General features: G+C 63.5%; 109 protein-coding genes, 2 pseudogenes and 1 riboswitch (2 of these 112 cut by a window edge). Of the genes and pseudogenes, 50 read left to right on the plus strand and 61 right to left on the minus strand.

Features of this window, described 5'->3' with window-relative positions:
- Positions 1-775, plus strand: partial view of an IclR family transcriptional regulator gene (locus BLV45_RS28325; protein ID WP_322788613.1) — the 3' portion only. It extends 77 nt beyond the left edge of the window; only the last 775 of its 852 coding nucleotides appear in the window; its start codon lies off the left edge, out of view; it ends in the stop codon at positions 773-775.
- A 21-nt stretch (positions 776-796) separates the two neighbouring features.
- The gene (locus BLV45_RS28330; RefSeq protein WP_090534000.1) at positions 797-1,642 is read left to right on the plus strand and encodes an IclR family transcriptional regulator; all 846 of its coding nucleotides are present in this window, start codon (positions 797-799) and stop codon (positions 1,640-1,642) included.
- Here the strand turns inward: BLV45_RS28330 and BLV45_RS14120 are convergent.
- Complete coding sequence (locus BLV45_RS14120) at positions 1,639-1,866, minus strand: DUF2783 domain-containing protein (protein WP_090534002.1); 228 nt, start codon at positions 1,864-1,866, stop codon at positions 1,639-1,641. The two genes, BLV45_RS28330 and BLV45_RS14120, sit on opposite strands and share 4 nt — an antisense overlap.
- A gap of 12 nt (positions 1,867-1,878) precedes the next feature.
- The gene (locus BLV45_RS14125) at positions 1,879-3,570 is read right to left on the minus strand and encodes an FAD-dependent oxidoreductase (RefSeq protein WP_090534004.1); all 1,692 of its coding nucleotides are present in this window, start codon (positions 3,568-3,570) and stop codon (positions 1,879-1,881) included.
- Positions 3,571-3,867: 297 nt separating this feature from the next.
- Here BLV45_RS14125 and BLV45_RS27890 point away from each other — a divergent pair.
- Positions 3,868-3,999, plus strand: a pseudogene (locus BLV45_RS27890) (transporter substrate-binding domain-containing protein); the annotation flags it as partial.
- Positions 4,000-4,576: 577 nt separating this feature from the next.
- Here the strand turns inward: BLV45_RS27890 and BLV45_RS14135 are convergent.
- Positions 4,577-5,704, minus strand: coding sequence for an aminotransferase class V-fold PLP-dependent enzyme (locus tag BLV45_RS14135; RefSeq protein ID WP_090534008.1), 1,128 nt, complete (start codon positions 5,702-5,704; stop codon positions 4,577-4,579).
- Between the two features lie 375 nt (positions 5,705-6,079).
- Between BLV45_RS14135 and BLV45_RS14140 the strand changes: the two genes are divergently transcribed.
- The 3 genes from BLV45_RS14140 (at position 6,080) to BLV45_RS27070 (ending at position 8,401) form a co-directional block, all read left to right on the plus strand.
- The gene (locus tag BLV45_RS14140) at positions 6,080-6,496 is read left to right on the plus strand and encodes a succinylglutamate desuccinylase/aspartoacylase family protein (RefSeq protein WP_176954164.1); all 417 of its coding nucleotides are present in this window, start codon (positions 6,080-6,082) and stop codon (positions 6,494-6,496) included.
- 511 nt (positions 6,497-7,007) lie between these two features.
- A complete protein-coding gene (locus BLV45_RS14145; RefSeq protein WP_090534010.1) occupies positions 7,008-8,180 on the plus strand; it encodes a DUF4382 domain-containing protein in 1,173 nt (390 codons plus the stop codon).
- 53 nt (positions 8,181-8,233) lie between these two features.
- Positions 8,234-8,401 (plus strand): YajG family lipoprotein, encoded by a 168-nt coding sequence (locus tag BLV45_RS27070; protein ID WP_143130426.1) that lies wholly within the window; start codon positions 8,234-8,236, stop codon positions 8,399-8,401.
- A 40-nt stretch (positions 8,402-8,441) separates the two neighbouring features.
- Here BLV45_RS27070 and BLV45_RS27895 read toward each other — a convergent pair whose 3' ends face one another.
- The 5 genes from BLV45_RS27895 to nthA form a co-directional block, all read right to left on the minus strand.
- Complete coding sequence (locus BLV45_RS27895) at positions 8,442-8,843, minus strand: hypothetical protein (RefSeq protein ID WP_090534663.1); 402 nt, start codon at positions 8,841-8,843, stop codon at positions 8,442-8,444.
- Positions 8,844-9,118: 275 nt separating this feature from the next.
- Positions 9,119-9,901 carry an inositol monophosphatase family protein gene (locus BLV45_RS14155; RefSeq protein ID WP_090534012.1) on the minus strand — a complete coding sequence of 261 codons (783 nt, stop codon included), beginning with the start codon at positions 9,899-9,901 and terminating at the stop codon, positions 9,119-9,121.
- 66 nt (positions 9,902-9,967) lie between these two features.
- Positions 9,968-10,336 carry a nitrile hydratase accessory protein gene (locus tag BLV45_RS14160; protein WP_090534013.1) on the minus strand — a complete coding sequence of 123 codons (369 nt, stop codon included), beginning with the start codon at positions 10,334-10,336 and terminating at the stop codon, positions 9,968-9,970.
- Position 10,337: 1 nt separating this feature from the next.
- Positions 10,338-11,018 (minus strand): nitrile hydratase subunit beta, encoded by a 681-nt coding sequence (gene nthB / locus BLV45_RS14165; RefSeq protein WP_090534016.1) that lies wholly within the window; start codon positions 11,016-11,018, stop codon positions 10,338-10,340.
- Positions 11,015-11,710 carry a nitrile hydratase subunit alpha gene (gene nthA / locus BLV45_RS14170; RefSeq protein ID WP_090534018.1) on the minus strand — a complete coding sequence of 232 codons (696 nt, stop codon included), beginning with the start codon at positions 11,708-11,710 and terminating at the stop codon, positions 11,015-11,017. The genes nthB and nthA overlap by 4 nt, the downstream gene beginning before the upstream one ends.
- Before the next feature lie 216 nt (positions 11,711-11,926).
- Between nthA and BLV45_RS27900 the strand changes: the two genes are divergently transcribed.
- From BLV45_RS27900 to BLV45_RS14185, 3 genes are all read left to right on the plus strand, one after another.
- A complete protein-coding gene (locus BLV45_RS27900; RefSeq protein ID WP_090534020.1) occupies positions 11,927-12,127 on the plus strand; it encodes a hypothetical protein in 201 nt (66 codons plus the stop codon).
- Positions 12,124-12,873 carry a HisA/HisF-related TIM barrel protein gene (locus tag BLV45_RS14180; RefSeq protein WP_090534022.1) on the plus strand — a complete coding sequence of 250 codons (750 nt, stop codon included), beginning with the start codon at positions 12,124-12,126 and terminating at the stop codon, positions 12,871-12,873. The genes BLV45_RS27900 and BLV45_RS14180 overlap by 4 nt, the downstream gene beginning before the upstream one ends.
- 158 nt (positions 12,874-13,031) lie before the next feature.
- The gene (locus BLV45_RS14185; protein WP_090534024.1) at positions 13,032-13,385 is read left to right on the plus strand and encodes a thioredoxin family protein; all 354 of its coding nucleotides are present in this window, start codon (positions 13,032-13,034) and stop codon (positions 13,383-13,385) included.
- A gap of 167 nt (positions 13,386-13,552) precedes the next feature.
- Here the strand turns inward: BLV45_RS14185 and BLV45_RS27545 are convergent, their stop codons facing one another.
- The 6 genes from BLV45_RS27545 to BLV45_RS14205 form a co-directional block, all read right to left on the minus strand.
- Positions 13,553-13,690: a hypothetical protein gene (locus tag BLV45_RS27545; protein WP_176954165.1), complete on the minus strand. Its 138-nt coding sequence runs from the start codon at positions 13,688-13,690 to the stop codon at positions 13,553-13,555.
- Between the two features lie 129 nt (positions 13,691-13,819).
- Positions 13,820-15,070 carry an MFS transporter gene (locus BLV45_RS14190; RefSeq protein ID WP_090534026.1) on the minus strand — a complete coding sequence of 417 codons (1,251 nt, stop codon included), beginning with the start codon at positions 15,068-15,070 and terminating at the stop codon, positions 13,820-13,822.
- A gap of 186 nt (positions 15,071-15,256) precedes the next feature.
- Positions 15,257-16,078 carry a MipA/OmpV family protein gene (locus BLV45_RS14195; RefSeq protein WP_245753305.1) on the minus strand — a complete coding sequence of 274 codons (822 nt, stop codon included), beginning with the start codon at positions 16,076-16,078 and terminating at the stop codon, positions 15,257-15,259.
- A gap of 443 nt (positions 16,079-16,521) precedes the next feature.
- A complete protein-coding gene (locus BLV45_RS28085) occupies positions 16,522-16,647 on the minus strand; it encodes a hypothetical protein (protein ID WP_281246313.1) in 126 nt (41 codons plus the stop codon).
- A 495-nt stretch (positions 16,648-17,142) separates the two neighbouring features.
- A complete protein-coding gene (locus BLV45_RS14200; RefSeq protein WP_090534029.1) occupies positions 17,143-18,138 on the minus strand; it encodes a YncE family protein in 996 nt (331 codons plus the stop codon).
- 115 nt (positions 18,139-18,253) lie between these two features.
- A complete protein-coding gene (locus tag BLV45_RS14205; RefSeq protein WP_090534031.1) occupies positions 18,254-19,399 on the minus strand; it encodes a porin in 1,146 nt (381 codons plus the stop codon).
- A gap of 654 nt (positions 19,400-20,053) precedes the next feature.
- Between BLV45_RS14205 and BLV45_RS27085 the strand changes: the two are divergent.
- From BLV45_RS27085 to BLV45_RS14220, 4 genes and pseudogenes are all read left to right on the plus strand, one after another.
- Positions 20,054-20,158 (plus strand): annotated as a pseudogene (locus BLV45_RS27085) (IS110 family transposase); the annotation flags it as partial.
- A 26-nt stretch (positions 20,159-20,184) separates the two neighbouring features.
- Complete coding sequence (locus BLV45_RS27090) at positions 20,185-20,412, plus strand: hypothetical protein (protein WP_143130428.1); 228 nt, start codon at positions 20,185-20,187, stop codon at positions 20,410-20,412.
- 246 nt (positions 20,413-20,658) lie between these two features.
- Positions 20,659-20,955, plus strand: a complete 297-nt coding sequence (locus BLV45_RS14215) for a hypothetical protein (protein ID WP_090534035.1) — start codon at positions 20,659-20,661, stop codon at positions 20,953-20,955.
- Positions 20,956-21,523: 568 nt separating this feature from the next.
- On the plus strand, positions 21,524-21,874 hold the full coding sequence (locus BLV45_RS14220) for a hypothetical protein (protein WP_090534037.1): 351 nt from the start codon (positions 21,524-21,526) through the stop codon (positions 21,872-21,874).
- A gap of 121 nt (positions 21,875-21,995) precedes the next feature.
- On the opposite strand, the gene BLV45_RS14225 is transcribed toward BLV45_RS14220, so the two are convergent.
- The 5 genes from BLV45_RS14225 to BLV45_RS14245 form a co-directional block, all read right to left on the minus strand.
- Positions 21,996-23,558 (minus strand): DHA2 family efflux MFS transporter permease subunit, encoded by a 1,563-nt coding sequence (locus tag BLV45_RS14225; RefSeq protein WP_090534039.1) that lies wholly within the window; start codon positions 23,556-23,558, stop codon positions 21,996-21,998.
- Positions 23,559-23,647: 89 nt separating this feature from the next.
- Positions 23,648-24,895, minus strand: a complete 1,248-nt coding sequence (locus tag BLV45_RS14230) for an HlyD family secretion protein (RefSeq protein ID WP_090534041.1) — start codon at positions 24,893-24,895, stop codon at positions 23,648-23,650.
- Between the two features lie 45 nt (positions 24,896-24,940).
- Positions 24,941-26,470 (minus strand): efflux transporter outer membrane subunit, encoded by a 1,530-nt coding sequence (locus tag BLV45_RS14235; RefSeq protein WP_090534043.1) that lies wholly within the window; start codon positions 26,468-26,470, stop codon positions 24,941-24,943.
- A gap of 39 nt (positions 26,471-26,509) precedes the next feature.
- On the minus strand, positions 26,510-26,947 hold the full coding sequence (locus BLV45_RS14240; protein ID WP_090534045.1) for a MarR family winged helix-turn-helix transcriptional regulator: 438 nt from the start codon (positions 26,945-26,947) through the stop codon (positions 26,510-26,512).
- Between the two features lie 99 nt (positions 26,948-27,046).
- The gene (locus BLV45_RS14245) at positions 27,047-28,102 is read right to left on the minus strand and encodes an NAD(P)/FAD-dependent oxidoreductase (protein ID WP_090534047.1); all 1,056 of its coding nucleotides are present in this window, start codon (positions 28,100-28,102) and stop codon (positions 27,047-27,049) included.
- A gap of 258 nt (positions 28,103-28,360) precedes the next feature.
- Here BLV45_RS14245 and BLV45_RS28090 point away from each other — a divergent pair, with 258 nt between their 5' ends.
- Positions 28,361-28,486 (plus strand): hypothetical protein, encoded by a 126-nt coding sequence (locus BLV45_RS28090; RefSeq protein WP_281246314.1) that lies wholly within the window; start codon positions 28,361-28,363, stop codon positions 28,484-28,486.
- Positions 28,487-28,499: 13 nt separating this feature from the next.
- A complete protein-coding gene (locus BLV45_RS14250) occupies positions 28,500-28,910 on the plus strand; it encodes a rubredoxin (RefSeq protein WP_090534049.1) in 411 nt (136 codons plus the stop codon).
- A gap of 78 nt (positions 28,911-28,988) precedes the next feature.
- Here BLV45_RS14250 and BLV45_RS14255 read toward each other — a convergent pair whose 3' ends face one another.
- On the minus strand, positions 28,989-29,984 hold the full coding sequence (locus tag BLV45_RS14255) for an aldo/keto reductase (RefSeq protein WP_090534051.1): 996 nt from the start codon (positions 29,982-29,984) through the stop codon (positions 28,989-28,991).
- Positions 29,985-30,232: 248 nt separating this feature from the next.
- Here BLV45_RS14255 and BLV45_RS14260 point away from each other — a divergent pair, with 248 nt between their 5' ends.
- From BLV45_RS14260 to BLV45_RS14270, 3 genes are all read left to right on the plus strand, one after another.
- Complete coding sequence (locus BLV45_RS14260; RefSeq protein WP_245753267.1) at positions 30,233-30,748, plus strand: YbhB/YbcL family Raf kinase inhibitor-like protein; 516 nt, start codon at positions 30,233-30,235, stop codon at positions 30,746-30,748.
- Positions 30,749-31,023: 275 nt separating this feature from the next.
- Positions 31,024-31,230 (plus strand): hypothetical protein, encoded by a 207-nt coding sequence (locus tag BLV45_RS14265; protein ID WP_090534055.1) that lies wholly within the window; start codon positions 31,024-31,026, stop codon positions 31,228-31,230.
- A 249-nt stretch (positions 31,231-31,479) separates the two neighbouring features.
- Positions 31,480-34,311 carry a bifunctional diguanylate cyclase/phosphodiesterase gene (locus BLV45_RS14270; protein WP_245753269.1) on the plus strand — a complete coding sequence of 944 codons (2,832 nt, stop codon included), beginning with the start codon at positions 31,480-31,482 and terminating at the stop codon, positions 34,309-34,311.
- Between the two features lie 22 nt (positions 34,312-34,333).
- Here the strand turns inward: BLV45_RS14270 and BLV45_RS14275 are convergent, their stop codons facing one another.
- Positions 34,334-34,810: a VOC family protein gene (locus tag BLV45_RS14275; protein ID WP_090534057.1), complete on the minus strand. Its 477-nt coding sequence runs from the start codon at positions 34,808-34,810 to the stop codon at positions 34,334-34,336.
- Positions 34,811-35,099: 289 nt separating this feature from the next.
- Here BLV45_RS14275 and BLV45_RS14280 point away from each other — a divergent pair, with 289 nt between their 5' ends.
- Complete coding sequence (locus BLV45_RS14280) at positions 35,100-36,752, plus strand: methyl-accepting chemotaxis protein (protein WP_090534059.1); 1,653 nt, start codon at positions 35,100-35,102, stop codon at positions 36,750-36,752.
- 99 nt (positions 36,753-36,851) lie between these two features.
- Here the strand turns inward: BLV45_RS14280 and BLV45_RS14285 are convergent, their stop codons facing one another.
- From BLV45_RS14285 to BLV45_RS14300, 4 genes are all read right to left on the minus strand, one after another.
- A complete protein-coding gene (locus BLV45_RS14285; protein WP_090534061.1) occupies positions 36,852-38,207 on the minus strand; it encodes an MFS transporter in 1,356 nt (451 codons plus the stop codon).
- A 69-nt stretch (positions 38,208-38,276) separates the two neighbouring features.
- Complete coding sequence (locus tag BLV45_RS14290) at positions 38,277-39,230, minus strand: hydroxymethylglutaryl-CoA lyase (protein WP_090534063.1); 954 nt, start codon at positions 39,228-39,230, stop codon at positions 38,277-38,279.
- Entirely contained in the window at positions 39,227-40,420 is a 1,194-nt protein-coding gene (locus BLV45_RS14295) for a CaiB/BaiF CoA transferase family protein (protein WP_090534064.1), read from the minus strand. Before BLV45_RS14295 ends, BLV45_RS14290 begins: the two co-directional genes overlap by 4 nt.
- Before the next feature lie 120 nt (positions 40,421-40,540).
- Entirely contained in the window at positions 40,541-41,476 is a 936-nt protein-coding gene (locus tag BLV45_RS14300; protein WP_090534067.1) for a LysR family transcriptional regulator, read from the minus strand.
- Positions 41,477-41,718: 242 nt separating this feature from the next.
- On the opposite strand from BLV45_RS14300, the gene BLV45_RS14305 reads away from it, so the two are divergent.
- The 4 genes from BLV45_RS14305 (at position 41,719) to BLV45_RS27550 (ending at position 44,682) form a co-directional block, all read left to right on the plus strand.
- Positions 41,719-42,060, plus strand: coding sequence for an NIPSNAP family protein (locus BLV45_RS14305; protein WP_090534069.1), 342 nt, complete (start codon positions 41,719-41,721; stop codon positions 42,058-42,060).
- Positions 42,061-42,217: 157 nt separating this feature from the next.
- Positions 42,218-43,027 carry a class I SAM-dependent methyltransferase gene (locus tag BLV45_RS14310; protein ID WP_090534071.1) on the plus strand — a complete coding sequence of 270 codons (810 nt, stop codon included), beginning with the start codon at positions 42,218-42,220 and terminating at the stop codon, positions 43,025-43,027.
- Between the two features lie 126 nt (positions 43,028-43,153).
- Complete coding sequence (locus BLV45_RS14315) at positions 43,154-44,515, plus strand: LLM class flavin-dependent oxidoreductase (RefSeq protein WP_090534073.1); 1,362 nt, start codon at positions 43,154-43,156, stop codon at positions 44,513-44,515.
- Positions 44,512-44,682 carry a hypothetical protein gene (locus BLV45_RS27550; protein WP_176954166.1) on the plus strand — a complete coding sequence of 57 codons (171 nt, stop codon included), beginning with the start codon at positions 44,512-44,514 and terminating at the stop codon, positions 44,680-44,682. The genes BLV45_RS14315 and BLV45_RS27550 overlap by 4 nt, the downstream gene beginning before the upstream one ends.
- An 18-nt stretch (positions 44,683-44,700) precedes the next feature.
- On the opposite strand, the gene BLV45_RS14320 is transcribed toward BLV45_RS27550, so the two are convergent.
- Together BLV45_RS14320 and BLV45_RS14325 are read right to left on the minus strand one after the other, a co-directional pair.
- Positions 44,701-45,084 (minus strand): cupin domain-containing protein, encoded by a 384-nt coding sequence (locus BLV45_RS14320; RefSeq protein WP_407671015.1) that lies wholly within the window; start codon positions 45,082-45,084, stop codon positions 44,701-44,703.
- Between the two features lie 78 nt (positions 45,085-45,162).
- A complete protein-coding gene (locus tag BLV45_RS14325) occupies positions 45,163-45,948 on the minus strand; it encodes a Fic family protein (RefSeq protein WP_090534077.1) in 786 nt (261 codons plus the stop codon).
- Between the two features lie 157 nt (positions 45,949-46,105).
- Between BLV45_RS14325 and BLV45_RS14330 the strand changes: the two genes are divergently transcribed.
- Both BLV45_RS14330 and BLV45_RS14335 read left to right on the plus strand, forming a co-directional pair.
- Positions 46,106-46,306, plus strand: a complete 201-nt coding sequence (locus BLV45_RS14330; protein ID WP_090534079.1) for a hypothetical protein — start codon at positions 46,106-46,108, stop codon at positions 46,304-46,306.
- Between the two features lie 141 nt (positions 46,307-46,447).
- The gene (locus BLV45_RS14335; RefSeq protein WP_090534081.1) at positions 46,448-48,904 is read left to right on the plus strand and encodes a mechanosensitive ion channel family protein; all 2,457 of its coding nucleotides are present in this window, start codon (positions 46,448-46,450) and stop codon (positions 48,902-48,904) included.
- 95 nt (positions 48,905-48,999) lie between these two features.
- Here BLV45_RS14335 and BLV45_RS14340 read toward each other — a convergent pair whose 3' ends face one another.
- From BLV45_RS14340 to BLV45_RS14365, 6 genes are all read right to left on the minus strand, one after another.
- The gene (locus BLV45_RS14340; protein WP_090534083.1) at positions 49,000-49,812 is read right to left on the minus strand and encodes a c-type cytochrome; all 813 of its coding nucleotides are present in this window, start codon (positions 49,810-49,812) and stop codon (positions 49,000-49,002) included.
- Entirely contained in the window at positions 49,809-51,434 is a 1,626-nt protein-coding gene (locus BLV45_RS14345) for a b(o/a)3-type cytochrome-c oxidase subunit 1 (RefSeq protein WP_090534085.1), read from the minus strand. Before BLV45_RS14345 ends, BLV45_RS14340 begins: the two co-directional genes overlap by 4 nt.
- Positions 51,424-51,993, minus strand: a complete 570-nt coding sequence (locus tag BLV45_RS14350) for a cupredoxin domain-containing protein (protein WP_090534087.1) — start codon at positions 51,991-51,993, stop codon at positions 51,424-51,426. Before BLV45_RS14350 ends, BLV45_RS14345 begins: the two co-directional genes overlap by 11 nt.
- A 10-nt stretch (positions 51,994-52,003) precedes the next feature.
- The gene (locus BLV45_RS27555; protein WP_090534668.1) at positions 52,004-52,180 is read right to left on the minus strand and encodes a hypothetical protein; all 177 of its coding nucleotides are present in this window, start codon (positions 52,178-52,180) and stop codon (positions 52,004-52,006) included.
- 38 nt (positions 52,181-52,218) lie between these two features.
- Positions 52,219-53,433: a c-type cytochrome gene (locus BLV45_RS14360; RefSeq protein WP_245753306.1), complete on the minus strand. Its 1,215-nt coding sequence runs from the start codon at positions 53,431-53,433 to the stop codon at positions 52,219-52,221.
- Positions 53,434-53,521: 88 nt separating this feature from the next.
- A complete protein-coding gene (locus BLV45_RS14365) occupies positions 53,522-54,133 on the minus strand; it encodes a c-type cytochrome (protein ID WP_245753307.1) in 612 nt (203 codons plus the stop codon).
- A 624-nt stretch (positions 54,134-54,757) separates the two neighbouring features.
- Here BLV45_RS14365 and BLV45_RS14370 point away from each other — a divergent pair.
- Positions 54,758-55,195, plus strand: coding sequence for a carboxymuconolactone decarboxylase family protein (locus tag BLV45_RS14370; protein WP_090534094.1), 438 nt, complete (start codon positions 54,758-54,760; stop codon positions 55,193-55,195).
- A 51-nt stretch (positions 55,196-55,246) separates the two neighbouring features.
- Here the strand turns inward: BLV45_RS14370 and norR are convergent, their stop codons facing one another.
- Complete coding sequence (gene norR, locus BLV45_RS14375; RefSeq protein WP_090534096.1) at positions 55,247-56,836, minus strand: nitric oxide reductase transcriptional regulator NorR; 1,590 nt, start codon at positions 56,834-56,836, stop codon at positions 55,247-55,249.
- Positions 56,837-56,976: 140 nt separating this feature from the next.
- Here norR and hmpA point away from each other — a divergent pair, with 140 nt between their 5' ends.
- The 4 genes from hmpA to BLV45_RS14395 all read left to right on the plus strand — a co-directional run bounded on the left by hmpA (position 56,977) and on the right by BLV45_RS14395 (position 60,058).
- Complete coding sequence (gene hmpA, locus BLV45_RS14380; RefSeq protein ID WP_090534098.1) at positions 56,977-58,158, plus strand: NO-inducible flavohemoprotein; 1,182 nt, start codon at positions 56,977-56,979, stop codon at positions 58,156-58,158.
- 29 nt (positions 58,159-58,187) lie between these two features.
- Complete coding sequence (locus BLV45_RS14385; RefSeq protein WP_090534100.1) at positions 58,188-58,577, plus strand: hemerythrin domain-containing protein; 390 nt, start codon at positions 58,188-58,190, stop codon at positions 58,575-58,577.
- Between the two features lie 58 nt (positions 58,578-58,635).
- On the plus strand, positions 58,636-59,598 hold the full coding sequence (locus BLV45_RS14390) for a LysR family transcriptional regulator (protein ID WP_090534102.1): 963 nt from the start codon (positions 58,636-58,638) through the stop codon (positions 59,596-59,598).
- Positions 59,599-59,668: 70 nt separating this feature from the next.
- The gene (locus BLV45_RS14395) at positions 59,669-60,058 is read left to right on the plus strand and encodes a hypothetical protein (protein ID WP_090534104.1); all 390 of its coding nucleotides are present in this window, start codon (positions 59,669-59,671) and stop codon (positions 60,056-60,058) included.
- A gap of 318 nt (positions 60,059-60,376) precedes the next feature.
- Here BLV45_RS14395 and BLV45_RS14400 read toward each other — a convergent pair whose 3' ends face one another.
- Both BLV45_RS14400 and BLV45_RS14405 read right to left on the minus strand, forming a co-directional pair.
- Positions 60,377-60,832 (minus strand): response regulator, encoded by a 456-nt coding sequence (locus BLV45_RS14400; RefSeq protein ID WP_090534106.1) that lies wholly within the window; start codon positions 60,830-60,832, stop codon positions 60,377-60,379.
- Positions 60,833-61,307: 475 nt separating this feature from the next.
- Positions 61,308-61,619 (minus strand): hypothetical protein, encoded by a 312-nt coding sequence (locus tag BLV45_RS14405; protein ID WP_090534108.1) that lies wholly within the window; start codon positions 61,617-61,619, stop codon positions 61,308-61,310.
- A gap of 171 nt (positions 61,620-61,790) precedes the next feature.
- Here BLV45_RS14405 and BLV45_RS14410 point away from each other — a divergent pair, with 171 nt between their 5' ends.
- From BLV45_RS14410 to BLV45_RS14420, 3 genes are all read left to right on the plus strand, one after another.
- Positions 61,791-61,976 carry a hypothetical protein gene (locus BLV45_RS14410; RefSeq protein WP_143130429.1) on the plus strand — a complete coding sequence of 62 codons (186 nt, stop codon included), beginning with the start codon at positions 61,791-61,793 and terminating at the stop codon, positions 61,974-61,976.
- A gap of 44 nt (positions 61,977-62,020) precedes the next feature.
- Entirely contained in the window at positions 62,021-62,812 is a 792-nt protein-coding gene (locus BLV45_RS14415) for an SDR family NAD(P)-dependent oxidoreductase (protein ID WP_090534113.1), read from the plus strand.
- A 74-nt stretch (positions 62,813-62,886) separates the two neighbouring features.
- The gene (locus BLV45_RS14420) at positions 62,887-63,186 is read left to right on the plus strand and encodes a hypothetical protein (RefSeq protein WP_090534115.1); all 300 of its coding nucleotides are present in this window, start codon (positions 62,887-62,889) and stop codon (positions 63,184-63,186) included.
- A gap of 30 nt (positions 63,187-63,216) precedes the next feature.
- Here the strand turns inward: BLV45_RS14420 and BLV45_RS14425 are convergent, their stop codons facing one another.
- Positions 63,217-65,124 (minus strand): ATP-binding response regulator, encoded by a 1,908-nt coding sequence (locus BLV45_RS14425; protein ID WP_090534118.1) that lies wholly within the window; start codon positions 65,122-65,124, stop codon positions 63,217-63,219.
- On the opposite strand from BLV45_RS14425, the gene BLV45_RS27095 reads away from it, so the two are divergent.
- The 3 genes from BLV45_RS27095 to BLV45_RS14435 all read left to right on the plus strand — a co-directional run bounded on the left by BLV45_RS27095 (position 65,112) and on the right by BLV45_RS14435 (position 66,870).
- Positions 65,112-65,321, plus strand: coding sequence for a hypothetical protein (locus BLV45_RS27095; RefSeq protein WP_143130430.1), 210 nt, complete (start codon positions 65,112-65,114; stop codon positions 65,319-65,321). The two genes, BLV45_RS14425 and BLV45_RS27095, sit on opposite strands and share 13 nt — an antisense overlap.
- A 232-nt stretch (positions 65,322-65,553) precedes the next feature.
- A complete protein-coding gene (locus tag BLV45_RS14430; RefSeq protein WP_090534120.1) occupies positions 65,554-66,228 on the plus strand; it encodes an HAD family hydrolase in 675 nt (224 codons plus the stop codon).
- A 264-nt stretch (positions 66,229-66,492) separates the two neighbouring features.
- Positions 66,493-66,870 carry a DUF2917 domain-containing protein gene (locus BLV45_RS14435; RefSeq protein ID WP_090534122.1) on the plus strand — a complete coding sequence of 126 codons (378 nt, stop codon included), beginning with the start codon at positions 66,493-66,495 and terminating at the stop codon, positions 66,868-66,870.
- Between the two features lie 56 nt (positions 66,871-66,926).
- Here the strand turns inward: BLV45_RS14435 and cuyB are convergent, their stop codons facing one another.
- On the minus strand, positions 66,927-67,649 hold the full coding sequence (cuyB, locus tag BLV45_RS14440) for a cysteate racemase (protein ID WP_090534124.1): 723 nt from the start codon (positions 67,647-67,649) through the stop codon (positions 66,927-66,929).
- A gap of 254 nt (positions 67,650-67,903) precedes the next feature.
- Positions 67,904-69,370: an RNA polymerase factor sigma-54 gene (locus tag BLV45_RS14445; RefSeq protein ID WP_090534126.1), complete on the minus strand. Its 1,467-nt coding sequence runs from the start codon at positions 69,368-69,370 to the stop codon at positions 67,904-67,906.
- 508 nt (positions 69,371-69,878) lie between these two features.
- Between BLV45_RS14445 and BLV45_RS14450 the strand changes: the two genes are divergently transcribed.
- Complete coding sequence (locus tag BLV45_RS14450) at positions 69,879-70,217, plus strand: BON domain-containing protein (protein ID WP_090534128.1); 339 nt, start codon at positions 69,879-69,881, stop codon at positions 70,215-70,217.
- A 282-nt stretch (positions 70,218-70,499) separates the two neighbouring features.
- Here the strand turns inward: BLV45_RS14450 and BLV45_RS14455 are convergent, their stop codons facing one another.
- From BLV45_RS14455 to BLV45_RS14465, 3 genes are all read right to left on the minus strand, one after another.
- Positions 70,500-71,075, minus strand: a complete 576-nt coding sequence (locus tag BLV45_RS14455) for a hypothetical protein (protein WP_090534130.1) — start codon at positions 71,073-71,075, stop codon at positions 70,500-70,502.
- Between the two features lie 61 nt (positions 71,076-71,136).
- Positions 71,137-71,481 carry a DUF1488 family protein gene (locus BLV45_RS14460; protein ID WP_090534132.1) on the minus strand — a complete coding sequence of 115 codons (345 nt, stop codon included), beginning with the start codon at positions 71,479-71,481 and terminating at the stop codon, positions 71,137-71,139.
- Positions 71,478-72,026, minus strand: coding sequence for a DUF4142 domain-containing protein (locus tag BLV45_RS14465; RefSeq protein ID WP_090534134.1), 549 nt, complete (start codon positions 72,024-72,026; stop codon positions 71,478-71,480). The genes BLV45_RS14460 and BLV45_RS14465 overlap by 4 nt, the downstream gene beginning before the upstream one ends.
- Positions 72,027-72,417: 391 nt before the next feature.
- On the opposite strand from BLV45_RS14465, the gene BLV45_RS14470 reads away from it, so the two are divergent.
- Complete coding sequence (locus BLV45_RS14470; RefSeq protein ID WP_090534137.1) at positions 72,418-73,737, plus strand: cation:proton antiporter; 1,320 nt, start codon at positions 72,418-72,420, stop codon at positions 73,735-73,737.
- Between the two features lie 28 nt (positions 73,738-73,765).
- Here the strand turns inward: BLV45_RS14470 and BLV45_RS14475 are convergent, their stop codons facing one another.
- Positions 73,766-74,824, minus strand: coding sequence for an aldo/keto reductase (locus tag BLV45_RS14475; protein ID WP_090534139.1), 1,059 nt, complete (start codon positions 74,822-74,824; stop codon positions 73,766-73,768).
- Positions 74,825-74,855: 31 nt separating this feature from the next.
- Here BLV45_RS14475 and BLV45_RS27560 point away from each other — a divergent pair, with 31 nt between their 5' ends.
- The 4 genes from BLV45_RS27560 to pdeR all read left to right on the plus strand — a co-directional run bounded on the left by BLV45_RS27560 (position 74,856) and on the right by pdeR (position 85,271).
- Positions 74,856-74,993, plus strand: a complete 138-nt coding sequence (locus BLV45_RS27560; protein WP_176954167.1) for a hypothetical protein — start codon at positions 74,856-74,858, stop codon at positions 74,991-74,993.
- Between the two features lie 121 nt (positions 74,994-75,114).
- Positions 75,115-78,393: an autotransporter outer membrane beta-barrel domain-containing protein gene (locus BLV45_RS14480; protein ID WP_090534141.1), complete on the plus strand. Its 3,279-nt coding sequence runs from the start codon at positions 75,115-75,117 to the stop codon at positions 78,391-78,393.
- 190 nt (positions 78,394-78,583) lie between these two features.
- Positions 78,584-83,038, plus strand: a complete 4,455-nt coding sequence (locus BLV45_RS14485) for a DEAD/DEAH box helicase (RefSeq protein ID WP_245753272.1) — start codon at positions 78,584-78,586, stop codon at positions 83,036-83,038.
- A 229-nt stretch (positions 83,039-83,267) separates the two neighbouring features.
- Entirely contained in the window at positions 83,268-85,271 is a 2,004-nt protein-coding gene (pdeR, locus tag BLV45_RS14490) for a cyclic di-GMP phosphodiesterase (protein WP_090534145.1), read from the plus strand.
- Between the two features lie 120 nt (positions 85,272-85,391).
- Here pdeR and BLV45_RS14495 read toward each other — a convergent pair whose 3' ends face one another.
- From BLV45_RS14495 to BLV45_RS14505, 3 genes are all read right to left on the minus strand, one after another.
- Positions 85,392-86,279: a crotonase/enoyl-CoA hydratase family protein gene (locus BLV45_RS14495; protein WP_090534147.1), complete on the minus strand. Its 888-nt coding sequence runs from the start codon at positions 86,277-86,279 to the stop codon at positions 85,392-85,394.
- A gap of 497 nt (positions 86,280-86,776) precedes the next feature.
- Positions 86,777-87,883, minus strand: coding sequence for a malate/lactate/ureidoglycolate dehydrogenase (locus tag BLV45_RS14500; protein WP_090534149.1), 1,107 nt, complete (start codon positions 87,881-87,883; stop codon positions 86,777-86,779).
- 43 nt (positions 87,884-87,926) lie between these two features.
- The gene (locus BLV45_RS14505) at positions 87,927-89,390 is read right to left on the minus strand and encodes a M20 family metallopeptidase (RefSeq protein ID WP_090534671.1); all 1,464 of its coding nucleotides are present in this window, start codon (positions 89,388-89,390) and stop codon (positions 87,927-87,929) included.
- A gap of 155 nt (positions 89,391-89,545) precedes the next feature.
- On the opposite strand from BLV45_RS14505, the gene BLV45_RS14510 reads away from it, so the two are divergent.
- From BLV45_RS14510 to BLV45_RS14520, 3 genes are all read left to right on the plus strand, one after another.
- A complete protein-coding gene (locus tag BLV45_RS14510; protein WP_090534151.1) occupies positions 89,546-89,854 on the plus strand; it encodes a superinfection immunity protein in 309 nt (102 codons plus the stop codon).
- 63 nt (positions 89,855-89,917) lie between these two features.
- Entirely contained in the window at positions 89,918-91,072 is a 1,155-nt protein-coding gene (locus tag BLV45_RS14515) for an epoxide hydrolase family protein (RefSeq protein WP_090534153.1), read from the plus strand.
- 66 nt (positions 91,073-91,138) lie between these two features.
- Positions 91,139-91,245: riboswitch (ZMP/ZTP riboswitch) on the plus strand.
- Between the two features lie 50 nt (positions 91,246-91,295).
- The gene (locus tag BLV45_RS14520) at positions 91,296-91,928 is read left to right on the plus strand and encodes a LysE family translocator (RefSeq protein ID WP_090534156.1); all 633 of its coding nucleotides are present in this window, start codon (positions 91,296-91,298) and stop codon (positions 91,926-91,928) included.
- A gap of 141 nt (positions 91,929-92,069) precedes the next feature.
- Here the strand turns inward: BLV45_RS14520 and BLV45_RS14525 are convergent, their stop codons facing one another.
- The 8 genes from BLV45_RS14525 to BLV45_RS14560 form a co-directional block, all read right to left on the minus strand.
- The gene (locus BLV45_RS14525) at positions 92,070-92,354 is read right to left on the minus strand and encodes a YodC family protein (RefSeq protein WP_090534159.1); all 285 of its coding nucleotides are present in this window, start codon (positions 92,352-92,354) and stop codon (positions 92,070-92,072) included.
- Between the two features lie 879 nt (positions 92,355-93,233).
- Positions 93,234-94,733 (minus strand): MFS transporter, encoded by a 1,500-nt coding sequence (locus BLV45_RS14530; RefSeq protein ID WP_090534161.1) that lies wholly within the window; start codon positions 94,731-94,733, stop codon positions 93,234-93,236.
- 31 nt (positions 94,734-94,764) lie between these two features.
- Positions 94,765-95,391: a TetR/AcrR family transcriptional regulator gene (locus tag BLV45_RS14535; RefSeq protein WP_090534164.1), complete on the minus strand. Its 627-nt coding sequence runs from the start codon at positions 95,389-95,391 to the stop codon at positions 94,765-94,767.
- 10 nt (positions 95,392-95,401) lie between these two features.
- Positions 95,402-95,716: a VENN motif pre-toxin domain-containing protein gene (locus BLV45_RS14540; RefSeq protein WP_407671016.1), complete on the minus strand. Its 315-nt coding sequence runs from the start codon at positions 95,714-95,716 to the stop codon at positions 95,402-95,404.
- A 292-nt stretch (positions 95,717-96,008) separates the two neighbouring features.
- Positions 96,009-96,278 (minus strand): type II toxin-antitoxin system RelE family toxin, encoded by a 270-nt coding sequence (locus BLV45_RS14545; RefSeq protein WP_090534168.1) that lies wholly within the window; start codon positions 96,276-96,278, stop codon positions 96,009-96,011.
- Positions 96,262-96,486 carry a type II toxin-antitoxin system RelB family antitoxin gene (gene relB, locus BLV45_RS14550; RefSeq protein WP_090534171.1) on the minus strand — a complete coding sequence of 75 codons (225 nt, stop codon included), beginning with the start codon at positions 96,484-96,486 and terminating at the stop codon, positions 96,262-96,264. Before relB ends, BLV45_RS14545 begins: the two co-directional genes overlap by 17 nt.
- A gap of 308 nt (positions 96,487-96,794) precedes the next feature.
- Positions 96,795-97,640 carry an isocitrate lyase/PEP mutase family protein gene (locus BLV45_RS14555; protein ID WP_090534173.1) on the minus strand — a complete coding sequence of 282 codons (846 nt, stop codon included), beginning with the start codon at positions 97,638-97,640 and terminating at the stop codon, positions 96,795-96,797.
- A gap of 194 nt (positions 97,641-97,834) precedes the next feature.
- Positions 97,835-98,260 (minus strand): OsmC family protein, encoded by a 426-nt coding sequence (locus BLV45_RS14560; protein WP_090534175.1) that lies wholly within the window; start codon positions 98,258-98,260, stop codon positions 97,835-97,837.
- Positions 98,261-98,599: 339 nt separating this feature from the next.
- Between BLV45_RS14560 and BLV45_RS14565 the strand changes: the two genes are divergently transcribed.
- Positions 98,600-98,911, plus strand: coding sequence for a DUF4148 domain-containing protein (locus BLV45_RS14565; RefSeq protein WP_090534177.1), 312 nt, complete (start codon positions 98,600-98,602; stop codon positions 98,909-98,911).
- A gap of 125 nt (positions 98,912-99,036) precedes the next feature.
- Here the strand turns inward: BLV45_RS14565 and BLV45_RS14570 are convergent, their stop codons facing one another.
- The 6 genes from BLV45_RS14570 to mreB form a co-directional block, all read right to left on the minus strand.
- Positions 99,037-99,591 carry a carboxymuconolactone decarboxylase family protein gene (locus tag BLV45_RS14570; RefSeq protein ID WP_090534179.1) on the minus strand — a complete coding sequence of 185 codons (555 nt, stop codon included), beginning with the start codon at positions 99,589-99,591 and terminating at the stop codon, positions 99,037-99,039.
- A 39-nt stretch (positions 99,592-99,630) separates the two neighbouring features.
- On the minus strand, positions 99,631-100,956 hold the full coding sequence (locus BLV45_RS14575) for an aspartate aminotransferase family protein (RefSeq protein WP_090534182.1): 1,326 nt from the start codon (positions 100,954-100,956) through the stop codon (positions 99,631-99,633).
- Positions 100,957-101,081: 125 nt separating this feature from the next.
- Positions 101,082-101,942 carry a MurR/RpiR family transcriptional regulator gene (locus tag BLV45_RS14580; RefSeq protein ID WP_090534184.1) on the minus strand — a complete coding sequence of 287 codons (861 nt, stop codon included), beginning with the start codon at positions 101,940-101,942 and terminating at the stop codon, positions 101,082-101,084.
- Between the two features lie 67 nt (positions 101,943-102,009).
- Positions 102,010-104,292: an amylo-alpha-1,6-glucosidase gene (locus tag BLV45_RS14585; RefSeq protein WP_090534186.1), complete on the minus strand. Its 2,283-nt coding sequence runs from the start codon at positions 104,290-104,292 to the stop codon at positions 102,010-102,012.
- Positions 104,293-104,530: 238 nt separating this feature from the next.
- Complete coding sequence (locus BLV45_RS14590; protein WP_090534673.1) at positions 104,531-105,322, minus strand: alpha/beta fold hydrolase; 792 nt, start codon at positions 105,320-105,322, stop codon at positions 104,531-104,533.
- Between the two features lie 121 nt (positions 105,323-105,443).
- The gene (mreB, locus tag BLV45_RS14595; RefSeq protein ID WP_090534188.1) at positions 105,444-106,490 is read right to left on the minus strand and encodes a rod shape-determining protein; all 1,047 of its coding nucleotides are present in this window, start codon (positions 106,488-106,490) and stop codon (positions 105,444-105,446) included.
- A gap of 470 nt (positions 106,491-106,960) precedes the next feature.
- Between mreB and BLV45_RS14600 the strand changes: the two genes are divergently transcribed.
- Positions 106,961-108,553, plus strand: coding sequence for a DHA2 family efflux MFS transporter permease subunit (locus BLV45_RS14600; protein ID WP_090534190.1), 1,593 nt, complete (start codon positions 106,961-106,963; stop codon positions 108,551-108,553).
- A gap of 42 nt (positions 108,554-108,595) precedes the next feature.
- Here BLV45_RS14600 and BLV45_RS14605 read toward each other — a convergent pair whose 3' ends face one another.
- Complete coding sequence (locus BLV45_RS14605) at positions 108,596-109,348, minus strand: AraC family transcriptional regulator (protein ID WP_090534192.1); 753 nt, start codon at positions 109,346-109,348, stop codon at positions 108,596-108,598.
- A gap of 138 nt (positions 109,349-109,486) precedes the next feature.
- Here BLV45_RS14605 and BLV45_RS14610 point away from each other — a divergent pair, with 138 nt between their 5' ends.
- The 3 genes from BLV45_RS14610 to BLV45_RS14620 form a co-directional block, all read left to right on the plus strand.
- Positions 109,487-110,401, plus strand: a complete 915-nt coding sequence (locus tag BLV45_RS14610) for a glutaminase (RefSeq protein ID WP_090534194.1) — start codon at positions 109,487-109,489, stop codon at positions 110,399-110,401.
- A gap of 165 nt (positions 110,402-110,566) precedes the next feature.
- Positions 110,567-111,277, plus strand: a complete 711-nt coding sequence (locus BLV45_RS14615) for a PadR family transcriptional regulator (protein ID WP_090534196.1) — start codon at positions 110,567-110,569, stop codon at positions 111,275-111,277.
- Between the two features lie 38 nt (positions 111,278-111,315).
- Positions 111,316-111,749: the 5' portion of a siderophore-interacting protein gene (locus BLV45_RS14620; protein WP_090534198.1), read on the plus strand. Its footprint extends 376 nt past the window's final position; the window shows 434 of its 810 coding nt (coding positions 1-434); its start codon is at positions 111,316-111,318; the stop codon falls past the right edge of the window.

Here is a 111,749-nt window from a genome sequence, read left to right on the forward strand (position 1 = left end):
CCAGAGCGTCGAAGTGGGCGGCCGTCTGCTCGATGCGCTGGCGCGTCATCGCGCGCCGCTTGGTCTGAGTGAGCTTGCGGGCGCGGCACAGCTTTCGGCGGCGCAGGCGTACACGTATCTCGTGAGCCTGACGCGGCTCGGTCTCGTCAAGCGCGACCCGCTGACCGGCAGTTACGAACCAGGCCCGCTTGCGTTGCGACTTGGGCTTCTGCATATCGAGCAGCAGCCTGCCTATCACGTGGCCGTGCCGCAGGCGGCGGCGCTCGCCGAGGCCTTCGGCTATAGCGTCGCTGTTTGCGTCGCGGGCACGCAGGGGCCGACCATCGTGCGATATGAACGTGGTGGATCTCCGCTACACGTCAATCTTCACATCGGCACCGTGATGTCACTCGAAGCGACGTCGACGGGGCGCGTGTTCTGCGCGTTTTTCTCGCCCTCGCAGGTCGCGGCCATGTGGCGGAGCCAGACACGTCCCCCTGATCGCACGAAGGACGCGCGCAATGCGAAGACGGGCCTCGCGCCCGCATTCAACGCACCTTTACGCGCGCGCCTCGACGACATCCGCGCGCGCGGAATGGAGCGCGGCATCGATGCGCCAAGCCCAGGCATCAGTAGCCTGAGCGTGCCGGTGTTCGATGCGGAGCGCCGCATGCAGCTCGCGCTAACGGTGATCGGCCCATCGGGCTCGATCGATGTCGACTGGGACGGCCCCGTGGCGCGCGCGTTGCGCGATGCGTCGCAACGCGTCACGGATGCGCTCGCGAACCGTGCCTGAATCCATTCCAGCAAGCGCCTCATGACCCCAGACGAGTCCCTCTCCCTTCCGATCTCCGGCGATACCCGGGCACAGCGCGGGATCAGCGCGCTCGACAACACCGGCGAACTGCTGCTCGCGCTCGTCGCGGCAGGCCGGCCGCTGTCGTTGCGCGACCTCGCCGCCGACGCCGGCATGCCCGCCGCCAAAGCGTTTCCTCACCTCGTCAGCCTGCTCAAGATCGGCTTGCTAAGCCGCGACGATGCGGGGTTTTTCAGCCCGGGGCCGCTTGGCCTCGAACTGGGGCTGATCGCGTTGCAACGTCTTTCGCCGATGCGCGAAGCCGAAACAGAAATCGCAACGCTCGCCGCCGGCTCGGGGATGAGCGTCGCGGCGGCCACGCTGGGGCCGCTCGGTCCCACCGTGATTCGTCTGGAAGAATCGTCGCAGCCGCAGCACGTGAGCCTGCGCGTCGGCACGGTGATGTCGCTCGTCAACACGGCAATCGGGCGCGTCTTTGCCGCGCATGTTTCGGAAGACGTGCTCGTCGGCCTGCTCGCGCAGGAATCCATTCGCCTCGCCGGCGCCGATCCGGCCGAGGCGCTTGCGCCGTCGAAAAAAGGCAGCGCGACGTTGCGGCCGGCCTACCGTTCGCGTCTCGCGCAAATACGCGAAGCCGGCATCGACGACGCGTTCGATGCACCCGTGCCCGGCATCGGGACGCTCGCCGCTCCGGTGTTCGATCACACGGGAAGCATCCGTCTGGTGATCGCGCTGATCGGTTCGTCGGGCGATTTCGGGCGCGGCCTTCACGGCGAAACCGCGAGGCAACTGCTCGCGGCAACGCAACGCCTGTCGTGGCGGTTCGGGTGGGTGAGCGAACGCTAAACCGCGGCCGTTGCAGCGGTATCGCCGCCGCCAACACCAGCACGCGCCATCGCGAGCGCTTCGCCCAGCACGTCCGCATCGCCGATATGATTCGCGAGCAGCAGCACGAGCTTCGCGTTTAGCATGTGGCTTTCTTCTTCGGTGAGCCCGTTGTGCGTTTCGATGAGTTTTTCGTAGAACGCATCCGGGTCTGCGAGATTCAGTTCAGTGTTCAACCGGTTCATGGTCGTGATCCTTCAGGCGTTGCACGTCGCGCGATCGAGCGCGGCCTTCACCAACGCCGGATCGAGCGCGCGCCAGCGCGCGCACACGTGCTGGTCGGGACGCAGCAGATAGAACGTAGCCGCGCGGGCATCGAAGCGCGCGTTGACGATACCTTCGACGTCTTCAACGACGATGATGCCCGACGGCATCGCAGCACCTTTCAACGGCGTTCCGCGCGAAACCACGATCAGCACGCGCACGGGTAAAGACAGCGTCGTCAACGCCGCGAGTCGCGCGGCGCATGCGGCGACGTCTTCGGCAGGATCGTGGAAATAGATGCCTGTGAACACCGCCCCGCCCGTCTGCTGCAAAAACCACGCGTCGCGGCCCGCCACCTTCACGGGGGCATCCGTGCATGCCGCGCCCGGCACCATCGCGCAGGAAAACGCGTCAGCGGTTTCGTCGGGTGTGTTCAGCGGCGAAGCACGCAGCACCGTGGGCACCGACAGTCTTCCGCTATTCACGACACGCCGCGCGAACGGACAGTCTTTCGCGAGCTTTAACGTCGCGTCGCGGAACGTGCGCGATATCGCGCTCTTCGGCGTGATGAAATCGGTGGCGCGTGTCGAGTGGAGGATGTTCTCGTCGGCGGCGTATTCGCGTTCGGACGCATACGTGTCGAGCAGCGCGGGCGGCGCGTCGCCATTCACGACGAGCCGCAGTTTCCACGCGAGGTTGTCGGCATCCTGCACGCCGCTATTCGCGCCGCGCGCGCCGAACGGCGAGACGCCATGCGCGGAATCGCCCGCGAACAGCACGCGGCCGTGCCGGAAGCTGTCCATGCGCTGACACGAAAACGTATAGACACTGACCCATTCCAGTTCGAATTCGGCATCGTCGCCCAGCAGGGCCTTCACGCGCGGAATCACGCGCTCGGGCTGTTTTTCCGCGACCGGATCGGCGTCCCATCCAAGCTGGAAATCGATGCGCCAGACGTTGTCCGGCTGGCGATGCAGCAGCACCGACTGGTTACGATGGAACGGCGGGTCGAACCAGAACCAGCGCTCGCTTGGGAACGACGCCTTCATTTTCACGTCGGCGATCAGAAAGCGGTCCTTGAACGTCCGGCCGTGGCTGTCGAGTCCCATGCAGCGACGCACCGTGCTACGCGAACCATCGGCCGCGATGACGTACCGCGCACGCAACGGGTAGACGCCGTCCGGCGTTTCGACCTGCAGTTCGACATAACCGTCGTGCTGGGTCAATCCTGTGACCGTGCTTTTCCAGCGCATCTGCAGATTGTCCATCTGCATCGCGCGTTCAGCCAGATAGCTTTCGACGTAGTACTGCTGGAGGTTGATGAACGCGGGGCGCGCATGGCCGGTTTCCGGCAGCAGGTCGAACGTGTAGACGAGCTCGTCCTGAAGGAACACCTTGCCGACATTCCATCTGACGCCCTTCTCGATCATGCTCTCGCTGCAACCGAGACGATCGAACACTTCGAGCGTGCGCTTCGCGAAACAGATCGCGCGTGAACCGCTGGACAGCGTGTCGTCGCTGTCGACGAGCACCGTGCGCACACCCTGCTGGGCAAGATCGATGGCGACGGTGAGACCCACCGGACCCGCGCCGACGACGACCACAGGATAGAGCGCCGGCGTGGCCGCATCGTGATCCGCGGCGCGCGCATAGGCGAAGCGCTGGGGCTGATCGTTCGTCGGCATGGCGTCTCCGGTTGCGGTCATGCTGATTAGTCCATGGCAAACGGCGTTGCCTTTCGCTAATTTTTAGTCATTGTATAAATGTTTTGTTATACGTGAATCTGTGTTTACCCCGAGGGAAAAACGGGCGCGAGACGTTGGCCGTTAGCGCGCGTTGGCTGGACTGTCTGCGGGTCACCACGGTTTCTGCTTGTGCGATGACAGTCACCGCGTGGCATGATTGTTGACCCGAGGCACTGAACGGCCAGTGTCGATCAGTCGTTGACAACGCAGGCTGGAGCATTCTGCGAGGAACTGGTGATGATGCTAACGATTGCATACATTGAAGAGCCGCCATTCGGCTGGACAGATGCGAACCAGTCGGCGACCGGCGCAGACATCGAATTGGCTGAAACGATTCTTCGGGCGATTGGCGTTACGAAGATCAATTACCAAGGTAGCCACGCGTTGCTTGATGCGTTCAACCAGCAACTGCGTACGTACCTCGGTTCAGATGATCACCGGCGTCGCACGTTACGATTTGGCTTGACCCGAAATGAGATTGATCCGGTCGTTCCTGGCTGAGAGGGGCTATCTTCGAGCGTGCGGGGGTAAGGTAGCGAAGAGAAAGCTGAAACGGATCATTTTTCTTCCCGGTTTATCAATGCAACACGCCTGGACTTTAGCCTCGATCCTACATGAGTGATTGCGGACTCAAGCTTGATCCTCTCGAACCGAGCACGCCAGGCGGGGGAAACTATCGCTTACGGCTAATCTCCAATGTCTCCTTCCGACAGCATCGAAGGGCTGTTGCGGGTCGGAAGTGTGAGTCCGCAAATTCAGGAAGCCGCCGTCCAGCTGCTCATTGCCGCCACTGTCGACAATCCGCCAGATTGCCAACGTAGAACCCGGACCGGTCGAATGTCGGCAAAGGCCGAAGCGTGCGCATCGCTATTCCGGCAGGTTCCAGGGCCCTCCTGTCGACGCGGTTGCGAGGGCGAGCCACGCGCACATGCACCGGAAAAGCGCTCTAAAGAATACTGTCCAACGCCTTGGAGAGTCTGGCGACCGCGCCTTCGACGTCATGTAGTTTGTCGAGGCCAAATAATCCGACGCGGAAGGTCTTGAAGTCTTCAGGCTCGTCGCATTGAAGGGGAACGCCGGCTGCGATCTGCAAGCCGGCATCGGCGAATTTCTTGCCGGATCGTATGCCGTCATCGTCCGTGTAGCTGACCACGACACCCGGAGCCTCAAAACCTTCGGCCGCCACGCTTTTGAAACCTTTGTCACTCAGGAGTGAGCGAACGCGCTTGCCGAGTTCAACCTGCTCCGCTCTCACTTTGTCGAAGCCATATGCCCCGGTTTCCTTCATGACGTCGCGCAGCGTCGCGAGACTGTCCGTGGGCATCGTGGCGTGGTACGCGAACCCGCCGGTCTCGTAGGCTTCCATGACCTGCAGCCATTTGCGAAGATCGCAAGCGAAACTGGTGCTGGTTGTTACGTCGATTCTTTCGCGGGCGAGAGGGCTGAGCATGACCAGTGCGCAGCAGGGTGACGCGCTCCATCCCTTTTGCGGCGCGCTGATCAGGACATCGACGCCACTGGCCTGCATGTCCACCCAGATCGTACCCGAGGCGATGCAATCCAGTACGAACATGCCGCCGACGGCGTGAACAGCGTCGGACACGGCACGCAACCAAGCATCAGGCAGCATTATCCCGGATGCAGTTTCGACATGCGGTGCAAAGACCAGATCCGGCTTGTTCTCCCTGATCGCGGCGACCACTTCTTCGATCGGAGCAGGGGCATAGGCGGCCTGCCTTCCTGGTTCGACCGGACGCGCCTTCAACACCATCGATTCAGACGGAATGCCGCCCATGTCGAAAATCTGCGACCAGCGGAAACTGAACCAGCCATTACGGATGACCAGACACTTCCTGCCTGTCGCGAACTGCCGGGCGACGGCTTCCATGCCGAAAGTCCCGCTGCCCGGAACGATAACCGCCGACTTCGCGTTGTAGACCTTTTTCAGCGCACCGGAAATATCGCGTACGACGCCTTGAAAGAGCTGCGACATATGATTGATTGATCGGTCGGTGTAAACGACTGAATATTCGAGGAGTCCCTCGCGGTCGACATGAGGAAGTAAGCCTGGCACGTTCGCCTCCGGTAATAGACGAATAAAGGAATCGAAAACAGATTCTAACGAAAGCCACCTGCAACGGCATCGGCCGGAAGGCCCCGTTACCAATCCAGCAAGTTTCGGTATGGACCCGACGTCGAGCCACGCCGGCTGGGAATGCTCCAGTGGCAACAATCGGCACGATTGTGAACCTTCGCTGGAGCGTGGTCAAAAAATGAAACTCCCATCTTTCTTGTGGGAGTGTGCCATGAAGACCGAACAGTAGCTGCAATAAAACGACGCAGAAACGTCCCTGGTTCGTAAGCGTCGACCGATCTGTTTACGGGAACGTGGGAACTCGTTCGAAAAGAACTGGGCCATCTGTTTCCAATCCCGATCGGCTGCCACTCCGTGACGCTGGAATTGCGCGGACAAGGTGACGTCGCCGAGGAGTTCGCGTCTGGTGACGCAGATGCACTGCTCAAATTCCTGAGGCGTAGAGGCGCAGTCGCCGGCGATCCCGGGGCACTTCCAGAGTCATTATGCGAGGCCACAAGCCTCGCCGCGACAGACCTCCTCACCGCACCGCGAGGCGGAATCGTCAACTACAAGGTGCCCCTCGGCGAACATGTCTCACGTGGCACAGTCATCGCAGAAATCGTCGATCCGGGCGCGGACGACCCGCTCGGATCGGCAATTGCAATTCGCACTAAAACCGATGGGATCGTCGCTTCCCGGACGCTGATTCGCTTTGTGCCACGCGGGGAAATTATCGCCAGGATCGTGGGAACGGTATCGCTTCGATCCGGAGCGTTGCTTGAGCCTTAGTCTCGATTGAGGTCAGCGGCTACGTGGCTGATCTGCTTGAACGGCCGCTTTGGTGCGAGCTCACCGGACGTCAGATAGTCGCCGCCGACGCCGACCCAGGAATAGCCGCACGAAGTCGGAGCAAGCCACCAGGCGCCCGGCAGAATCGGTCCCGCGAGGCCCCGATCATTGACGCGCCCATCCCCCTCGCAAGACGTGCGATTTCGAGGTCGAATAACGTGCCCATGGCTTCCCTCGCAACGTCCGTTCTTGTTATGTAACGAAGCGCTACTACAACCCGGGTACCAATGCCGCGGATTTACAACTGGGCCGGTTATCAATCGCCTCACTAAAGCTGCGCGCCCTTTATCCCAGAGATATACATCGCATCGCATGCAAACTGGCGGCCAGAGTTTCTCGTGGCATGACAGAAGATATTAAGCATTCAGGTTACGGATCGTTGCAATTTGCTCGATCTGCTTACAGGGCGTTTCCGTATTCTTCAGCACACAACAATGAAGGAGGATTCGCCATGAAAACGATGCTCAAAACGCTGGCGTGCGTGCTGGTGTTTCCACTCGCACTTGCCGCATGTGGAGGCGGCGGTGGCGATGGCGGCAGCACCTCCACGGGCACGGGCACGCTCCGTGTCCAGATGACGGACTCCCCGTCATGCGGTTTCGACCATGTCTATGTGACGGTCAGCAAGGTTCGCGTCAACACGAACGCGCAGGCCGGCGACACTGACGGTGGCTGGACTGACGTGGCATTGTCGAGCCCGCAGAAGATCGATCTGCTGTCGCTGACCAACGGCGTGCTGGCCGACCTCGGACAAACCGCTTTGCCCGCCGGCCAATACCAGCAGGTTCGTCTGGTGCTCGCGCAGAATCAGGGCAACACGCTGGCCAATTCGATTGTTCCGACCGGCGGCAGCGAGCAGGCGCTCGACACGCCAAGTGCCACGCAAAGCGGCTACAAGATCATCCGGCCGTTCACGGTGCAACCGAATACGCTGGTCGATCTCGTACTCGACTTCAACGCGTGCAAATCGATCGTCCAGAAAGGTAACGGCTCGTACAGTCTGAAGCCGGTCGTGACCGCGACGCCGACAGTCGTGAGCGGCACGATCTCCGGCTACGTTGCGCCTGCCGAAGCGGGGGCCGCTGTCTATGCGGAGCAGAACGGCCACATCATCAAGGGCACCGTTGCCGACAGCAACGGACAGTTCGTGCTGACGCCGCTCGAGCAGAGTTCAACCAGCGGCAACTATGATGTCGTCATCGTGCAGAATAACGTTGCAACGGGTATCGTGCGCTCCGTGCCGGTCGTTGTGAATACATCGACGGTCGTGGCCACGTCGTCGGCACCGATCGTGCTGCCGGCATCCGTCATGCAGGTCGCAAGCGGGACAGTGCTGCCGGTCAGCGCGCAGGCCATCGTACGGGCGCTGCAATCGATCAGCGGCCTCAACTACGAAATCACCAGCGCGAATGCGAATCTGGATACCGGAGCCTACGCGCTGAACCTGCCAGCCGCCGCACCACTGGTCGGCACTTATTCGGGGAGCTTGCCGGTCGCGCTGTCCCCGGTCGCAAGCGCGGCCGGACAGTACACCGCAGAAGCCGATAGCATGAGCGGTGCGACCCAGTCGTCCGCAGTCAATGTATCGACAACCAGTCAGGCCAACGTCAACTTCAGTTTCTAACAATCACTACGCGATGAAGGATGAAGGGCGCAAGCCCTTCCCCGGAGAACCTCATGAAAAAAATCTTCTGTCTCCTGACGGCAGGTGCCGCCCTGTTGAGTGGCTGTGCGCTGTATGTGCCTGATTCGCCGGGCGTCGTTGTCGTGCCGCAAGGCAAGCCCCAGGGTGGTCCGGGCAACGGTTTCTGTCCGCCGGGACAGGCGAAAAAGGGGAATTGCTAAGAAGACACAGAGGGCGCCCGCAGGCGCCCTCTGTGTTCCATCAAGTCGAATGGCTGATTGCGGTGTGCTGGCTGTGGTGAAGCCTGGTGTTCACCTGCGCATGCGAGTGTGAACGCGCGTGATCTGTGTGAGCCGCATGAAGACTCTTGCTCGTTTGCGCGTCGGCACGGTCCGCCTGCGTGTCCGATCGATCCGCCGCGCGGGCAAGACCAGCATCACGGTCGGCTGAATTGAAGCCGTTGGTGTTGCTGGCGCCCTTGCTGCTCATATGCCCGGCCGACATGCCGCCCGCGTTGCCGCCCAGACCACCGTGTCCGGCGCCCCCGTTGCCTCCCGCTCCGCCGCCTCCACCGCTTCCGCCTCCATTGCCACCCGCTGCCGCAAAGGCTGACACGGAAGCAAGTGCCACGACGCTCGCGGCAATCCATTGCACTGTTTTCATTTTCACCTTCCCAAAGTCCACCTGAATGCCTGGATTGTACGAACGGCGCGGGCTGGCAACCCCGAACACTTGTAATCAACTGTAAGTGGCGTGGTCTCGCCGCCACGGATCAGGCATCGTGTCCCAGGCCGATTGCGGTCATCGTCAACAGGTAAACTCACCCGACAGATGGGGTTGTCGCCAGAAAGAAAACGGGCGCGAGACGTTGGCCATCTGCGCCCGTTTTCTGGATTGATTGTTTGAGGATTGCGACCAGAAAGCCGGTCCCCGCTTTATCAAACCCGCATCGCTTCCTCCAGCACCTCACGCAGCTTCGGCGTACAGCCGATCACGCGATTGCCGTGCTGCAGGCACGCCTGCGTGAGGAAATCGTTGGTCCAGCCGCCGGCCTCCTCGATCAGCAGGACGGCTGCGGCCGCATCCCACGCGTTGATGTGCAGTTCGCAATACGCGTCCTGACGCCCCGCCGCCACATACGCGAGGCCCAGCGCGCCCGAGCCGCATCGCTTCACGCCGGCGCCGAGATCGTTCAGGCGCGTCGCGACCTTGAGATAGTTTTCAAACGACGCCCGCGGCGACCAGCCCAGTTCGACGACAGACTGGCGCGGATCGTCGATTGTGCTCACCTTGATCGGGCGACCATTCAACGTCGCGCCGCAACCACGGCGCGCGGCGAACAGTTCGTCGGCCATCGGGTCATAAAGCACGCCGATCTGTGTGCGCCCCTGATGCACGAACGCGATCGACACGCAAAAGTACGCAATGCCACGCGCGAAATCAGCGGTGCCGTCGATCGGATCGACGATCCACACGCTTTCGCTGAAGGCACCGCCGCCCTCCTCGCCAAAGAATCCATCGTCGGGAAATGCCTGCGAAAGCCGCAGCGCGATCAGCTTTTCGACCTCGGCATCGGTTTCAGTCAGATAGTCCTGCGGACCCTTGAATTTGAGGTTCAGTACGTCATCCCGCTCAAGGAATCTTCTTCGCACGAGATAGCCGGCTTCCTGCGCAATCGCGCAAGCCGCCAGCAAACGAAGATGCATTTCAACCTCGGTCATTCTTCATTCTCCAATGTGTTGTCAACGCACGGTCAGGGGAGCCGTCGCGCTTCGCATGCGCATGCATCATCCGAGTTCGATCGGCCGGCCATGCGGTGTACGGCGTGCCGCCGCGTCCCATTCATCGCGGCGCTGTATGAGGCCGCCTTTCGACACAAGACCTTTGGCGGTGGCGATGCGTTCGAGCGCGGTCAGCCAGTGCGCGTAATACGTGTCGCCATGATCCGGGTCGCCGGCAGACTGTGCGTCGCGGATCGCTTCATGCAGCATGTGCGCCCATTCCTTCCACGTGAACGCGCCGCCTGCATGCAAGGCCAGCGTCATGGCAAATGCCTGTGCTTCCCAAGGTGCGTTGAATACGGGGCCTTCTTCACCGCAAGGCAATCCGGGCAGCGCCGTGCGCAATTCGTGCAGATCCGTTTCAGTGGTTTTCATGTCAGGTTGCCCGTGTGGTGTCGACGTCGGCGTCGAGATAAGGCTCCCAGCAGTCGACGCATACGGACGAAGCCGTCGTATCCGCTCCCCACAGTTCAGCGGCGTCAAAGCGCACGGTATAGAGCCATTCGGGATTTTCACCCTGGCCGCGCGCGTTCGTATCGGGAAACACGTGCATGCCGCGCAGCGCAACGATCGTGCCGCGTTTGTCGCGGCAATAGCGCGGCAGCCGCGTATGTGTCGACGGATTCAGCTGACGGGTACGCACTGTATCGCCGGCCTGAAAGCGCGCGTCGCGCGTTACCGGCCTGTTGACCGGACTGCCACGCAGCAGCGCCGCCTTGACCTGGTCCGCCATCAACACGCGCGGAACCGGTGCCGCGGGGACCTGAAGTTGACCTGATTCGAGTTCTGCCATGCTCGCAAGACCGCTACTGTGCAGCAGCTTTTTGAGCCCTTCGAACCAGATCTCGTAGTAGCTGCTCGCGAGGTATTGCGCGGGCGGCAGGCTTTCGCGCGCGGCACGCGAGGTGTCGATGTTCCACTTGCCGGTCGCGCCCATCGCGAGCGTGATTGCGAGCACCCGGCGTTCCCACCCGGCGTGAAAAAGCGGTTCGCCTTCGGCTTCAGGTTGCACCGGGCCAAACGCCTGCATGCCGCCAAGATCCTGTGCGCCGTTCATGTCGCCCCCGGTTGTGATGTGTATGCAAGCGGCAATCCGGTGCCGATCATCGAATCGCGCGTGACGAGTCCAGCGAGTTCGTCCTCGCTCAAAGCGTCTGTTCCAGCGGGGCGCACGGGCAACACCAGATAGCGGACCTCGGCGGTCGAATCCCAGACGCGAAATTCGACTTCGGCTGGCAGCTCGAAGCCGAACTCCTTGAGAACGCCGCGCGGGTCGATCACCGCGCGCGACCGGTACGGCGCCGACTTGTACCAGACGGGCGGCAAACCGAGTACCGTCCACGGGTAACACGAGCACAACGTGCAGACCACCATGTTGTGAACGGTCGGCGTATTTTCCAGCGCGACCATGTGCTCACCCTGCCGGCCGGTGTAGCCCAGCGATGCAATCGCGGCCGTGGCATCCGCGAGCAGCCATTGACGGTATGACGGATCAGACCACGCCTTCGCGACCACGCGCGCGCCGTTGCGCGGCCCGACGGCGTGTTCGTACGTTTCGATGAAGACATCGAGCGCTGCCGGATCGATATAGCCTTTTTCGACCAGCAGCGATTCCAGCGCCCGCACGCGCAGGTCCATTTCGGGCAACGCGCTGCCTTCATGGTCGTGCGGATGGTCGTGATCGCCGGCATCGGCATGGGAATGCCCGTGGCGATCCGCTTCGCCTGCGTGGTTTTCATCCTGATTCATCGAACGTCGCCCGAAAGATCGTTGGAGAAAACCAGTATGGTAGGCCCACGACGCAAATGCAAACCGTCAGCGAGGAACAATCCAGTCAGGTCATTGCACACGATGATTACGTCGCGACCCGCCACTGCTTTTTTCAACGGTGGTTGCGCGGTGAGCCGCTGGACGCGTATAAATCCATACGATGACTTTCATACCCACAATCAACCTGGTGCATGAATGCAGCCACCCGACCTGAGCTTTCTTTGTACCCAGCAGGCGCGCGACGCCAGGCGGAGCGTCGATGAATTCCCGCTGCCGGACCTCGCGGTGCGGCAGTTCTGGCACGCGCGCCATCACAACGATGCGGGGCATCGATGGTTCAGCGGTCTGGTCGAAAAAACGTTGCGGCAGGACCGCGACCGGCCGCGTACACGATGAAGATCATTCCTGTACTCGATCTGCTCGACGGTGCGGCCGTGCATGCGGTGCGCGGCGAACGCAGCCGTTATCGTCCGGTCAGCTCACAGCTTTGCGAAGGCAGCGATCCGGTCGACGTCGCACGCGCCGTGCTCGACCATGCGCATTCATCGGTGATTTACGTGGCGGATCTCGACGGCATCATGCACGGCGCGCCGCAACAGCATGCGTTGATGCGACTCATGCGCGCGATGCCACGCATCGAACTGTGGCTCGACGCGGGTTTTACGGATCGCGACGCCGCGAACGCGTTGATCGCACCGCTTCGAGCGACAGGAGCGAACGTAACGCCGGTTTTCGGCAGTGAATCGCTGCGCGGCCCAAAAGATGGATCATCGATGCAGACGGCCCTTGTCGCGGACGTTAATGCGCCTGCAAGCGCCGCGGGGAACGCGATCCCGCACGACGCGATTCTCTCGCTGGATCGTCGGCATGACACGCCGCTGGGCGACCCGGCGCATTGGCACGACGCATCGGGGTGGCCGTCGCGCGTGATCGTGATGTCGCTGGAGCGCGTGGGTTCGTTCGAGGGCCCCGACCTCGCTGCGATCGCCGATGTGCGGCGTCGTGCGGGCGAGCGGCAGATTATCGGCGCGGGCGGCATTCGCAACGCCGACGATCTGCGCGCCGCCGAAGCCGCGGGCGCGCATGCATGGTTGATCGCGTCCGCGCTTCACGATCGCAGGATTCCCGCTGCCCGACGCTAAACCACGTTGATGGATGAAGATATGCCCGCGCGCCGTGCATGACTCGAAGTCGCCACGTAATGAGCCTCGCCATGCAACCGGTTTTCTCGCCGCCTGAAGCGCGCGCAGATTTGCGTTAGATTGAACCTGACGCGAAACCCAATCATCCCGGAGCAACAATGGCAAAACCCACCGCTTACTCATCGAACGCCCCCACCCGCGCTGAAGTCGACGCATTGAGCGGCGCAGCCGTCCTTGAGTTCGGAACCGACTGGTGCGGCTACTGCCTGGGCGCGCAGTCGTCGATCGGGCAGGCGCTGGAACAGCACGTTGGTGTGCACCATCTGAAGATCGAGGACGGACCCGGGCGAGCACTCGGCCGCTCATTCAGGGTCAAGCTCTGGCCGACGCTGGTTTTTCTGCGTGATGGCGTCGAAGTGGCGCGTGTCGTGCGGCCGCAAAACGTCGCCGCGGTCAGCGAAGGTTTATCGACACTGTTCGATGAAACGGGAAAAAACGAAAGAACGGCCTGATCGACGATAAGCAACCGTCGTCACGGCTTGAACAGAAGTGACCGGATCACGCTGCGAAACGTAGCGCGATGGCAAGGCGGGAAATGCAGTTGAACAGCTGAAAAACAGATCGAAAGAAGACCAGACAGAAAGCGCGGAACACACACCGCGCTTCTGCCAGCCCGCTCTCACAGAGGACGGCGATGCGATTCAGCGATGATCGCGCACGTTTGCAGGTGCAGGTTCAGCGCTTCGACGGCCAGCGCGCGCAGGCGTGCAAACCAGCTGGTATTGGCGGTGGTGGCGGCGATAGTAGCGTTGCTCATGGCGGGCTCCGATAATTAAAGTGTAAATACCTAGGTAATAACCCTTATTATAACCCTCTGATGTCGCAGCGCAACAAAACAATAAGAATCAGTCACCTGATGTGGCCCGGTTCTGCGAATCGAGCCCGCTCACGCGGTGCGCACGCCCTTCGGCTCCTCCAGCGTTTCCGTCTGCGCCAGCGCCGGGAACAGCCGTATCCAGAGCAGCGCGACGGCAATCGTCGCCACCCCGCCCACCAGAACGGCCGGCACCGCGCCCCACCAGCCCGCCGTCACGCCGGATTCAAACTCGCCAAGCTGGTTCGACGTGCCGATAAAGAGCGCGTTGACCGCACTGACGCGACCCAGCATCTCATCGGGCGTGCGCAGCTGCACGAGCGAGAGCCGCACCACCACGCTGATCACATCCGATGCTCCCAGCACCGCCAGCGACACTAGCGAAAGCACGAACGAGTGCGACAGCCCGAAGACGATCGTCGCCACGCCGAACGCGATCACGCCGCCGAACATCGCGACACCCGGACGGTTGCGCAGCGGAAAATGCGCGAGCCAGATCGTGCCGGCGAGCGCGCCCACTGCCGGCGCCGAGCGCAGCAGGCCCAAGCCTAGCGGGCCGGTCTGCAGGACGTCGCGCGCGAAGATCGGCAGGAGTGCCGTCGCGCCGCCGAACAGCACCGCGAACAGGTCCAGTGACAGCGCGCCGAGAATCACCGGCTGACGCCGGATGAACGCGATACCCGAGAACACCGATTCGAGCGTGACCGGCGCGCGGGCGGCCGGCTTCGTCCGCAGCGGGATCGACCAGACGAGCGTCGCGGCGGCGATGAACGCGACGGCGCTGGCCAGATACACCGCACTCGGGCCGAGGCCGTACAGCAGGCCGCCGGCCGCGGGCCCGAGAATCTGGGCAGCCTGCCCCGCCGAGGTGGACCACGCCGTCGCGCGCGGCAACTCGGAGCGCGGCACGACGGAAGGCAGCAGCGAGGAAATCGAAGGCGACTCGAACGCCCGCATCGCGCCGACGAGCGCCGCCAGCACGTAGATCACCGGCGCCGACAGCCAGCCGCCGAGCGTGCCGGCCAGGAACACGGCTGCAGCGAGCGCTTCGAGCGCCTGGCAGACGGCCGCGATGCGTCGCCGGTCGTAGCGGTCGGCAACGTGGCCGACCACGAGCGTGAGCGCGAACATCGGCAGAAACTGCGCGAGCCCGACGAGCCCGAGCGCAAACGCGCTGTGTGTGATCGCGTAGATGTGCCAGCCGATCGCGACTGCAAGCATCTGGAACGAGATCGACGACAGGACCCGCGCCCCCCAGAACCGCTGAAAACTGGCATGACGTGCCAGACTGATTTGTGTTTCGACGGGGGGCTCGGGTGTCATGAGGCGGTCGGCTCGAAGATCGTGGTCGACACGGGAAATCAGGACGAAAACCCGTGCGGGCGCGCGTCAGCTCGCCCGTCAAAAGTCGGAGAGTGTAGTGCAAATCGGCGAATCGCGAGGACGCCTGGCAAAGCCGGGCAACGTGGCAGCGTGATCGCGGAATGCAGCGATCACGCGCGGCGGCACTCAAAACTGGTAGTTGAACGAGAAATCGAACACGGCGTTGGTGGCCTTGCGCGTTATCGGGCTGTGTGCCGCGTCGCCGACCAGTTGCTGCAGGCCGGCGTCGCCCGTTACGAACCAGTGCTTCTGGAAAAACCAGATCGCGCTCACACCAAAGCCCACCGATTTGAGCCCCGCGCTCACATCGTATTGCGGATAGCCGGAACGCGCCGACTGCAGGCTGCTGACGCCATACCACGTCTGCATATAGCGCGAATCGGCGAAGACCAGGTTCGGCCCCGCGAACCAGAAAAATTTCTCCGAACTGCCGGGCAACGGCATATAGGCGCCGAGGTCGCCGATCCAGCCGTCTGAACCGCCGAGACTGCGCCGGATATCCGCGCGAATCACCAGCGGAAAATCTTTCGACACGGCGTATTCCGCGAAGAGCTTGGCCTCGGGCGCGGGATTGATGTTGCCCATGCCGTCGAGATGACCTGAGTTGTCTTCCGCGCGGCGGCCCAGGTCGTAGGTCAACGCGAGACCCGCTCGCCAGTGCGTGGTGCGCACGAGGTTCACGCCGAGTCCTTCGCCGGTGGAGAGGAAGAACAGGTCACGGTAGCGCAGGTCGATAATCGGTCCGACTATCGCGTGATAATTCGCGGCGCCGTCGTAGCGCGGGCGCACCGTCACGCCGAGGCCGAGGCGCGCCTGCCAGTCGGGAATCGGTGCGTTATAGAGTTTCTCCAGAGGGAGCCCCACCGAGTATTGCCATTCGGCAAGCGGCGATGGTGTCTGTGCCCGCGCGGCGATGGGCATCATGGTCGAGATCACCGTCGACAGCATCGCTGCCAGTTTCAGTGAGTGGCACATCCGGTCATCACGTAACGCGCTGCCGTTCAACATGAAGCCTCCGGTCCCCGTTCCCGGGGGAAATCTGCGTTGTTCTTTCCGGATCGGTGCGAGAGCAACTGTTTTCAAGCTGCTGCTGCATCACCCGCTGCTATCTTTTCCATTTTTCCCGTTACCGTGACTTTCTCGCCACCCGCGAGCGCGTTCTTCAAGCCGTCGACAGGCCGAAGCGGTGATTCGCGCGGCCCCATCCTGCCCGGTTGCAGCGATCAGTCCGGGGCTTCGTTCCAGATCGCGCATGCATCGTGGTACTCGCCACGATGCAAATCCCGTTCCCGCCCATCGCAGAGCACATTCCGGTGCCATGCGGTCGACGCGCGCGGCACACCGCACACGCGCGCACGATTCGTGACTGCTGGCGGCGCTGCCGCTACCGTTCAGGCAGATGTACCCGAAGCCGGGCAGCGCCGATACGGCTTGAGCTTGAGCTTGAGCTTGAGCTTGAGCTTGAGCTTGAGCTTGAGCCAGCAATAATAGCCGGCAAGGGAAACCGAAGATGGCAAAGAGAACGAAACGGATGCACTCAGCGGCGTTCAAGCGCAAGCGGAAGTGGCACTCGCGGAGTGAAGAGCGAACAGACGCTGGCCGGATTGGCGTGGCACTTCGATGTCTACCCGAACCAGATCACAGAATGAAATCGGCAATTGCAGGAGCGCTCGGCTGACGTGTCCAGCTCAGCGGCGGGGGCAGTCGCCAAGCGAGCTGCCGGTTGACCTCAAGGCATTGCACGCGACAATCGCGCAGTTGACACAGCGGAATGATTTTTTAGAAGGTGCGTTCGCCAGGGCGGGATTGCCGGGCGCGAAGCGATGATCTCAAGAGACCGCTGAACAATCGGGGGCGCATTTCCACGCGCACTGCGCGCCAGCACGCGGCTCCGGCACCCAGCCGCGCTACCACGGATCGAAGTCCGCCAGCGTGTGAAGCGGGGAACAGTACCTGTTCCCCTTTCAGGCGGATGTTGCCGGCGATGTCCTCCTTACGCCGGGCCTGCCAGTTTAGGACCGGCGCTCGAACACGCCTACCTTGTTGCTTGCGTTCAGATAGACAAAGATCCGGTGGGTCTTCGTGTCGACGGCAAGCGTATGCACGTTCTTCTCGGTGGCGATGTGATCGACCACCTGATTGGTATCGAGATCGATGACCTCGATGTTGCCCGTCTTGTCTCCGATGAAAGCCCGACGTCTTTCCGTATCGATCGCCGTCTGGTCGACGGAACCGGCAACCGGAATGGTGGCGACCAGTTTGCCGCTGGCCGGATCCACAACCAGCATTTTCTTGTCGTTCGTGCCGAAAATCACATGATGAGTCTTGCTGTCGTATACGCCTCCCTTGGCTTCGCCCTTGACGCCGAAGTCCCAGACAGCAACGATTTTGTTCGTGTTCGGATCGATGACGTCGATGTTCCCTCCGACCGGCTGGTACAGGCGATCCTCGGAACGAACATACAGTGCGACATCGGGACCGGCTTTCGAGTCTTCAGGCTTGAGCTTGAATACGTTCAGCATCTTGAACGGCGACTTGTTCTCGAAGACCGCTTCGTTATTGCTGTCGTCGTTTGCAACAAAAATCCTGCCGGTGCGTTCATCGACGTTGACGCCGTCCGGCGTTTTGCCGCCACTGTCGACACTGGCCACTTTCTTGCGCGTTCGCTTGTCCACGACCATCAGTTTGCCGGACGTTGCGTCGGTGATGAAAGCAAAGCGTCCGTCGAGCGCGATGCCATTGCCGGAATCCACACCGGTTATGGTGTCCTTGACGGCAAGTGCCTTCGCGTCGATGACCACGACATTGTGATCGGGAGACTGCGAAAGCCAGACCGTTTCGGTCTCCGGATCATAGGTGACCCAATCGCCATGACCACCGGTTGCACCCGGCAAGTCGATCGTTTTGACCAGCTGGTATTGAGAAGTCTGTGCGCTGGCCGTCACGGAAAAGAGAGCGGCTGCGGCAACGCCGACGGCGAGAGCCTGAAATTTAAAGAACGACGACATGATGTCTCCAGTCAATTAATATAATTTTCACGGACTACCTTGATATGGCGAATCGCGACCTTCCGGCAGCGATCCGGTACGGCTGGACACTACAAAGAGAACGTCGACGTGAACGTCAGAACTTGTGAACCAGGCCGATCATGACCGCGACCTGACTCGGCGTGCGTGACGACGAGGTGAGATCGCCCACCGCGCCCCCAGCGGGTACGATTTGCGTGCCGTCGCTGCTAAAGGTCGTACCGCTGGCGTGCGTATAGCCCGCAGTGGCATACAGGGTGGTGCGTTTGGAAAGACTGTATTGAGAGCTGGCCGCGACGGAATGGTATGTGGCGGATGACGCGCCACTCGACTTCGTGTAGGTATAACCAATCGCCAGCAGTTCAGCGGGTGTGGCCTGATAGCCTAGCGATGCTGCGCCGATGTTGAAGTGCTCCGTGCGGTCAAATGCGCCAAAGCTGATGTACGGCTTGTATTGGGCATTGCTATAGCGCGCGTTGACAGTAAACGCAGCGATTACGTACTGCGCCGCCACCTGGGCTATCTGCCGTGAACCGACGAGCGCTACCGCGTCGTCAAGCGGAGTCACCGAATTGTTCTGAATCTGATCAGCCGTGCCGCTCCCGCCGGCCCCGTCGTTTTTGGCAAACAGGTAACCCGCGGCGAGGCTTAGCCCCCCGTTCGTATACAGGGCGGCCGCCGAGTAGGTCTGGCCGGAACTCGTGTTACCCGCGACACCGCCGAGTGCATAGAGCAACTCATATTGAAAGCCAGCATAGGTCGGGCTTGTGTACTTGATCGCGTTGCTTACGCGAATGGAGTTGTCGTTGTTGTCGGCATCGCCGGGCGTCGTAAACGCAGGGCCATACCCGTCTGCCGTGATTCCCTGAACCAGATCGACCGTTGGATCATATTGCCGGCCGAACGTCAGGGTGCCCAGCTTGTCGCTCGACAAACCGACATAGGCCTGTTTGCCGAACTCCCGGCCGCCCTGACTCATGGCCCCTGTGTTGATGTCGAAACCGTTTTCGAGGTCGAAAACCGTTTTAAGGCCTCCGCCCAGATCCTCTTCGCCCTTCAGCCCCCATTTGTTGGAAGCCAGATCCGCTCCTTGCAGTTCAAACACAGAACCTTGACCGGTATTGTTGAAATACGCCACAGCCTCATCGATCGTTCCATACAGCGTGACGCTGCTCTGCGCCATGGCATTCGAAGATGCTGCAATAACGGTAATGGCAAGCATGCCGTAATTACTGCTTTTCATGTCTCTTCCTGTCATATTTAGAATAATGGCTGTCTGTTTTCTGCTTTATGGATACGCAGGTTTTTCTCGTGAGGCAGCCATGAACTGGAATATAAATTCTGAATAAATTACCCGTTACCCGTCCTTTTACGAGCAACATTATTTAAAACATGTATATATTTTCCACTCCATAAATGTCGGGACGAGACCTTGCACGCCGGTCTCCGACGGCCCTTCTCCTGAATGGATTACCTGTTTTTCAGCTCTTTCGATTTCTCTTGCCGCGACAGCAGAGTCGATCAAATTTTTTGATATGGATAGTTAAACAAATTTATGGTAACCAAAGAATATTTGTATGGTGGAAGGCAGATCGAAAGAAAGAAAAAGGTCGGACAAATGCGAAATGTAATGTTGCGTGGAGACGTGAATTTGCAATGGCCTGGTCGACGATGCCCGGGTCCTTGCCAGATTCATGTCCGGACGAAAAGACCCTGATGCCACTCATTTCCTTATTTCATGAATGCGATGCGGAAAGGAAAATTTTATATTTGATTTGTAATAAAAAATAATGCGTTAGTAATTGCTGCAGGTGCGTGTAGTTTTGTGGATTATTGTCAACTGTTGTGGATTTCAGACTGAACACCATGAACCGCCCGGATGCGGATGGCGCCGTTCTTCACCGGCCTGCCGTCCTGTCTGGTCGGCATGGAGGCCTGTGGCAGCGCACATTGCTGTGTACGCAGGCTGGCTGCGATGGGACTTACGGTGAAGCTGATGTCAGGGAGATCGACCGCAAGACCGATGTGATGGAAGCGCAGATCCGCCCATGGCACCCGCACAGCGAGGCCAGCCAGCGCCTTGCCACCGATCCCTGGGAGCATCTGCCGGTCCGCAAGCATCGAGACCAGGCGGCCATGGCGCAAGTCAACCGGAATGTACGCATCGCATGGGCGTTGCTCGCAGGTAACCGCGCGTATCGCTCGCCGGTTGCCGCAACGGGGATGAGCGTATCGAATTGTTCGCGGCGCTCCTGATAGTCCGGCCGGGCATTCAAGCCCGATATTCAGATGAGGACCCTATCCGCGCATTCCATCAACGCCAGGGGCATGCCCCCTGAACGGGCCGGATATAAGGATGCAATCGATCTGACCGTCAGAACGCAAACGCCCCTTTGCAAATCAGTGATGCGCAAAATAGACTGACTAATAAGCGGCGCTTAAGCTTGATTGGAGAAGAATGGACGTACTGCGATTTCATCGCTGACTTCAGGAGTGTTCATCATGCAACAGGTTCAACGAAAACTGGCGTCCCTTATTCTTCTCACCGTTTGCTCGGTCTCCACCGCTTTCGCAACGTCACGCACCAGTTACACCACGGAGGTCCAGCTGCACGACGGCAAGCATGTCGTGTGCGCGGTCAACCAGCCGTTGCCCACCGGCCTTTCCCGCAACGCGGGGCTTACCATTCACGAGCGAAACGAAGCGGAAATCGGCGCGACGGCCAGGTTGCGCCAGGTGTTCCGTAGCCAGGCCCATTATCCGGATCCGGGCACGGCTCCCCACGTACTGTGCTCGTAGATGACGCCCACCAGGGGGCGCAGAGAATGACATGCCCGTTGACTCTGCGCCCGGATCTGCCCTTTGCGCCGGACATCAACCGCGAGGGCGAGCCGGGGAATCCTCCGCCGAGGTGACATCTTTAATTCACGAGCGGCGGTCTCTTGCCTGACAAGGCTTTGGGCGATCCGCACGGCCGGAGATCGCGCATTGACATTTTGATGTCGTGACGTTGACGCCATTGTTTGCGGCCTGTGCGCGCCTTCCCCAGAAATCCACGTGCAAGATGCGTAACACAACGTAAAACCTGCTCTCGCATCGAGAAATATTTGCACGATCCGCGCGTCCCGCCCTGCCTGCTCGAAGCAGATCAATCCCTTTAAAACAAGGCCAGTCAAGGCACAGGGGCGCCCTTCGCGTGTGTGACTTCAAGGTGGCGCGAATCCTGCTTGATCTAACGGACCGAAGCAATAAGGTCTGACTTGACGCCCGATGCGCGGGAAGCCTCGTTCACGCATCCGGCGCCAGGTTTTCGCGACTGATTCGGCGATTTTCTCGAACCCGTCTACCGGACTAAAGGATCATATAAATGGATGACTTCGCCACTCGCATGTGCGGCCTCCTCTCGACGCTCGTTCCCCAAAGCTCCATCACGCGCCTCGCGGAACGCGAATTCTGTATCCGTCACGCCCGTCCGGCGAACCGGACTCGTCCTGTCGGTTATCCACGCGACCTCGTGGTCATCGTCGATGAAGAACTGGTTGTCCGCATCAAGCGCGCGCGGCAGGAAGAATTCGACCGGGACGTCGCGCCCGAACTGCTGCAAACGTTGACGCAGGACCTGGCCGGCTACAACCCGTGGTCGCATAACTTCAGCACGTTCCTCCTCGCGCTGAACAACCCGCCTTCGCGGGTCGGCCAGCCTGCGGCGCTTCACTGAACTGAACTGAACTGAACGCGTGATGTAAAAAGGGCTTCATGCGCGGGCCCGGAAGAACAGAAATCCACCGGCCTCGCGTAGAGGCCGGTGGCTTTTCAGCATCCGGTGACGCCGCATTGCTTCAATGGCCGCCCGCTCCCGCCGCTGCCGCACCGCCGGCCTTGCCGGGCTTCGTCACCCAGATGAGCGGCACGATGACGATAAAGATCACCGCGGAAAGCCAGAAGATATCGTTCAGCCCCAGCATCGCGGCCTGCGCGTTCAGCGAGCGCTCGAAGAACGCCATCGCCTGCGCGCTGCTGCCGCCCAGCACGCCTTGCAGCGAATCGATCGAGCCCGTGAAGTTCGGGTTGTTCACGCTGGTCTGTTCAACCAGTTGGGCGTGATGCAGGATCGTGCGGTTGTTCCAGCCCGTCGTCACCAGCGAAGTGCCCACGGCACCCGCGAACACGCGGACGAAGTTCGACAGGCCCGCAGCGGCCGGAATCCTGTCCGGCGGCAGACCGGACAGGATGATCGCGGTGAGCGGCACGAAGAAGAGCGCCGTCGGAATGCCCTGCAACAACGTCGGCAGCACGAGCGTGAACGTATCGACGCCGGTCGTGTAATGCGAGCGCATGAAGAACACCACGGCGAAGCCGAGAAACGCTAGCGTGGCCAGTACCCGCGCATCGGATTTCGGCATGATCTTCGCCATCACCGGCGCGAGGATCACCGCGAAGATGCCAAGCGGTGCCGTCACGAGACCTGCGTCGACCGAGCGATAGTTCAGATAACCCTGCATCCATTGCGGCAGGATCACGAGGTTCGAGAAAAACACCGCATACGCCACCGAAATCGCCACCGTGCCGCCGAGGAAGTTGCGCCCCTTGAAGAGCTTGATATCGACGATCGGATTCTTCTCCGTCAGCTCCCAGATCACGAAGAACGCGAAGCTGATGACGGCAAACACCGTCAGCGCGACGATCACCGGCGAATGGAACCAGTCGAGATCCTTGCCCTTGTCGAGCATGATCTGCAGCGAGCCGACCCATGCGATCAGCGACAGCAGTCCGACCTTGTCGATGGGCAGCTTGCGCGTCGGCGTTTCGCGGGTGCGGTAGATGAACCACGTCACGCCGGCCGCGAAAATGCCCACCGGAATGTTGATGTAGAAAATCCATGACCACGAGTAGCTGTCCGTGATCCAGCCGCCGAGCGCGGGGCCTGCGATCGGGCCGACGGTTGCCGTCATCGCCCACAGCGCGAGCGCGTGCGAGCTCTTTTCCTTCGGATACGAGCCGAGCAGGATCGCCTGCGACAGCGGAATCAGCGGACCCGCCACGGCGCCCTGCAGGATCCGCGCGCCGAGCAGGACCGGCAGCGTCGGCGCGATGCCGCACAGCCACGACGACATCACGAAAAGCAGGATCGCCCACACGAACAGCCTGATCTGCCCGACGCGCTGCGTGAGCCACCCGGTCAGCGGAATCGCAATCGCGTTCGCGGCGGCGAAGAGCGTGATGACCCACGTGCCTTCATCGACGGAAACGCCGAGGTTGCCGGAGATCGTCGGAATCGCCACGTTCGCGATCGATGAATCCAGCACGTTCATGAAAGTGGCCAGCGCCACGGCAAGTGTCGCAAGCACGAGCTTGCCACCGGTCAGCGGTGGAAGTGCCGCGGAATTCGTCGAGGGATTCATGTCGTCACCAGTCTGGGAGCCTGCCGGTCAGAAGATCGCACTTTCTTCTGACTTGTCAGATATTTGGATAAAAAAATCGGACACTGCGGTTAACCGGCCTTGCGCTTCGACGCAGACAAGGGGACAGTTGCGGCCGCAACCGCACGACCTGCCGGCATGTTCCGCGCGATGATCCTCGCGATTTCCGCGTCGGCCTGTGCACCGTATCCGGCGAACACGTCCGTGCGATACGACGTGTTCAGCGCCGCGCCGAGCTGCGTGCCGGTTTCGTCGTGGGTATCGACGTCGACGTCCATCGAGAGGCCGATACGAAGCGGATGCGCGGTCAGTTCGGCCTGATCGAGCTGGATCCGCGCCGGCAGACGCTGCACGACCTTGATCCAGTTGCCGGTTGCGTTCTGCGCGGGCAATACGGCGAACGCGGCGCCCGTGCCGGCGGAGAAGCCCACCACGCGGCCGTGATACTTCACCTTCGAACCGTAGGCGTCGGCGGTCAGCGTCACCGGCTGGCCGATGCGCATGTGCTTCAGTTGCACTTCCTTGAAGTTCGCGTCGACCCACACGCCGTTCAGCGGCACGATCGCCATCAGCGGCGTGCCAGGCGCCACGCGCTGGCCGACCTGCACCGAGCGGCGCGCGACGTAACCCGTGACCGGCGCCGGCAGCGTGTTGCGTGCGTAGTTGAGGTACGCGTCGCGCACCTTCGAGGCGGCGGCCTGCACGTTCGGATGCTGTTCGATCGACGTGCGGTCGGTCAGCGCGTGGTTTGCTTCAGCCTGCTGGCGGGCGGCGTCGAGCGCGGCCTGCGCCGAGTTCACGGCGTCGCGCGCATGGGCAATGTCTTCGCCGGATACCGCGCCGGTGCCGGCCACCGCCTGGCGACGCTTGAGGTCGTCGATGGCGCGGGCGAGATCGGCGGCGCGCTGCGCGACCGTCGCGGCGTAGAAGTCGTTGTTGACGTAAAGGCCGCTCACCTGACGCACGGTCTGGCCGAGCACGGCCTCCGCGTTGCCCAGCGCGACTTTCGCGTCGGCGTTGTCGAGCGTGACGACCGGGTCGCCCTGCTTCACGATCTGCGTGTCGTCGGCGTTGACCGCGACGACCGTGCCGCCAACCTGCGGCGTGAGCTGCACGAGGTTGCCGCTCACGTAGGCGTCGTCCGTCGATTCATGAAAGCGTCCCACCGTGTAGTAGTACACGCCCCACCCCGCGCCCGATATCGCGATCGTGGCGGCGAGCAGCGAGAGCATCAGCTTGCGCTTGCCCGGGTTTTCCACGTCGGCCTGTTTCGGCTGGTCTTCCTCCCTCGTCCGGCCGGTTGTGATCGTGTCGCTCATGGTGATTCTCCTGACTGGTTTCGTGAACGTGTCGCGCGGCTGCGGTTATTGCGCGGCGACGACGGGGTTGCTGGCCTGGACTGCATGTGTGCTGCCGGCGTTACTTCCAGCGTTGGTGGCCGCATCGGACGACGTGTCGGTGTAGCCGCCGCCCAGCGCGACGGCGAGTGCGATCTGCTGGTCGCGGCGATTCATCTTCAGATTCGCGACGGCCTGACCGGCCGCGAGCGCGTTCATGTCGGCGTTGAGCACCGTCAGCTGGTTCGTGAGACCGGCCTGGTACTGCGTGAGCGCGAGCTGGTCGGCGCGGCGCGCGTTGTCCTCGGCGATCTGCGCGTCGACGAGCTGCGCATCGGTCGAGCGGACTTCGGCGAGTTGCGTCGCAACCTCCGACAGCGCGGTGACGAGCGTCTGGTTATAGGTGGCGACTGCGTAGTCGAAGTCAGCGTAGCGGCCCTTCAACTGCGCGCGCAACTGGCCGCCGTCGAAGACCGGCAGATGGATCGCCGGGCCCGCCGACGCGGTGCGGCTTGCCGCCGTCAGGAAGCGGCCGAAGCCGAATGCATCGAGGCCAATTGCGGCGGAAAGATTGATGTCCGGATAGAACTCCGCCTTCGCGGACTTCACTTCGTGCGTGATTGCATCGACGCGCCAGCGGGCGGCGGTCAGGTCCGGACGACGGCTCACGAGATCGGCGGGCAGGTTGTCCGGCAGCTTCACGTCATCGCCGGTGCCGGGCGTCGGACGGGCAATCGCGAGGCCACGGTCCGGACCGGCGCCGAGCAGCGCGGCGATCTGATAGCGCGTCGTGACGATGTTGCCGTCGATCGCGGTCAGTGCCGCGCGGCTCGTCGCGAGGTTCGCCTGCGCCGTCTTGCGTTCGACTTCCGTGTCGAGGCCCGTCGCGATCCGGCCCGCGGTGATGCGGTCGATCTGCGTGCGTTGATCGATCTCCTGCTGGGCGATGTCGCGCAGCACATAAAGGCGCGCGAGCTGGTTGTACGAACGCGCGATCGATGCGCTCAACGTGAGGCACACGACTTCGGCATCGGCAACGCTTGCCTGCACTTCGGAGGTCGACGCTTTCAGCGCTTCACGGTTCTTGCCCCACAGGTCGAGATCGTACGAAGCGCTCAGCAAACCCTTGTTCTCCGATTGCCACGAACCGGCCACCGGCGGCGGCACGAGCGCCGTGCCCGAAAACTGCTGACGCGTGTACGAATACGTCGCGCCCACCTGCGGCAGCGTGTTCGCCTTCGCGGTTTCGCTGTAAGCCGAAGCCGCCGCTACGCGGGCACGCGCCTGTTCGAGCGTCGGGCTGCCCTTCATCGCCTCGACAATCAGCGCCTTTAGCTGCGCGTCGCCGAACTGGTCGGCCCAACCGGCTGACGGCCAGTGTCCCGCTTCAGCCGGCAGGCTGTGCCCTGTCGCGAAGGTTTGCGGCTGCGCCATTTCCTTGTCACTGTGAATGCCCGCGTAGTTCGCGCACGCCGACAGCACCGCGGCGAAGATCATGCTCACGCCGGCCTTCGCGACGCGCGTCATGGCTGCGTTGCGATTTAACTGTGGTTTCATTTTCTGACCCGTCAGATATATGGACGAAAAAAATGCCGCTCAGTCGGCGACGAATTTCAGCAGCAGACGCTGCATTTCCTTGAACTCGGCCTTCGTGAAGTCTTTCAGGCGGTTGTTCAGCACGGCGGGCGCGATGTCGGGAATCCGCGCAGCCGTGCTCTCGCCTTTTTTCGTGAGCGTCAGATTGACGACACGGCGGTCTTCGAGACTACGCGAGCGTTCCAGAAACTCCTTTACTTCCAGCTTGTCCAGCATGCGCGTCATCAGGCCGGTGTCGATGCCGAGCAGCTTCGACAATTCGAACGGCGTGGTGGCAACGCCCCGCCTCATCGCCAGCAGAATGCCCATTTGCTGGCTCGTGATGTCGAGTTCCTTCAACGCGGCGTCCATCTCGCTCACCAGCACGTTACGCGCCTTGTTGATCGCGAAGCCGATGCTCTGCGTCAGCGTAAAGCCCTCTTTGGTGTAGTGATCCATCGTCGTGACCTCCGTTACTGGAAATAACAGTATCTGCAAAATCAGATACTGTCAAAGTAAAATTGTAACAACGGAGGCGGACGGTGCCGCGTTTCTCTCCTACGTGGCGGTCGCGGCGACCTTTTCGGCGAGTTTCGTGTCGTAGCTCGAGTGGACGTGGACGCGCTTTTTGTCCGGATACGCGTACGTGTAGGCCTTGCGAAGCGCGAGCGACGCCTCGTGAAAACCCGACAGAATGAGCTTCTGCTTGTTCGGGTAGTTCGCCACGTCGCCGACGGCGAAGATGCCGGGGCGCGACGTTTCGTAATTCGACGTGTCGACGGTCAGCTTTCCCGCCACGCCTTCGATGCCCCAGTTCGCGATCGGCCCGAGATCGGCGACGAGCCCGTACAGCGCGATGACGTGTTCGGCCTCGAGTTGCGCCGTGCCGCCGATCTGCTTCACCTCGACCGATTCGAGCGTGCCGCCCGGCGCGTTCAGCGCACCGATCGCGCCGACCATGAAGTCCATCTCGCCTGCCTCGACGGCCCGCTTCATCTGCTCGACGCTCGCTACGGCAGCGCTGAAGCCGTTGCGCCGGTGAACCAGCGTGACGCGCCGCGCGACGCCGCGCAGCGCCAGCGCCCAGTCGAGCGCCGAATCGCCGCCGCCGGCGACGATCACGCTGCGGCCGGCAAACTTCGCGATATCCGGCACGCTGTAATGCACGTGGCGTCCTTCGAGCGGCGCGACTTCATCGAGCGCGAGGCGCTGCGGCACGAACGCGCCGTTGCCGGCGGCGAGCAGGATCGCGGCAACATCGAAGACACGTCCACGATGCGTCGTGACGGTCCAGCGCCGGTCCTCGCGCTGCTCGATGGTTTCGACGCGCTCGTCGAGATGAACCGGCACGTCGAACGGGCGGATCTGCTCCATCAGACGCTCGACCAGCTCGCGCGCGGTACACGAAGGAATCGCCGGGATGTCGTAGATCGGCTTGTCGGGATACAGCTCGATGCACTGGCCGCCGACGCGCGGCAGCCCATCGACGATATGGCACGACAGGCCGACGACACCCGCTTCGAACGCTGCAAAGAGGCCCACCGGCCCCGCTCCGACGATCAGCACGTCGGTACGCAGCGGGCCGCTCGCCACGCCGTTCACTTCGACACTCATTCTGGACTCCCGTAGCCGGGCGCATGGATCGCGCACCCATGGGCCCAACATACAGAAGCGACCTGCCGCGGGCAACCAAGACACCACGCCCGGTAAGGCCGTGCGGCAGCCGGTTTGACCTTGTCGCGCGCAGGGTTGTCGGCGCGTCGCATGCGCTCGCAACAACGCTCGGGAATTGCACCATCTACAGCCAGTTGGGAATCGGGCGGCCAGAATCGTCGATAATGTCGGGCTTTCGTCCTTCAAAAGAACCTGCACGTGACTTCGTCTTCTTCCCCGAACGCTTCAGCTTCCCGCAAATCCCTCACGCTCATGCAGATTCTCGGCATCGTGGCGGCCATTGGCATCGTCGGCTCCCTGCTGGCGAATGCGCTGATCCAGTAAGCGCACAGCGACCATGTACAAAAAAGGGGTAGCGGTCGAAATCCAGTTTTCGCCCGGCCGGCTCAACGACGGCGCGGGCGACCCGTACTGGATCGACCTGACGGCACAGGAAGCGCAGCAGTTGCTGCACGCGCTTCAGACGCGGCTCGCGGCGAGCGAAGCGGGAACGGCCGCGCCGCTCGTCGTGAGTCTCGATGAAGCGCCTGCAATTCAGGGCGAAGCGATGCGGGCGCAGCCCGATGCTTCACCGGCCGATGAATTCAAACAATGGGTGTGCGTGATCTGCGGCTGGGTCTACGACGAAGCCACAGGCGCGCCCGACGACGGCATCGCGCCTGGCACGCGCTGGGCCGATATCCCCGACGACTGGCGCTGCCCGCTCTGCGACGTGGGCAAGGAAGATTTCGCGCTGGTGGAGTTCTGACGCACGTGACGCACGCCTGTGCTCGTGTACATCGCGCACATACACAGGCGGCAGATCACGAGAGAAACCGCTTCCCGCTCACCGCGCGGCATCCCCCCACCGATATTCAACCGTCTCCTCGTCGAGCTTCGCCTTGAGCGCTGCATCGAGCGTGAGATCGGCGGCGGCGAGCGTATCGGTCAGTTGATCGGGCCGGCTCGCGCCGATGATCGCCGACGTGATACGCGGATTCGCGAGCACCCAGGCCACCGATGTCTTCGTCAGCGATTCGCCGGTTTGCGCGACGATGTCGCGCAGCGTGTCGATGGTTTCGAATTCGCGCTTGTGCCAGTAACGCTCCTGATACATCGCGCCCGCCTTGCCCACCGTGTTCGTGAAGCGCCCTGCCGCCGGCGGCGCATCGTGCCGGTGCTTGCCCGTCAGCAGACCGCCCGCGAGCGGGTTGTATGGAATCACCGCGAGGTTTTCCTCGCCGGCAAGCGGTAGCAGCTCACGCTCGATCTGCCGGAACAGCAGGTTGTAGCGCGGCTGAACCGACACGAAGCGCGCGACGCGCAGCACGTCGGCACGGCCCAGCGCCCGCGCAAGCCGGTACGCGAGAAAATTCGACACGCCCACATAACGCGCCCTGCCCGAACGCACGATGATGTCGAGCGCTTCGAGCGTTTCGTCGAGCGGCGTTTCGGCGTCGTCGGAATGCAACTGGTACAGGTCGACGTAATCCGTGCCGAGGCGACGCAACGAAGCATCGATCGCATCGAGCAGATGCTTGCGCGAGGCGCCCTGGTCCCACGACGACGGACCGACCTTGCCCACCGCCTTGGTCGCGAGAATGTAGCGATCGCGCCGGCCCTTGAGCCACTGGCCGATGATTTCCTCCGTGCGGCCGGCCAGTTGCTCGCCGCCACCCAGCGGATAGACGTCGGCGGTATCGATGAAATTGACGCCCGCTTCGCTCGCCGTATCGAGAATGCTGCGCGCGACATCTTCTTCGGTCTGCAAGCCGAACGTCATCGTGCCAAGACACAGACGCGAAACAGTCAGACCCGTGCGGCCGAATTTGGAATATTGCATGACACTGCTCTCCCTATGCGAAGGTTGCGGGGCGCCAGACGCGCAAAGGGAAAAGAATAACCGCTAAGCCGCGGGCGCGTCGCCGCGCCCTGCGCTGCGTTACGAAATCCTTGCGACGGGGAATAAAGCGTGCTCCATTAGCGTTCGCATCACGTGCAACGTGACACGCCTTTCATCTCTCATTCAGGACAGCCGCCATGACGCGAAGCGAGCCCTCAAGCAGTCTCCGACGCGTGCTGCGTACATGCATGCTCTGCACGACACTCGTACTCCCTGCAACGGGTGCATGGGCGAATGCGTTCGAACTGTCGTCGCCCGGAATGAAGGACGGCGCGACACTCGATTCAAGCCACGCCGCCGACGCGATGAACTGCGGCGGCAGGAACGTCTCGCCGGCACTGCAATGGCGCAACGCGCCCACGGGCACGAAGAGCTTTGCGGTCGGAATATTCGATCCCGACGGCGCGAAAGGTCTGGGTGTGGTGCACTGGCTGATGTATGGCATGCCGGCATCGACGACGTCGCTCAGCGCGGGCACGCCGCCCGCGGTCAGCGTCGGCGGCACGAACCGTACGGGACACGCCGGCTACTTCGGTCCATGTCCGCCAGTGGGCGAGATCGCGCATCACTACGTCGCCCAGGTCTGGGCGCTCGACCTGCCGCCCGACGCACTGCCGGCCGGCCTCACGCGCGATGCGCTCCTCGCCGCGATGAAGGAGCACGTGCTGGCCGCCACGAGCATCGTGCTGCGCTACGGGCGCTAGCGGCGCCTTCAACGGTGACGCGACGCTAAAAGGCGTCCGTCACGCCTTCGCGCCGATCCTGACGGCGTGCTTTCCGGCTGCCCTCACATTTCTTCCGCGCATCTTTACGCGTTTTAACGCCACCCGGCGCAGAAGACGCTTCCCATAAAAGGCCCAGAGCGTACAATTTATCGATGACCAACCGGAATTGACGTGCCATGAGTGTTCCAGAAAAACAGAATCCGCCGGATGCAGGGCAGACACAGCGAACACGCGCGCATGACATGGAGCGAGCCATGAAAACCGATTCGACCAGCGAACGGCCACGCAGAAAGCAGCCTTCCAAGGCGATGCTCAATTTCCTCACCGTACTGGTCGGGCTCGCGGTGCTGGCCGTGGGGCTCGCCTATCTGATCCTCAACGAAGTGCCCGTTTTTGCCATCCCGCTCGTGGTGACGATGCCGATAATCGCCGCCGTCGCGTTCCGGAACATCTGGGACTGAGCGCGGCAGGAAGCAACATTGTGCCGCCAGCCGCACGCGCGGCTGTGCTTACGGTTGTGCCCGCAACGGCCATCCTCACCTCGTCGAGCTGGGCTCAACTGCCCGCCAGAACCACCACCCACCTCGCGTCAGACCGCGCGCCCCCGCGCTTGCCTTCGTCTCGCCGACATATTTCCCTCAAGTTCCCTTCATTGCGGTCGATATAGCAGGATAACGGGGAAAACATTCAGGAAGACGAGGGGCTGAGTCATGGGGAACATGTCACCGTCATCCAGCCAGCGACAGCCGTCTGGGGAAAGTTTGCTTCGCGTGGCGCGGGAAAACGGCATTACCCGCTCGTGGGCCTGGTACCGCGCGGGCGAACAGTTGCACCTTGCCTGCGCGGGCGGCGCGCGGCGGGACTGGCCGCGCTTTATCGGCGAGGACGACCTGCCGCGCGTCTGCGCGACGCTGCGCTGGCACGCGCGGCCGACCGGCCGGGGCGAAAGCGTGCTCGGCTGGCTGCTGACCGGCGCCGAACACGCCGACGACCCCGCGTTCGCGGAATTCGCCCGCCATATCGGCGAAGAGGCGCAGGCCGAAGCGCTCGCGCGCGCGCAGAACGTGCAGCGCGTGCTGTACGACATCGCCTATCTCTCCAGTTCGATCAGCGACCGCACGGCGTTCCTGCACGCCGTTCACGCGCGCCTCGGCACGCTGATCGACGCCGAGAACTTCTACCTCGCGCTGTACGACCCGGCAACGAGCATGGTGACGTATCCGTACTACGTCGACGTGATCGACACGGAAGCCGTCGATCCCGGCCACATGGACCGTGTCGATCCCGACCAGCTTTCGTTGACCGGTCGCGTGATCACCACCGGCCAGCCGCTTCTGATCGGCGCCGCCGGCATCGCCGCGGCCGAGGCCGCCGGCCACTTCCGTTGCGTCGGGCAGCGCCCCGAATTCTGGATGGGCGCGCCGCTCAAGAACGCGTCGGACCAGGTAATCGGCATGGTGGCGATGCAGGTCTACGACGAGTCGCGCATCTATACCGCCGAAGACCGCGCGCTGTTTCTGGTCGTCGCGCGCCACGTGGCGATGGCGCTCGACCGTATCCTGCATCGCGTCGATCTCGAACAGCAGGTCGCCGTGCGCACCGCCGAACTCTCGAAGCTGAACGACACGCTGCGCCTCGAAATCGCCGAGCGCAAGCGCGCGGAACATCTGCAGGCGGCGCTCTTCGAGATCGCCGGGCTGTCGAGCCAGTCCGTCGAAATCAGCGATTTTTTTCGAAGCCTGCACAAGATCGTCGGTGGCCTGCTGTATGCGCGCAACTTCTATATCGCGCTCTACGATTCGTTTACCGACGAAGTCTCCTTTCCGTATTTCGTCGACGAAAAGGTGCGCGAGCGGCCCCCGCCGCGCAGCGGCAAGCGCGGTTTCACCGAATATCTGATCCGTCAGGCCGTGCCGTGCCTGATCCACCGGGACGAATCCATCCGGCTCGTCGAGCTGGGTGAAATCGAGTACGACAACGTCCTGTCGCAATCCTGGCTCGGCATTCCGCTCTTCGATCGCGACACGGTGTGCGGCGTGCTCGTCGTGCAAAGCTATACGCCGCGCGTGCGTTACGACGCGCACGATCAGGAAGTGCTGACATTCGTGTCGCGTCACATCGATACGGCGCTCGCGCGCCGCCGTGCCGCCGCCGCGCTGCAGGCCGCGAATCTCGAACTCGAGGCGCGCGTGCATGAGCGCACGCGCGAACTCGACGACGCCAACGCGCGGCTGCTGCACGAAAACTTTCACGACGCGCTGACCGGCCTGCCGAATCGCGCGCATCTGCGTCAACGGCTCGAAAGCGCGTGGCACGCGCACTGCACGGAAGGCACGACGCTGTCGGTGCTGTTTATCGACCTCGACCGATTCAAGGTCGTCAACGACAGCCTCGGCCACCATTTCGGCGACGCGATGCTGGTTCAGGTGGCCGGGCGCCTGCGCGACTGCATGCGCCGCGACGACCTGCTCGCGCGCCTCGGCGGCGACGAATTCGCCGTCATGGTGCCGGGCGCGCCGTTGCCGGTGGTGCTCGCGATGGCGGAACGGATCCTCGCCGCGTTCGACCAGCCGTTCAACATCGGCGAACACGTGGTGTTTTCGACGTGTAGCGTCGGTATCGTGGATGCGGACAGCAAGTTCCATTCGGCGCCGGCCGATCTGCTGCGCGACGCCGACACCGCGATGTATCGCGTGAAGAATCGCGGCCGCGACAGCTTCGCGGTGTTCAACCAGGCGTTGCGCCGCGAGCTGTCGGACCAGATCGAAACAGAAGGCGCGCTGCGCCAGGCGCTCAACCGCGACGACGAGCTGCTGCCGTATTTCCAGCCGATCGTCGACGTGAAGACGGGCCAGCTCGTCGCGCTCGAAGCGCTGGTGCGCTGGCGCCAGCCGAACGGCGATGTCTGGGTGCCAGGACGTTTCCTGCCGGCCGTCGAAGGGCTGAAGCTGCTCGGACGGCTCGACATGTACATGCTCACGCGCGTCGCGCTGATCCTCGCCCGGGCCGACCACGCGGACTGGCCGCCCGTACACGTGAACCTGTCGAGCTACAGCATCACGCGCCCCGAATTCGCCGACGAGGTGCTCGAACTGTTGAGCCGTCACCGCGTGCATCCGTCGCGCATCTCGCTGGAACTGACCGAGGGCGCGCTGATCGCCGAGCCGGACCTCGCGCGCACGACGATGCAAAAGCTCGCGAAAAACGGCATGTCCGTGGTGCTGGACGATTTCGGCACCGGCTTCTCGTCGCTGAGCTACGTGCATCAATACCACTTCAGCGGCCTGAAAATCGACAAATCGTTCGTGCTCGAACTGACGTCGAGCGCGCGCAGCCGCGCGATCGTGCGCGCCATCGTGCGGATGGCCGAGTCGCTGGAACTGGACGTCGTCGCCGAAGGTGTCGAGGACGAAGCGACGCTCGCGATGCTGCGCGGCATCGGCGCATCGCAGGTGCAGGGCTATTACATCGCGCGGCCGATGTCGCTGGACAACCTGATGTGCTCTTCGCTGGCGCCGGGAAAGCGCACCGTGGAGCAATAGCGACCCGGCGCACGATGCGCGCTCAGCAGCCCTGACCGCTCGCCATCCTGCTCATCGCATCTTTCATTTCTTCAGGTGTGACGTCGCGCTTGTGCGTCGCAACAGACCAGCGGTGCCCGAACGGATCTTCCAGCTGTCCATAGCGGTCACCCCAGAACATGTCGGCCGCGGGCATCGTAATCGTCGCGCCGGCTGCCGCGGCCTGCTGCATCACGGCATCCGCGTCCTCCACGTACAGGTGGATCGTCACCGGCGTGCCTTTCAGCGTTTTCGGCCCGACCATGTGGTAGTCCGGTGCTTCATCGACGAGCATGATCGCGGCGTCGCCGATTCGCAGGCTCGCGTGCATCAGCTTGCCGTCCGGTCCCGCCATCCGGACCAGCTCGACGGCATTGAACGCTTTCTTGTAGAACTCGATCGCGTCGGCCGCGCCTGCGCAAATCAGATGCGGCGTGATCGAATGCATGCCCTCAGGAACGGGTTTGACAGAGGTACTCATGGTGGCGGCTCCTTCATTGGGTTGGGGTAAGGAGGGCCGTGACAAACTCCGCGCCTCCTTCTTCACGACGGGCGGCCACGCTGCAAATCGACACCGCCCGGGAATTTTTTTGACTGCCCGCCGGCCCGATCCGTTCGACTGCGACCGGCTGCCCGGACACACAGCACAGGACGACATGATCTGCCCCCAGGGTTTCCATCCACAACATATCGGGCGCCCTTCTGCCGATAACACAGGGAGGCAGGGTTGTTTCATTCATCGTTCGGTACGGGCACACGAGGTTGCCGTAATGCAAACACTTAGCTTCCGAAAGAAACTCTGGTTGCCGCTGGTCGTCAGCCTGCTCGCGCTGCTTCTCGTTTCGGTGGCCGCCGCGTGGCAGTCGCGGCAGACGCGTATCGAGGAACGCAAGAACGATCTCGTCAACGTCGCGCATGTTGGTCTGAGCATTGTCACCGAATACGCGGCGCTAGCGAAAAGCGGCGCGCTCACCGAAGCAGAAGCGCGCAAACAGGCGCTCGACCGCCTGCGTGACGTGCGTTACGGCGAGGACGGTTACTTCCTCGTCCTCGATTCGACGCCGCGGATGGTGATGCATCCGATCAAGCCGGCCACGAACGGCAAGGACCTGCGCAGCAGCGCGGACGCCGACGGCCGCCACCACTACGTGACGTTCGCGACGGTCGCGCAGCAGCCCGAAGGCGGCTTCGTCGACTATGTGTTCACGCGTCCCAATGCGAAAGACGGCGCGGCGGTCGACAAGATCGGTTACGTGGTGCGCTACGCGCCGTGGGACTGGATCATCGCCACCGGCGCCTACGTCGACGATATCAACGCTGCGCTCGTGCGCTCGCTGTGGTTCGCGGCCGGCGTGTTCGTCCTGCTGGCGACGCTCCTCGCGACCCTCGTCGCGTTCACGAACCGCAGCATCCAGCGCACGATCGGTGGCGATCCAGCGAGCGCCGCGCGGGTCGCCGATTCGATCGCGGCAGGCGATCTCACGGTTGCGATCGAAACCCGCACCGACGACACAACGAGCCTCATGCTGGCGATGCGCGGCATGCGCGACGCGCTGGGCCGCACGATCGGCCAGATACGCGATTCCGCCGACCAGGTCGCCACCGCATCGCGCGAAATCGCCACCGGCAACGCCGACCTTTCCGCGCGCACCGAAAGCCAGGCGGCATCGCTCGAGGAAGCAGCATCGAGCATGGAGGAAATCACCTCGATGCTGCGCCAGACCGCCGATCACGCGGGTACCGCCAGCCAGCTCGCGAGCGGCGCCGTGCAGATCGCCGGTCGCGGCGAGACGATGGTGATGGAGGTCGTCACCGCGATGCGCGGTATCTCCGACGAATCGCGCAAGATGGAGGACATCGTCGGCGTCATCGAAGGCATCGCGTTCCAGACCAACATCCTCGCGCTCAATGCCGCTGTCGAAGCGGCACGCGCGGGCGAAGAGGGACGCGGCTTCGCGGTGGTCGCGGGCGAGGTGCGCACGCTTGCGCAGCGCAGCGCGACGGCCGCGAAGGAAATCCGCGCGCTGATCCAGAGCGCGGTCGGCAAGGTGGGCACGGGCGCGGCGCTCGTCGAACGCACAGGTGAGACGATCCAGGAGACGCGCACGGCGATTGCGCGCGTGACGGACGTCGTGCAGGAAATCGCGGCGGCCGCGGCGCAGCAGAGCACGGGCGTCGAGCAGGTCAACTCCGCGGTCGCGCAGATGGATACGATGACGCAGCAAAACGCCGCGCTCGTCGAAGAGGCTGCTGCGGCGGCGGAATCGCTCGAGGAACAGGCGCGGCAGTTGCAGGCCGTGATCGTGAGTTTTCGCACCGGCCATTCCGATGCGAATGATGAATGGCACGGCATGGCTGCGGCGGGCGCGGCGTCGAAGCCGGCGCCTCGCGCGAATCAGGCGCGCCGGCAAGTGCCTGCGTAGATTGCGGGTATTGCCCTCATGCGCCGCTGGGCGCGGCTCACCGGTACAGGCAAACCGGTCTGCCGCGAACAGCGAACGATGCAGACGACACGCGCGGACCTACCGTGAAGCCGGATGGTCCTTGCTGCGCAGCGTGGCGGGCACGCCATAGAGCAGGATCAACGCACACGCGAGGCTCGTTGCACCGATCACGTAGAGCGCTGGCGTCGTGCTGCCGGTCAGGTCCCTGATGCGACCCACCATCACCGGGCTCACGATGCCGCCGAGCTGCCCGAGCGTATTGATGAGCGCGATGCCGCCGGCCGCCCCGGCACCCGTCAGGAGCTTCGGCGGAAGCGCCCAGAACGCGGGAATCGATGCCACCACCCCTGCCCCCATCACGCCGAGCGCAACAATCAACCAGGTGGTCTGCCTGTCGAAATAACCGGCCGCGAAGAACCCGAGCGCGGCCATCACCAGCAGTGCGCAGACAAACTTGCGCCGCTCCCCTGTTGCATCCGACATGCGCCCCACCACGACCATGCAGATCGCACCACACAGATACGGCACGGCGGTTAGCAGACCGATGACCGTCGGATTCTGCGTGCCGGCGGCACGGATCAGGTGCGGCGCCCAGAAATTCAGCCCGTACGACGCGACCTGGATCAGGAAATAGATCAGGCCCAGCGTAAGAAAGCCGGGAGTCTTTATCGCACCGCCGAGCGAATGGCCGCCGGTATCGCGCGGTTCCTGCTGCGTGATCCGCGCGGAAAGGTACTGTTTTTCCGCACCGGAGAGCCAGGGTGCGTCTTCGATGCGGTCCTTCAGCACCTTGAGCACAAGTACACCCAGCAACACGCATGGCAGGCCGCCCAGCAGAAACAGCCAGTGCCAGCCCGGCATGCCCCACGTGCCGCTCAGGTGCCCAAGCACGAGCCCCGACAGCGGTGCGCCGACCAGCCCCGAAAACGCCGATGCCAGAAACAGCAGCGACGTGATGCGCCCGCGATAGCTCGCCGGGAACCAGAGCGTCAGGTAATACAGCACGCCGGGTGCAAACCCCGCTTCCATCGCGCCAATGAGAAAGCGCAACCCGTAAAACTGCCACTCGGTGTGGACGAAGACCATCGCCGCCGTCGCGAGTCCCCACGAAATCATGATGCGTGCGATCCAGCGCCGCGCGCCGACTTTGTACAGCAACATGTTGCCCGGCACTTCGAAGAGCACATAACCGATCACGAAGAGACTCGCGCCGAGTCCATACGCGGTGTTGGTGAATCCAAGATCGTGCTGCAACTGGAACTTCGCGAAACTGATGTTGATCCGGTCAAAAAACGCGAACAGGTAGCAGATCATGATCAACGGCATCAGTCGCCAGGCGACCTTGCGGATGATCGTGTTCGTTCCCTGCCGGGTTTCCGGAATCTGCCCGGCTTCGTGATCCCGCGGATTGCCGAGGGCGCCCAGATCGCTCATGTCTGTCTCCTGTGCCGGACTCGCGCGTGCGCGGTCCGGTCGAATGTCAATGAAAAGGTGGGAATGGTGTTAAACGATGCTGCGAACGTAGTCCGGCACGGGATGCACGTCGCAATTGCGGCCGGCTTTCGCAAGCTGTCCCGGCACGTCGTGACCGAGCAGCGCAGGCAGTACACGCGACAGTTCGAGCAGCTTCACGAGATCGATGCCAGTCGGAATGCCCATCTCGTCACACAGATTGACGAGATCTTCCGTGCAGATGTTGCCCGACGCGCCCGGGGCAAACGGACAGCCGCCGAGGCCGCCAAGCGCCGCGTCGAAACGCCGTGCGCCCGCTTCATACGCGGCCAGCACGTTCGCGAGGCCCAGACCGCGTGTGTTGTGAAAGTGCAGCGTCAACGCGTCAGGGCCGACGCGTTCGAGCGCGCGCGCGACGATGCGCGCCACCTGACGCGGATTCGCCATGCCGGTGGTGTCCGCGAGCGTCACCCCTTGCAGGCCGAGTTCGAGATACGTGTCGACGGTTGCCATCACGCGGTCTTCGTCGATTGCACCTTCGAACGGGCAGCCGAACGCGGTCGCCACCGTGCCGTTCAGCGACACATGCGAACCCTTGACAAGGCTCACGATATCGGCAAAGCCCGCCAGCGACTGCTCGCAGCTCATGCGCATGTTCGCGCGGTTGTGCGTCTGGCTCGCGGACATCACGAGGTTCAGTTCGTCGGCGAGTGCGGCGACCGCGCGCTGCGCGCCCTTCACGTTCGGCACCAGCGCAACGTAGATCACATCGGAAGACCGTTTGATGCGGTCAAACACCGCGTCGCCGTCGCGCAATGCCGGGATCGCTTTCGGCGAGACAAACGAGCCGGCTTCGATACGCGAGAATCCGGCGCCCGAAAGCTGATCGATCAACGCGACCTTGTCGTCGGTTTCGACCCATGTCGGCTCGATTTGCAGCCCGTCGCGCGGGGCGACTTCCTGCACGATCAACGTGTCGTGCAGCAGGTTGGGCGCGCCGTTCATTGCACCGCTCCCGCGCGGCGCAACTGCTCGATTTCAGGCGCGCTGAAGCCGAGTTCCGCCAGCACCGGGTCCGTGTGTTCGCCCAGCGTCGGGCCTTGCCAGCGCACCGCGCCCGGTGTGTCGGACAGCTTCGGCACGATGCCCGGCATCCTGACCGGCGTGCCGTCCGGCAAGCTCGCCTGAAGCAGCATCTCGCGCGCCGCGTAATGCGGATCGGCGACGATGTCGGCGATCGAATAAATGCGGCCGGCCGGCACCTGTGCCCGTTCGAGCGCGGCAAGAATGTCGCTGGTCGAATGGTGCGAGGTCCATGCGGTGATCGCCGCGTCGAGCATCGTGCTCTGCGCGGCACGGCCGTCGTTATGCGCAAGCGCCGGGTCATCGGCGAGATCGTCACGGCCGATCACCTGCATCAGGCGCCGGAAAATCGGGTCGCTGTTGCCCGCGATCACGACGTAGCCGCCATCTTCGCTGCGATACGTGTTCGATGGCGCGATTCCCGGCAGCGCGCCGCCGCTGCGTTCACGCACGTGTCCGAGCAGATCGTATTCGGGCACGAGGCTTTCCATCAGGTTGAACACACTTTCCACCAGCGACACGTCGACAACCTGGCCGTCGCCCTGTCCCGTCTTCACGCGCAGCACCGACATCAGCGCGCCGATCACGCCGTGCAGCGAAGCGAGCGAATCGCCCAGACTCACACCGACGCGTGCCGGCGCGCCGTCAACGTCGCCTGTCGTGTAACGGATACCGCCCATTGCCTCGCCGATCGCGCCAAAGCCCGGACGGTCGCGATACGGGCCCGACTGGCCGTATCCGGAGATACGCACCATCGTGAGCCTGGGGTTGATTCCGTGCAGCACGTCCCAGCCGAGGCCGAGACGTTCGAGCGCGCCGGGGCGCAGGTTTTCGATGACGATATCGACGTCGGCCGCGAGGCATTTGACGACGGCGACGCCTTCGGTGGATTTCAGGTTCACGCAGATCGACTTCTTGTTGCGCGACTGCAGATACCACCACAGCGACGTGCCTTCGTGCAGCTTGCGCCATTTGCGCAGCGGATCGCCGTCGTTCGGCGCTTCGATCTTGATGACTTCCGCACCGAATTCCGCCAGCATCCTGGCAGCGAACGGCGCGGCGATAAGGGTGCCGATTTCGATGACCCGAATCCCCTTCAAGGGTCCACTCATGATGCTGTCTCCCGATCGTGTTTCGAATGGGAGCCAGCTTATGGGCGACGCTCGCGCGGCGTCCAGCCGCAATCCGGCAACGAGCGTTCGCCAGACGCGAACGCTCGCCAGCGGCAGGGTTCAGGCACCCGGCGCCACACCCGTGCGAGCTTCAACGGTACACAGATGATCGAACAGCAGGCGACTCACGGGCGACAGCGCGTCGGGATCGCGCACGACGATCAGCAGGCTGCGCGCGGCCCACGCTTCATCGAGCGTCACGGCGGTGAGGCCGAGTGAACGGCCAATCGCGTTGTACACGTGCAGCGGCAGCACGCCGACACCCATGCCCGCCTGCACCATCCGGCATACGGCATCGAAACCGGGCACGTGGATGCGCAGCCGCAACGGCTTGCCCGCCTGGCGCGCGGCGAGATGCGTGCGCATGTTGATCGAACTCGCGGCATGCAGGCCCACGTGGTCGCTGTCGAGCGTGTCGGCGAACGTCACGCTTTCGCGCGTGGCGAGCGGATGGTCGTCGCGCATCACAATCACGAGCCGGTCGTGCCGATAGTGGGTGACGTGCAGGCCACGCGTGTCGGCGTCGCCCGAACAGATGCCGAGATCGACGAGGCTGTCGGCCACGCCGCCGATCACCCCGCCGCTTGGCCGCTCCTCGAGTTCGATGCGCACGCGCTCGTTGCCCGCGAGAAACGCGCGCAGGTCTTCGGGCAGGAATTCGACGATCGCCGACAGGTTCGCCATCATCCGCACATAGCCGATCACCCCGCTCGCGTGCTCCGCGAGTTCCAGGCCGATGTTCTCGATGTCGCGCAACACCCGCCGCGCGTGATGCAGCAACGTCTCGCCGGCCGCGGTCAGTTCCATGCCACGGGCCTTTCTCACGAAGAGCGCGGAGCCCACCGCATGTTCGAGTTCGAGCAGACGCTTGCTCGCGGCCGACACCGCAATGGCTTCGCGCTCGGCCGCGCGCGTGAGCGTGCGCTCCTCGTACACGGCCAGAAACAGTTGCAGCGTCGTGAGATCGAGTTTTCTCAGGAGATTGGTGAGAGCCATACCTGGTGGGTGTAACGCGGAAAACCGCATTTTGACCTGAATTGGCAGCGGTCGTCTGCCGCTCGTGGGTTCGCGGGGCGCGGCCTGCCCGGCGGGCAGGATCCGTACGCGCCCCGCGTGGGGCCCCGTCCCTGCCCCCGCAACGACGTTTCGCCCCAGCCTGAAACGTCGTTGCCCGCGTGTCGCGCACACTGTGAACTCGCGCCGGAGATCATCCGGACGATCCCACAGGAGCGCATCGCATGACACTCACCTGCTTCATCCGCTACCAGATCGACCCGTTCCAGCGCGACGCGTTCAAAGCGTACGCGGAGCAATGGGGGCGCATTATTCCGCGTTGCGGCGGACATCTCGTCGGCTATTTCCTGCCGCATGAAGGCACCAGCGACATCGCGTGGGGACTGGTCGCCTTCGAAAGCCTCGCCGCTTACGAAGCGTATCGAACACGCCTCAAGACCGATCCGGAATCCGTCGCGAACTTCCGCATGGCGCAAGCGAAACGTTTCATCCTGCGTGAAGAACGCACGTTTGCCGAAGTCGTGGATGGCACGTTCTGCATTCCAGCGCAGCGCGTTACCCCATAGCGACAGAATGTTTTCCATCGCTGATTCGGCGCGATTCGCGCGTATTCGATGCTATAGCGTCGAATGCGCTTCGCCGTCAGATCGATAGCAGGATTTCTCGTTTCAGTTGCGCCGGGGTGACCTCTACCATGTGCAATCGTCATCACATGGACCCGCTATGTCGACTTCGCTCAGCCTTGAACTGGATTCGGTCACGCTCGCCGAACAATACGACCGGCTCGGTACGCGCCAGTTTCATCACGGTCTCGAACTGCTCGACGTGCTCGCGGTGCAAAGCGGCGAGAAGGTGCTCGACATCGGCTGCGGCACCGGCCTGCTGACCGGGGCCGTGGCGGAACGCACCGGTCCGGACGGCGAAGTGCTGGGCATCGATCCGCTCGCGCTGCGCGTCGAACTCGCGCGAAAACGCGCACAGGGGCGCTTCGATGCACGCGTCGGCCGTGCCGAAGCGCTGCACGACGTGCCGGATGCGCATTACGACGTCGTCTACTTCAACAGCGTGATTCACTGGATACCCGATCAGCTGGTCGCGCTTCAGCACGCGTTTCGCGTGCTGAAGCCGGGCGGCCGCGTCGGCTTCACGACGATGTCGCAGGAAGCGCCGCACGATCTGCACGTCGTGCTGCACGCGCTGCTGGCCCGCGAGCCGCGCTGGCAGGCCACGCGTGTCGGCGCGCCGCATCAGCTCACGCAGGAGCGCGCCGCGTTGCTGCTCGCGGCGGCCGGCTTTAACGTGACGCACAACGAAATTCGCGAGTTCGACGACGCGTTCGAAACCGTCGACGAAGTGATCGCGTTCAGCCGCGCCAGTTCGTTCGGCAACTTCCTCTCCGCGCTCGACGAAGCCGATGACGTGCGCGTGCGGCAACTGCTGGGCGATGCGCTCGAAGTGAAACGCGGACCACGCGGCATCGCGTTGAAACGGCGCATGACGTTCGCAGCCGGACGCAGGCCGGCCGTGCAGTAATCATGAAATGTCCGTGCAATCACCGGGCTGCGGCTTCGGTTTCGTGCGCAACCTCGATAAAGCAGGCTCGCCGGCGGCGCTGCGCCCGTCACGCGAACGAACAACACAAGACACACGGAGCACACGATGAGCAATAACAAACGGCAGATCAAACTCGGCGCGTTTCTGATGGAAACAGGCCACCACATCGCAGCGTGGCGGCACCCGGACGCGCACGCGACCGGCGGACTCGACTTCGCGCACTACGCCGAAGTGGCGAAAATAGCCGAGCGGGCAAAGTTCGACACGATCTTCTTCGCGGACAGCGTCAGCGTGCGCGACACGAACCTCGCTTCGCTCTCCCGCACCGCGCGCGCCGATCATTTCGAACCGTTGACGCTGCTCTCGGCGCTGTCGGTGGTCACACAAAACATCGGCCTGATCGCGACCGTCTCGACGACCTTCAACGAGCCGTACAACCTTGCGCGCAAGTTCGCGTCGCTCGACCATCTGAGTGGCGGACGATCAGGCTGGAACCTCGTCACGTCGAGCACGGAATCGGAAGCGCTTAACTTCAGCTTCGAAAAGCATCCTGACCACGCGCTGCGTTATGAACGCGCGCACGAGTTCTACGATGTCGTCGCGGGCCTCTGGGATAGCTGGGAAGACGATGCGTTCCTGCGCGACAAGGAAAGCGGCGTCTATTTCGATCCGGAAAAACTGCACGTGCTGAATCATCGCGGCAAACATTTCCAGGTGCGCGGACCGCTGAACGTCGCGCGTTCGCCGCAGGGCTGGCCAGTCGTCGTGCAGGCGGGCGCGTCGGACGCGGGCCGGGAACTCGCGGCGCAAACGGCCGAAGTGATCTTCGTCGCCCATCAGACGCTCGAGGAAGCGCAGACGTTCTATCGCGACATCAAGGGCCAGTTGCCGAAATACGGCCGGCAAGCCGATCACCTGAAGATCATGCCGGGCATCTTTCCTGTCGTTGGCCGCACGCAGGACGAAGCGCGCCGCAAATTCGACGCGCTTCAGGACCTCATCCATCCGACCGTCGGTCTTTCGCTGCTGTCGAACATGTCGGGGGATGTGGACCTGTCGTCATATCCGGTCGACGGTCCGTTGCCGGATCTGCCGGAAACCAACGGCGGCAAGAGCCGGCAACGCCTGCTGTTCGATCTCGCACGCCGCGAGAACCTGACGATCCGCGACCTGTATCTGCGCATCGCGGGCGCGCGTGGACACCAGCAGGTCGTCGGCACACCCGAAAGTATCGCGGACCAGTTGCAGCAATGGTTCGAGGAAGAAGGCGCGGACGGCTTCAACATCATGTCGCCGTGGCTGCCGGGCGGGCTGTCCGATTTCGCCGAGCTCGTGGTGCCGGAATTGCAGCGACGCGGCCTTTTTCGCACTGAATACGAAGGACGCACGCTGCGCGAAAATCTGGGCCTGCCGCGCCCGCAAAACCGGCATGCGCAGCAACAGCGTCAGGAGGAGGCTGCGGGTTGAGCGACAGTTGCTGTGCGACGAAGCGTGCGCTTCAGGAAGCGCACGCCCGCCTCGACGATCGCGAGGCGGTGAAGGCCTATCTGTTCGGAATCGCTTTCGGCGCCGTCATGATCGTGAGTCTTGCGCTGGCGGTCACCGCGTTGATGCGCTGGTTCGTCAACGCGTAACGCTGTCACCGCGCGCGATCATGCCTGGCCGAGCTGCTGCGCGAGTGTCTTCGTGTACGGCGTTTCGACGTCGCCCGTGTGTTTCGTGCTCACCGTTTCGATGAGCACGATCCAGCACTCTTCCTGCGCCACCGGCTTGTGCAGCACGCCGCGCGGCACGACGTGCAGCGATCCAGGTGCAAGACTCACCGTGCGGCCGTTTTCATACTCGATGTCGAGATGGCCGCGCACGACGTAAAAGAGTTCGTCCTCTTCGGCATGGCTGTGCCACGCGAACTCGCCCTGCACCTTCGCGACCTTCACATACTGGTCGTTGACCTGCGCGACGACATTCGGCGACCAGTGTTCATGGACCGCATCGAAGGCTGTTGCAAGGTCAACCGTTTCAGCAAACGCACGCATCATTTTCTCCGTGTTGGAACTATTGAAGCGGCCGGAAGCACGCACAACGCGAGCGTGGCAGCGTCAGGGGTACACGCTTCAACGCTCGTTCGATCGAATAAACCCTGGAGCGTGGCGCAACCCAAGCACGTCGAGATACGTGTCGAGCGAGCGCTGCACCGACTCCGCGACCAGCCGCGTGATGTCGGTGTAGTCACTGCTCACGCAGGCCTTGTCGAGGGCGTCGTAGTAAGCGAGCCGATCCTCCTTGCGGATGATCGCGGGCGGATAGCCCGCCTTCATCAACTCGAAGTTGAGCAGGAGCCGTCCCGTCCGCCCGTTACCATCGATGAACGGATGGATCTTCACGAATCGCGTGTGCAGTTCCGCTGCGCGCTCGACCGGATGCATCGGAGCGGTCTGGCCGTACCAGTCGATCAGCCCGGCCATTTCGGCCGGCAGATGCAGGAAGTCCGGCGGGGTCGTGCTTGCACCCGCGATCACGACGTTCTCGTGGCGATACCGGCCAGCTTCGCCAGCGTCGATGTTTTTCAGCACGAGCGCGTGAATATCACGAATCTGCCACTCCGACAGCGCCTCGTCCTTCGAGACAATGTCCTCGACATAGAGAATCGCGTCACGATGGTTCGTTGCCTCGAAGTGCTCGCGAAGGGACTTTCCGCCAACCGTGATGCCTTCGAGCACCACCTTCGTTTCCCGCAGCGTCAGCGTGTTGCCTTCGATTGCATTCGAGTGATACGTCCACTCCAGCATGAGCTTCTCGCGCAGCGAGGCAACCGTGTTCGGAGGCAGCGGGCGCGCAGCGTCGAGCGCCGCCTTGCCGGCGTCGACAGTACTGAGCAGCGCGACAGTTTGATTCGGCATTTGCTTCTCGAAGTGAGACTCGTTGCCCGTCAGTATATATCCCCATTCGCCTGCAATTCTGCCTGATCCCGTGCTACCGGCAAGTAGTCAATCGCGCCAACCGTCGCCCTGGTTCCAGGAAAGACGAAGCGCTACACCTGGCAAATATAATAGCCGGATGACCCAAAACCTCGATATCACGCTCGTGCGCCCCGATCTGGCGACTACCGCGTGGCCCGCATCGACTGTACGCTCCGATCTCGAGATTCCCCGTGCCGCACGGCCCGGCATCGCGATCAACCTCCATATGCCGGCACACGGCGGCGATGCAGCCACACTCGAATTCACGCGCTTTCTGCGAGCCGAACTGATACGGTAACGCGAAGCTGCGTGAGCGGCCCCGGCAAAACCCAACGCGGAACTTGTGTACGCGCCCCGCTGTCGGTTTGAATGGCGGCTGCGTACTGGCCCGTAAACTGCTCCTGTGACTGCCGCTGTCTTTAATGTCCACCGGACTCCTATGCGCAAAATCCTTCTCGCCTGTCTTCTGTTCATGTTCGCGCTCTCCGCGCTCGCTGCGTCGGCACCCGCCGCCGCGCCGGCCACGGGCGCGAGCAGCGCCGCGCCCCTGCGGCTCACGCCCGAAGAAGCCCGTCAGGCACTCGACGTGCTGAACGATCCCACGCGGCGCAGCCAGATCGAGGACACGCTGCGCGCCGTGGCCGCCGCTGGCGCACTGAGCGCGCTACCCGCATCGGCGCCTGCGTCGGCATCCAGCGCCACCGCGGCGAGCGGCGTACCCGCGGCGTTCGAGCGCAACGGTCTCGCTTCGCAACTCGCTCGTCAGGGCGCGCACTGGCTCGCGCACGGCGGCGCTTCGCTGCGTCATTCGGTGGCGGCTTTGCTCGATGTGTCGTCGGTGCGCGCGTGGTGGCACAACGCGCTCGTGAACCCGGACCGTCGCGCGCTGCTCGGCCGCGTCGTCCTGGCGTTGCTCGTCGCGCTGGTGCCCGCGCTCGCGTTCGAATGGCTGGCGCACCGCCTGCTGCGTCGCCCCCGCGAAGCACTCATCGCGCGTCACGCAAAACGCGCCAGCGAAGCAAAACAGAAAGAACAGGAGCAGGAGCCACAGGACGCGGCGCTCACGTCATCCGTGACGCCGCTGCCGGACACGTCCACACCGGCCGACGCGAGCCAGCAGGCGCACAACGCGGCGCATCACTGGTCATTGCTGGTCCGTCTGCCAGGCGCCCTGCTCCATACGATTTTCAAGGCGCTGCCGGTTGTCGTCTTCATGATTGTCGCGACCGTGCTGATGTCGATCCTCACCGACGACAACACCGCCGACGGCCGCGTGCTCGACGCGCTGATCGACCTCTACGTGTCGTGCCGCGGCGCGGTGATCATCAGCGGCTTTTTCCTGCAGCCTGACGCGCCCGCGCTGCGTCTGTGGCGCATGGGCGACCCGTGGGCCGCGCTCGTACACCGGTGGGTGATCGCGATCGCCAGCGTGGTTGGCGTCGGCGCGGGTCTTGCTGAAACCGCCTCGCAGCTCGGCATGAACGAAGACGCCCATCTCGCGCTGCTGAAAACCGTCGCGCTGATCGCACACGTGATGGTGTCGATCCTGATCCTGCAATGCCGCCAGCCGGTCGCCGCGCGGATTCGCGCGCGCGTCGCACGCATGCCGTCGATGGAGATCGCCGGCGACTGGCTCGCCGACGGCTGGGCCTACGTTGCGGTGTTCGCCGTGATGGCGCTCTGGTTCGTCTGGGCGCTCGACGTACACAACGGCTATCAGGCGCTGCTGCATCTCGGCACGATCTCGCTCGCCGTGCTGGTGGCCGCGCGCGTCGTGTCGATCCTGGTCATCGGTGCGCTCGGGCGCGCGTTCAATGTCGACGAAGACGCGCAGGCATCGATCGCGCAACAGCACGCCTCACGCTATTACCCGCTCGCACGGCGCACGGTGTCGACGCTGCTGATCGTGATCACCGCGCTGGTGCTGCTGCAGGTGTGGGGTCTGAACGTCGCGCAGTTTTTCTCGCGCGGCACGGTCGGCCATCGCCTTGCCTCTGCCGTCGTGACCGTCTCGATTGCGGTGTTTGTCGCGCTCGTCGTGTGGGAATGGGTGAACGTGTCGATCGAACGGCGGCTCGCCCAGTGGACGACCGGCGGCGACCTCGTGCGCGCCGCGCGCCTGCGCACGTTGCTGCCGATGCTGCGCTCGGCGCTCTTCATCGTGATCGCGCTCGTCGTCGTGTTGACGGGGCTTAGCGAGCTTGGCGTCAACACGGCGCCGCTGCTGGCGAGCGCGAGCATCTTCGGGGTCGCGCTCGGCTTCGGCTCGCAAAAACTCGTGCAGGATTTCATCACCGGCATTTTCCTGCTGATGGAAAACGCGATGCAGGTGGGCGATTTCGTCACGCTCGCGGGCGTGTCGGGCACGGTCGAGTATCTGTCGATCCGCACGGTGCGTTTGCGCGGCGGCGACGGCTCGCTCTATACGGTGCCGTTCAGTTCGGTGTCGACCGTCAACAACACGAATCGCGGGCTCGGCAACGCGGCGGTACGGGTCAGTATCGCGTACGGGCAGGACGTCGACCGCGCGATCGAAACGCTCAAGGAAATCGGCACCGCGTTGCGCAACGACGATGCGTTCAGGAATGGCATCCTGTCCGACTTCAGCTTCTGGGGCGTCGATGCGGTCGACGGCGCGGCTATCACGCTCGCCGGCCAGATGCAGTGTCGCGACACGGCGCGCTGGTCGGTGCAGCGCGAATTCAACCGGCGCATCGCCGCGACGTTCCAGGCGCGCGACATCCAGATCGCGAATCCGAACCGCAACCTGCTCGTGCAGATGGACGGCACGCCCGGTACCGCAAACGCAGCGCCGGACGCGAAACCCGCTGCAAGTACTCAGGAAACAAAGAGTACGCCGGCTTCGAAAACCGCCAGCGACAACAAAGACGCGTGATGAAGCCGGGAATCGAACGGATCGCGCTCGAAGGCGTAATCGTCGCGCGTTCGTGTCGTGTACCTCCTCACGCGCGACGCCGATCCGTCAAAAGCTCAATGCACCGGGCTTGCCCCGGCGTAGTACGTCGCAGCCGCGTCCATTTCTGCCGGCGTCATCTGGCGCGCGACGTTGCGCATCTGCTCGCTGATGTCGTTGTGACGCGCGCCCGAGGCGAACGCCTGCAACTGCGCCTTCACATACGCGGCCGGCATGCCCTCGAGCCACGGGGCTCCCGCCTTGTTGTCGACGTCACCGTGACACGCGGTACACGACACGATGTTGCGCATCGGCGAGCCGTTCGCGACGATCTCAGGCATCGGCGGGTTCGGCTTCGTGCCCGCGAGAACCGGGCGAGGCAGCGAAGCGTAATACGCCGCCAGATCGCGCATGTCCTGATCGCCCAGACTGCGGACCATCGGTGACATCACCGCATTGGTCCGCGCACCCGACTGAAAATCGAGCAGCTCCTTGTAGATCACAACGGCATACTGCCCCGCGAGATTCGGCGAGTTGGCTTCGCTCATGCCGCGCTCGCCGTGACACATCGTGCAGCGCATCGCGAGCGTCGCACCGCGGCCGATCGAAGGCGCGCCCGAATGCGCGAGCAGTTGCGGCGTGATTTCAACAGTGCTGGTCCGCACTTTCGACTCGACGGGCTCACCGCCCGCGAACCATTTCTGCGGCACACCCGCCGCGCTGCAGATCGCGTTCCAGATACCCTGGAACTGCGGGTCTTTCTGCGCGGACGGCAGCCACACGAACCCGATCAGCACCCCGCACACGACGAGAACAATCGTCGCGCCGACGCTCATCCTGAACCACGGATTGCCCAGCGAGAACAGGCGTTCGTTTCCTGTGTCGTTCATCGCTGTCCTCCCACCGGCACGGCCGGCACGGATGTCTGCGGCTGCGACAGCAACTGCCCGATCGGGTAGCCGTAGTTGGTCACGGTCAACACGACCATCAGCGTGACCCACAGGCTGAAGCCGTTCAGTGCAAGCGGCAGTTTCACCGGCTCATGCACCGCGGTGCTGAAGCGGTATTCCGGCGGCGTGACGCGAGGACCGCGCTGCGTCTGGTACAGGATCACGAAGAACAGGATGGCGGAGATCACGAGAATGAACCCGCCAATCGCCGACATCGTCACCCAGATCGCCTGCGCGGCGATCTCCGGATTCGTGTAATCGTAGAACGCCATGCGGCGCGGCATGCCGAGAATGCCGACGTAGTGCCACGGGAACGTCAGCACCATCATGCCGATGAACCACAGCCACAGTTGCGCGCGCATCATCTTCAGGCTCGTCACCGCGCGACCCGTGAGCTGCGGCCACAGGTCGTAGGCAATCACGAAATACATGATGACGATCGCGCCCGCGAAGATCAGGTGGAAGTGACCGGTGACCCACTGCGTGTTGTGGATCGTCGAATCCATCTGGTAGCTCATGTTGATGATGCCACCCGCCCCGCCGAAGCCGAGCATCACGAACGAGAACGCCACCGCCAGCATCATCGGGTTCTCCCACGGCAGCGCCTTCAGCCAGCCGAGTGCGCCCTTGCCGCCGCGCAGCCGCGCCGCGATCTCGACAGACGCGCTGATCGTGAAGACCGTGAGCAGCGTCGGCACGGCCACGAGCGCCGTGAACACCGAGTGCAGGAACTTGAAGCCCGAGCCGACTTCCGGATCGGCGAACAGATGGTGAATGCCGATCGGCATCGACACCACGAGGAACAGGATGAACGAGATGCGCGCCATCGAGTCGCTGTAGAGCCGCCCGCCGATCGCACGCGGGATGATCGTGTAGTACGCGATATACGCCGGCATCAGCCAGAAGTAGACGATCGCGTGCAGCGTCCACGAGAAGAACACGCGCGCGAGACCGGCGTCGATCGTGTTCGTGAAGCCAAGTGCGACGGGCAGGATCTGGAACAGCAGTTCGAGCGCGGCGCCCACCGCGGTCCAGCCCCACAGATACGCGCCGGCCACGGTGGCGAACATCGCGAGCGGCACCGGCTTGCCTGGATTCTCGCGTTTCCACGCGCGCATGTTGATGCCCATCAGCGCGACCCAGATCCACGAGCCGACCACCACGAGCACGACGCCGATGTAGTAGAACGCGTTGCCGATCATCGGCGGATAGAACGTGTACAGCACCGAGGCGAGGCCCATCGCGACCGGCACCATCGCCGTGACGGCGCCGACGAGCACCAGCCAGAAACCGGCCCACGCCCAGCGCAGGCCGACGAGCGGACGCTTGAGCGCGAGTTCGGAGACGGCATAGCCGAAGCCCATCGCGATCAGTGTCGGGAACACATAGCCCATGGCGGAGCCGTGGGCCGTCACCGAGCGGTAGTAATGCTCCGGATTTTGCAGCCACGGATGCAGCGGACTGCGCACGTACATCTGCCACGCGCCCAGCAGCAGCGCGACGCCGAACGCGGCGAACGCCAGCCAGAAATGCGCGAGAACGACCCGTTTGCTATTGAACACAGCTGACCCTCCGCGAACCGGCCGCCATCTGCGCGAACGTTGTCTTGTCCACGACCTTGACGTGCGCCCACATGCCCTGGTGCCCGACGCCGCAGTATTCATGGCACGGCATCAGATGGTCGCCGGGTTGATCGAATGTCGTCCTGAAGGTCGAGACGTAGCCGGGTTCGAGCATCGAGTTGATGTTGGTATGGGTAATCAGAAGGCCGTGTATGACATCCGCGCTGGTGGCGCGGAACGTGACGGGCGTGTTTGCCGGCACCACGAGGCATTGCGGCGTGAACGAATACTGCTGCGCGACGAGACGCACCGTGACCGAGCCGTCGCCTTCGCTCGCGGTGCCGAGATTGCTCTCGATGAATTCGCCGGATACGTGCAGCGAACGCGGATCGATGGTCTCGACGCGCGAAGGCGGCATCATCGCCCAGTGCAGGCCGGTGTAGACCACCATCGCGACCAGCACCGTGACGATGCCGACGACGAGCATCGCCCAGCGCCGCTCGACGCGCGCGGCGACTTCTTCCGATGACGAACTGTGGGGAGCGGGAGTCATTGCCATGCAAGGTGCCTCACTGGATCACGCCGCGCGGCAGAAACACGATGAAATAGAACGCAAACCACAGGCCGATGACGATGGCCGTGGCAATGCCCGCGAGTGCAATCGCGCCGCTCGGGCCGCGGCCGACGATCTTGTCCACGGCCTCGTCCTCCGCGCTACGCGCGTGGCCGGAAGGGGAATCGCTCATGCTTTCCTCGATATGCTCAAAATGCTGTGACGATGCGCTCAATAAAGCGGCGCGGTGCGCAACGCGTTCGCTTCCTTGCCGCTCACCGGCGTGCCGTGATTGCCCCACGCGGTGCGGATGTACGTGACGACAGCCGCCACCTCTTCATCCGACAGCGTGTGCGCGAACGGCGGCATGCCATACGGCGACGGATTCTTCATCGTGCCCGGCGGATAGCCGCCGTTGAGCACCATGCGAACCGGGTTCACCGCCGAGGTCATCAGGATCGACTGGTTCTGCGCGAGCGGCGGGAAATGCGGCACCTTGCCCTTGCCGTCGATACCATGACAGAGCGCGCACTGCGCGTCGTAGATCTTCTTGCCGAGCGGATACAGGCGGTTCTTTTCCTCAGTGACCGCCACTGTCGGCGGGCTCGCGCTCTGGCCGCTGCGGGCCGGCAGGCTCTTCAGATAGACGGCCATCGCGCGGATGTCTTCGTCCGACATGTATTGCAGGCTGTCGTAGACGACCTCGGCCATCGGCCCGTACACCGCGCCGCGCTTCGAGACGCCCGTCTGCAGCAGATCGGAAATCTCCTCGATGCTCCAGTCGCCGAGACCCGCTTCCCGGTTCGACGTGAGCGACGGCGCGTACCAGTTCTGCATCGGAATCAGGCCGCCTTCGAATGCCTTCGAGGCTGAGCTGCCGCCGAGCGCGTTGATCGCGGTGTGGCACATCGCGCAGTGCCCCGGACCGTCGACGAGATACGCGCCCCGGTTCCATTCGACGGACTGCGTGGGATCGGCCTTGTATTCGCCCTGACGGAAATACAGCGTGCGCCAGCCCAGCAGCAGCTCGCGCTTGTTGAACGGAAAGCGCAGCGTGTGCGGACGGTTCGGCTGATGGACGGCGGGCACCGACATCAGGTACGCGTACATCGCGTCCGAGTCCTCACGCGTCATGCGCGTGTACGACGCGTAGGGCATCGCGGGATAGAGGATCGTGCCGTCCTTCGACTTGCCTTCGTGCAGCATCCGGTAGAAGTCGTCGGCACTCCATGAGCCGATGCCGGTTTCCTTGTCGGGCGTGATGTTCGGCGTGTAGAGCGTGCCGAACGGCGTATCCATCGGCCGCGTGCCGGCGAAGAGCTTGCCGGCCGGCATCGTGTGACACGCGACGCAGTCGCTTGCGCGGGCGAGATATTCGCCGCGCGCGACGAGGCTGGCGTTGTCTTTCGACGCGGCGCCCTGTGCATGCGCAGCCGCCACCGCCAGAGAGGACAGCGCGACGGCGCACGCGGCGCGGCGCGTGAAGGTCTTGAGCGTTCTGACGTATCGGAGAGCGTGCAATCCAGTTCTCCGGTTAGTGAGGGACGCTGCCGCAAACTAGCGGCATCTTGAGCGAACCGGCGGCGACCGGAGACGGATCGGCCGGTGCTTTCTGCGAAGCGAGCCACGCGGCGACGGCGGTGATGTCCCGCTCGCTCAGGTGGGTTGCGACGACCTTCATGCAATCGGGCGCGGCCGTGCTGCGCGTGCCGTAACGCCATGCGCCAAGCTGCGCGCTCAGGTAATCCGCGTGCAGCCCGAGCAGGCCCGGAATGGCCGGTTCCATGCCGGTCAGCGCGCCGCCATGGCACGCGACGCAGGCAGGAATCTGACGCGACGCATCGCCATGCGTGACGAGCGTCTGCCCAAGCGCGAGCGTTGCCTCGTCGACCGTCGGCGTGGAAGGCGGCGGGAACGGCGGACGTTCAGCGGCGAAGTAATCGGCGATCTTGTGCAGATACGGGTCGGGGAGATACGCGAGCAGATAGTTCATCGGCGGATATTTGCGCCGGCCGTCACGGAATGCGAGCAGCTGGTTGTACAGATACCCGGCGGGCTTGCCGGACAGACGCGGGAAGTAGTCGTTATCGGTGCCCTCGCCGCGCTGGCCGTGACAGGCCGCGCAGGCGAGCACCCGGGCGTGCATCGTGTCGGGCGCCTGACCGGAAGCCGCGTCCGCGGCGAATGCCGTCAGGCTCGAACACGCAAGAAGCGCGATCGCAATGAGTGTCCGCCGTTTTACCACCTCGACCCTCTCAGGTTGCTGATGCATTGGTCTGTCGCGCAAACGGCAGCCGGCAACCCGGCGAAACTCTTAATACCGTCATGCGCGAATTTTTTTCTCCGGAAGATGTATCGCCCGTGGCGATCATCAAGGTCCGGCGCATTCTAAGGCTGCTGTACGGCTATACGAGTTATAGAAAACTGAAGCGAAAATTACCATAACGGCTTTCAGGCGTGCGTATTCAGATACCTGGCGATTTGAGCAGGAACAATCTTGCGATATATTTTTGAGACAGGAAAAGATGGCAACGCAAAAAACAACAATCGTGCTCGTCTGCAAGCCATATTCGATTGAATGTGTTATGGCCTTTAACTATTGCATCGGCATGACCATTGGCGTTTTTCCGCGTCCTTGCGTGCGGCGGTCCTCCGACAAACTGGTTACCTGAAAAAACATTAAACTGGTAATTTTTAAGAACCACTTCATCGCCTAATCTTGATTTTGTCGCGCGATCCTGCGCACATCAACCGATCAGGGGAAACCGCCATGACTTCACGTCTCGACTTTTATTCAGCCAATCCGCATGCCATCAAGGCAGTCCTCGCGCTTGAAGAACGCATCGGCAAATCGGGTATCGAAAAATCGCTTGCCGAACTGGTGCGTCTGCGCGCATCCCAGATCAACGGCTGTGCGTACTGCGTCGACATGCACGTCGCCGATGCACGCAAGGGCGGCGAAACCGAACGCCGTCTGGCAACGGTCGTCGTGTGGCGCGAAACGCCGTTCTTCACGGACCGCGAACGTGCCGCGCTCGAATGGACCGAAGCCCTCACGCTCGTGGCGCGGGATCACGTGCCGGACGCCGTCTGGGAAGCGGTTCGCCCGCACTTCAGCGACGAGGAAATCGTCGACCTGACGCTGCTCATCAACGCGATCAACACGTGGAACCGCTTTGCAATCGGATTCCGTAAAACGCCGGCCTGAACCGGCCACGCATGGTGCGTGCCGGCGAAGCGGTGCGGCCACGCGCCCCCTTCACTTCAAGCCGAGACGTTTTGCGAGCCGGTTCAGGTTTGCGCGATCGAGGCCAAGCTCACGTGCCGCTGACGCCCAGTTGCGATCGTTGCGCACGAGCGCCTCGCTGATGAGCGTGCGCTCGTAGCCTTCGACGGCCGCGCGGAAATCCGCCGGCGCGTCCACGGCGTCGCCATTCGCGGTACCCGCCGCCGAAGCCAGCGCGTGCCGCGCTTCGGACAACGCCAGATCGTCCTGCGTCAGCGTGAGAATGCGCGGACGGTGTCCGTGGCGCGAGAGCGCTTTGAGCGCGCTGCGCCCGATCAGATGCTCCAGTTCGCGCACGTTGCCCGGCCACGTGTACGCGAGCAGCGCCGCCTGCGCCTCGTTCGAAAGCCGCAGGCTCAACAGCCCGAGCCGCGAACGGTTCTCTTCGAGAAAGAAGCCGGCGATCAGCAGCACGTCGCGCCCGCGTTCGCGCAGCGGCGGCGCCCACAACGGGTACACGCTCAGACGATGATAGAAATCCGCGCGAAAGCGGCCTTCGCGCACTTCCTCGGCGAGGTCGCGATTGGTCGCGGCGATCAGCCGCACGTCGACCTTGTGTTCGTTGTCCGACCCGATGCGCTGGATCTGCCCGTTCTGCAGCACGCGCAGCAGCTTCGCCTGCACGCCGAGCGGCAGTTCGCCCACTTCGTCGAGAAAAAGCGTGCCGCCGTCCGCGAGTTCGAATTTGCCGCGACGGTCCGCCGACGCGCCCGAAAACGCCCCCCGCACGTGGCCGAACAGTTCGCTTTCGACGAGCGTGTCGGGCAGCGCCGCGCAGTTCAGGCTGATCATCGGCTTGCTGGCGCGCGGCGACAGCCCGTGGATGGCGTTCGCGACGAGTTCCTTGCCGACGCCCGTCTCGCCCGTGATCAGCACCGTCAGGTCGCTGTTGGCGACCAAGGCGATCTCGTTCATCAGGCGCTTGTGCTGCGGGCTGCTGCCGATCATCTCGCGACGCGTCTCGCTGCTCGCCAGCCGGTACGCCTCGGCGCGCGCCCGCTCTTCCTCCGAACTGCGCGCGAGCGTGTCGATGCGGTCGACCACGCTGACGGTCGCCGCCGCGAGACTCAGGAACGCCTGCAGCGAAGGCAGATCGAGCGCGTCGAACTGGGAAGGATCGAGCGCGTCGAGCGTCAGGAGGCCCCACAGGCGCCCGTCGATATACAGCGGGCAACCGAGGCAGTCGTGTACTTCCAGATGGCCCTCGATCGCCTGCACCAGACCGTCGTACGGATCGGGCAGGCCGGAATCGGCGGCAAAACGGGTGGGCTCGCGCTGCGACAGCAGTTGCGCGAAGCGCGGATGGTCGCTCACGCGAAAGCGCCGGCCCAGCGTGTCGCTGCTCAAGCCGTTGATCGCGAGCGGCACCAGCGTGTCGCCCTCGAGCCGCAACAGCGCGGCGGCGTCGCCGGGAAAGAGCGTGCGCAAGGTGTCGAGCAGACGCCGGAAACGCTCGGCCGGGGGCAGCTCGCGCGACAGGTCCTCGACGAGCGGAATCAGTGCGTCCAGTACCGCATGAACAGTCAGAGTGACTACATCGGTAGTCTTTTCGACTCGTGTCATATCAACTACACCAATTCAAGGACATCTGATTCTAAAGGAATTTTTATCTGGCATGAAACGTGTATATAAAAGCGCGAACGATGGAATCCGCCACCCGGGGCGATTTTCCTCTTTCAACTGTCATGAAAAGGAATTCACAGATGCTTTCAACCGAACACCGCGCCATCATCAAGGCAACCGTCCCTCTTCTCGAAAGCGGCGGCGAGGCGCTGACCACGCATTTCTACAACATGTTGCTGAGCGAGAACCCCTCGGTGCGTCCGCTCTTCAACCAGGCTCACCAGGCAAGCGGCGCACAGCCCCGCGCGCTGGCCAACGGCGTGCTGATGTACGCGCGCCACATCGACGAACTGGAGCAGCTTGGCGGCCTCGTCGCGACGATCATCAACAAGCACGTCTCGCTGCAGATCCTGCCTGAGCATTATCCGATCGTTGGCGGCTGCCTGCTACGCGCGATTCGCGAAGTGCTCGGACCCGAGATCGCAACCGACGCCGTGATCGAAGCATGGGGAGCAGCCTATCAGCAACTGGCTGATCTGCTGATCGGTCTCGAAGAAAACATTTACGCCGGGAAAGAAAAGGCGCCGGGCGGCTGGCGCGGCGCGCGCGCGTTCCGCATTGCGCGCAAGGTGCGGGAAAGCGAGGAAATCACGTCGTTCCACTTCCGCCCGGCCGACGGCGGCGACCTGCTCGAGTTTCAACCGGGCCAGTACATCGGCATGCAGGTGTTCATCGACGGCGAGGAGCTGCGCCGCAACTATTCGCTGTCCGCTGCATCGAGCAAGGACGAATACCGGATCAGCGTGAAGCGCGAACCGGGTGGCCGTGTGTCGAACCATCTGCACGACAACGTCAACGAAGGCGACACGATCGAACTGTTCGCGCCTTCCGGCGATTTCAGGCTCGAACACAACGACAAGCCGCTCGTGCTGATCAGCGGCGGCGTCGGCATCACGCCGACGCTCGCCATGCTCGAAGCCGCGCTCGAAACGAATCGCCCGGTGCATTTCATTCACTCGGCGCGTCACGGCGGCGTGCATGCGTTTCGCGACTGGATCGACGATCTCGCCGAAAGCCATCCGCAACTGAACGCGTTCTACTGCTACGAGCATCAACGCCAGGGCGACGCCGAAGCGCACGCATACGGGTTGCTCGATCGGGAGCATCTGGACGAATGGTTGCCGGAAACACGCGACGTGGATGCGTATTTCCTCGGGCCGGTCGGTTTCATGAAGGCGGTCAAGAAGCACCTGAAGGAACTGGGCGTGCCCGAAACGCAGAGCCGTTATGAATTCTTCGGCCCGGCATCGGTACTCGACTAAGCCCTGTTCAATCACCACGGTAACGAAACATGTCTTTCACCGACACCCTGCGGCACGATCACGAAGCCATCTTCAAGGCATTGGATGAATGCCAGAAGCTGGGCATTTCCAGCGAGGAAGGCAAAAAGAAACTGGTTCAGGCCCGTACACTCGTACAGGCGCATCTGAAACGGGAAGATACCCAGCTGTACCCCGTCATGCAGCGACATGAGGAGACACGCGAACTCGGCGCGACGTATTCGGCGGAGATGCAGAACATCACCGCCGACGTGAACGGATTCTTCGACGCCTATGCGAGCGGCGGATCCGGCCTCGATTACGCACGGCATCTGGGACGCACCGTTTCCCAGCTCCGCCAGCGCATGACCCGCGAGGAAGTGCGTCTTTATCCCGCGTTCGCGAATTACTGCGAGAAGTAGCAGGCAGCAGCCGTGCGGGAGCGCTGTTACTCCCGCACGTTTTCCGAGGCAACCCTCGATGGATCTATACCGGAACATGCGACTGTTCGTGCGCGTCGCGGAGGACCTGAGCTTCACGTCCGCCGCACGTTCACTGACGATGAGTATCGGTGTTGCTTCACGGCTCGTCACCGAGCTGGAGCAGCACCTGGAGACGCGTCTGCTGCATCGCACGACGCGCCAGATCGCGCTGACCCAGGCGGGCAAGCGCTATCTGGGCCGTTGCCGCGCGATCCTCGCTTCAATCGACGAAGCCGAGGCCGAGGCGCGCGCGGTGCATCTTCAGCCTGCCGGCCGGCTGCACGTCCATGCGTCACCCGCGATTGGCCGGCATTATCTGGTGCCGGCGATCGGGCAATACCAGCAGCAGTATCCGCACGTTCATGTTGCGCTGTCGTTATCCGACGAAAACATGGACCTGCTCGAAGACGGGTTCGACACCGCGATCGTCGCGATGCCCGCGTTGCGCGACTCGTCGTTTATCGGCGTGAATCTGCGCGAGACGTACAGCGTGTTGTGCGCGGCACCAGGTTATCTGCGACACGACAGAAGCGTCGAGATGCCGTTCGATCTCGAAGCCCATCCGTTCGTGAGCTTCGCGCCGGCGTTCACGGAATCCGTCGATCTCGCGCTCATCGACGCAAACGAAACATCCGTGACGGTGACGATGAAACCGGCGTTCTGCGTGAACACGCTCGAATCGGTCGCTTCGGCGCTCGAACTCGGCATGGGGATCGGCGCGCTGCCGCTGCATGTGGCGGTTGAGGCGATCAGTGCCGGACGTCTCGTGCGCGTGTTGCCGCGCTATCGCTTGCAGCCGCTCACGCTGTATGCGCTCTTTCCGTCGCGTCAGTTTCTCGACGCGAAGGTGCGCACGTGGCTCGATCATCTGAAGGTTCATTTTGAAGGAGCCACGCGACGCGAGGAATCCGTGCTGGCCGAAGCCTCCAGGGTCGCAACCGTGACTGCGTTGCGCGCCTGATTTTTACCTTTTTGTCACTCCGTTAGCCGGCCTCCATTGTCTGGAGCCGGCGTCTTTTTTTGCCTGTTTCATGGCACGGTTTCAGTCACGCGCGGCGACACCGCGCTTACCGGTTCTGCGCGTGCAGCAGCAGCGCCTCGAATTTCTTGAGTTCGACGGGCTTCACCTGATGCAGCGCGAAACCTGCCCTGCCAGTCTGCGCGAAATCGCGCGCGTGGCCGAAGCCTGGACGGGCCCGATGGCGAGTGGCGCGCCGGATGCGATGCATTACTGGCTTGCGCCCGATACGCCGGATGCGCCCACTACGCCTGCTGCCGCGGGCGCGCTGGCGGAATTGCTCATGCCGGTGCTGCCGGTATCGCCGCTGGTGGTGTCGGCACGCTTGCAGCCGCTCGTACCTGCTGCAAACACGACAAGCGATGCCGCAATCAGAACATTTCTCAGGGTCGGTTTCATGTGAATTCTCCTGAATTCGTTGGGAGCGCAACAGTGTCGTGACCGGACAGACTGGAACGGTCGGCGAACCTTCTGCTTCCTTAAGAACTGAAGCACGCATGAAATACAGCAAGGGGCGTGCCTTCCTGCACCGCTTTTCAGTGGGCGCGGCTGTGGACGCCGCACGGGAAGCGTGTACAGCCGATGGACGCCCGTGGCCGGTCAAATCCGTAACGAGACACGCCGGCGTCGCGTATGAAAAAACTACCTGGGAGAATTACAACGCGATCGCAAATCTTTCCCGCGATGCGCAGCGAAGTGAAAAAAAGCGGAGTGAAAACAATCAGAGGCTGTCCGGTAAAACGCTCGATGCCGCCGTTTCAAGAACGCGAATGATGCGCTCGGGTGAGAGCGGCTTTGCACAATGCGCGTCGAACCCCGCGGCACGGGCACGTGCCTTGTCTTCGGTCGATGCAAACGCGGTACACGCGATCAGCAGCATGTGCGAAGTGAGCGGGTTGCCGCGCAGCCTGCGTGCCAGTTCGAGACCATCGAGCCCGGGCATCGCGATGTCGAGCACCACCGCGAATGGCTGCCATTCTCCCGCGATCGTGCAGACATCGAGCGGATCGTGAACCGCGCGGCACTCGAAACCATCGGCATCGAGCAGCATCTGCAGGGCATCCGCGGCGTCGCGATAGTCGTCGACGACAAGCACGCGGCGATGATCGGCCATCGCCCGCGTGAACGATCGCCACAACACCACGTCGTCTCCGTCGCTGTCGACCGGATTGATCATTCTCTTCTCCCCTCCGCGTCAAAAAATGCACTGACGCCGCGTGCGCAAGAGGTGCAAGATGCGCACCCGATCGCACTCCATACGCTTACCGGTCTGCCTTGCTGGATATTGCCGACGCTCCAAGGCTGCGAACCAGCGTAAGACGTCAAAAGGAGGAACACAACCGGGGTGAACATTGATCCACATCGGGAGAACCCGATACGCGCTCGGTGCTTGCCGGCATGATCCGAAACGGCAACACGTGACGTGAGCCCTGTCAGGCAAGGCGGCGCGGGGGAATTCAACCGCTCTTCAGCACGCGGCGAAATATGCGTGAAAGCGCCTCAGGAAAAACCCTTCATCGGGTGAGTGCGAGGCCGTTGCAGCATGACAGGCATATGCCCGCGAGTGAACGCCTGCTGCGAGCGAGCGATTTATCCGACCCAATGAAATCCATGAATCCCGCGGGTTTTGCAATCCTGAAACCCGGTGGAAATCAGACGCGCAGCACGTGCCCGTCTGGTCCGATCTTGCGTGGAATATCCGTGTTCGGATCGAGCGGACGAACCTTCACGTGCGGTGCCGCGGTTACCGCGCCCGCGTTGCTCGCGGCCGGATCGGTGACTTTCTTCGCGATGGTAGACGACGGCTTTCTGGCCGCTGACCGGTGGCCGGTCTTTTTCCGCGCGCCGGGTTTGGCGGGCGCGGTCTGCGCTTCCGGCGGATTCCAGACCTCGACGTACCGCTCCCCTGCATACGCGCTCGAGGCGATGCTCAACAACGCTACCGGCAAGATGAATGTGCGCAAGAAAGGTCTCCATCGAGGTCCGGCCGCGCCCTGACGAAGGCGGTGCCGGCTATATGCTCGCAATACTGTACATTCATACAGGCCGGCGCGCAAACGTTACATCACAATCTGATGGGTTGATGCAACAGCGGCAATTTCGCCCGCCCCAGCCATGACGCGCCGAAAGCCATGATGAACGGGATGCGCGGCCACGCCGGCAACGCCATACCGGTGTTCTTCATCCAGGACGCGATCAGCGTTCCCGATTTCGTTCAGCGCGACTGGCAATGCGCTCGACGGGCCGCACCGTTTTGCAGCGAATGCGCGCAGAATCGCAACACCATCCGCTGGGCGACGTTCGCCCGCGCGTTCTATTAGCCCCGTCTGCCCTCATGCGGGCAGGCACATCTCCAGGACACTTCATGGATCTGAATCTGCGCGGCAAGGTGGCGGTACTGACGGGTGCGAGCGTCGGCATTGGGCTCGCGGTAGCGGAAGGATTCGCGGCCGAAGGCGTGAATCTCGTGCTGGCCGCGCGGCAGCAGGACCGACTCGATGCCGCCGTCGCGCAGATCACCGCGAGCCACGGTGTCGAGGCCATCGCCGTCGCCTGCGATGTCGCGACCGCCGAAGGTGTCGCGCACCTCGTCGATGCAACGGTTCACAGGTTCGGCGGCGCCGACATTCTCTTTAACAACGCGGGCACGGGCAGCAACGAAACGATCATGAACGCGCCCGACGACAAATGGCAGTCGTACTGGGATCTGCATGTCATGGCTGCCGTGCGCCTCGCACGCGGTCTCGTGCCCTCGATGAAAGCACGCGGCGGCGGCGCGATCCTGCACAACGCGTCGATCTGCGCGGTGCAGCCGCTCGGCTACGAGCCGATCTACAACGTCACGAAAGCCGCGTTGATGATGTTCTCGAAGAACCTCGCCAACGAGCTCGTGAAAGACAACATCCGTGTCAACACGATCAACCCCGGGCTCGTGCTAACGCCCGACTGGATCAAGACCGCGAAGGCGCTCACGCAGTCTTCGGGCGGAGACTGGGAGGCGCACCTGCAACAGGTCGCCGACGAACACGCTCCGATCGGCCGCTTTGCAACGCCTGCGGAACTCGCCGATTTCATCGTGTTTTTATGCTCCGAACGCGCGAGCTATAGCGTCGGGGCGACGTATTTCGTCGACGGCGGCATGCTGAAAACGGTGTGAATACGGTGCAAATCGCGAAGCAGCCCGTGACGTAGAATCGCTCGACCGGGGTGACCCGACGAAGGAGGTAGCGCATGCCAAGCCCAACCGGATCGGTCGTGGCGCTCAGTTCAGCGGCCTCGACGGTGTTCTCCATCGGCATTGTGTTTCTGGGTTACTGGGGCGTCCACGAGGACTCGCGCTGGGCGGTTTCGCACGTCTTCGTGGTCGGCTTCGCGCTGGCGGGTTTCGCGTGCCTTGGCCTCGTTCCCTGGATGGCGACGAGCCCGGTGGAACCCGATACCAGCGACGTGAAAATACGCGTCGCGCGCAAGATGTTCATCGCGGGCATGGCGGCCGTGTGGTTCGCCATCGCGCTGTCGATCATCGTGTGAAGCGGGAACGCGGTGGCCGCTCAGGCACTTCTAAGTGCTGCCGGGCGCCGCGCGCTCGATCGCTGTCTGGATTTCATCGACCGACACGGGCTTCACGAAGTGATGATCGAAACCGGCCTCGCGTGAGAGCTGACGGTCACGCGCCTGGCCGTAACCCGTCAACGCGATCAGCAGCGCGCCCGCCGTGCGAGGCTTGCCGCGCATCGCGCGGGCAAGCTCGAAGCCGTCCATGCCCGGTAACCCGATATCGAGAATGATCACCTGCGGGTCGAACGAATCGGCGAGTTCGAGCGCGGTCCATGGATCGTTGGCGGTCCGCACGTCGTGCCCAAGCGTTTCGAGCAACAGCGACAACGCCTCCGCGGCATCGAGGCTGTCATCGACCAGCAGCAGGCGACACGCATGCGGCGTCTCACCGGTCCCGGCGGGCGCGGAAGCCACGGGTACCTGATCGGCGGGCAGCAGCGGCAACATCACGACGAATTCACTGCCTTCGCCCGGACCCGCGGAAAACGCTTCGATGGTGCCGCCATGCAGGTCGACCAGCGTTCGCGCGAGCGGCAGACCGATGCCGAGGCCGCCTTCGGAGCGCTCAAGCGAGCTTTCGGATTGCACGAACAGCTCGAACACACGCGCGAGCATGTCCGGCAGAATGCCAACGCCGTTGTCCTTGACGACGATCTTCACGTTCCCGTCCGCACGCGTCACCGTGACGGAAAGTGTCCCGTGCTCCGGCGTGTACTTGCACGCATTCGATATCAGATTGGCGATCACCTGCGAGATCCGCATCGCGTCGCCGGACACATAAAGCGGTTCATCCGGCAGATGGATCGACATGTCATGCTGCTTCTTCGCGATCGCGGGCTGCACCGTTTCGAGCGCCGCCGCAACCGCTGCCGTCATTTCGACGGGTTCGCGCCTGAGCGTGATCTTGCCCTGCGTAATGCGCGACACGTCGAGCAGGTCGTCGACAAGCCGGCTCAGATGATTCACCTGACGCGAGATGATGGCGCGCGCGCCGTCGAATATTTTCGCGGAATGCAGACGGTCGGCCTGCATCAGTTCGATCGCGTTGCGGATCGGCGCGAGCGGATTGCGCAGTTCGTGCGCAAGCATCGCGAGGAACTGGTCCTTGCGCTGATCGGCGTCGCGCAACAGCAGCTCGCTGCGCTTGCGCTCCGAGATGTCGCTGGCAATGCCCGCAAGACGATAGATACGGCCATGCGCGTCGCGCACCGGAAAACCCCGTTCGCTCACCCAGCACACGGCGCCATCGGGACGCACGATGCGGTACTCCTCCTCGAACGTGCCTTCGGCGAGAAGCGCGCGGTACGCGGCCGCGATGCGCACTGCGTCGTCCAGATGCACGTCGTCGGACCAGTGTTTCGCGCCCACTCTGGGCATCACCGCGTCGCGGCCCCACACACGGTGATACGACGGGCTCACATAGAGCAGTTCGTCGGTCATCGGATCGAGCATCCAGAAAACGTCTTCGATGTTTTCCGCCATCTGGCGAAAGCGCTCCTCGCTTTCGCGCAGCGCATTTTCCGCGTGCCTGACGCGCAGCAGCGCGCGCACGTTCGCAATCAGTTCGGGTGGCTCGATCGGTTCCGTCAGATAGCTGTCGGCACCGCCATCGAGCGCGCGCACCTTGTCCATGGTGTGGACGGCCGCGGCCGAGGTCTGCAGCACGAGCGTCGACGCCGTTTCGGGGTCGGTCTTGATGCGCCGGCACACTTCGAGCCCGTTGATGTCAGGCAGTTTCACGTCGAGCAGCACGAGTTCGGGAGACGCGTTGCGCACCTTGTGGAGCGCCTCGTGACCCGTCGCCGCTTCGAGCACGGTAAAACCCGCGCGCCGCAGGATGCGCGTTTTCTCGTAACGCGCGCCTTCGTTGTCGTCGACATTGAGGATGAGGCTCGAACGTGGATCGCTCATTTGTCCTCCTGCGGGTCGACAAGGCGGTCGCAGGCGATTGTGTCAGGGTGACCCTGCAGCCGGTTAAAGCTGCCCAGGCTGCCGATGCTTTTAGTACATGCGAGGAAAACGAAGAAAACCGCTTGATGAAAGGTATCGCGGAAAAAGTCCAGGTCAAACAGTCAGCAAAAAATGTGCCCTTTTGCTGGACGTATTGATAGACAAGACACTCCCGCGCTCACGCGCAGGTAAAACAGCGCCGTGGCGGGTCGTGTTCCGGCACCGGCACGTTTCTTTTACCCGTCGCCGGTAAAACTTCCACGCGCGCTTTTCACACCTTGCGGTGCCGCATGATCCGTTCGATACTGGACCGCGCTTCAAGCGACGTGCTGCGCATGCACATCGTTCGAAGCCATTCGAAGCATTTCCCACCCGCCCTGGAGACGCCCCATGCGAATGGAAACGGCCTTCCTGTTCGACCTCGACGGCACACTCGTCGACAGCGTGTATCAGCATGTCCTTGCATGGAAAGAAGCGCTCGACACCGAAGGCATCGAGCTGTCGGTGTGGCGCATCCATCGCAAGATCGGCATGAGCGGTGGCCTCTTCACCAACCAGTTGCTGCGCGAAACCGGCGGCGACATCAGCCAGGAACGCGTCGACCGCCTGCGTCGCACACATGCAGAAGCGTACAAGCGGCTGCGCGCGCAGGTCTGCCCGCTGCCAGGCGCACGCGAACTGCTCGCAACGCTGACGCAGACCGGCACGCGCTGGGCCATCGCCACCAGCGGCCGCATGGAAACAGCGGCCGTCAATCTCGAGGCGCTGGGCGTCGATCCGTCAAAGGAAGTGGTCGTCACGCGCGACGACGTCAAGTACGCGAAGCCCGATCCCGATCTGTTCATCGCGGCAGCCGCGCGCCTTGGCGTGCCGGTCGAACAGTCCGTCGTGGTCGGCGACAGCATCTGGGACATGCTCGCCGCGCGTCGCTGTCGCGCGCTGGGCGTCGGCCTGCTGTCGGGTGGCTATGGGCTCGACGAACTCGAACGCTCGGGTGCGCTGCGCGTCTACGAAGATCCGCACGATCTGCTGCTGCATCTGGATGAAGTCGCCGCGCGTCCGTGATGTGTATGCAACGCGTGTGTCATATCGTCTCAATAATTTCTTGACAGGATATTCGCCGCCTAAGACACTCAGCGACATGCCCAAGCTCCTGTGTATCGCCAACGCGATTAATCACCCAATTCACGCCATCATCGGCGGGTTTTGGTCAGGACGCGTGCGCTAGATTCATCGATACACGCAGAATCCCCAAGGCCCCGCCGGAAGCGACGGGGCCTTTTTCATTGTGTACGTCCCCGTTGTGCCGGCATTCAGACGGAGACGATGATGGACGAGAGCAGTCAGCAGCGCCGCGCCCTGTCGCGTGGCACAGACGATGTGCAGGAGCAACGCCGCTACGTGGTTCAGTTTGCAGTCGCGGCGGGCGAGACGGTGACAGTGAAGATTCACCACGACGCGGTGGTGTCTTCGGCGGGCGCACGGCTGTGGGTGACGCGTGCCGGCGACACATGGGACTACTGGCTGAAGCCCGGCGAGACCCTGCGTCTGTCGCGCGGCGAGCGCGTGTGGGTGACCGGCGATTTCGATGCACACGCAACGACCGGCGCGCGGCCCGACGCCGACGTGACGCTGACGATGCATCTCGCCCGGCGCCCGCGCATCCGCTGGAAGTGGGCATGGCAACCGGTGTTCGCGCTCTGGTGACGAAGCACGCCAGGATGCGCCTCGGGCGCGGCGTTCACCCGCATGTTGCGCACTGCTCAAATGCGATCCAGCGCAACCGGCGAGGGCGAATTCCAGCCGCGTGCCACCGCGAACGCAACGGTGGCACGCGCGAGTTCGAGCGTGCTGTCGATCAGCGTGATCGTCGGTGTGGACAGATTGCGCGCGGCCAGCGGAATTTCCGTGCAGGCCATCACGCCTGCGCGTATGCCTTGCGCAATCAGGATCGCCAGCGCGGCGGAAAGCTGGACCGTGGCTTCATCGATGTCGTTGGCCTTGGCGGCCCTGACGCTCGCGTCGAGGCGCGCCTGCGTGACTTCGTCTGGAACAACCGGTGTGATTCCGCGAGCGGTGAGCGCTTCCTGATAGAAGCCCGCCGCGATCAGGCCGCTTGTGCCCAGGATGGCGACGCGCTGAACGGAATCCTGAATCGCGTTGATGCAGGCTTCGCCGATATGCAGGATCGGCGCGGCGCTGCGCGCCTGCAGTTGCGCATACCAGTGATGCGCGGCATTACACGGAATCGCGATCACACCCACTTCATTGCGGTTGAGTAGATCGATACCCGAGAGCATGGCGGGCAGCGGATCTTCGCCGCCGTCGAGAATCGCCCGCGAACGGTCGGGGATGTGCGGAAGGCTTGCGACCAGCAGCGGCAGATGCTCCTGGTCGCGGGTGGCGCGCGTCAGGCGCACGACCTTTTCCATGAAGTCGACCGTTGCAAGCGGGCCCATCCCGCCGAGAACTCCGATGAGTGCCATCTCCGGGCCTCCAGTGACTTCAACGGACGCGGCCCGGATGCTGGACTAGCCGCGGCATCGCCCGCACAAAGTGACAGGCGTGCGCAGCATAACGCAGATTCGCCGGTTTAACACAGCCGGCTGGGCACCGAGGAAACCCGGGCCCGGCTAAACCATGAGGCGGCGCGGTCCACGAAAAAAAAGTCTCGCGAAGAGACCTTTCTGGCGTGCAGCGAGACCTTACGTGAAGCCTTATGCGAGGCCCTGCAGCACCCTCACATCTGTCGACGCAATTCCGCGGGCGGCACCTTCATCAGATGCCGGTATTTCGCCACGGTCCGGCGCGCGACGAGCACGCCCTGGTCGGCCAGCATTCTCGCGAGCGAGACGTCCGAAAGCGGATCACGCGCATTTTCCGCGGCGATCATTTCCTTGAGCAGCGCGCGCACAGCCGCAGCCGAACAGGTCCCGCCGCTTTCCGTGCCCAGTTCGCGCGGGAAGAAGTGCCTGAACTCGAAAATGCCCCGCGGCGTGGCCATATATTTGTTACCCGTCGCGCGGGAAATCGTCGATTCGTGCAACTCGAGTTCATCGGCGATGTCGCGCAGGACGAGCGGCTTGAGCGCTATCTCGCCGTACTGAAAGAACGCGCGCTGATGGGTCACGATGCACTCGGCCACGCGCCGGATCGTGTCGAAACGCTGCTGCGCGTTGCGGATCAGCCAGCGCGCTTCCTGCAACTGCTGCGCGAGCGGCGAGCGGCTCGAGCCGGCCGATTGCGCGAAGAGCTCCGCGTACCTGCGATGAATCCGCGCGCGCGGCATCACGGCCGGATTGATCGTCACGGCCCACTTGTTGCGCACCTGGCGCACGATGACGTCCGGCACGACGTAGTTGTCTTCCGCGTTGCCATAGTAGTGGCCGGGCTTCGGATCGAGCTTGCGCACCAGCGCGCATGCAATGCGCAGTTCGTCCGCGCTGCAGCCCGTCTGCTTTTGCAGCTCGGCCTGCTCACGGCGCGCGAGCCGTTCAAGGTGATGCTCGACAACCTGAATCGCGACGTCGCGACCTGGTGTGTCGCTATCCATGCATTCGAGTTGCAGCTTCAGACATTCCGACAGCGAACGTGCGCCGACGCCCGGCCGGTCCAGCGATTGCACGAGCCGCAGCGCAACGAGCAGTTCGTGTTCGGTCAATGCCGGTTCGACATCGAACACACCGGCAAGATCGGCGAGGTCCTGACGCAGATAACCGTCGTCATCGAGCGACTCGATGATGAGGCGCGCGACTTCGCGATCACGATCGTTCAGCGGATAGAGACGCAACGCATCGTGAAGCTGTTCGTGCAACGAGGGTTGTGAGCGTGCCCAGTCGGTGGGGTCACCTCCTTCGCTGTCGCCGTTGTGATGCGACGAGCCCCGGCCATATGAATCGCTGCTGTACTCGTTGTTGTACTCATTCGCCGGCTCGTCGTGCGACGACGCATCGGCGCTCCCGGACGCAGGCGCATCGGCGACGGCTTGCGCGCCGGGGGCTTGCGCTGCGTCGTCCGTGCTTTCGGGGGCAAGCGCGACGTCTTCCGTTTGCGATGCGTCGTATTCGAGGAACGGATTGGTATCGAGTGCCGTGCGCAACTCCTGCTGGAACTCGAGCGAGGACAGTTGCAAAAGCCTGACCGACTGCTGAAGACGAGGGGTCAGCGCAAGCGATTGTCGTGTGCGTAGCTCGATCGAAGGCGGCATGGTAGTGCGATCCCTTTTGAAGATTCTGGTTCGAACGCCCGAAGCCCGTGAAGCACGTCGGATTCGGGGAGTTGCTGTTTGTCTGAACAGAGCAATCGCCGTACCAGGTTTCACAGAGCGCTGTTTTTACAGCGATTTGATATTCACGAGCAGTGCTTTCCAGAGGCTGCGGGGCAGCCACGCGCGCCATTTTTACAAGCGGCCGGAAAAATCCGGGCCGGCGGACAAGTCCGTTTCAGCACGCGCGCTGCCCGACTCATTTCACCTCGCACGCCCCGCCAGTCACGCCCGTAGCCTGACAAATCGCGAAATCGCACGGGCATGGCACGTGGCTTGCGTTTTCCAGACCGTGGACGGATGCCAGTAGTGCATTCGATGTCGACCACGGGGCTGACGGAACCGTTATGCGGCAACCCTTCCCCAGGCGCGTCATCAACGGCAATGGCCGCGATCGACCGCACAGGCAACAAGACCGCAACACTCTTCAACCACCTGAAAGGAGAAATCCATGAAAACGATCCAGTTCCTCAAGACCGCAGGTAGCGTCGCATGTATCGCATTTGCGCTGAGCGCGAATGCACAGTCGGGCGCCTCGGCGCCGGCCGGCGTGTCGGAATCGATGGGTGCCCACGTCGATGACACGACGATCACCACCAAGGTCAAGGCGGATCTCCTCGCGAACAGGAACGTCAAGTCGACTCACATCCACGTGAAGACGCAAAAGAGCGTCGTGTGGCTGACGGGGACGGTGCCCTCGGCGGCAGACAAGACCGCGGCTGCAGATGTCGCGAATCAGGTCGACGGCGTCAAGGGCGTCAAGAACCACCTGAAGGTCGCGGCAGAATAAGCCACATGCAGGCCGGGCCCCGGCTGGCGTCGGGGCCCTGATGAAAGAAGCCAGCCGTTCGCGCAATGCGGACGGCTTTTTGTATTCAAGGCGATGCGTCTTCGTCAAACCAATGAAGACGCACGTGGCATGTCCTCAAGACGGCCTTTGGGCCTGGACTGATCGATGCAGCAACGCGTGTGACTATCGACGGGAGACAGGCAAAAACGGCCTGGAAAATTTCCAGGCCGTTTCTCGTTTCTCAGAGGTCTTTACGCTCAAGAAGCAGCTACATCCACACGCTCACGCGCCCCGCTCGTTCAGCTCGCTGATCGGCGTTGGCGTTCGTGTCGGATCGAAGTCGGCCCAACGACCCTGCTGCCAGCGGCCCGTCGCACGTTCGATCGTGCTGCCGCCGCATTCGCGCAGTACGCGCGCCGCCTCCATCTGCGTATCCGGCGATACATGTACCGCCAGCAGCACGCCTGAATCGCGCTCTTCGTGATGCGACAGGTGGCCATGCCGGTCGCCTTCGCGCGTATGCAACATGCCGCCGATCAGCGAACCGATATACGCTCCCACGCCGGCAGCGATCACGGAGACAGGCAACGATGCATGAAACGCCGTGAAAAGCCCGGCTCCGACAATCGCACCGATGACGGCCCCGATCGTCACACCCTTGCCTGCGCCCTTCGGTGTGTCGCGCGCGCCAGGATCGACATGCTGATCGCTGCCCGCCGGATAGCGCGCGTGCTGTCCGCGCGGATTCACGAAAAACAGCGTGACGTCCTCTTCGACGAAGCCGTTCGCGAAGAGTCGTTGCGCGGCCGCTTCGGCGGCCGGAAAAGTCGTAAAACGCCCTGCGACAATGAGTGACATGACGCCTCCTTTCATCTTTTCAGATGGTGCGCGCAGTTGCCGTCGCGGGTCACTCAGGGTGCTACACCTTCAGCCCACGATCCGGCTCCATTCCTTCGACCCGGAAAAGCCCGCTGTGCAAAACGACGCTTTCGCCACCGTTCTGATCGAGCGCCTCGGCGCACACGGAGCGGATCCGCGCCCGTCCGCGCTGGAATGCCTGCAAAAGCGAGTCTTCCAGAGGAGAGTCTGCGCCAAAATGGTCCTCAAGTGCTTCCGCCGTGATAACGCACACGACGGGCTCGCCATCGACGGCCGCGATGAAGCTCACCGTGAGGTTCGCGCCGTCGAAGACCGGCGCGTCATCGGAAAAAGTGATGGTCATGTTCGCGTCCTCCCAGGCAGCCCTCGACAGAATCGCACTCATGATGTGCTCTTCTTCGCGTTGTCCAGTTGCTGCGCCATCGCGAGATGGTGCCGGATCACCGGCAACGCCTTCGTGGCGGCCGCCTTCAGTTGCGGATCGGTGCTGCTTTCGCTTTCCTTCTGGAACAGTTCGACTGCCTTCTGATGGCCGCCCACGGCCACGTCGCTGATATACGCCTGATCGAAGCCAGTGCCCTTCAACCCCTGCAACTCCCCTATGACTGCTGAATCCGCCGAAGGCGGCGATTTCAGGCCTTTCTTCTGCGCGATGACGTCGAGATTCCGGGCCAGTTTCGTGTAATCGGTGATCATCTGCGAAGCGAATTTCCTGACCTGCGGATCGTTCGATTTTTTCAACGCCAGCTTGCTGGCGGCGATTTCCGTGGCGCCGGCCTGCGAGGCGTCCTGCACGAACTGCTGATCGGCTGCCGATAGTTTCGTCTGTGCCGCGGCAGGTTCGCTCGTCTGCGCGTGGACGGCGCCGAGTGTCGTACACGCGATTCCGGTTGCCACGGCGATCGCGCGCATTGAATGCTGGAATGTCATGCGGTTTCTCCTGTTCCGGATTTATCCGTCACGCTGCCGTTCGCCGGCTTGACTGCATGCGCAATCAGCGTCTTGTTGAATGCTGGCCGATCGTTCTGCAGCCTCAACACAGCACCTCGCAAAAGATGTGCCTGGCAAGTCAAAGCCCGTGGACGTGCTTTGCGGCAATGCATCACATCGGGCGCTTGCAACTTGTGCGCATGGCAATGCAATTGTTGCGATGCCCGGTAACGCACGTTCAGGTTGGCGCGCCGTCTTCATAGTCACGCGTCAATCCAGTCGATTCATCTCCGGGCGGCACGACGGGTACATCCCTTGCTGAAACATCGACGCGGCATGCCATGTTCACCGGAACACGGCAGCGTTGTCGGGCTGCCTCACCGGATACCTCATGCACGAAACGATCTGGTTTCTCGTCGTCGGCGGTGTGTTCGCGTTCATGGGTATCGCGGCGACCACGTTCAAGCGTCTGCCGTGCAGCGCCGCGATGTTCTATCTCGCGATCGGCTTCGGGCTCGGGCCGCCCGGGATCGGCCTGCTGAATCTGGACGTGATCGCCGATGCCGGCGTGCTGCGCGTCATCACCGAAGTCGCGCTGCTGGTTTCACTCTTCGCGATCGGCCTGCGTCTGCGTGTGCCGCTTTCCGGGGCGCTGTGGGCGATACCGCTGCGGCTCGGTTTCGTCGCCATGCTCGTGACGGTGCCGCTCCTGACGCTCTTCGGCGTCTACGCGCTGCATCTCGGCGTGGGACCGGCGCTGCTGCTCGCGGCGATTCTCGCGCCGACCGATCCGGTTCTCGCCCACGACGTGCAGGTCCAGGACTCGGCCGATGTCGACCTCCTGCGCTTTTCGCTCTCGGGCGAAGGCGGTCTCAACGACGGCATCGCGTTGCCGTTCGCGCTGCTCGGCCTTGCGTTATGCGCCAGCCACAGCGCGAATTTCGCGGACGTGTTCACGTGGATGTTCATCGGCGGCACGCTCTGGGGCATCTTCGGCGCGATCGCGATCGGCGCCGTGCTGGGCTGGGTCACCACTCACGGCGTAGCGTGGTTAAGAACGCGTCACGCGCAGGCCCTTGGACTCGAAGCGTTTTTCGCGCTCGGGCTGATCGAGCTGTCGTACGGCGTCGCGCAACTGGCGCATACGTTCGGCTTTCTCGCCGTTTTTGCAGCGGGCGTCTCGATGCGTCGCGTCGAGCATCGGGCGAGCCGCGGGCAGTCGCCACGGGAAACCATCGGCGCGATCGGGGCGGGCGATGTCACCGCGACCGCCGCCGATCCACAAAAGGCTCACGCGTATATGGCGGAATCCGTGCTCGGCTTCACGATCGAGCTGGAACGTATCGCCGAACTTGCGATGATGCTGATCATCGGCAACGTCCTCGCGACGCTGCACGGGCCACTTTTCACGTGGCGAAGCGCCGCGCTGGTCGCGGCGCTCTTCGTCGTCGTGCGGCCGCTGGCGGTCGAGGTGTCGCTGGTGGGCTCGAACGCATCTCACCCGCAGCGGCGGTTGATGAGCTGGTTCGGCATTCGCGGCATCGGGTCGTTCTATTACCTGAACCTCGCGCTGCAGGAAGGTCGCGCGAACGACGTAGTGCCGCTCATACCGTTCGCGCTCGCTGTGGTGACAGCGTCGGTGGTCGTACACGGCATGTCGGCCACGCCGCTGATGGGCTGGTATCGCCGTCTGCGGCGACGCAGCGGATAGCCGCAGACCGTTCCAGCACCCCCTCTTTTTACTTCGCGCGCACCGCGGTACCCGACTGCGCCAGCTGTTCGCGACGCTGCTCGCCCTGCCGCGCGAACATCCAGCCAGGATACTCCAGCGGCAGCGTGCTCACTTCGTCAAGCTTCGACAGTTCATCGGCGGATAACGTGACCTGCGTCGCCGCGATGTTGTCGTCGAGCTGCTCGACTTTTTTGGCTCCGACGATCACCGTCGTGACCGCGCGCTGATGCAGCAGCCACGCAAGCGCGATCTGCGCAACCGACACGCCTTTGGCCTCGGCGATGCCGCGCATCGCGTCGATGCAGTCGAACGCGCGATCGCGATTGACCGGCGGAAAATCGAACGTCGTGCGCCGGCTGCCTGCCTCGCCGTCTTTGTCCCGTCCATATTTTCCGCTCAGCAGGCCGCCCGCCAGCGGGCTCCACACCATGAGCCCGAGCCCTTCGCTCTGCAGCATCGGAACCAGTTCGCGTTCGAGATCGCGGCCGGCCAGCGTGTAATACGCCTGCAGCGTCTCGAAGCGCGCAAGGCCCAGACGCTCCGCGATACCGAGCGCCTTCACGATCTGCCACGCGGCCCAGTTCGACACGCCGACGTAACGCACGTGTCCATGCTGCACGAGCGTATCGAGCGCGCGCACGGTTTCCTCGATGGGTGTCGCCGGATCGAAACCGTGGATCTGATACAGGTCGACATGATCGAGTTGCAGACGCTTCAGGCTCGCCTTCATACCGTCGATGATGTGATAGCGCGACGCGCCCCGCGCATTCGGAAACTCGCCGGTTTGCCCGAACACCTTCGTCGCGACGACGACGCTCTCGCGCGGCACCTTGAGATTCTTCAGCGCCTGTCCGGTGATCTGCTCGGAAAGGCCTTCCGAATAGACGTCGGCGGTATCGATGAAGTTGATGCCGGCATCGAGCGCACGCCCCACGAGACGCTCGGCATCGGCCTGCTGCAGATCGCCAATCTGTTTCCATATGCCCCCGCCGCCGCCAAACGTCATCGTGCCAAGGCACAACTCGGAAACGAACACGCCGGTACCGCCCATCTGGTTGTATCGCATCTCAACGCTCCGTGAGTGAAGAAGGCAACACATGAGAATACTGCACACGCCGAAAGTCTTCACGACAGCACATGTGCTGAAAGCTGATGGTCAGGATGTGCATCGCATCGAATGGCGCATGCACTGCCATTGCCCGTACCCGTCGCTGACGCAGAAACGGGACATCTGATCCGGGCGTGTGCGGCAATGTAGTTAAACAGATTTTGAATTCCGCTTGAAAGGCTCCTATAACTCACTGGAGCCCTGGTTGATTCCGCCCTCTCTCCCCATTTAATGGAAAGGACGTGTCAATGAAGAGATCGTTCGAGATCAGTATCGGCGGCGTTGTCATGCTTGTCGAAATAATCTTCCAGCCCAACGCCCATGCTGCCTGCACGAACACGTCTCCGGTCAGCAGCAACACCACCGTCACCTGCACCGGCGCCAACACGCCTTCTGTCATCGCACCGGCCACCACCACCGGCGTCACGATCAATCTCGATCCGACCACTGCCGCAAGCTTCGTCCACGCGACGAACGCCGTGGGTTTCAGCGTCGATCACGCAAGCGCGATCACGAATAGCGGCAATTTCTCGCTGACCGGCAGCGGCGGCACCGGCACGGCACGTGGTGCTGTCCTGCTCGGCGTCACCGACAACAACCAGTTGACGAATACCGCGAGCGGCGTCATCAACACGACGGGCGCCTTCAACGACGGCATGGCGGCCAACGGCAGCGGCAACACGCTGACCAACAACGGACGGATCACGACAGCCGGCCCCAACGCCTATGGCATGACTGCTGCGTGGGGGCAAACGAACGTGGGACAGCTGAACAACACGATCGTGAACACCGGCAGCGTATCGACATCGGGCAGCAACGCGCGGGCCGCATCGATCCTCGGCGGCAACGGGCAGATCAACAACAGCGGCACGCTTTCAACAACGGGCAGCGGAAGCCCCGCCGCGTACATGCAGGGCAACAACGACAGCCTGATCAACACAGGCTCGATCTCGGCGAGCGGCAGCGCCTCGGACGCCGTGTTCTCCAACACGGTCGGGTCGAGCTTCACGGCGCGGATCGAAAACCGCGCGGGCGGCAGCATCGTCAGCCAGAACGGATCGGCTATCCGCACGCTCAACGGCAACACGACGATCGTCAACGCGGGGCTGCTGCAAAGCGGCGTCGGCACGGCGATCACGATGGGCAACGGCAACAACGCGCTGATCCTGCAAACCGGCTCGGTGATCAACGGCACCGCCGATGGCGGCGCGGGCAGCAACACCGTGACGCTGCAGGGAACCGGTGCGGCCACCAACGCGTTCATCAACTTCCAGACGTTGCTGATGCAGGGCACGCAATGGGACTGGACAGGCACCGGCACGTTCGCGACAGCGCGCGTGCAAAGCGGCACGCTCAATCTCACCGGTACGCTCGGCAGCACGACGAGTGCGCTTGTCGACCCAGGCGCGACGTTGCAGGCGAATTCGCAGAACCTGCCGCTAAACGTGACAGACAACGGGCTCGTGCGCTTCGCGCAGAGCGCCACCGGCACGTACGCAGGTTTGATCGGCGGCACGGGTGTCGTCGAGAAAAGCGGCGCGGGCACGTTGACGCTCGCGCCCACGGCGGCGGGCGGCAACACGTATTCGGGCGGCACGCTGATCGACGGCGGCACGCTCGCAGCCGGCGCCGACAACGCACTCGGCGCCAGCACGGGCGGCGTGACGTTCGATGGCGGCACGTTGCAGCTGGCACAATCGTTCGATCTCGCGAGTACGCGCGCCATCACGTTGAACGCCGGTGGCGGCACGATCGACACGCAGGCGTTTTCATCGACGCTCGCGCAGCCCGTCACCGGCACAGGCGGCCTGACGAAACTCGGCAGCGGCTCGCTTGTGATGAACGGCGTGAGCACCTACAGCGGCGCGACGAACGTCACGGCGGGCACGCTCGCCCTCGGCGACGCCGCGACCGACGCGGCACTGACGGGCGGCGGCAACACGACGGTGGCGTCGGGCGCGACACTCGGTGGATATGGCAGCGTCACCGGCACGGTTTCGAACAGCGGCACCATCGCGGTCGCGAACGCAGTGCCCGTTTTTGCTGGCGCCGCGAACGGCAGCCTCACGATCAACGGCTCGCTCGTCAATGCGGGGCTCGTGCAGATCGGCGGCAACGGCGTGGGCAACCAGTTGGTGGTCAACGGCAACTACACCGGACAGAGCGGCGTGGTCGCGCTGAACACCGTCGTCGAAACCGACGATTCCGCGTCGGACAGGCTCGTGCTGAGCGGCGGCACAGGCAGCGGGACCACGAGCCTGAAGGTGACGAACGTCGGCGGCAACGGTGCGCAGACGGTTGCGAACGGCATCGAAATCGTCTCCGCAACGCAAGGCGCGAGCACCACGCCCGATGCGTTTACGCTCGCCGCGCCGGTGAAGGCCGGCGCGTATTCGTACTTTCTCGCGAAAGGCGGCGTGACGGGCGGCACCACCGGGAACTGGTATCTGCGCAATACCGTCGCGCCCCTTCCATCGGCCACGGCGCAGGACGGCGACACCGGCGTGCCGGTCGCGGCCGAGGGCACGCCGCCGCTGCCCGATCCGCCGCCGGCGGGATCGGGTCCCGTTCCGCTATATCGCCCCGAAGTGCCGGTCTACACGGTCATGCCCGCCGTCGCGCGGCAACTCGGCGTGTTGCAGGTCGATACGTTTCACGAACGTGCGGGCGAGCAGTCGCTGCTCACCGAAACGGGCACCGTGCCCGCCGCGTGGGGACGCGTCTGGGGCGGCCACAGCGACTTTCGCGAGGACGGCACGGCAAGCCCCGGTTTCGACGGTTCGGTCTTCGGTGCCCAGGCGGGCCACGACCTCTACGCCGATTCGAACGCGAGCGGCCATCGCAATCATTACGGCCTGTTCGCCGGCTTCGCGCGCGCCACGGGCGACGTCGAGGGCTTCGCGCTCGGCACGCCGAATCTCGATGCCGGGCATCTGTCGGTCAACGCGTACAGTCTCGGCGGCTACTGGACGCATATCGGTCCGGGCGGCTGGTACACCGACGCCGTGCTGATGGGCAGCTCACTCACGATGACGCCGGTCTCGCGCGACAACGTCGGCGCGACGACACACGGCACGGCCGTGACAGGTTCGGTCGAAGGCGGCTTGCCGGTGCCGCTCACCGCGGGCCTGACGGTCGAGCCGCAGGCGCAGTTGATCTGGCAACGACTGTCGGTCAACGACCTGAACGACGGCGTCTCGACGGTCAGCTTCAACAACGGCAACACCTTCCTTGGACGGATCGGCGTGCGTCTGCGGGGCCACTTCGACGCGATGGGGACGAACTGGCAACCGTGGCTGCGCGTCAACGTGCTGCGCTCGTTCGGATCGGACGACAAGGCAACGTTCGCGGGCACCACCGTGATCGGCACGTCCGTCGGGCAGACCGCCGGCCAGATCGGCGCGGGCGTGGTTGCGAAGATCAGCCGGTCGGCGAGCCTCTTCGCAACCGCAAGCTGGCTCACGAACCTCGGCGGCCCGCATCAACGGACCGTGCTCGGCGACGCAGGCGTGCGCTGGGCCTGGTAGGCGCGCGGTTGCGCTGCACGCGTCACGACGCCCGCAGGCGGCATGCCGATGCCACGTCCGCACCCGCACACCCATTTCCGCGGCGCTGGCACGGGTTGCGAAAACCTGCCAGACTTTCCGTTCGACCACCGAAACGGACGGCACACGCCGCCCTCTGGAAATGGCACGTCGCGCCTCCACCTACGGCTCCATGACATCTTGCTCTTCAGCGACGGGTGCGCTGACTGGGTTTCATCCTGCGGTCGCCAACTGGTTTCTCAAGACATTCCCCGCGCCCACCGACGCCCAGGCGGCCGCGTGGCCGCAGATCCGCAGCGGCCGCTCGACGCTCGTCGCGGCGCCGACCGGTTCCGGCAAGACGCTGACCGCGTTTCTGTCGGCCATCGACGAACTCGTCAGGGAAGGCATCGCCAGCAATGGCGCGTTGCCCGACGAAACGCTCGTCGTTTATGTGTCGCCGCTCAAGGCGTTGTCGAACGATATCCGCATCAATCTGCAGACGCCGCTCGAAGGCATCGCGAACGAACTGGCCGCGCTCGGCCTGCCCGCGCTCGACATCCGTACCGCCGTGCGCACCGGCGACACCACGCAGCAGGAGCGCACCGCGTTGCGCAAACGCGCGCCGCACATTCTCGTCACCACGCCCGAATCGCTTTACGTGCTGCTCGGCTCCGATTCGGGCCGTCGCATGCTGTCGACAACGCGCACGGTCATCGTCGATGAAATTCATGCGATTGCCGGCGGAAAGCGTGGCAGTCATCTCTCGCTCAGCCTCGAACGGCTCGATGCGTTGTGCGGGCGACGCCTGCCGCGCATCGGTCTTTCCGCGACGCAAAAGCCCGTTACGGCGGTCGCGCGCTTTCTGACCGGTGGCGCCGCGATCGACGACCCCGTGCCCGCCGACTGCGCGATCATCGACGTCGGTCACGTTCGCGCGCGCGACCTCGCGCTGGAGTTGCCACCAGTGCCGCTCGAAGCGGTGATGGCGAACGAAGTGTGGGACCGCGTCTATGACCGTCTCGCGGAACTCGTCGCGCTGCATCGCACGACGCTCGTCTTCGTCAACACGCGGCGCATGGCGGAGCGCGCGTCGCGACATCTGAGCGAGCGGCTCGGCAAGGAAGCGGTGGCCGCGCATCACGGCAGCATGTCGAAGGAGCACCGCTTCGATGCGGAGCAGCGCCTGAAGCGCGGCGACCTGCGCGTGCTGATCGCGACGGCTTCGCTCGAACTCGGCATCGATATCGGCGACGTCGACCTGGTCTGCCAGATGGGTTCGCCGCGCGGCATCGCACCGTTTCTGCAACGCGTGGGCCGCTCGGGGCACCAGGTGGGTGGCATGCCCAAGGGGCGGCTCTTTCCGGCCTCGCGCGACGACCTGATCGAATGCGCGGCGCTGCTCGACTGCGTGCGGCGCGGCGAACTCGACACGCTCACCATTCCGCGCGCGCCGCTCGACGTGCTCGCGCAGCAGATCACCGCCGAAGTCGCGAGCCAGGAATGGAGCGAAGACGCTTTATTCGAGCTCTTTCGTCGTGCGGCGCCGTACGCGAATCTCGCGCGCGAACAGTTCGACGCCGTGCTGCGCATGCTCGCCGAAGGCTATACCACGCGTCATGGCGCACGCGGCGCGTACCTGCATCGCGACGCGGTGAACGGCATGCTGCGCGGCCGGCGCGGCAGCCGGCTCGTCGCGGTCACGTCGGGTGGCACGATTCCGGAGAACGCCGATTACGCGGTGATTCTCGAACCGCAAGGCGTCAACATCGGCACCGTCAACGAAGACTTCGCGGTCGAAAGTCTCGCGGGCGACGTGTTTCAGCTCGGCAACACGTCGTACCGCATCCTGCGCGTCGAAACCGGCCGCGTGCGCGTGGAAGATGCACACGGGCAGTCGCCGAACATTCCGTTCTGGCTCGGCGAAGCGCCGGGGCGTAGCGACGAACTGTCGATGGGCGTCGCGCGGTTGCGCGGCGAGATCGACCGTCTCCTCGCGTCCACGCCCGAAACGGCAGACGTTGCACGCGCAACCGGTGTGTCCGCAACCGATGGCGATGGCGTCGCGCTCGCCGAACCCGAGACCGCGACGCTCGCGCCGCGGATAGAACACGCGATCGGCTGGCTGACCGGAGACGTTGGCATCGACGAATCCGCCGCGCGGCAGATCATCGAATATCTCGCGCGGGCGCGCTCGGCGTTGCGCGTTTTGCCCTCGCAGGAGACGCTCGTGATGGAGCGCTTCTTCGACGAATCGGGTGGCACGCAGCTTGTCATTCATGCGCCGTTTGGCAGCCGCCTGAACCGCGCGTGGGGTCTTGCGCTGCGCAAGCGCTTTTGCCGCACGTTCAATTTTGAATTGCAGGCCGCCGCCACCGAGGACGCGATCATTCTTTCGCTGACCGGCAGCCACAGCTTCGTGCTCGATGAAGTGTGGCGCTATCTGCATTCGAACACCGCCGAGCACCTGTTGATCCAGGCGCTGCTCGACGCGCCGCTCTTCGGCGTGCGCTGGCGCTGGAACGCGACGACCGCGCTTGCGTTGCCACGCTATAGCGGCGGCCGCAAGACCGCACCGCAAATCCAGCGCATGCGCAGCGACGATCTGCTCGCCGCGGTGTTTCCGGACCAGGCTGCATGCCTCGAAAACATCGTCGGCGAACGCGACGTGCCCGCGCATCCGCTCGTCGATCAGACAATCGACGACTGCCTGCATGAAGCGATGGATACCGATGGCTGGCTCGCGCTGTTGCGACGTATCGAAGCGGGCACGTTGACGCTCGTCACACGCGACCTGCCGGCGCCCTCGCCGCTCGCCGCCGAAATCCTGACGGCGAAACCCTACGCCTTTCTCGACGACGCGCCACTCGAGGAACGTCGCACGCAAGCCGTACACAACCGCCGTTATACCGATCCCGCATCCGCCGACGATCTCGGCGCGCTCGACCCCGAGGCGATCGAAAGCGTGCGTCGCGAAGCGTGGCCGGAAGCGCGCAACATCGATGAAATACATGAGGCGCTGACGGGTCTCGCCTGCATCAGCGAAGCGGAAGCGCAGCGCAACGAGGGCTGGCCTGGCTGGCTCGATGCGCTCGCCGCTGGCGGGCGCGCGACACGCATGCAACTGAAGGATCAAGGCGACGCGTTATGGTGGCCCGCCGAACGCCTCACGTGCCTGCGCGCGATCTATCCCGATGCGCTGTTTCGTCCGGCGCTCAACGCACCGCGGGGCTACACCGATGCGTGGACTGAAGACGACGCCATCGTCGACGTCGTGCGCGCACGCATGACCGGTTCTGGGCCCCTGCCCGTCACGCAGATCGCGAATCCGCTGGCGTTGCCCGCATCGCGTGTGGCGCAGGCGCTGGTGCGACTCGAAGCAGAAGGCTACGTGATGCGCGGTCGCTTCACGCCCAATGCAAGCGAAGAAGAATGGTGCGAACGACACCTGCTGGCGCGTATCAACCGCTATACGGTGAAGCGGCTGCGTCGCGAAATCGAGCCAGTGGAACGGCACGATTTCATGCGCTTTCTGTTTGCGTGGCAACACGTGACACCCGATACGCGCGGCGAAGGACGCGACGCGCTGGCGGCGATCGTCGATCAGCTCGAAGGATTCCAGGCCGCCGCGGGCGCGTGGGAAGAAGACATCCTGCCCGCGCGTCTCAAGGACTATTCGATCACGGCGCTCGACGAACTGTGCCGCTCCGGCAAGGTGGTGTGGACACGCCTGACAGAACGCACGAAGGTGGCGAGCGCGCCGGTGCGCAGCACGCCGGTCGTGTTGCTGCCGCGCCGGAACGTACACGTCTGGAGCGCGCTCGTCGATACGTCGAAGCCGCCGGCATTGTCGGCGCGCGCGCAGCACGTGTACGACGCGCTAAAGGAACACGGCGCGATGTTCTTCGACGAACTGTTAGGCGACGTTCATGGTCTCAGGATCGAACTTGAAAACGCGCTCGGCGAACTGGTCGCCGCCGGTCTTGTGAACTCCGACAGCTTCGCGGGTTTGCGCGCGCTGCTCAAACCGGTCGCGAAGCGCAACGCCTACTACGGCAGTCGCCGGCCGCGCGGCGCGGGTGCGCTGATCGGCGGCATGGACGACGCGGGTCGCTGGGCGCTGGTGCGGCGGCGTCAACCGCAGCCCGCCGCGAATGTTGTCGTCACCCCGGGCCGCACGCCGCCCACCGATCCCGAGGTGCTTGAACACCTCGCGATGACGCTGCTGCGCCGCTATGGCGTCGTGTTCTGGCGTCTGCTCGAACGCGAAGCCGACTGGCTGCCGCCATGGCGCGAACTGCTGCGCATGCTGCAAAAGCTCGAAGCACGCGGGCTCGTGCGCGGCGGCCGTTTCGTCAACGGACTCGCGGGCGAGCAGTTCGCGCTGCCCGAAGCCATTCCAGTGCTTCGCGAAATACGCCGTCATGCGAACGACGGTGCTTTTATCTGCGTATCCGGCACCGACCCGCTGAATCTCGCCGGTACGTTGTTGCCAGGCGACAAGGTGCCGGCAGTGAGCGGCAACCGCCTGCTGTATCGCGATGGGGTGCCGGTGGCGACGCTGGTGGCGGGTTCGTTCGGCTATCTCGCCGATTTCGACGCGCAAACACGCGATCGCATGCGAATTGCGCTGATACAGCGCGGCTAGCGCGGCGTGCTACATCTTCCCCGGATACGGAATCGCACCACCCCACACCTCGCTTTAACCCCGCAAATCTGTTAAAGAAATGGGGGCCGCACGTCGTTAACTGTTACGAACCCCGTCATTCGGCCACCTGGATACAATGAAGCCAATCTTCGAGGGAAGACCGTTTGCCGCCCGAGCGCTCGCCAGCGTGCATAGCGAGCCGGATGGCGGTGCCTGTCCGGGGGACTCAATGCAGGACGACCAACACCAACAGGTGCTTTTTGCCCATTTCGGCACGACCAGCCCATGCTGGCGCCTGTCGAAGGACAGCAACGCGCTGGAACTGACCGCGGAAACCGGCACCGGGCCCGCCGACGTCGCCATCGCCCTCACCGTCCAGCAGGCCGCGCAGATCCGCCGCCTGACCGGCATCACCTCGAACCTGATCCTCGATATTCATCTGTTCGGCGAACCGTTGCGTCTGCATCTGGTTGGCAAGAAGCTGAACGGCGCGTCGTGGGCCGGCACGGCGTCGGCCTATTCCGATACCGAATCCGTCGCGCGCGACCTGGTGCATGGCCTGTCGTTTGCCGAGCAGGTCGTGTCGGAAGTCAATTCGCTCGTCGTGATTCTCGACCAGGCGGGGCGCATCCAGCGCTTCAACCGTCTCGGCGAAGAGCTGTCCGGCATGAAGGAAGAAGACGTCATCGGCAAAAACGTCTGGGCGCTCTTCATGTCTTCCGAAGATGGCGCGGCGTCGAGCTTCAATATCAGCGGATTTTTCAACCGCGGCGTGTCGTACGAGGTCGAGCGGCTCGTGAAAACCGTCCACGGCGACCGTCTATTCCTGTTTCGCAACAAGTTCGTGAAAAGCGGCAGCGGTGTCGACGAGCAGTTCCTGATCTGCTCGGGCACCGACATCACCGAGGAGCGCCGCGCCCAGGCACGCCTTTCGGAACTGGCCAATACCGATTCGCTCACGGGCCTGCCAAACCGCAACGCGATCCAGGACCGCATCCGCCAGGCGATCGAATCCGCGAAGGAAGGCGAATCGACCGGCATTCTTTTCCTCGATCTCGACAACTTCAAGAAGGTCAACGACCACTACGGCCATGTGTTCGGCGACCGGCTGATCCAGGACGTGTCGTCGGCGATCCGCGGCTGTCTCGACGCAGGCGACACGCTCGCGCGGCTCGGCGGCGACGAATTCATCGTGCTCGCGGTCGACGCGACCCGCTCCGCCCTCGAATCGACCGCGCAGCGCATTCTCGAGCGGCTGCGCACGCCGTTCAGCCTCGGGCTCGTCGAGGTGTACACGGGCTGCTCGATCGGCATCGCGCTGTGCCCGGAACATGGCGACAGCCTCGAATCGGTGATCCGCTCCGCCGACACCGCGATGTACGTCGCGAAAGACGAAGGCAAGCGCACCTGCCGCGTGTTTTCTCCGGAAATGGACCACAAGGTCGCGGAGTACATGTGGCTCGACACGAACCTGCGACGCGGCCTCGAGGAAGGCCAGCTCGCCCTGCTCTATCAGCCGAAGCTGGAACTCGCCACGGGCGTCGTCACGAGCGTGGAGGCGCTGGTGCGCTGGAACTCGCCGGAGCGCGGCCAGATCCAGCCAAACGAGTTCATCCGTTACGCCGAGGAATCCGGCCTGATCGGGCCGCTCGGCCGCTGGGTCATGCAGACCGCGGCGATGCAGGCGGCGGCGTGGAAAGCGCAGGGGCTGGATCTGCGCGTGGCGATCAACGTCTCGGCGCGGCAACTGGTGGACACCGCGGTGGTGCGGCATTTCCGCGAGGCGCTCGAACGCGCGAAGCTCGATCGCTGCCTCGTTGATCTGGAGTTGACGGAAAGCTGCCTGATCGAGGACGAAGCCGCCGCGATCGACCTGATCACGCAATTCCGCGAGCTTGGCGCGCAGGTGCATCTGGACGATTTCGGCACGGGTTATTCGTCGCTGTCGCAACTGGGCCGCATTCCGCTCGACATGATCAAGCTCGACCGCAGTTTCGTGCGCTCGATCAACGCGGACAAGAAGGCGCAGGCGCTGGTGCGCTCGATGGTGGCCGTGGCGCAGGAGCTTGAACTGAAAGTGGTCGCCGAAGGGATCGAAACCGAGGCCGAAGAAGTCTTCATGAAGGGGCTCGGCGTCGAATACGTGCAGGGGTTCCGCTATGGCCGCCCGATGCCCGTCGCGGAATTCGAAGCGTGGTTGCGCGACAGACAGAAAATCAGGCTCATCGCCTGACACTCCGCTGCCGCGCTGACTGCTACCGCTACTGCGACTGCCATTACCGGTTACCGTTTTCTGCTGTTATCGACGGTGTCAGTCCGGACCCGGGTGCGGTCACGGCTGACGGGACGACCGCTACGCGACGTTCGCGCTCGGCGCCGGGCTCGCGCGCAGATTCGACGTGCGGCGGTTCTGCAGCGTCACGAGACGTTCCATGAACACGAGATCCTTTTCCTCGATCGTGAACGCCGCCTCGACCCAATCCTCCGTGATCTCCATCAGCTCGGCACGCGAGAGCTGCAGCACGCGCTGACGCGCCCGCATCATCGCGCGAATGCCGTTCAGCTTCGGCCGCATCGTGTCGATGAAAGTGCGCGTGGCGATATACGCGTCGCCCGGTTCGAACAGCTGGTCGACAAGACCGCGCGCCGAATGCCATTCCGCCGTGTGCGATTCGCCGACGCCGATCAGTTCCTCCGCGAGGCGCATGCCCGCCTTGCGCGCGACGAGCGAATAGCCGCCCATGCCCGGGAACAGATTGAACGCGATCTCGGGAAAACCCATGCGCGCGTCGTTCTGGGCGAGCAGGAAATGGTGCGCGAGCGCCGCTTCGAAGCCGCCGCCGAGCGCCGTGCCCTCCACCATCGCGATCGAGATCGCGCCCGTGTCGAAACCGCGCGCGGCCGCATGCACACAGTCGACACAGGAACGCGCATAGGCCAGCAGCGCCTCTCGCTTGCCGGTACGGATTGCATCGGAAAAAAAGTCGAGATCGCCGCCGACGTTGAACATCGACGGAATCAGCGAGCCGGTCACCCAGAAGTCGATCGGCAGCTTCGACTCGCGCGCGGAACGCGCGAGGCTCAGGATGTCGTGTACCAGCTCGATGTTGAAACACGGGCGTGGTTGCGCACGCAACATCATCCACATGATGTTGCGGCCTTCTTCGTAGTAAGCGGAGATTTGCGACAGGTTGCCGGCTTCCAGAAAGGGACGGCAGGCGTGATGGTTACGGAGATTCATTTTTGGTCCTCATCAGGTATTTTAAATACGGGTAAAGCAATGGGAGCCTAAAACAGACCGGAATTCCGTGGGGAGCGGGGGCGAACAGAACGCGGCAAATCCTTATATGGATTTCATGCTTGCTAAAGGAAGAAAGGAATGCGTACCGGCCTGGACGGCCCCCTCGACGGACGATTTCACGCGTACCGTGGCGCCCCGGCGACGCATGCGGCGCGCTGGAGGAAAACCGCCAGGCGTGCGATGGCGCAAAGCTTTTTGAAAGCATTCAGGAAATGATCGACGCGAAGCGCAATCGTTTTTATTGAATTTGCATAGGTAAAAAATTCGCTTTTCGACAATGTGTGGCGAATTGCGGAATTAATACGCGAAAAGGCGCGTTTGTCCTTATTGCGAACAATGCGCTTTACGGATACAGGGAATAGACGGGAAAGCGGACGACCCGGGCGCGCCATCCAGCTTGTTGCGCTTTCATCGAAAACCGGAGCCCGCCGCGGCGTTCAGTGGAGTTTTTGCGCCCACGTGTCGACGTCGGACGCCGGCATGCCGGCGTCGCGCGCGGCATCGAGGATCTGTCGCCACGTCGCCGGATCGACCGGCACGCCCTGGGCGCTGCGCTCGGCGCGGGTGGCGCGCTCCGGCTCACCGGGCGCGAAAATCCGGTCGGTGCCGGCCGCGAGCGGCGACGCTTTCACCCATTCGACGAACGCGTCGGCTTCTGCTTCGGCGTTCGGCGCATCGAACGCGTTGTGGTCGAGGATCACCGACAGCATGCAGTTGACGATCGCGTGCGTCGTGCCGAGCGTATCGGCGTGCGTCGTGAAGCCGCCGGACAGCGCGCCGCCGAATATCTCGCACATCGCCGCAAGGCCAAAGCCCTTGTGGCCACCCATCGGCGTCAGCGATCCGAACGGCGCTTCCATCATCACCCGGGGTTCGACGCTCGGACGGCCTTCGTGGTCGATCAGCGCGCCGGGCGGCGTCTCCTTGCCCTGGTTGAACGCCACGCGCGCCTTGCCGTACGCGATCGCGCTGGTGGCGAAATCGAGCACGAGCGGCGGCTTGCCCGCGCGCGGGAACGCGGCGCAAAACGGATTCGTGCCGATGCGCCGGTCCGTGCCGCCAAACGGCGCGACAAGCGGATCGCCCGCCACGTTGACGAAGTGAAACGACACCAGCCCGGCTGCGGCACACTGTTCGGCCCAGTGGCCGATGCGCCCGATGTGATGCGCGCCGCGCAGGCCCACTGCGCAGACGCCCAGCTTTTTCGCGCGCGCGATGCCGAGTTCCATCGCCTCGAACGCAACGACCTGGCCGAAACCCCTGTTGCCCTCGACGGTGAGGACCGCGCCCGCGTCGCGCACGACCTGCGCATGCAGGTTCAGCTTGAGTTCGTTGTCGCGCATCGACGCCACGTAGCGGGGAATCATGCCGACGCCGTGCGAATCGTGCCCGGTCAGGCTGGCCACAACCAGGTGGTCGGCGACCAGTGCGGCTTCGCGCGGCGCACTGCCCGCCGTCTCCCAGATCGCGCACACGAACGCGTGCAGCAGAGCGGCGTCGATGCGCAGCGGCACCGGCGGTTTCGTGGCGTGCGGGACGTTCATCTCGTTGCGCCGTCAGGGGTCTGGAAAATGGCCGGCACGGAAATCAGGGCGCCGCCGCGATCACTTCGGCGACGGTAGCCGTCAGCTTCTTCGCATACGGCACGTGCAGGAATTCGTTCGGGCCGTGTGCGTTGGATTTCGGGCCGAGCACGCCGCACACCATGAACTGCGACTGCGGGAAGCCTTCCTTCAACACGTTCATCAGCGGGATCGTGCCGCCTTGCCCGATATACGCGCAGTCCGCGCCGTAGTGCTGCTGCGATGCGCCATTGAGCGCGGACGCGAGCCACGGCGCAAGATCGGGCGCGCTCCAGCCGGTGGCCGCACCCTGATCCGGCTTGAACGTGACCTTCGCGTTGTACGGCGGATCGAATTCGAGCAGCGCCTTCAGGTCGGCCACGGCCTTCGCGGCATCGATGAGCGGCGGCAACCGCAGCGACAGCTTGAACGCCGTGCGCGGCCGCAGCACGTTGCCCGCATCGGCAAGCGAAGGCAGGCCGGCCGCGCCCGTCACCGAGAGCGATGGACGCCACGTCGAATTCAGCAGCGCTTCCTGCGGATCGGTTGTGGTGGGCAGCACCTGGCGACCATCCTGGCCGCAGGCCCACGGGATCTTTTTCCATACGTCGTCGCCGAGAATCCGCGCGGTGGCTTCCGCTTCGCGCAGCCGTTCAGCCGGAATCCCGCAATGGAAACCCTTCGGCAGCAGGTTGCCGGTGGATGCGTCCTCGAGGCGTTCGAACAGCTGCCGCATGATGCGAAAGCTCGACGGCGTGATGCCGCCGTAGCCGCCCGAATGAATGCCTTCGTCGAGCACCTGCACTTCCAGGTCGCCCGCGACGAGGCCGCGCAGCGACGTGGTCAGCCACAACTGGTCGTAGTTGCCCGCACCCGAATCGAGGCAAACCACGAGCCCGACCTTGCCGAGACGCTCGCGGAGCGCATCGACGTACGGCAGCAGATCGTAGCTGCCCGATTCCTCGCAGGTTTCGATGATGCCGACGCAACGCGGACGTTCGACGCCCTGTGCGTCGAGCGCGGCCAGCGCGGTCAGGCTTGCGTAGATCGCGTAGCCGTCGTCGGCACCGCCGCGGCCGTACAGCTTGCCGTCCTCGAGTTTCGGCGTCCACGGGCCGAGGTCGTTGCGCCAGCCCGAGAATTCCGGCTGTTTGTCGAGGTGACCGTACAGCACGATCGTCTCGACGCTACCCGAGCGCGTCGCCGCCGTTTCGAAGAAGATCACCGGCGTGCGGCCCGGCAGGCGCACGACTTCAAGCTTGAGACCGCGTACCGGCTGCTGTTCGGCCCATTGCGCGGCGTCGGTCACCACGCGTTCGATATAGCCGTTTCGGGCCCAGTCCGGATCGAACGCCGGGCTTTTGGCCGGTACCGCGATGTAGTCCGTCAACGCGGGCACGATTTCGTCGTTCCATTTGCGCCCGACGAATGCCCGGAGCGCTTCGTGATCGACCTGTCGAGCCTGCTGGGTGGTGTCGTCAGAAATCATGATGGCCTTCCGTGCGTGCAAAACGCCCATGATAGCCCTCGTGCGACGATCATGAAACGTGCCATGACGCGCGCCATCCGTTCGACGGGAACGCTGCACGATCACCGCGTTCGCGCGACAATCGCCTGATACGCCACGCGTCCAGGAGCCGTTCCATGGGAATCAGCCTGATCGCCCAGGCCATCGGGGCCGCGATCGCGCTTGCGGTCTATTTTCTGCCGGCGATTCTCGCGGACCGCCGCAAGCGCCGCGACGTGCTCGTGATCGCGCTCTTCAATGCCGTGCTCGGATGGACCGTGTTCGGCTGGGGGCTCGCGCTCTACTGGGCGCTGCAGCCGAATCCGCCCGTCAACGTCGCGGGCGAAGTGGTCGCGAAGCGGCGCAGCGCGGTGATGCTCGGATTTTCAAAGCAGCTGGTCGAGCGCGTGCGGATGCGCGCGACGCGCGACCGGCCCATGAAGTAGCCGGGTAACGCTCGCAGAAACCGTGTTGCATGGGACCCAGGCAGAGATACAAGGAGAAGCTGGATGGAGGCAACACCGTTCCTCATTGCGATTCCCGAAACGCAGGTACTCGCGCTCAGCGCGCGGCTGGAGCATACGCGCTGGCCCGATCACTACGACGGCTCGCCGTGGGCGCTCGGTGTCGATCCCGCGTATGTGCGCGAACTCGTGCAGTACTGGGCGAAGGGCTACGACTGGCGCAGCGCCGAGCGGCGCCTGAATCGCGAGCCACAGTTCGTCGCGCGGGTGGGCGGCCTCGATATTCATTACGTGCATCGACGGGGCGTCGGGCCAAGGCCCTACCCGCTCGTGATCACGCACGGCTGGCCAGGTTCGTTCATCGAGTTCATGGAACTGCTGCCGCATCTGTGCGATCCGGCGTCGGTCGGCGCGGACCCGGCCGATGCGTTCGACGTCGTGCTGCCCTCGCTGCCCGGCTTCGGTTTTTCGGAGCGGCCAGCGAAACCGGGTACGTCGGCGTTCGTAACGGCGGACCTGTGGGCCGAACTGATGCGCGGGCTCGGCTATGAACGCTTCGGTGCGCAGGGCGGCGATCTCGGCGCGGCCGTTTCGATCGCGCTCGCGTTACGGCATCCGCAACACGTCGACGGCATCCATCTGAATTACCTGCCCGGTTCATACGAGCCGCCGCTGGGCGCCGACGATCCGCCCGTCACGCCGCGCGAACAGACCTTCCTCGATGCGAAGGCGATGTGGGCCACGCTCGAAGGTGGCTACGCGCACATGCACAGCACGAAACCGCAGACGCTCGCCACTTCGCTGAACGATTCGCCCGCGGGCCTCGCCGCATGGATCGTCGAAAAATTCCGCGCGTGGAGCGACTGCAACGGTGACATCGAAAGCGTGTTCTCGAAAGACGAGTTGCTGACGAACCTGTCGCTCTACTGGTACACGCAGACGATCGCGTCGTCGATGCGTTTTTACTGGGAGATGCGCCTGAAACCGCTGCGCTTCGCGCACGGAGAACGGGTGCGTCCGCCGCTTGGCTTTGCGCGCTTTCCCAGGGAAATCAGCCGGCCGCCGCAATCGTGGATCGAACGCGTGTTCGATCTCAAGCAATGGGCCGACATGCCGCGCGGCGGACACTTCGCCGCGATGGAGCAACCTGCGCTGCTGGCTGAGGAAATCCGCCGGTTTTTCAGGCCGCTGCGGCGCTGACATCGTGACGGGTGATGCATGAGTCGCATTGCTTCTCACGCGATTCGTGTACACGTGAAATAATGCAACGGTCCGCGCGACTGGCGCTGAAAGATGGAGACACCATCGGGAAACGCGGACCGTGAGCGCAGCGATGTACGCTCGCGTTTTAGCCGCGCGCCTGGGCATTGCCTGATCGTTGTGGATCACTCCGCTACCGACAACCTTCTCACGGAGCCATGCAATGCCGCATCTTTCCAGTCTGTTGGCCTTCGGACTCGTCTCGCTCGGGATGGCGCTCACGCCCGGCCCGAACATGCTCTACCTGATCTCGCGCTCCATCTGCCAGGGCCGCACGGCTGGGCTGATTTCACTGGGCGGCGTCGCGCTGGGCTTCGTGTTTTACATGCTGTCCGCGGCACTCGGCATTACCGCGCTGCTGCTCGCGGTGCCGTTCGCGTACGACGCGCTGCGCTTTGGCGGAGCGCTCTATCTGTTGTGGCTCGCGTGGCAAGCCGTGAAACCGGGCGGCCGCTCGCCGTTCCAGGTGCGCGACCTTCCCGCCGACGGCCCCCGCAAACTCTTCGCGATGGGCTTCGTCACGAACCTGCTGAATCCGAAAATCGCCGTGCTGTATCTGTCGCTGCTGCCGCAGTTCATCGATCCGCAGCACGGCAGCGTGCTCGCGCAATCGCTGACGCTCGGCTCGGTGCAGATCATGATGAGCCTGAGCATCAACGCGATCGTCGCGGTCATGGCGGGATCGATCGCGGTGTTCCTCGCGAAACGTCCGGCGTGGATTGTCATTCAGCGCTGGCTGATGGGAACGGTGCTCACCGGAATCGCCGTCAGGATGGCAACCGAGGCGCGCCGCTAGAAGGCGTTGCGTTAGCGATTAACGCACACGTGAAAAAATGGGGCGTGCGGCCGCGCGGAAGCGACCGCTTCAAGAACGTCTCAGCCGATACGACGCGATCGCGCGCCGCGGCGTGAGCGGATGGAAAGCATCGACGCGAAATCAGCGCCCGTAACCGAAGCGTACGAACCGCTGCTGCATCTGCACGGAGCCAGCGGAGATGGAGCGCGGCTCGGGCCGCACGCGGTCGAGCGCGAACACGTCCTGGCGTAATTCGCCATGCTCGTCGAACCACTGGCAGACGAGCCAATCCCCTTCTGCCAGTGCGACGGGACCCACATGGGTCACGGTCATGCGCGGGCCGCCCGATTTCAATGTCACCACGTCACCGACGCGGTATGCGTCGGGTTGCGGCATATCAGTAGTGTCGAGGGTAGCGGTCAACATGGATATCCCCGGTACGAATAGATCAATTGCATCCAGCTGTCGACGTCGCGATGCATGCATGGCAAGCAGGCCACCTGGCGCCGTGTACGACGGAACGCCACCCACCGGCGGGCTCCGTTCATCCCGCAACAGGGACGACAGTCTGGTCTGGAACGTCAAATCTGGCTTTTGGCGATACAGCGAGCGATACGAAAGAACAGGAAAAGCGTGAAACCTGCATGAAAAACAGGACGCGGCCGAAGCGGAATTGTCATGGCCATCCCGAGATCCGGAATTCATGCAACGCACAAACAATTCTTAAACAGATTTTGAATGCGAACCGCGATTCAGGCACTGTCGCCCACGCAAATCAAACTTCACCCTCAATCCAGACCTCCGAACTCCGGCCACCGGATTGACGTTCGATTTAAAATACCGGCCAAGATTAACAATCGAATTTTATCGAGGCAAGTGTTTTTTCAATCAATACGGTTTATTACTTTCAGGAACAGATTGATACATGGTGCCGCGCAGGCGGAACGTAACATGCCAGTCAGTGATGCACCGCCGCAAAAAGCCTTGCCAGCAGGCGTTCACAGGCCTGCGCTGTCGAGCGCGATTGACGCGCAGATCTGGCTGACTATGTCTGTGTGTCGCAATAATTCCCGGATCCCGTCTTTATGATTAATAAAATTACCAACATCACCTTCGTGATGTGGATTTTTTAACCATCCCTGAACACGCGATGCATACATGGATTTCTTAAATCCATTAAATATTCATATGAAATATGGAAATCGTTTTCTCACCAATAAATGACCCTGACGATTTTGTCATCCGTGTGTCAATCAGACGGATGATCTTCCATTAAAGCGTCATTGCAATCCGGGTTCATCCGGATCACGCATGCCGCGCCGCGATCCGCTGATGCCGGACCAGCAGCATGCTCAAGGCAATGCAGATGAACAGCAGCACGGTGATCATGCCAATGCAGACCTGGAACGCGTGCGAATACGCAGCGGCCGTCGTCTGATGCCCAAGTGCGCCGAAGAACACGCCACTGATCGCGGCCGTGCCGAACGCAGCGCCGATCTGCAACGTCGATGAAACGATGCCGGAGGCGAGACCCGCCTTTTCCGGCACGACCTCCGCGAGCACGATACGCATCAGCGAAGGCAACACGAGCCCTTGACCAATCCCCGCACAGACAAGGCCCAGATAGAAGACCGGTTCCGGAATCGCACTCTGGCCTGCCGCCCATGTGGCGACCGAAAAGCCCGTCGCCAGCATTGCGAACCCGAGTGTCAGCACGTGGCTGCCGATGCGCCGCACGATTGCCGGCGACATGAACGGGCCGACGATAAAACCCGTCGCGAACGGCATGATGGCGATGCCGGAGGCGAACGGCGTCCAGTGCAGGCCCGTCTGCAGATAAATACCGTAGGTCAGAAAGAACGCGCTTTCGCAGTAAAACAGGAACGCCAGCACAAGACCCGTCGCGAATGCGGGATTGCGGAACAGCTTCAGGTCAACGAGCGGATGGCCGCCCGCGCGTTCGATCCGGCGCTCAAGCGCGATAAAGAGCACGAGCACCGGCACGCTGAGCGCGAACATCACGAAAGTCCATGCGGGCCAGCCGGCTTCGCGCCCATGCGTCATCGGATAGATGACCAGCATCAGCAGCAGCGACAGCAGCCCGACGCCTTTCAGGTCGACGCCGGTGCTTTCGGCAGGCTGGCTCTCCGGCACGAACCGCCACGTGCCGAGAAACGCCAGGATGCCGACTGGGATGTTGAGCAGAAAGATGATTCGCCAGTCGAGGCCGAACGGGTGATATGTGATCAGCGCGCCGCCGCCGAGCTGCCCGACGATCGACGAGAGCCCGAAAACAAAGCCGTAAAAACTCATCACCCTGGTTTGCTGGTGCGTCGGCACGACCGCGCGGATCGTCGCGAGCACCTGAGGCGCCATCACCGCGGCGGCGATGCCCTGCACGATGCGCGAAAGCACGAGCATATGGCCGCTTGTCGCGAAACCGCACAGCGCCGACGCGAGCACAAAGGCCGCCATGCCGCCCATGAACATGCGCTTGCGGCCAAACAGATCGCCGAGACGCCCGCCGGTGATCAGCAGCACCGCGTAGGCCGACGCATACGCCGACACGATCAGTTGCAGCTGGGCATCGGTGGCATGCAGGCCGGTATGGATCGACGGCAGCGCGAGATTGACGATGAAGTAGTCGAGCGGCGCGAGAAAGGCGCCGATGAACAGCACCGTCAGCGCGGGCCCCTGCCGCTCGAACCGCTGTGGCGCGGTTGCCGCACGGGAACCGGGCGCGCCGGCCCCTGCCGGACACACCGCCGCGCCCGATGCAGAAGGTTCCATGGATTGATTATTCATGACCGATCGTTCAAAAATTAGCGAAAAAAAATCAGACGAGCGCGCGCATGGCGAGATCGACGATGGAGGTCAGTTGCTGTTCGTCGCGCGGCGTTTTGCCGAGCACGCGCAGCCCTTGCGTGATGCACAGCAGGAATTCACCGACGGACTTTTCGTCGAGCTTTGCGTTAAAGGCACCGCTTGCCTGCCCGCGGATCACCGCCGCCGATAGCAGCGTGATGGTGCGGCGCTGGATGGATTCGATACGCTCGCGCAACGCGATGTCGTCGGCCGACATCTCGAGTGTGGCGTTGGTAATGAAACAGCTGCGCTGCGCATTCAGCGCCGACGCGGCGCGCGCGTGGTGCATCAAGGCGTTGCGCAGCGCCTCTTCGGGCGGCACGTTCGCGTTCAGGCGCTCGGCGAGCCGGGCAATCGAGCCGTCCGCGTAATGGTCGAGCGCGGCCAGCAGCAATCCGTGCTTGTCGCCGAACACGCCGTACAGGCTGCCACGCAGCACGCCGGTCGCCTTGCAGAGATCGTCGACCGACGTGGCGTGATAACCGTGATTCCAGAAAACCTCGCTGGCGCATGTGAGGACCGTCTGCGTATCGAACTCGCGCGGACGACCGCGGCCTGATGAGACTGGCGGTTTTCTGGAGGTGGCGGGTTTGGTCATGGGGCGTATATTATGACTGATTGTTCAAGAATTCAAGGGATTGGGGCGCCGCGGTTAGTGATTCGCCCAGCGCCGCGTTCTCCTTCGGCAACATCGCCTTGATTTCGTCTTCTTCTTTCTGTTGTGGCGTACGGTGGTCCTGTTCGCTATTGTTTAGCGCCTCGTTTTCCGCCGCCGTCGCCGCACCCACCGTGTTCTGCCTCAGCAGCCCGGCCACGCCACCACCGGCCAGCATCGCGATCATCGTGATGCCAGCCCGGTCTGCGTCCGTGAGATTCGGCGCGCCACCTGCGAGATCAACCCGCGATGGCGCTCGTGGCCCCATCAATGGCCCCTATCCAGCATCTGGCACGCCCCACGCTCGCAACGGCCCGCGAACCCAGACGCCATCGGGCTTTGCGGTCGCTCACGCCCCGCCGCAGTTACGCCTCACGGATTTTTTGCCCAGACACCGTTTTGCGGTCCGACGACGGACCAGCCCAACGGTCAGTTAAAGAACGATGACGTGCATGCGCCGCTGCCCGGTTGTACCGGCCAGCCGGAGAGAATGGGAAGGCAGAGATGGCCGCCGGAGCGCGGCATGGCAGGAAGGGGGATGCAGGACACGACCGGCTACGTCAGCGATACACCTCGCGCCGGTTGCCCAGCCGTACCACGGTGATCGTAATGTGCGAGTCCTCGATCTGGCAGATCAGCCGCCAGTCGCCCACGCGATATTTCCAGAATTCGCCCAGTTCACTGCCCTTGAGGGCTTCGCCGATCGCGCGCGGATCGTCCAGGACGGACACGCGTTCACGCAGGAACCCAATGATGCGCCGGGCGACGGCGCGATCCAGTTTGGCGAGTTGCTTCTCAGCGCTTTGCGAGACTTCAATCCGCCAGGCCAAGCCGCGCCTCCACCTCATCGAGCCCTGCGCTCTGCTCCTTGCCGCTCTGGATGCGTTTGACCACGCGCTCAGCCAGATACAGGTCCTCCAGATCTTCCAGGTGCTGCACGATGGCCTCGCGCGCATAGAACGTCTTGGTGCGCCCCGTGCGCTTCGCCAGCGTCTCCAGACGGGCTTCAATTTCATCAGGCAGGCGAATAGCGAGCATGGTGAACCTCCAGCGGTATCAGTGTGTTACGGAATTCACGTGTTATACACGTATAGCACTTATTATACGCACTTCACTCCGTGTCCGCCTCGACGTCGAGTGCCTGGACTAAACACCCTGTGTCGATCGCAACCAGACCATGACGTTTCATTTGTACGTCACCATGACGCTTCGACCCCGGCGCCGCTCAAACAGGCGCGGGAAATCGCCCGCTTGAAGAGGCCCGAAACACAGAAGCATCAGACACGTAAACCCACGCAGAGCCCGCCGCAAACCTTCGCAGCGGGGCACCCTGGCCGCACATCCCCCTACTTCACACCCCACGTCTGCGACGCTTTCGCGAAGAGCGCGTTGATATCGATGTTGCTGGCCGCGTCACTGGAATACGTGAACGTGCCGTGCTCCTGTATCTCCCCGGCTGCCCGCAGCAGCGCACCGAGCGCCGCGCGCGCCAGCGATCCCCCCACGCTGATACGCCGCACGCCGAGCGCGGCGAGATCCTCGACGCTCAGCAGCGCGCCCTGCAATCCCATCAGCACGTTGACCGGACGATCGACGGACCGGACGACTTCCGCGATTTCCTCGCGGCTCTTGAGACCCGGCGCGTACAGCACGTCAGCGCCGGCTTCCTGGTATGCCTGCAGGCGCCGGATCGTGTCGGCGAGGTCCGCGCGACCGACCAGATAGTTCTCGGCGCGCGCGGTCAACGTGAAGGGAAACGGCAGCGCGCGGGCCGCTTCGACGGCGGCGCGCACGCGTTCAGTGGCGAAATCGATGGCGTACAGCGGATCGTCGGCGCGACCCGTTGCGTCTTCAATCGAGCCGCCCACCACGCCCGATGCCGCCGCCTGGCGAATCGTTTCGGCGGCCTCCTGCGGCGCGTCGCCGAAACCGTTCTCGAGATCGGCGCTCACCGGCAGGTCAGTCGCCGACGCGATCTCGGCGAGGTGCAGCATCATCTGTTCGCGCCCGACCGAGTTGTCCGGCAGACCGCGCGTGAACGCGTAGCCGGCGCTGCTCGTCGCGAGCGCCTTGAAACCCGCGAGCGCGAGCAGCCGTGCGCTGCCGATGTCCCACGGGTTGGGAATGACGAACGTCTCCTTGTTCTCGTGATACGTCCTGAGAAGCTGTGCTTTTTCTGATTGGGATTTCATCGCGGATTCCGTTGAAGTTCGACGGGCGGATTCATGCAACCGTACACACTATTGCCGCATACGGCGCATCCTCAAAGACATTGCCGGGCCGGGAACAGGGCCAGCGGCCCGACGGACGCGGACGGACCGGACCGCTCCAGATGTCCACGCCGCCCACACCGCCCATGCAGCCCTGACATCAGGCAACTACATGATCAACTTTCGAGCGTCGCGGTCATCGAGACCTTGGCGTTCAGGACCTTCGATATCGGGCAGCCTTTTTCCGCGTCGCCTGCGGCTTTGTCGAACGCGGCCTTGTCAGCGCCCGGAATCCTGACCTTCACGTCGAGGTGGGACGACGTGATCGCGAAACCGCCGTCCACCTTGTCGAGCGTGACGGTGGCCGTGGTGTCGATACGCTCGGCCTTGAGATTCGCCTTGCCCAGTTCCGCCGACAGCGCCATCGAGAAGCAGCCCGCATGCGCAGCCGCGATCAGTTCTTCAGGATTGGTGCCGACGCCGTTTTCGAAGCGCGTCGAGAAGGAGTATTGCGTCTCCTTGAGAACCGTACTTTCGGTGGAGATCGAGCCCTTGCCGTCCTGCAGGCCGCCTTGCCAGACTGCTGATGCCTTGCGCTTCATCGCTTCTCTCCAGTAATGCGCCGCCTGCACAGCCGCGACTGGCTTTCCATCCTTCCGCAACGGCTTCGCCCAGGGGGTTTGCGGATCGGCGGATGTCGCGTGCGCCGTGCGTCGGACAGGCGTGGGCGTAGACCGGTCTTCATCATAGGCGCTTCCCGATGTAAGCGCCGTGACGTAATCCGTCCACCGGCAGTTGAGCCACAATTATATCAAAATCAGTAACAATTCTTATCCAGATTCGCGCTTTATCACATGAAGTCTGCGGAATAGACTTGATTCAACGGTTCAGGCAGGGCGATTAAGCCACAAAGAACCCATAATCAAACCTTGGAGGTTGTCATGAAATCCCTTCTTTCCGCAGCACTGATTGCATCCGTTCTCGCTGTTCCGGCCGTCTCGTTCGCTCAACAGTCCAATGGGCCGCTGACCCGCGCACAGGTTCGCGCTGAACTGGTCGCCGCACAGAAGGCGGGTTTGCTCAACCAGAACGACACGAACTACCCGAAGCTGTATTCGGCACAAACCGCCACGCCCGCTTCGGTGACGCCGCAGCAAATTGAGGCAGTGGGCGGCGTGAAGGCTTCGACGTCGCAGTCGGGCAACCGCGCGGCACTCGAAAACGGCATCTTCGCGACCTATCGCGGCAATTAAGCGGCAACCAGGCTTGCGGCTGGCGTAGCAGCCAGCCAGCACGCTCTGGGCAGCAAGCGAAACGCCCCGACTGGCCAGGCCAGTCGGGGCGTTTCGCATTCCACGGCCGATGCGTGCGCCAGGGTTTATTCCGCGAACGGCAGGCTCTCCTGCCCCTCCGCACGCATGCCGAACACGTTGAGCGTCATCGCGACCAGCGCGTAATAGCCCAGCAAACCGACGAGGTTGATCGTCACCATGTGTCCAAAGCGTTCGACGGTCTTCGTATAGATCGCATCGGACACACGTTTCGTCTCATACAGTTCGCTGGCGAAATCGAAGATGAGCGCATCGTCGGTGTTGTCGAACGCCGGACGCTGGCCGTTGCGGATCGCTTCGGCGACGGCTTCCGGCACGCCCGCTTCCAGCGCGATCGGATGATGGATGTACCACTCGGCCTGCGCCTGCCAGCGTTGCGCGGTCACCAGAATCGCGAGTTCGGAGAGGCGCAACGGCAACCCGGTCTGGTAACGGCAGAACGCGCCCAGCCGTTGCGCATGCTGCGCGAGTTCGGGGCTGTGAATCCAGCCGAGGAACGGCCCGTTCAGATTGCCCCGCGGCCCCGACAGGATTTCGTCGAGCACGGCTTTCTGTTCAGGTGTCGCGCGCGACGGGTCGAAGTCAGGCAGACGGTGGGTCATGGTCGGTTCGTGTCAGATCGTGATGAAAGTGCGCGGCTATCAGGCGGGCAACGCGGCATCGATGGCATCGGCGAGCCGGCCGACGATGTTGCCGATGTCGTTCTCCGTGCAGATAAACGGCGGAGCGAGCAGCACATGATCGCCGTTCTTTCCATCGACCGTGCCGCCCATCGGATACACCATCAAACCGCGCTGAAACGCTTCGGCCTTGATCCTCGCGTGAAGCTTCAGTGCGGCATCGAACGGCGTTTTCGTCGCGCGGTCGCGCACCAGTTCGACGCCGACAAAGAGACCCCGGCCGCGCACGTCGCCGATATGCGGATGCTGCGCGTAGTGCCCGCGCAGCAGCGCGCGCAACTGCTCGCCGCGCGCCCGGACATTGTCGAGCAACGCGTCTTCGGCGATCACGCGCTGCACTTCGAGCGCGGCCGCGCATGCCGTCGCGTGACCGATATACGTGTGACCGTGCTGGAAAAATCCCGAGCCGCCGGTAATCGTCTGGTAGATCCGGTCGCTCACGAGCGTCGCGCCGATGGGCTGATAACCGGCGCCGAGGCCCTTCGCGATGGTCAGCAGATCGGGCGCGACGCCGTCTTCATCGCATGCGTACAGATAGCCGGTGCGACCCATGCCCGACATGATTTCATCGAGGATCAGAAGCACGCCGTAGCGGTCGCACACCGCGCGAATCTTGCGGAAGTACTCGCGCACCGGCGGCACCGCGCCGGCCGTCGCGCCGACGACGGTCTCCGCGACAAAAGCCGCAACCGTATCGGGGCCAAGCGACAGGATCTTCTGTTCAAGCTCGTCGGCAAGACGCTGCGCGAACGCTTCTTCCGTTTCGTCCGCGCGCTGCTCGCGATACGCGTAGCACGGGCTCACGTGATGCGCCTCGATCAGCAACGGCAGAAACGGTTCGCGCCGCCATGCGTTGCCGCCAATCGCGAGCGCGCCAAGCGTGTTGCCGTGATAGCTCTGCCGGCGCGCGATGAAATGGCGTCGCTGCAATTCGCCCTTCTCGACGAAGTATTGCCTTGCCAGCTTGAGCGCCGCTTCGATTGCTTCCGAACCGCCCGAGACGAAATACACATGGTCGAGGCCTTCCGGCGCGTCGGCCACCAGCCGGTCGGCGAGTTCCTCGGCCACGCCGGTGGTGAAAAACGAGGTGTGCGCGTAAGGGAGTTGCCGCGCCTGCCGGTTCATCGCGTCGATCACGCGCTGGTTGCTGTGCCCCAGGCACGAAACCGCCGCGCCGCCGGAGGCATCGATATAGCGCTTGCCGGTCGAATCGATGATTTCGATGCCGTCTCCGGCGACGGCTACGGGCAATGCCTTCTTCGGCATCCGGTGAAAGACGGTGGACATGCGATTCCTTTTGACGAACGTCGAGTTTCAACACGCGATGTGCATTTATACATCATCGCAACATATGTTGTCAAAATAGATGCCGCCATATCATATGAATACCCGGACCAGAACCGTCATCCGGATCAGGCGACGTAAGCGCCCTTCGCATGCAGCGCGCGTTCGGCCTGTTCGAGCTGCTCGACGGCGCCCGCGCCTTCGAGTGCCAGCAGATGCGCAACCAGCGATTCGGCGATCGCGGTGGCCGCCACCAGCGAGGGAAAGAACGACGGGCTTTCGTGCGAAAAGATCAGCACCTTGTCGGCGTTCAGCGCGATCGGGGAAACCGCGCTGTCGGTGATGGCGATCAGCTTGCTGCCTTTTTCCAGCGCCGCCTCGGCGACGCGCACGGCTTCGACCGAATACGGCGCGAAGCTGATGACGATCGTCGCGCTGTCGCGATCGATACCGCGCAACTGCATTTCGAGCGTGCCCGCTTCGCCGGTCAGCAGCGACACCGACGAGCGAAACAGCCGGTAGCCATACACCAGCCCGAACGCGACGGCATAGCACGAGCGAAACCCGCCGACGTGTACGTGCGGCGCGCGCCGCAGCACGCGCGCGGCCTCGACGGTGACGCGCGCGTTGTGCGCCGCGGTCAGTTCGAGATTGTGTTGCTGCGCGACGAGCAGGTCGTGCGCAAGCGCATCCCTGGCATTGGCCTTGACGAGCGAACGCGCGCGGCTGGTGAGCGGCTCGGGCCGCGTGCGCACGCGCGCGACGAACAGGTCGCGCAGTTCGTTCCAGCCAGGAAAGCCGAGTTGCTGTGAAAGCCGCACGAGCGATGCGGGTTGCACCTGCGCGCGCTCCGCCACCTTGCGCATCGAGGACACCGCGACTTCGTCGGGATGATCGAGCAGAAATGCCGCGCCCATCTGGAATTGCGGGCTCAGTTCGGAAAAGCGCGCCCGGATCAGGGCGGCGAGCTGGTCGAAACTGTCGGGCATGCGATGTACCGGAGAGGAGGTTGACAACAAATGTTACCACCCGGGGCATCGCATGCGCCGCACGGTGCTATAACAACGCCACCACTCTCACGTCGCCCTGCTCCGCCGAAGCCACGACCTTGCCGGCCACGCGTGTGAACGTGATCGTCACCGAAGCATCGCCCACGCGCAGATCGCCCACTTCGAGCCAGTCGATGCCATCCGGCAGCATCGGCTGTTCGATCAGGACTTCGCGCTTTTCGGCGTCGATCGTGATGCCGAGACACGCTTCCAGCATCATGAACGGCGACCCTGCGGCCCACGCCTGCGGCAGGCACGCGACCGGATAGGCGGTGGGCGGCTCGCCGCGACGACGCGGGAAGCCGCAGAAAAGCTCAGGCAGGCGCATATCGAAGTTCACCGCCGCCTGGAACAGCGCCTGCAGCAGGCGCACCGCCGCGCCCTTCGCGCCGTAACGCGCGAGGCCGCGCGCGCACAACGCGTTGTCGTGCGGCCAGACGGAACCGTTGTGATACGCCATCGGGTTGAAACGGGCCTGGTCGGCGGCGAGCGTGCGCACGCCCCAGCCGGTGTGAAAGAGCGCCGATTCGAGACCGCGCGCCACCGCTTCGCCGCGCTCCTTCCCGGCAAGCCCGAACGCCAGCAGATGCCCCGCGTTCGATGCCATCACGCGGCACAGATCGCCATGGCCGTCGAGCGCGATACCGTAGAAGCCCATGTCTTCCATCCAGTACTTCTCTTCGACACACTGGCGAATCGACGATGCGCGTTTCGCGTAGCCCGCGGCATCGTCAGGCTGGCCGCGCAGCGTGGCGAAATGCGCCATCGTGTCGAACGCGGCGCTCGCATAGGCCTGCACTTCGACCAGCGCGATCGGGCCGTCGGGGAAGCGTCCGTCAGCGTGAAAGACGGAGTCGTGACTGTCTTTCCAGCCCTGGTTCGCAAGACCGCCATCGGATGCGCGCTGATAGTCGAGCAGGCCGTAGCGGTTCTTGTCGCACACGCCCGAGACCCACGCCGCGGCGCGCACGAGCGCCGGCCACAGTTCGTCGATCAGGCCGCGGTCGCCGGTGCGCGCGACGTAGGCACCGGCCAGCACGATAAAGAGCGGCGTGGTGTCGACGCCGCCGTAGTAGAGCGCGAACGGCACCTCGCCGGTCGCGGCCATTTCGCCCTTGCGCATCTCGTGCATGATCTTGCCGACTTCGGCATCGCGAAACGCGGAATTCTCGCGTGCCTGGTGTTCAGCGAGAAAGCGCAGCACGCCGCGCGCGAGGCCCGGCTGCAACCACAACGTCTGCAACGACGTGATGACGGCGTCGCGGCCAAACGGCGTCGAGAACCACGGGATGCCCGCGTACGGATACGGACCGGTCGCGAGGTCCGTCGTGAGGAGACCGAGGTCGGCGAGCGAGCGTTCGATCCACGCGTTGAAGAGCGGATTGCTCGAGCGCACGCGCGCCGTCACGCGGCGCCGCTCGCGCATCACGAGGTGGGCATCGACGAGCGCGGCACGCACAGCCGCGCGCCCCACGCGCGGTCGCGCGGTGTCGATCTGCGACAGGTGCGTTTCGCTCGCGCCGTGCGTCGGTTTCGAAATCTGCGCGCTCGCGATGGCCGCGCCGTGTGCCTCGACGTTGACCGCGACCGAAAGATAGATCGACACGCACGCCTGCGCCGGCAGTTGCACGGAAAAGTCGGCGCGGTCGGCGAGCAGTTTGGTGGGCGTCGGTGAAAACGCGATGCGCACGCGACGCGCGACGTTGTCGAGCCCGATATAGCCGAGCAGCACCTCGCCGTTTTCGACGCGTGGCGTCTCGATCGTGCCCTGCTTCGGACGCTTGAGGCCGCGCACCTCGAACATGTCGCGGAAGTCGCTCGCGAACGAAACGGACAGCGGCACGACTGCATCGCTCGTGCCGTAGTTCGTCAGTTCGATGGCTTCGTTCAGCACGGTGCCGGAGAGCACCCGCACGCGCTCAACGTGGATCACGCCTTCGGGTGTGCTCGTGCCGCCGAGCGGCGGCAGCGGACGGTTCGTCAGATGCGCGGTAAACGCCGTGTTGTCGCTGCTGACGCTGCCCGAGAGCAGCGAAGGCGCACGGCCGCCGAACGTGAGCCGCAGCCCCGACAGCACGCGCATGTCGTTGACGAAGAGGCCGTCGTCGCGGCCCGTGATGTCGCCGAGGGGGTCGTTGACGATAAACGTATCGCCCGATTTCAGCACGTACTGGTTCGCGGTCGCGACCGTGAGGGTTTCCGGCGGAATGAAAACGGCATCCGCATCGGGCGCCGGTACGTCCTGCTTGCCCGCATGCGACAGTCCACCGAGTGCTTCTGGATCCTGCATCAGCTTCTCTCCTTCCGGTTAGCGTCGTACCGATTGTAGAAGGTCTTGGTGAATCGTACGAATAGAGGACGCTTGCGATACGTCAGGATTGAACGGCAGACGGGCGGTTTCAGGGCGTGCGCGGGCGGCCCGCGCACGCGCGACGCACGTCCGACTGCAGGCTACGTGTTCTGCATACGCAACGATTCACCACGACGATAGCGATAAATCATCGGCACACGTGCGAAAAATCCGCGCTTTAACGCATCGCGCCGACGTCGCGAATCATGCCGTCGATATAGCGATTAAACGCCGCGGGGTGCGCGAGGTTCATGCCGTGCGACGCGCCTGCCACCGTTTCGCGACGCGCATCGGGCAGCCATGACGCGAGAGCGTCCACCGTGCGATGAAACATGAGCGGGCTTTTCTCGCCGTCGATCAGCAGCACCGGACAGCGGACGTCGGTGGCGTCGCCGGGTGTGTAGGCCGGTAGCGGATCCTGAAACTGCGGCGCGAGCGTATGCGCGTTGTCGGTCGCCATGCGGCGAAAACCGGCGGTGCTTTTTGCCCAGAAGCCAGGACGGCTCACCGAATCGACGAAGAGTTGCAGCCCGGCTTCCACGTCGCCCGCTTCGATCAGCTGCGCCGCGCGGGCGCGCAGCGCGTTGACGGGTGCCGGCAACGTCGCGAGGGGGCGTCCCTCGATCTGCAACGGCCCGCCCGGATCGGCGAGCGTCAGCGTGCGAACGTGCTGGGGATGGCGCCGCGCGCAATGAAACGTCACGCAGCCGCCGCGCGAATGGCCCACGACGTGCATGGGCCCAGCATCAAAACGGTCGATGAATTCCGCGACTTCGTCGGCGTGCTGGCTCCAGCTGAACGGCATGCCGGCGGGCGTTTCCAGGGCGGGCCAGTAGTGCGTGAGGCTGACCGCGACGCACCGGTAGCGGTCCGACAGGCCGCTCATCTGCGGTTGCCAGTAGCGGTAATCGCACAGCGAGCCGTGTACGAACAGCAGCAGTTCGCCGTCGCCGCGCACCTCGTAAGGCATGCGCAAGCCGTTGCCCAGCGTAACGAACGACAGCGGTGAAGCAGGATCGGGAGAGTTCACAAATGGAAAATGAAAGCGGCGCACGCGCCGCCTGCAGTCGTGCTGCGTGCGCCGCGTGTGCTCAGTCGAAGGCGTGCGAATGCAGCAGTGTAGACGCAGCGCCCGCTCCGCGCACGGCGCACGTCAGCGGCTCATCGGCGACGCGTACGTCGAGGCCCAGCTGGTCCGCTAGGTAACGGTCGAGATTCGCGAGCAGCGCCCCGCCGCCCGTCAGCACGATGCCGCAGTGGGCGATGTCCGTCACGAGTTCCGGCGGCGCGCATTCGAGCGCCGTTTTCACCGCGCCGATCACCTGCGTGAGCGGCGAGACGATCGCATCGGCGATGTCGTGGTTCGTCAGTTGAACGGTGCGCGGCAGGCCATCGTCGAGGCTGCGGCCGGTTGCGTTCATGCGCTCGGTCGGCACGTCGCGGATCGCGGTGCCGATGGTTTTCTTCACGTGCTCCGCGGTCTGGTCGCCGATCACGACGCCGTAGACGGCGCGCACATAGTTCACGATCGCGAGATCGAACTGGTCGCCGCCGACGCGAATCGAGCCGCTATACGCCATGCCGCCCAGCGCGATCACGCCCACTTCCGTCGTACCGCCGCCGATGTCGACGACCATCGACCCGGTCGCCTCCGACACCGGCAACCCCGCGCCGACCGCCGAGGCCAGCGACTCGCCGATCAGGTTCACTTTCCACGCGCCCGCCGCGGTCGCGGCTTCACGGATCGCGCGACGTTCGACCTGGGTGGCGCCTGCCGGCACGCAGATCGTGAACGACGCGCGGCGTCCGAAACGCGACACCGTGCTCGACATGTCGACGAACTGGCGGATCATGTGTTCAGCCGCGGCAAAATTCGCGATCACGCCGTGACGCATCGGGCGGATCGCTTCGAGATTGCCGGGCACCCGGCCGAGCAGCTGCTTGGCTTCCTTGCCCACCGCCGCCACCCGCTCCCGACCCGCCGACGCGTGCTTCTGGAAGCACACCACGGAAGGCTGGTTGAGCACCACGCCGTCGTCCTGCGTATAGATGAGGGTATTGGCCGTGCCGAGGTCCACAGCCACGTTCGGGCTGAAGAACCGCTTGAAGAAGGATTGTTGCGGCATCGCTGTGGCCATGGGCAGGCTCGACTCGTGTAAGCGGCCGTCCGCTGCCGGAGCGGCCAGATGTCCGTCGGCATTGCGTCGAGCCTTTAAGAGGCGGGCCACGATCGCGCGTCAGGTGCTTTTTTCGGGCTATTAACCCGATAACGGCACCCCGTACAAAAAACTTTAGGGGGCGCGCGATTTTACACAAAATTACACTTGGAATTAAATTATTACCGGTTGGGATAATGCTTTCAGACGCCCGCTGTGAAAGCCTTTTTGCCTCGACCACCCCGTTTTTCGCGTGATAGTGGCTGATACCGGTTGATACTGGCTGATACCGGATTGCCCGGCGCCATATAACCGCCGCGACGCGCCCGCATTCCTTTCAAACTGAAATGAATGCCATATGCCCCATGCACCAGTGCCCGCGCAGGCCACGCGTGCTTCCAATTGCAGGTATTCTTTTCACGCCTTTTTTCTAATGCTGCTCCATGCGTCGCATGGAAGCGTTCACTGGATTGGAGAATCGTTTGAGCCAACCCGCTGCCCAGCCCACCGCGCCCCCGCCGCTTCATGGCGCCCAGCTGGCGCTCGCGACATTTGCCGTCGCGCTGGCCACGTTCATGAACGTGCTCGACTCGTCGATCGCCAACGTGGCGATTCCGACCATCTCGGGCAACCTGGGTGTATCCGTCGATGAAGGCACGTGGGTCATCACCGTATTCGCCGCGGCCAACGCCGTGTCGATTCCGCTGACCGGCTGGCTCACGCAGCGTCTCGGCCAGATCAAGCTGTTCGTGGGCGCGATCCTGATGTTCTCGCTATCGTCGTGGCTGTGCGGGATCGCGCCGACGCTGCCCGTGCTGCTCTGCGCGCGGGTGCTGCAGGGCGCGGTTGCCGGACCGCTGATTCCGCTCTCGCAGGCGATCCTGCTGGGCTCGTGGCCGAAGGAAAAATCGTCGACGGCGCTCTCGCTCTGGGCGATGACCGCGACTGTCGGCCCGATCGCGGGGCCGGCGCTCGGCGGCTGGATCACCGACAGCTATTCGTGGGCGTGGATTTTCTACATCAACATCCCGGTCGGCATTTTCGCGGCAGGCGTGACGTGGATGATCTATCGTCATCGCGAAAGCCCCACCCGCAAGCTGCCCATCGACGTCGTCGGCCTTGGCCTGCTGGTTGCCTGGGTCGCCTCGCTGCAGATCATGCTCGACAAGGGCAAGGATCTGGACTGGTTTTCGTCGCCGTTTATCGTCGTGCTAGGCATTACCGCGGTGATCTGCTTCGCGCTCTTTATCGTGTGGGAATTGACCGAGGAAAACCCGATCGTCGATCTGCGGCTTTTCAGGCAGCGTAACTTTCTCGGCGGGACGATTGCGATTTCGGTCGCCTATGGCGTGTTCTTCGGCAATCTCGTGCTGCTGCCGCAATGGATGCAGGAATACCTGAACTACCGCTCGGTCGATGCGGGCCTCGTGACCGCGCCGCTTGGCGTCTTCGCGGTGATTCTCGCGCCCGTGATGGGGCGGGTCTTGCCACGCTCGGACGCGCGCATTATCGCGACGCTCGCGTTTGTCGGCTTTGCGATCGTCTTTTATATGCGCTCGAAGTATGTGATCGAGATCGACACCTGGCATCTCGTGCTGCCGACGCTGCTACAGGGCATTCCGATGGCGATGTTCTTCGTGCCGCTCACGGCGATCATCCTCGCCGGGCAGCCGCCCCATAAAATACCGGCGGCAGCGGGGCTGTCGAATTTCGTGCGGGTGTTCTGCGGCGCGGTCGGGACATCGATTGCGGGCAACACCTGGAATAACCGCACGGTGCTCCATCACGAACGGCTGACCGAGCGCGCCAGCATCGATAATCCCCTCTTCAACCAGCAGATCGATTCGACGCAGTCGCTTCTGCATCTGAATACGCAATCGGCGCATGCATTGTTCGATTTTCAGGTGAATGCGCAGGCCGCGATGATGGGGCTCAACGACATCTTCTTTATCTCGGCGATCATTTTCATTCTGATCATTCCGCTTATCTGGATCACGCGGCCGGCGAAAGGTGGTGGAGGCGGAGGCGCGGCGGGCGCGCATTGAAGCGGCGTATTTCTTCGGCAGGCTGCCACCCTGCGGCGACGCTCAGCGGAAATATCGCGCGGGCGTTTCACCCAGGGCCTGCCGGAACACCGCGATAAACGACGACACGTCGTTGTATCCCACTTCCAGCGCCACCTGCGTGACGCTCGCGCCGTAACCGAGACGCGCCAGCGCGCAGAGCAGGCGCAACTGCTGGCGCCACTGGCCGAACGTTTGCCCCGTCTCCTTCGAGAAAAGGCGCGCCGCGGTGCGCGCGGTCACGCTTGCGTCCTCGGCGAGATCGTCGAGAACGTCGGAGCGTGCGGGGTTGGCGAGCAATGCGTCGGCGATATGCTGGGCCCGCAGGTCCTTCGGCCAGTTCAGCGCGAGCGGCACGGGCGCGAGCAGCGGCAACTGGTCGAGAATGACGCTCACGATGCGGGCCTGCGGTCCTTCGGGCGGGTAATCGGCGCCGAATACGCTTGCGGCCGTCAGCAACGCGTCGGTCAGCGGATCGACGCTCACCACGCAGCAACGTTCGGGAACCGGCGCCGCATCGCCTTCGACGTACAGCGTGCGCAGCGCGGCATCCTTCGCGCACGACACGCGATGCAGTACGCCCGCCGGCACCCACACTGCGCACTTCGGCGGTGCGACCCACATGCCGGCTTCCGTGCGCACGGTGAGCACGCAATCACGCGCCCCGACGAGCCGCACGCGCGCGCCCGTGTGCCAGATGCCATCACCGGCCAGGCACCGCTCCGCCATCACGAAGACAGGGCCGCCAGCCGGTTCTGGATCGATCACGTCGTTCATGGTTGTCCGTTTTGCCCTGTTGGCCGATAAAACGGAGCAAATCTAGCATGTTGAACGAAGGTGCGCAGAATTTGCGTCGACGCGCCGGCAGCCCTGGGTTACCGCTAGAATCGCGGCTTTCAACCGCCGCGCTCACCCATGAACTATTCCGGCATCCTCGACCAGATTCATCGCGATCTCAAGCCCTGGCTGGGAAAGGGGCGCGTTGCCAGTTACATTCCCGAACTGGCGAATATTTCCGCTGAGCGCTTCGGCATGGCGATCGTCCGCACGACGGGCGAAGTGTTTCGCACCGGCGAAGCCGACACGCGCTTCTCGATCCAGAGTATCTCGAAGCTGTTCGCCTGCACGCTCGCGTTCCAGCTGCTCGGCGACGACCTCTGGCAGCGCGTCGGCCGCGAGCCGTCGGGCACGGCGTTCAACTCGCTCGTGCAGCTGGAGGCGGAACAGGGCAAGCCGCGCAACCCGTTTATCAACGCCGGCGCACTGGTGGTCACCGACGTCCTGTGCCGCCGGTTCGTGAAGGCGGAGACGGCGCTGGTGGAATTCATCCGGCGCCTTTCGGGCGAGCGCGGAATCGGCTACGACGCGGCGGTCGCGCAGTCGGAGTTGCAGCACGCCCATCGCAATCGCGCGATGGCGCACTTCATGGCAAGCTTCGGCAATCTGAAGATGCCGCCCGACCTCGTGGTCGACGCATACACCCGTCAGTGCGCGATTTCGATGAGCAGCGTCGAACTGGCGCGCGCGGCGCTGTTTCTCGCCAATCGCGGCGCGGTGCCTTCAACCGGCGAACAGATCGTCGACGCCAGTTCCGCCAAACGGCTCTCCGCCCTGATGCTGACCTGCGGCACCTATGACGCCGCCGGCGATTTCGTCTACCGCGTCGGTTTGCCGGCCAAAAGCGGCGTCGGCGGCGGCATCGTCGCGGTGCTGCCCGGCGAGATGGCGGTTTGCGTCTGGTCGCCGGGGCTCGACGCGAACGGCAATTCGCTCGCCGGCACGCTCGCGCTGGAATGGCTCACCACGTTCACCGGACAGTCCATCTTCTGATTGAACGCCGCGCCAGGTCTGGCTGCGGCGGATTTCCCCTTCTCTTTCCCCGTATCGCGATCGACTCCGCGAGGCGCCGGCGCGCCGTTTCGTCAAATTCAGCTTGACACTATATCTTTCGATATATATCTTAAGATATGTTTTACGACAAACGGAGTACCGACCATGCGTAACCACTCTCATCACGACCATTCATCCTGGCACGACCGCCGGGCCTGCGCCGAGCGCTCCTCGTGGCACTCGCTGCATGTCCTCTGGCACGCGATCGGGCGCCAGCATCACCGGCGCGGCGGCGGCCCGTTCGGGGGTGGGCCGTTCGGCGGCGGTCCTGGCGGCTTCGGCGGCGAGGGCGACGGCTTTCCGCGCGGCCGTCGCTTCACGTCCGACGACCTGCAACTGCTTCTGCTCGCGCTGCTCGCGGAACGGCCGAGCCACGGCTACGAACTCATCCGCGCGCTCGACGCGCGCTCGAACGGCTTTTACTCGCCCAGCCCCGGCATGGTGTATCCGGCGCTCACGTACCTCGAGGAAGTCGGTCACGTCACCGTCGAAGTCGAAGGCAACCGCAAGCGTTACGCGCTGTCGGAAAGCGGCCAGCAGTACCTCGGGGAAAATCGCGAACGCGTCGACCTGATGCTCGCGAAGCTCACGCATATCGGACGCAAGATGGATTCGGTACGCCGCGCGTTTGCCGGCGAGGAACCCGCCGACCCGAGCGAAGGCGGCTGGGTGCCCGAACTGGTCGCGGCGCGTCGCGCGCTGAAAAACGCACTGGTGCTACGCACCAGCGCATCGCCCGACGAACAGCGCCGCATCGCCGCGATCCTCGCGCGCGCCACGGCCGAAATCGAAGGCAAAACCGGCAGCGCGCCTTGAGCGCCGCGCCGGAACCTCATCTAAATGGGAAACCTCGCATGCTGAATACAAATGCCGATCTGGCGGTGGTGCGCGTGCGCCATCCGCTGAAATTCCGTCTGCTTCAGGTGTCGCGCGTCGAACCGCTGACGCCGCATCTCGTGCGCGTCACGCTCACCGGTGACGACCTGCGCGATTTCACGTCCGCATCGTTCGACGATCACATCAAGGTGTTCTTCCCCGCGCCCGGCGCAGACAAGCCCGTGCTGCCGGTCGCGGGCCCGGACGGCCCGGTATTTCCCGACAACCAGCCGCGTCCGGTCGCGCGTGACTACACGCCGCGCCGCTTCGATCGCGAAGCAGGCGAGCTTGTCATCGACTTCGTGATTCATGAGGTCGGGCCGGCTTCGGACTGGGCGCGCACGGCGCGCGTCGGCCAGTATCTCGGCGTCGGCGGCCCACGCGGTTCGTTTGTCATTCCGCAGGGCTTCGA

Origin of the sequence: Paraburkholderia sartisoli (genome assembly GCF_900107685.1) — a bacterium.
Taxonomy (GTDB): domain Bacteria; phylum Pseudomonadota; class Gammaproteobacteria; order Burkholderiales; family Burkholderiaceae; genus Paraburkholderia; species Paraburkholderia sartisoli.

Excerpts from the sequence above, each read along its gene's own strand:
- BLV45_RS28330 (WP_090534000.1), top strand. The coding sequence starts at position 797 with ATGACCCCAGACGAGTCCCTCTCCCTTCCGATCTCCGGCGATACCCGG.
- BLV45_RS14120 (WP_090534002.1), bottom strand. The coding sequence starts at position 1,866 with ATGAACCGGTTGAACACTGAACTGAATCTCGCAGACCCGGATGCGTTC.
- BLV45_RS14125 (WP_090534004.1), bottom strand. The coding sequence starts at position 3,570 with ATGCCGACGAACGATCAGCCCCAGCGCTTCGCCTATGCGCGCGCCGCG.
- BLV45_RS14145 (WP_090534010.1), top strand. The coding sequence starts at position 7,008 with ATGAAAACGATGCTCAAAACGCTGGCGTGCGTGCTGGTGTTTCCACTC.
- BLV45_RS27070 (WP_143130426.1), top strand. The coding sequence starts at position 8,234 with ATGAAAAAAATCTTCTGTCTCCTGACGGCAGGTGCCGCCCTGTTGAGT.
- BLV45_RS27895 (WP_090534663.1), bottom strand. The coding sequence starts at position 8,843 with ATGAAAACAGTGCAATGGATTGCCGCGAGCGTCGTGGCACTTGCTTCC.
- BLV45_RS14155 (WP_090534012.1), bottom strand. The coding sequence starts at position 9,901 with ATGACCGAGGTTGAAATGCATCTTCGTTTGCTGGCGGCTTGCGCGATT.
- BLV45_RS14160 (WP_090534013.1), bottom strand. The coding sequence starts at position 10,336 with ATGAAAACCACTGAAACGGATCTGCACGAATTGCGCACGGCGCTGCCC.
- nthB (WP_090534016.1), bottom strand. The coding sequence starts at position 11,018 with ATGAACGGCGCACAGGATCTTGGCGGCATGCAGGCGTTTGGCCCGGTG.
- nthA (WP_090534018.1), bottom strand. The coding sequence starts at position 11,710 with ATGAATCAGGATGAAAACCACGCAGGCGAAGCGGATCGCCACGGGCAT.
- BLV45_RS27900 (WP_090534020.1), top strand. The coding sequence starts at position 11,927 with ATGCAGCCACCCGACCTGAGCTTTCTTTGTACCCAGCAGGCGCGCGAC.
- BLV45_RS14180 (WP_090534022.1), top strand. The coding sequence starts at position 12,124 with ATGAAGATCATTCCTGTACTCGATCTGCTCGACGGTGCGGCCGTGCAT.
- BLV45_RS14185 (WP_090534024.1), top strand. The coding sequence starts at position 13,032 with ATGGCAAAACCCACCGCTTACTCATCGAACGCCCCCACCCGCGCTGAA.
- BLV45_RS27545 (WP_176954165.1), bottom strand. The coding sequence starts at position 13,690 with ATGAGCAACGCTACTATCGCCGCCACCACCGCCAATACCAGCTGGTTT.
- BLV45_RS14190 (WP_090534026.1), bottom strand. The coding sequence starts at position 15,070 with ATGACACCCGAGCCCCCCGTCGAAACACAAATCAGTCTGGCACGTCAT.
- BLV45_RS14195 (WP_245753305.1), bottom strand. The coding sequence starts at position 16,078 with ATGCTGTCGACGGTGATCTCGACCATGATGCCCATCGCCGCGCGGGCA.
- BLV45_RS14200 (WP_090534029.1), bottom strand. The coding sequence starts at position 18,138 with ATGTCGTCGTTCTTTAAATTTCAGGCTCTCGCCGTCGGCGTTGCCGCA.
- BLV45_RS14205 (WP_090534031.1), bottom strand. The coding sequence starts at position 19,399 with ATGAAAAGCAGTAATTACGGCATGCTTGCCATTACCGTTATTGCAGCA.
- BLV45_RS27090 (WP_143130428.1), top strand. The coding sequence starts at position 20,185 with ATGGAAGCGCAGATCCGCCCATGGCACCCGCACAGCGAGGCCAGCCAG.
- BLV45_RS14215 (WP_090534035.1), top strand. The coding sequence starts at position 20,659 with ATGCAACAGGTTCAACGAAAACTGGCGTCCCTTATTCTTCTCACCGTT.
- BLV45_RS14220 (WP_090534037.1), top strand. The coding sequence starts at position 21,524 with ATGGATGACTTCGCCACTCGCATGTGCGGCCTCCTCTCGACGCTCGTT.
- BLV45_RS14225 (WP_090534039.1), bottom strand. The coding sequence starts at position 23,558 with ATGAATCCCTCGACGAATTCCGCGGCACTTCCACCGCTGACCGGTGGC.
- BLV45_RS14230 (WP_090534041.1), bottom strand. The coding sequence starts at position 24,895 with ATGAGCGACACGATCACAACCGGCCGGACGAGGGAGGAAGACCAGCCG.
- BLV45_RS14235 (WP_090534043.1), bottom strand. The coding sequence starts at position 26,470 with ATGAAACCACAGTTAAATCGCAACGCAGCCATGACGCGCGTCGCGAAG.
- BLV45_RS14240 (WP_090534045.1), bottom strand. The coding sequence starts at position 26,947 with ATGGATCACTACACCAAAGAGGGCTTTACGCTGACGCAGAGCATCGGC.
- BLV45_RS14245 (WP_090534047.1), bottom strand. The coding sequence starts at position 28,102 with ATGAGTGTCGAAGTGAACGGCGTGGCGAGCGGCCCGCTGCGTACCGAC.
- BLV45_RS14250 (WP_090534049.1), top strand. The coding sequence starts at position 28,500 with ATGTACAAAAAAGGGGTAGCGGTCGAAATCCAGTTTTCGCCCGGCCGG.
- BLV45_RS14255 (WP_090534051.1), bottom strand. The coding sequence starts at position 29,984 with ATGCAATATTCCAAATTCGGCCGCACGGGTCTGACTGTTTCGCGTCTG.
- BLV45_RS14260 (WP_245753267.1), top strand. The coding sequence starts at position 30,233 with ATGCTCTGCACGACACTCGTACTCCCTGCAACGGGTGCATGGGCGAAT.
- BLV45_RS14265 (WP_090534055.1), top strand. The coding sequence starts at position 31,024 with ATGAAAACCGATTCGACCAGCGAACGGCCACGCAGAAAGCAGCCTTCC.
- BLV45_RS14270 (WP_245753269.1), top strand. The coding sequence starts at position 31,480 with ATGGGGAACATGTCACCGTCATCCAGCCAGCGACAGCCGTCTGGGGAA.
- BLV45_RS14275 (WP_090534057.1), bottom strand. The coding sequence starts at position 34,810 with ATGAGTACCTCTGTCAAACCCGTTCCTGAGGGCATGCATTCGATCACG.
- BLV45_RS14280 (WP_090534059.1), top strand. The coding sequence starts at position 35,100 with ATGCAAACACTTAGCTTCCGAAAGAAACTCTGGTTGCCGCTGGTCGTC.
- BLV45_RS14285 (WP_090534061.1), bottom strand. The coding sequence starts at position 38,207 with ATGAGCGATCTGGGCGCCCTCGGCAATCCGCGGGATCACGAAGCCGGG.
- BLV45_RS14290 (WP_090534063.1), bottom strand. The coding sequence starts at position 39,230 with ATGAACGGCGCGCCCAACCTGCTGCACGACACGTTGATCGTGCAGGAA.
- BLV45_RS14295 (WP_090534064.1), bottom strand. The coding sequence starts at position 40,420 with ATGAGTGGACCCTTGAAGGGGATTCGGGTCATCGAAATCGGCACCCTT.
- BLV45_RS14300 (WP_090534067.1), bottom strand. The coding sequence starts at position 41,476 with ATGGCTCTCACCAATCTCCTGAGAAAACTCGATCTCACGACGCTGCAA.
- BLV45_RS14305 (WP_090534069.1), top strand. The coding sequence starts at position 41,719 with ATGACACTCACCTGCTTCATCCGCTACCAGATCGACCCGTTCCAGCGC.
- BLV45_RS14310 (WP_090534071.1), top strand. The coding sequence starts at position 42,218 with ATGTCGACTTCGCTCAGCCTTGAACTGGATTCGGTCACGCTCGCCGAA.
- BLV45_RS14315 (WP_090534073.1), top strand. The coding sequence starts at position 43,154 with ATGAGCAATAACAAACGGCAGATCAAACTCGGCGCGTTTCTGATGGAA.
- BLV45_RS14320 (WP_407671015.1), bottom strand. The coding sequence starts at position 45,084 with ATGCGTGCGTTTGCTGAAACGGTTGACCTTGCAACAGCCTTCGATGCG.
- BLV45_RS14325 (WP_090534077.1), bottom strand. The coding sequence starts at position 45,948 with ATGCCGAATCAAACTGTCGCGCTGCTCAGTACTGTCGACGCCGGCAAG.
- BLV45_RS14330 (WP_090534079.1), top strand. The coding sequence starts at position 46,106 with ATGACCCAAAACCTCGATATCACGCTCGTGCGCCCCGATCTGGCGACT.
- BLV45_RS14335 (WP_090534081.1), top strand. The coding sequence starts at position 46,448 with ATGCGCAAAATCCTTCTCGCCTGTCTTCTGTTCATGTTCGCGCTCTCC.
- BLV45_RS14340 (WP_090534083.1), bottom strand. The coding sequence starts at position 49,812 with ATGAACGACACAGGAAACGAACGCCTGTTCTCGCTGGGCAATCCGTGG.
- BLV45_RS14350 (WP_090534087.1), bottom strand. The coding sequence starts at position 51,993 with ATGGCAATGACTCCCGCTCCCCACAGTTCGTCATCGGAAGAAGTCGCC.
- BLV45_RS27555 (WP_090534668.1), bottom strand. The coding sequence starts at position 52,180 with ATGAGCGATTCCCCTTCCGGCCACGCGCGTAGCGCGGAGGACGAGGCC.
- BLV45_RS14365 (WP_245753307.1), bottom strand. The coding sequence starts at position 54,133 with ATGCACGCCCGGGTGCTCGCCTGCGCGGCCTGTCACGGCCAGCGCGGC.
- BLV45_RS14370 (WP_090534094.1), top strand. The coding sequence starts at position 54,758 with ATGACTTCACGTCTCGACTTTTATTCAGCCAATCCGCATGCCATCAAG.
- norR (WP_090534096.1), bottom strand. The coding sequence starts at position 56,836 with ATGACACGAGTCGAAAAGACTACCGATGTAGTCACTCTGACTGTTCAT.
- hmpA (WP_090534098.1), top strand. The coding sequence starts at position 56,977 with ATGCTTTCAACCGAACACCGCGCCATCATCAAGGCAACCGTCCCTCTT.
- BLV45_RS14385 (WP_090534100.1), top strand. The coding sequence starts at position 58,188 with ATGTCTTTCACCGACACCCTGCGGCACGATCACGAAGCCATCTTCAAG.
- BLV45_RS14390 (WP_090534102.1), top strand. The coding sequence starts at position 58,636 with ATGGATCTATACCGGAACATGCGACTGTTCGTGCGCGTCGCGGAGGAC.
- BLV45_RS14395 (WP_090534104.1), top strand. The coding sequence starts at position 59,669 with ATGGCACGGTTTCAGTCACGCGCGGCGACACCGCGCTTACCGGTTCTG.
- BLV45_RS14400 (WP_090534106.1), bottom strand. The coding sequence starts at position 60,832 with ATGATCAATCCGGTCGACAGCGACGGAGACGACGTGGTGTTGTGGCGA.
- BLV45_RS14410 (WP_143130429.1), top strand. The coding sequence starts at position 61,791 with ATGAACGGGATGCGCGGCCACGCCGGCAACGCCATACCGGTGTTCTTC.
- BLV45_RS14415 (WP_090534113.1), top strand. The coding sequence starts at position 62,021 with ATGGATCTGAATCTGCGCGGCAAGGTGGCGGTACTGACGGGTGCGAGC.
- BLV45_RS14420 (WP_090534115.1), top strand. The coding sequence starts at position 62,887 with ATGCCAAGCCCAACCGGATCGGTCGTGGCGCTCAGTTCAGCGGCCTCG.
- BLV45_RS14425 (WP_090534118.1), bottom strand. The coding sequence starts at position 65,124 with ATGAGCGATCCACGTTCGAGCCTCATCCTCAATGTCGACGACAACGAA.
- BLV45_RS14430 (WP_090534120.1), top strand. The coding sequence starts at position 65,554 with ATGCGAATGGAAACGGCCTTCCTGTTCGACCTCGACGGCACACTCGTC.
- BLV45_RS14435 (WP_090534122.1), top strand. The coding sequence starts at position 66,493 with ATGGACGAGAGCAGTCAGCAGCGCCGCGCCCTGTCGCGTGGCACAGAC.
- cuyB (WP_090534124.1), bottom strand. The coding sequence starts at position 67,649 with ATGGCACTCATCGGAGTTCTCGGCGGGATGGGCCCGCTTGCAACGGTC.
- BLV45_RS14445 (WP_090534126.1), bottom strand. The coding sequence starts at position 69,370 with ATGCCGCCTTCGATCGAGCTACGCACACGACAATCGCTTGCGCTGACC.
- BLV45_RS14450 (WP_090534128.1), top strand. The coding sequence starts at position 69,879 with ATGAAAACGATCCAGTTCCTCAAGACCGCAGGTAGCGTCGCATGTATC.
- BLV45_RS14455 (WP_090534130.1), bottom strand. The coding sequence starts at position 71,075 with ATGTCACTCATTGTCGCAGGGCGTTTTACGACTTTTCCGGCCGCCGAA.
- BLV45_RS14460 (WP_090534132.1), bottom strand. The coding sequence starts at position 71,481 with ATGAGTGCGATTCTGTCGAGGGCTGCCTGGGAGGACGCGAACATGACC.
- BLV45_RS14465 (WP_090534134.1), bottom strand. The coding sequence starts at position 72,026 with ATGACATTCCAGCATTCAATGCGCGCGATCGCCGTGGCAACCGGAATC.
- BLV45_RS14470 (WP_090534137.1), top strand. The coding sequence starts at position 72,418 with ATGCACGAAACGATCTGGTTTCTCGTCGTCGGCGGTGTGTTCGCGTTC.
- BLV45_RS14475 (WP_090534139.1), bottom strand. The coding sequence starts at position 74,824 with ATGCGATACAACCAGATGGGCGGTACCGGCGTGTTCGTTTCCGAGTTG.
- BLV45_RS27560 (WP_176954167.1), top strand. The coding sequence starts at position 74,856 with ATGAGAATACTGCACACGCCGAAAGTCTTCACGACAGCACATGTGCTG.
- BLV45_RS14480 (WP_090534141.1), top strand. The coding sequence starts at position 75,115 with ATGAAGAGATCGTTCGAGATCAGTATCGGCGGCGTTGTCATGCTTGTC.
- BLV45_RS14485 (WP_245753272.1), top strand. The coding sequence starts at position 78,584 with ATGACATCTTGCTCTTCAGCGACGGGTGCGCTGACTGGGTTTCATCCT.
- pdeR (WP_090534145.1), top strand. The coding sequence starts at position 83,268 with ATGCAGGACGACCAACACCAACAGGTGCTTTTTGCCCATTTCGGCACG.
- BLV45_RS14495 (WP_090534147.1), bottom strand. The coding sequence starts at position 86,279 with ATGAATCTCCGTAACCATCACGCCTGCCGTCCCTTTCTGGAAGCCGGC.
- BLV45_RS14500 (WP_090534149.1), bottom strand. The coding sequence starts at position 87,883 with ATGAACGTCCCGCACGCCACGAAACCGCCGGTGCCGCTGCGCATCGAC.
- BLV45_RS14505 (WP_090534671.1), bottom strand. The coding sequence starts at position 89,390 with ATGATTTCTGACGACACCACCCAGCAGGCTCGACAGGTCGATCACGAA.
- BLV45_RS14510 (WP_090534151.1), top strand. The coding sequence starts at position 89,546 with ATGGGAATCAGCCTGATCGCCCAGGCCATCGGGGCCGCGATCGCGCTT.
- BLV45_RS14515 (WP_090534153.1), top strand. The coding sequence starts at position 89,918 with ATGGAGGCAACACCGTTCCTCATTGCGATTCCCGAAACGCAGGTACTC.
- BLV45_RS14520 (WP_090534156.1), top strand. The coding sequence starts at position 91,296 with ATGCCGCATCTTTCCAGTCTGTTGGCCTTCGGACTCGTCTCGCTCGGG.
- BLV45_RS14525 (WP_090534159.1), bottom strand. The coding sequence starts at position 92,354 with ATGTTGACCGCTACCCTCGACACTACTGATATGCCGCAACCCGACGCA.
- BLV45_RS14530 (WP_090534161.1), bottom strand. The coding sequence starts at position 94,733 with ATGAATAATCAATCCATGGAACCTTCTGCATCGGGCGCGGCGGTGTGT.
- BLV45_RS14535 (WP_090534164.1), bottom strand. The coding sequence starts at position 95,391 with ATGACCAAACCCGCCACCTCCAGAAAACCGCCAGTCTCATCAGGCCGC.
- BLV45_RS14540 (WP_407671016.1), bottom strand. The coding sequence starts at position 95,716 with ATGGGGCCACGAGCGCCATCGCGGGTTGATCTCGCAGGTGGCGCGCCG.
- relB (WP_090534171.1), bottom strand. The coding sequence starts at position 96,486 with ATGCTCGCTATTCGCCTGCCTGATGAAATTGAAGCCCGTCTGGAGACG.
- BLV45_RS14555 (WP_090534173.1), bottom strand. The coding sequence starts at position 97,640 with ATGAAATCCCAATCAGAAAAAGCACAGCTTCTCAGGACGTATCACGAG.
- BLV45_RS14560 (WP_090534175.1), bottom strand. The coding sequence starts at position 98,260 with ATGAAGCGCAAGGCATCAGCAGTCTGGCAAGGCGGCCTGCAGGACGGC.
- BLV45_RS14565 (WP_090534177.1), top strand. The coding sequence starts at position 98,600 with ATGAAATCCCTTCTTTCCGCAGCACTGATTGCATCCGTTCTCGCTGTT.
- BLV45_RS14570 (WP_090534179.1), bottom strand. The coding sequence starts at position 99,591 with ATGACCCACCGTCTGCCTGACTTCGACCCGTCGCGCGCGACACCTGAA.
- BLV45_RS14575 (WP_090534182.1), bottom strand. The coding sequence starts at position 100,956 with ATGTCCACCGTCTTTCACCGGATGCCGAAGAAGGCATTGCCCGTAGCC.
- BLV45_RS14580 (WP_090534184.1), bottom strand. The coding sequence starts at position 101,942 with ATGCCCGACAGTTTCGACCAGCTCGCCGCCCTGATCCGGGCGCGCTTT.
- BLV45_RS14585 (WP_090534186.1), bottom strand. The coding sequence starts at position 104,292 with ATGCAGGATCCAGAAGCACTCGGTGGACTGTCGCATGCGGGCAAGCAG.
- BLV45_RS14590 (WP_090534673.1), bottom strand. The coding sequence starts at position 105,322 with ATGCCTTACGAGGTGCGCGGCGACGGCGAACTGCTGCTGTTCGTACAC.
- mreB (WP_090534188.1), bottom strand. The coding sequence starts at position 106,490 with ATGGCCACAGCGATGCCGCAACAATCCTTCTTCAAGCGGTTCTTCAGC.
- BLV45_RS14600 (WP_090534190.1), top strand. The coding sequence starts at position 106,961 with ATGGAAGCGTTCACTGGATTGGAGAATCGTTTGAGCCAACCCGCTGCC.
- BLV45_RS14605 (WP_090534192.1), bottom strand. The coding sequence starts at position 109,348 with ATGAACGACGTGATCGATCCAGAACCGGCTGGCGGCCCTGTCTTCGTG.
- BLV45_RS14610 (WP_090534194.1), top strand. The coding sequence starts at position 109,487 with ATGAACTATTCCGGCATCCTCGACCAGATTCATCGCGATCTCAAGCCC.
- BLV45_RS14615 (WP_090534196.1), top strand. The coding sequence starts at position 110,567 with ATGCGTAACCACTCTCATCACGACCATTCATCCTGGCACGACCGCCGG.